We start from the raw sequence: 84,422 nt of genomic DNA on the forward strand, positions 1-84,422 counted from the left end.
CGAAAATCTTCTGGATGCAGTCCGGCATCACCAGCCCCGAGACCCGCCTCCACGCGGCGCTCGGCCTCGGGCGGCATGGCCGCCACCGGCACCGGGTCGGCCTGAAGGACCGGGGCGTCCGCGTGGCGCACCGTGCCCAGCAGGGGGATGAGCAGGCAGAAGGCGAAGGTCACGGCCGCCGCGCCCAGCAGGGCCAGGGACGGCTTCAGCCAGGTCATGGGGCGGTCCCGCCGGTTGCCGGGCCGTAGCCCGCGCCGTCCTCCACGGAGCGCGCCCCCAGGCTGACCGAGCGGACCCCGGCCAGGCGGCAGGCGTCGAGCACGCGCACGGTGACGCCCGTGGGGCAGTCCCGGTCCGCGACCACGACCACGGCCCCGGCCGGGCGTTCGGCCACGAACCGCTCCATGCGCGGACGCAGGGCCCGGATGTCCAGCCGTTCGCCCTCGATGGCCACGGCCCCGGAGGCCGATACCCCGATGATCAGGGCCTCGTCCGCCGAGGTCTTTGCGCTGGCCGCAGCCGGGCGCTGCACGTCCAGGCCGCTCTCGCGCACGAAGCTGGCGGTGGCCAGGAAGAAGATGAGCAGGATGAAGATCATGTCCACCATGGGGGCGACGTTGATGTCCACGGACTCGTCGCGCTGGATGCGGCGCAGGATTCTCACGGCGCGTTCCCTCCGTCCGCCGGGCAGGCGAGGCGCACGGGGACCAGCCGCTGGCGGTGGACCCGCCGCCGCAGGAAATAGACGGCGATCAGGCCGGGCACGGCGACCACCAGCCCGGTCTGGGTGGAGATCATGGCCTGGCTGATGCCCGACGAGATGACCTTGGGGCTCATCATGCCGAAGCGGGCCACGCCGTCGAAGGTGTCGATCATGCCCGTGACCGTGCCGAGCAGCCCCAGCAGCGGGGCCGCGCCCGCCAGTACGGCGGCCAGGGACAGCCTGCGGCGGGTGCGCGATCGGACGGCCTCGGCCAGCACGTGGGCCAGGTCCGCGTCCTCGGCCCCGGAACGGCCGCACAGGCAGGCGAAGGTCCGGTCCATCTCGGCCTGCAGCGCGCCCGCCGAGGCGGGCAGAAGATCGAACCAGGCGCGCAGGATGCAGTACCACATGGCCAGGCAGCACAGGAGCAGGGGCGGCATGGTCGCGCCGCCCGCGTCCACGAAGTCGAGGACCGTGCGCAGCAGGCCGGTCATGCCGCGCCTCCGTCTTTGCGGCCGGGCGCGAGCAGGGCCTGGAGGGCCGCGCACTGCTGCTCCATGTCGGCGGACAGGGCCTGGACCCGCTGCTTGAGGAACTGGTGCAGGAGCATGGCCGGGATGGCCACGCCGAGCCCGGCCTGGGTGGTGATCAGCGCCTCGCTGATGCCGCCGGACATGATCCTCGGGTTGGCCGTGCCGAACACGGTCACGGCCTGGAACGAGTCGATCATGCCCGTGACCGTGCCGAGCAGCCCCAACAGCGGGGCCACGGCGGCCATGACCGCGATGAACCCGAGCCAGCTCTCCAGGCGGCGCAACTCGTAGAGGAACCCCTCCTGCAACTGCTTGTCCCGGAGGTCCGGGTCGGCGTCGGGCGAGGTCCACAGGAGCACCCGCGCGGCCGGGGAGCGGGGCAGGGAGCGGAGCAGCCGCTCCACGCCCGGCCAGCCGTCGGCGTCGCGGGCGGCCCGCAGCCGGCGGGGAAAGTCCTTGGGGCAGGGGCGGGCCAGGAACAGGCGCGCGCCCTTGTAGAGCACGACCAGCAGGGCGGCCAGGCCGATGGTCAGGATGGGCCACAGGAGCAGGCCGCCGCCCTGGACCCAGTCGTCCAGGGTGCGCCGGGCCTGAAGCAGGGACAGGGCCGCGCCGTGGGACGGGTCCAGGGGCAGGACCCCGCCCGAGCCGTCGGCCCAGGCCTCGATGGCGTCGGCCGCCTCGCCGGGCGTGGCGGCCACGGCCTGGGGCGGGATGGAGCCGGGCGTGAGCAGGTAGGCGCGCCCGTCCCGGTCCTCCGCGCCGAGAAAGAGGCTGCCCGCGCGCAGCAGGCTGCCTTGGCGCGCCTGGCCGTCCGGGCCGAGGACGGTCCCGCCTTGCATCTCCACGGTCGCGCCGGATTCGATTTCGTCCAGGAGCAGGCCGCCCAGGGTGGCGATGGCCTCAAGGCCGGGAAAGTCGCGGGAGCGGGCAATGCGGTTGAGCGGTGCCAGCCGGTCCGGGATAAGCGACGTCCGGGCGCTCTTTTCCAGAAGCGTGCGGGCCTGGGCCGCGTTGGAGCGGACCGCGTCCTCCACCGCGCGCATCTCCCCGGCCACGGCCTCGTACCGGTCCGCCAGGGCCTTGCGCTCGCCGCGCAGCTTCGCCAGTTCGGCCACGGCCTTGTCCAGCCGCGCCCGCTCGGCGTCCCGCGCCTTGCGCATGGCGGCCACGCGGGCGCGCAGTTCGGTTTCTTCGAGGTCGAGGAGCTGGTTCACGGCCTCGGTCCGGGCCGTCATGGACGCGGCCAGCCCGTTCAGGCGGGCCGGGGCGTCTTCTCGGGCCGGGACTTCGCGCTGTTGGGCCAGGGCCGGAGCGTTCCAGACGGCCAGGGCGATGAAGAGGGTCAGGCAAAAGGTCGGCAGGGCGCGGGGCAGGCGGATCATTGCGCCTCCCTTTGTTGTTGGGTTGCCGGGGCCGCTTGCGCCACGGGATGGCCCACGGGCAGGTAGACCAGCTCCGCGATGCGCTGCCTGCGCGAAATCTGTACGGCCTTGGCCAGCTCGCGGCCGTCGGCGTGGGGCAGCCGGGCCCACTCGCCGGAGGCCGGGTCGAACCGCTCCACCCACGCGCCCGACGCGGGCATGCGCAGCAGGGCCAGCCTGCCCGCGCGCAGCACGGTCACGGCTATGGGTGCGCCGTCCGCCTCCATGACCGCGTCCTCGGCCTCGATGTCGAGGCTGTAGCCCGCCTCCATGCGCAGGGCCTCCAGCAGGCGGCCGAGCTTTTCCCCGGCCGTGGCGTCCGGGTCGTCCAGGGTCCGCCGCAGGGCGGCCAGCCGGGTCCGCCGCTCGTCCTTCGCAAAGGGCAGGCCCGCGTCCCGCGTCCGGACCAGTTCGGCGTAGAGCGTCTCCATCACCGGGTCCAGGTCGCGCCGGGTGGCCAGGGCCGCGTCCGTGCGCGCCTTGAGTTCCCCGATGTCCGCCCGTTCCCTGGCGATGTAGGCCTCCTGCCGGGTTACGGCGAAACGGGCCGCCTCGGTGTCGTAGAGCAGCTGGCGGGCCTGGTCGAGCAGGCCTTCGCGCTCGCTCGCCCATTTCTCGGCCCGGACTCCGGCGGCACCGGCCTTGCGCGCCGCCGCCTCCACCCCGGCCCGCGCTTCGGGCACCGAGTCGTCCTTCGGTCCGGGAGGGCTCTCGGCCAGGGCTCCCGCGCCGAGCAGGAGCAGGAGGGACAGGGCGGCGAACAGGCGGAGGAAGGTGGTCATGGAACGTCCTTGCGGGTTTGGGCCGGGCTTCGGCCTTGGAATCAGTATATCTTCAATTCGTTCTTGTGCAACAGGCGCATGGTCCCGCCGGTCTCGTCGGGCCGGGCCAGGAGCACGGGCAGGCCGTGGCGGCGGATGAGCTTGATGCGCTTCCGGAGCAGGACCGGGGTCTCGTCGGCCAGGGCGTGGTCCGCCTCGTCCTGCACGTGATGGGCCCCGCACTGCCTGGCGATCTCGCCCGCGGGCATGGCCGTATCCTCGGGGCCCAGGTGCATCCAGCCCCGGTAGCGGCCGTCGTCGCCGCCCATACGCAGCCCCACGCCCGCCAGGGCCCCGACCACGCCGTCGCCCGTGCCGCCGTGCTCGGACAGGTGCACGCCGAGTTCCCCGGCCAGGGCGTAGGCCAGCCCCTTGTTCAGCACGGTGCACTTGGCGTCGTTGCCGAAGCGGATGAGCCGCTCCCTGGCCTCGTTGGACAGGGTCTCGGGGACCAGGCACAGGCCGGGGTCGGAACCGGGCGCGCCGTTGCGCTCCAGGAAGTCCTGCATGTAGCGGATGAGCGCGTCGGGCTCGCCGCAGTCCGTGACCTCCACGCACATGGAACTGTTGTGCGAGGTGTAGGGCACGTCCTCATGGACGAAGAGCTGATGGCGGCTGATGGCCGAGAACGAGCCCAGCCCCAGCTCCGTCATCTCATTGCAGGCCCGTTCGGCCAGCCAGCCGGTTCCCTTGGTTTCCAGGTTGTCGGTGTCGTCGATGCACAGATAGTAAAGCATGCCAGCCTCTTGGTTATCGGCCCCGGGGGAGCAGCCCCCTGGCCTTGAGTTTACGGATTATGGGCGCGGCGGCCAGGCCGCCCAGGGCCCCGAACAGGGCCCCGCCGAGGGTCTTGATGAAGGCGTGGGCCATGATGATCGCGGGGTCCATGCCCACCAGCCAGTCCGTGACCGCCACGCCGACGATGCGGGTGGTGGCCGCCGCGAATCCGACCAGGGCGCAGAAGAGCAGCGAGCCGCCCATGCCGGGAAAGAGCAGGAAGGCGAGGTCCACGCACAGGGACGGGAACAGGAATTTGAGCAGCAGCAGGGGGCCGCCCTTGCCCATGCCGAGCAGCACCGAGGCCAGCCCGGCGGCCAGGCCGGTGGCCGTGGCCGCGAGCTTCCGCCCGGTGACCGCCCTGGGCAGGATTAGGAAAAAGATGGTGAAGAACATGGCGTGGCCCGGAATGCCCAGGTTCAGGCGCAGGGCCATCTTGGTGACCAGCAGGAACAGGGCGCAGAACCCCACGAGCAGCGTGTCGCGCAGTCCGGAGGAGGCTTGGGCGGTCATCGGGCGGACTCCTTTGCGGCGGCCCTGGCCTCCGCGTGTCGTTGTTCTTCGTTCAGGGGCCAGACCGTGCGCCTGCCTTGCATGCTGAACCCCCTGGCCTTGGCGCTGTTGGCGATCTCCGTGGCCAGTTCGATGCTTTGCAACACGGCGGGCAGGGCGATGCAGGACACGGCGTCGGGCCAGTTGCGCGGGTTGAGCAGTTCGCGCGGCAGCACCCGCGCCCCGCGCAGGACCTGGGCCTCGTGGATGATCCGCACGCGCTCCAGGAGCAGGGGAAAGAAGCGCAGGCAGCAGGAGGCCACGAAGGGCAGGTTCCCCGGCAGGATGCGCTTGAGGATGCGCTCCAAGGCGGCCGGCGGGACCAGGCGGATGGTCAGCATGCCGGGGATGAAGACCAGGATCAGGCGCAGGGACACGTCGAGGCCGCTTTGCCATTCCTGCGGCCCGAAGCGCAGGCAGTACAGCCCCGTGACCACCGCGATCTGCCAGAAGCAGGCCATGGCCAGGCGCAGCGCCCGGCGCGGGCCGGGCCGCGAGATCAGGAGCAGGCCGCCCTCGATCACGGCCAGGACCGGCATGGACCACGGGCCGTGCCAGACCACGGCCAGCAGCGAGAGCGCCGGGCAGAGGATGAGCATGGCCCGGGCCGGGGGCGCGAAGCCGGTGCGCCGTGCGCGCGGTTCAGGCCACGGATTCAAGACGTCCTCCGCCGATCCGCAGCTCGCGGGTGTAGAAATTTTCGAAGCGCAGGGACGAGGTCGGGTTGTGGCCGGTGACCAGCACGGCCATGCCCCGTTCGGCGCGCTCCCGGTCCAGCAGCCCGTGGACCCGCTCCCGGGCGTCCCGGTCCAGCCCGGCGAAGGGGTCGTCGAGGATGAGCAGGTCCGGCTCCTGGGTCAGGCAGGCCCCCAGCGCGGTCAGCCGCTGCTGGCCGTAGCTGAGCAGGAACGGGGGGCGGTCCAGGAGGGCGTCGATGCCCAGTCCCTCGGCCACGCGCCGGGACCGGCCCTCGTGGTCGGAAAGCCCCTTGCGTCGGGCCGCGAAGGCCAGTTCGTCCAGGACCGTGTCCTCGAAGAGCTGGCCGGACGGGCTTTGCAGCACGAGCCCCACCCGGCCGCGCAGCCGAGCCGGGGTCACGGGCTCGCCGAACAGGCTCAGGCGGCCCGAGTCCGGGGGCAGGAACCCGGCCATGATTCGGGTCAGGGAGGACTTGCCGCTGCCGTTGCCGCCCTCCACGTGGACGGCCTCGCCCGGCCGGATGGCCAGGTCGAGGCCGGAAAAGACCTGGTTGGCCCCCCGCCGGAGGCGCAGGTCCCGGATGTCCAGCAGCGGCGGGACGCCGGGGTCGGTCGGCCGGGCCGCCGAGCGGCGCGGGGCGGCGGGGGAGGGGGGCGGACCGGACGAAGGCGGACCGGAAGGCCGCAGCGCGCCGTCCTCTATCCGCCACCAGTGGGTGATGCGTTCGGCCAGGGGCTCGGGTCGGTGCTCGCACAGGAGCACGCCGCCGCCCCGCCTGAGGGTGGCGTCGATGACCCCGGCCACGGCCCGGCAGCCGTCCGGGTCGAGCTGGGCGCACGGCTCGTCGAGCAGCAGCAGCCCCGGCTCGGCGACCAGCGCCCCGGCCAGGACGAGCCGGTACTGGCGGCCCATGGACAGGCTCGCGGTGAGGGTGTGCGTGGGCACGGGCAGGTCCGCCTCGGCCAGGGCGCGGGCCACCCTGGCGGGCATGGCGTCCGGGGGAACGCCCGCGTTTTCCAGGGCGAAGGCGGTCTCGGGCCCCACGTGGTCGAAGAGTATCTGGGTGCCGGGATTCTGGAAGACCGCGCCGGGCCGCGCGGGTCGCTCGATGTCGCCGCCGAGCGCGTCGGGCGGGAGCAGGCCGGCGGCGGCCAGCAGAAGGCTGGATTTCCCGCTCCCGGTGGGGCCGACGATGCAGTGGCATTCGCCGGACCCCACCGTGAGGCGGACGCCGGAGAGAACCGGCGGTGCCTGGTCGTTGAACCGGATGTTCAGTTCGCGCAGGCGCAGATGGGCCGACATACTCTCCGGGATGCTCCGTGTCCGTCTAGAACGAGTAGTCCAGTCCGGTGTAGACGACGCGGCCGGGCCGGGCGAAGCCGTAGGATTCGGCGTAGTCCACGTCCAGCAGGTTGTCCGCGCCGACGTAGGCGGACAGCGTGTCCGTGAAGGCCTGGCTGATCTTGATGTCGATCAGGCCGTAGTCGGGCATGCGCTTGCTGTCGGCACCGTCGAGGGCCCACTGGTCCGAGAAGAACCGCCACCCGGCGTAGACCGTGGTCCTGGTCGGCGCGACCCAGGTGGCCTGGGCGGTGAGCTTGTGGCGCGGGCGGTACTGCAGCCGGTCGGTGGCGGCGTTGTCCGAGAGGTTCTGGCTGTCCAGGTAGGTGTAGCCGAGCTGGGTGCTCAGCCCTTCCATGATCCGGCTGGACAGGGTGGTCTCGAAGCCCTGGAAGCGGTACTTGTCGTTGTTCTGGTAGACGTCGCTGCTGTCTTTCTCGATGTAGTTCTCCGCGTCGTTCCGGAACACGGTGAAGTCCAGGGTGGAGGCCAGGGGCAGGGCCTGGGAGATGCCCGCCTCGTAGAGCCAGTCCACTTCATTGACCAGGTCGGCGTTGCCCGAGGTGGAGTCGAACAGGTTCTGGATCGAGGGGTTGCGGATCTTGCGCGCCTGGGACGCCTTGATGGTGGTGCCCTCGAAGAGCTTGTAGTTGGCCGCCAGCACGTAGGAATAGGTGTCCGAGCGCTTGTCGGTCCGGGCCTGGCCGTTGAGGCTCAGCCCCATGGAGATCTGCAGGTCGTCGAACAGGGTCAGGTCGTCCTGGAGCGCGGCGGTGTAGTTGCTCAGGGTCTCGTTGGAGTCCAGGGGCGTGGAGGAGGTGTTGTTGGGCCGGGTGAAGCCGTTCTCGCTCCAGTTCTGCCGCTCGCCGATCAGGCCCAGGACCAGGCGGCCCATGGAGTCGGTGTTGTAGCCCCACTGGTTGTTCAGGCCCACCGTGGTCGACGTGGCCTTGCTGTGGTAGGAGTTCTTCCTGGTCTGGGTGGCGTAGTTGGAATAATCGTAGCGCGAGGTCTCGGTGTATTCCCGGCTGGCGTAGACCATGAGCCGGGTGTCCACGGTCTTGTTGAAGGCGTGGTTCATGGCCAGCTGCAGGTCCGCGCCGCTGTAGTCCAGGACCTTCTCGTACTTGGGGTTCTTGGCGAACGGGTCGCCGGCGTTGGTCAGGGTGGACGGCGGCTTGCCGTATTCGCCCTCGAACATGTTCAGGACCGCGCCGAAGCTGGTGTCGTCGCTCGCCTGATAGGTCACGTTGCCCAGGACGTTGGCGTGCTTGCGGTAGCTGTTCTTGCGCTCGTCGGAATCCTGGAGTGCGTTCTTGTCGAAATCCGAGGATACGGGGAAGTTGTTGCGGGTCAGGTAGCTGGCGCCCGCGTAGTAGTCCAACTTGCCGCTGCCGCCCGCGATGGTGGACTGCGCCTTGTAGAGATCGCCCATGCCGGCCATGACGCCGGCGGTTCCCTTGAAATCCTTGGTGCCCTTCTTGGTGATGATGTCGATGACGCCCGCGTTGCCGTCGTTGCCGTAGAGCACCGAGGAGGCGCCGCGCATGATCTTGATGCGGGCGATGTTCTCCACCGGGATGGCGTCGGGATCGAACTGCCCGTCGAGCACGGACAGGAACGGGATGCCGTTGAGCAGCAGCTTGATGTTCCGCGTGCGCATGCCGCGGATGTCGATGCGGCAGGTGCCGTCCGCCGCGGTGCGGGTGGTCACGCCGGGCACCATCTTGAAGGCGTCGGCCAGGGTCAGGGCCCCGGCGTTCTTCAGGTCCTCGGCGGTGATCTCCGTCACCGTGGTCGAGTTCTCCAGGGTCGAGGACGAATCGCTGACGACGATTTCACCGAGGGTGTACTCGGCCTTGTCCTTGGCTTTTCCGCCCTCGTCCTGGGCGAGGGCGGGCGTGATGAAAAGTGCGGTGAGCAATCCGATGAACAGCAGCAGGCGGGAGCATTTCATTACCGTTTCCTCTTGAGCGTGGGCAGACCGGACGTGCATCCGAGAACTCCGCGCCGCCCCCCTCGGCAGTGCGGAACACGACCGTGTCGATTTCAGCGGCAGCGTTTCGAACAGTTGGGAATTATACGATATCCCAGACAGACGGTTCTATTATTATGCTCAATCTAGCATGTCAATAACCATTGCTGTGCATAATGATTTGGCACTTGAGCCGGAACCGGTCGGGGCCGGGATTTCCACGGCCGGGCCGTGGCGTCGGGTCGCGCCGAACGGCCCGGTCAAAGCAATTCCGGGGCCAGCGGCGCACCCCGGCGGCGGGAGCGGGCCATTTTGCCCTGTTTCCATGCTAATTAACAAATGAATCAAGATGGTTGTGTGGTCATATGTAAATCGGCGTCCGGGCCGAAATGGCCCCCCCTCGGCCAAGGGGCGGCGCCCTGTGTGCCCATGTGACCCGATCCCGGCCGTGCGCCGGGTCGCAATGACCCAGTATCGAGGCGGCCGTCCGGGAATTGCGCGTCGCCCGGACATGCTGTAGGACCATCCTTCTGTCCGGTTCGACGAGCCGTATCGACAACCAACAAGGAAACGGAATGGGCAAGCATATTATTGAAGAGGCGTCGCGCTGCCTGCAATGCAAGAAGCCGCTGTGCAGCAAGGGCTGCCCGGTATCAACCCCGGCCAACCTGATGGTCGAGGCCCTGCTTGCGGGCGACATGCGCAAGGCCGGGGCCATGCTGTTCGAGAACAACCCGCTGACTTCGGTCTGTTCGCTGATCTGTCCCCACGAGCACTTCTGCGAGGGGCACTGCGTCCTGGGCAGAAAGAGCGCGCCGGTCCAGGTCAGCAGCATCGAGCAGTACGTCTCCCGCTACTACCTGGAGCAGTTCCAGCCGGAGCGGCCGGAGAACGCCAACAACGCCAGGCGCATCGCCATCGTCGGCTCCGGCCCGGCCGGGATCACCGTGGCCTTCATCCTGGCGCGCCAGGGGTTCGACGTGACCCTGTTCGAGTCCAAGGAGAAGATCGGCGGGGTGCTCCAATACGGCATCCCGGACTTCCGCCTGCCCAAGGACATCCTGGAGAAGCTCAAGGAGAAGCTCCTGGGCCTGGGCGTGAAGATCCGTCCCAACACCCTCATCGGGCCGGTCATCGGCATCGACGATTTGTTCCGGGACGAGTACCGGGCGATCTTCATCGGCACCGGCGTGTGGAACCCGAGGCCGCTTCGGCTCAAGGGCGAGACCCTGGGCCACGTGCACTACGCCATCCACTACCTCAAGAACCCCTCGGTCTACAGCCTGGGCCAGAAGGTCGCGGTCATCGGCGCGGGCAACGTGGCCATGGACGTGGCCCGGACCGCCCTGCGCAAGGGCGCCCGCGAGGTCACCGTGCTCTATCGCCGGGGCGAGGGCGACATGTCCGCCACCAAGTACGAGTACGAGTATGCCAAGGTCGACGGGGTCCGTTTCCGCTTCTACACCTCCCCCGAGGAGATCAACGACCGGGGCGTGGTCTGCGTGGAGACCCGGCTGGTGGAGGGCGACGACGGCCGGGCGCGCGTGGAGCCCGTGGAGGGCTCGGAATTCCTGTTCGAGGCCGACTCCATCTTCATCGCGGTCAGCCAGGCCCCGCGCTCCAACCTGGTCGGCCTGGAAGTGGGCAAGACCGGCCTGATCATCACCGACGAGGACGGCCGGACCACCCGCGAGGGCGTGTTCGCCTCGGGCGACGTGGTCACCGGGGCCAAGACCGTGGCCGAGGCCGTGAGCCGGTCCAAGCGTTCGGCTCGGGCCATCATGGACTATGTGGCGGGCCTGGAAGACTGATTCCCGGCACCGCGCGGCGTCCCGTGCGCCGTGGCGGGAACGGACGCGGATTTCGTGCGAAAGCGTGTCACCTCGCGGTGTTCGGTTCACCGGCCGGGGCATGAAAAGAATATTCTTGCGGGGCTTGCCCGCTGCGGGGATTGAATACATAGTTTGTATAGAGGGATATAACTCAACCCCAAAGGAGCGACGCCATGTGCAAGGACTGCGGTTGCAATCTCGGCAAGGACAAGGTGGCCCACAAGCACGCCCACGGCGACAAGGGGAAGCACGAGCACGAACATGAGCACGAACACGCCCACGTGCACGAGCATACCCACGAGGACGGCACCACCCATACCCACGAACACTGCCACGCGCACAGCCATGGGCACAGCCACGAGCATGAGCACGGGGCCGAGGGCGAGCACAGGCACGGCCACGGCGCCCACAGCCACGATGTGGACCACGCCCACGACGGCGGCAGCGGCCACGGTCACAGCCACGACTAGGCGGCGACCCGGCGCGAACGAATCACCACGGCCCGAGGGCCGGACGGCAAAGGCCCGGAAGGCGTTCCTTCCGGGCCTTTTCGCATGGACGGCGGCCATCTCGTGCGGAGGCGGCAAGCGCGGGTTCCCCTTTGCATTTGGCCGCCCGATGGGCCAGAACAGGGGGACGCACAATCGGAGGGGCGACATGACAGAGAATATCGAACGGCTGGCGGCGGCATTGGAAGACGGGCTCATTGGGCGGCGGCGCGACCTGCACCGCTGTCCCGAGGCCGCCTGGACCGAGTTCCGGACCGCCTCCATGGTCGCGGCCGCGCTTTCGGCCGCCGGATACGAGGTCCGTCTCGGCCAGGAGGCGGTCCGCCGCGAGTCCATGCTCGGCGTGCCTTCGGAAGATGAACTCACGGCCCACATGGAGCGCGCCGTGGCCCAGGGCGGCGACCCGGACCTGATCGCCAGCATGCGCGGCGGCCTGACCGGGGTGGTCGGGGAGCTGCGCTGCGGCGAGGGTCCGGTGGTGGCCCTACGCTTCGACATGGACGCCAACGATCTGGACGAGGCGTGTGACGAGGAGCACCGCCCCTTCCGCGAGGGGTTCGCCTCGGTCAACGCCGGGGTCATGCACGCCTGCGGGCACGACGGCCACGTGGCCATGGGCCTGGGCGTGGCCGAGCTCCTGGCCGAGTGCAAGGACCAGCTTCACGGCACGGTCCGGCTGATCTTCCAGCCCGGCGAGGAGGGCGTGCGCGGGGCCGGGCCCATGGTCGACGCCGGGGCGCTCGACGGGGTGGACTACCTCCTGGGCGGGCACATCGGGTTCCGCGCGCCCCGGACCGGGCAAGTGGTCTGCGGCACGGGCGGGTTCCTGTCCACCACCAAGTTCGACGTCGCCTTCACCGGGGTGGCGGCCCATGCCGGGGCGGCCCTGGAACAGGGGCGCAACGCCCTGCTGGCCGCAGCCAACGCGGCCCTGAACCTCCACGCCATACCCCGCCACGGGCAGGGCGCATCGCGGGTCACGGTCGGCGTGCTCAACGCCGGGCAGGGGCGCAACGTCGTGCCCCCGAACGCGCTCATCAAGGCCGAGACGCGCGGCGAGACCTCCGCGATCAACGACTGCATGTTCGAGCGCGCCAGGGAGGTGGTCGCCGGGGCCGCGAAGATGTACGGCGTGGACGCCGTGCTGACCGAGGTGGGGCGGAGCGTGAGCGGGGAGAGCGATCCCGGGCTGGCGGCGCGGGTCCGACGGGCGGCCGAGGCCATGAACTTTTTCGATCCCGCCGAAATCATCGACCGCATGGAGCTGCGCGGCAGCGAGGACTTCGCCCTGATGCTGGCCGAGGTCCAGGGGCGGGGCGGGCTCGGGACCTACCTCATGCTCGGCAGCGACCTGGCCGCCGGGCACCACAACGCCCGCTTCGACTTCGACGAGCGCTGCCTGGCGCCGGGCGCGGCCCTGTTCGCCGCCTGCGTCCTGGACCTCATGGAACAACCCGTGGAATCCGGCTCCTGACCGGGCCCGCTAGAGCAGGGCGCGGCACAGCCGCATGAGCGCCGGGGCCAGGAGGATGACCAGGACCACGCGGATGACGTGGAAGGTCAGGACCAGGAAGATGTCCACCTTGAGGCCGCCCGCCATGCCGGTCATGGCGGTCATGGCCCCGGGGCTGGTGCTGATAAACGCGGTCGTCAGGTCGATGCCCCAGAATCTGGAGAAGATGACGGCCAGGAACCCGCCCAGGAGGATGAGCAGCAGGGCCGAGGTCAGGATGGGGACGAGGTAGTGCTTCAGCTCCGGCAGGATGGCCGGGGAGAAGCTCATGCCCACGGTGGCTCCCACGGCGACCTCGATGAGGAAGGGCCAGTTGCCCGGCAGCTCCAGGTTGAGGGACGAGAGGGTCTTCAGGGCGATGACCGCGAGCATGGAGCCGATGATGACGCCGCCGGGGATGTTCAGGCGGCCGACGAGCAGGCCGCCCAGGAGCGCCGCTCCGAGGATGAGCGGCAGTTGCGTGAGTTGTTGCACTGTTCGTGTACCGAGAGCGGTGACCGGGTCGCTGGTTGTTTCGCCTGGGGCGGTGGTCTTGTTGTTCGGGGGTCGCGCCGCACGGTGCGGAAAGGGCAATTTATGCCCGGCGGACCGGATTTGCAATCGGTCCACACGCCCTGCGCAACATGCCGGATTTGCACAATATGGGACAATCTGGACGCCTGTTCTGACAATGTTGTCGAGGGTCGCCTGCCGCGTCCGGCGCTCTCCGGCGCGGCCGGGCCGGGGGGGCGCAGGCGGCAATTTCCTTGTCTCGGGCGGGCCGGACAGGGTACAGTGATGCGGATGGGGGCGGAGCGGATGTCCGTCTCTTCGGGATGGAACGATTTTCGCAAACCGGATCAAGCCCTTCCGTCCGAGGTCCTCTTGCTGCAACCCTGAACCCCGTGCCGCCATGTATGCCATCACCATCGACAGCGTGACCCATGATTATGCGGACCTGCGCGCTCTGCTGGCCGCAGCCTCCGCGCCCAAGTCCGGGGACGAACTGGCCGGGATCGGGGCGCGCTCGGCCCGTGAGCGGGCCGTGGCCCAGATGTGCCTGGCCGAGGTCCCACTGACCGCCTTCCTGGACGATCTGGTCATCCCCTACGAGGACGACGCCGTGACCCGGCTGATCGTCGATACCCTGGACCGCGAGGCGCTTTCGCCCGTGGCCGGGCTGACCGTGGGCGGGTTCCGCGACTGGCTGCTCTCGGCCGAGGCGGACGGGGACGCGCTCGCGGCCCTGGCCCCGGGGCTCATGCCCGAGATGGCCGCCGCCGTGTCCAAGCTCATGCGCGTCCAGGACCTCATCCACGTGGCCTCCAAGGTCCGCGTGGTCACCAGGTTCCGGACCACGGTCGGCCTGCCCGGCACCCTGGCCGCGCGGTTGCAGCCCAACCACCCGACCGACGACCCGGCGGGCATCGTGGCCTCGGTATTCGACGGGCTCATGTACGGCAGCGGCGACGCCTGCATCGGCATCAACCCGGCCACGGACAGCACGGCCTCGGCCGTCCGGCTCATGGAGCTGCTCGACCGTCTGCGCCGGGAGTACGACATCCCCACCCAGTCCTGCGTGCTGACCCACGTGACCAACACCATCGAGGCCGTGGAGCGTGGCGCGCCCGTGGACCTGGTCTTCCAGTCCATCGGCGGCACCGAGGGCGTGAACAAAAGCTTCGGCGTGACCCTGGACATCCTGCGGGAGGGGCTGGAGGCCGGTCGGTCGCTGCAGCGCGGCACCGTGGGCGACAACGTCATGTATTTCGAGACCGGCCAGGGCTCGGCCCTGTCCGCCGGGGCGCACTGCGGGGTGGACCAGCAGACCCTGGAGGCGCGGGCCTACGGTCTGGCCCGGCACTATGAGCCGTTCCTGCTCAACTCCGTGGTCGGCTTCATCGGGCCGGAGTATCTCTACGACGAGAAGCAGATCATCCGGGCCGGGCTGGAGGACCACTTCTGCGGCAAGCTGCTCGGCGTGCCCATGGGCATGGACGTCTGCTACACCAACCACGCCGAGGCGGACCAGGACTCCATGGACACCCTGCTGACCCTGCTCGGGGTGGCCGGGTGCAACTACATCATGGGCGTGCCCGGCGCGGACGACATCATGCTCAACTACCAGTCCACCTCCTTCCACGACGCCCTGTACGTCCGCCGCCAGCTCGGGCTTTCCCCGGCCCCGGAGTTCGCGGCATGGCTGGAGCGCACCGGCGTGTTCGAGGACGGTCGGCTCAAGGCCCCGAAACATTCCCTGCACATCCCGGACAAGGAGGCGCTCCGTGGCCTGTCCTCGTAACCCCGCTCATGCTCCGGTCCCTCCGGCCGACGACCTGGTGCCCGAGGACTTCTGGGCCGGGCTGCGCTCCTGGACCGATGCGCGCATCGCGCTGGGCCGGGCCGGGGTCAGCCAGCGCACCCGCGACGTGCTCGCCTTCCAGCTGGACCACGCCAGGGCGCGCGACGCGGTGCACCAGGTCCTGGACCGCGAGGCCGCCTTCGGGGAGATCGAATTCCTGGAAGTGGCGAGCCGCGCCCCGGACCGGACGGTCTTTCTGCAACGGCCCGACCTCGGGCGGCTGCTCACCCCGGAGAGCGAGGCCATGCTCAAGGCGCGGGCGGGCGACGGGGTCGACGTGGCCTTCACGGTCTCCGCCGGGCTGTCGTCCACGGCGGTGGAGAAGAATTTCCAGCCCTTCTGGCGCGAGCTCGCGCTCGCGCTCGAAAGCCTCGGCCTGAGCGCGGCCCCGCCGTGCTACGCCGAGCAGGGCAGGGTGGCGCTGGGCGACCGCGTGGCCCTGGCCCTCAAGGCGCGCATGGCCGTGGTTCTCATCGGCGAACGGCCCGGCCTGAGCTCCCCGGACAGCATGGGCATTTATATGACATACGCCCCGAAATCTGCTACGACGGACGAAGCCAGGAATTGCATCTCCAACATCCGGCCCGCCGGGCTGAGGTACGCAGAGGCGGTCCGGACCCTGTGCGCGCTGATGCGCGAGGCGTTCCGGCGCGGGGTGTCCGGGGTGGATCTCAAGGTGGACGACGCCCTGGCGCTCGGGCCGGGCGAGGCGGCCGGGCGCTTGGCCGAGTGAGGAGCCGGACGAGGGGCTTTTTCACAATGCGGCTGATAACTTAATGTGTTCGTAACAATGCGATATTGCGCTATGGGCCGGATACTTGTAACAAACGTTTGAATCAACCCAACACGTGCAAACGGAGACGATGATGAAACGGATTTTCGTGCTTTTCATGCTGGCAATGTTCGCCTTCGCCGGGACGGCGCAGGCCGAGACCCTGAAACTCTTGACCTGGAAGGGATATGCCCCCCAGAAGCTCGTCGAGCAGTTCGAGAAGGAGACCGGCATCAAGGTCGAGGTGACCTTCTCCAACAACGAGGAGATGATCGCCAAGCTGCGCGCCACCCGTGGCGCCGGGTTCGACTTGGCCCAGCCCTCCCAGGACCGCATTTCCTCGGTCCAGGAGAAGTTCCACATCTACCAGGCCATGGACTACTCCAAGATCGACGCGCCCCTGTTCATTCCGTCTATGCTCAGCGCGGTCAAGAAGAATACCCTGGTGGACGGCAAGTCCTACGCCGTGCCGTTCTGCTGGGGCACCTCCGGTCTGGTCGTCAACAGCGACAAGGCCCCGGGCGTGGATTCCTACAAGGCCCTGGTCGATCCCAAGTACAAGGGCCGCGTGAGCTACCGCCTGAAGCGCCCGACCCTGATCGCCATGGGCTTCGCGCTCGGCTATGACCCGTTTGCCCTGTACAACGACGTCGAAGGCTACAAGGCCATGCTCGACAAGGTCGCCGACACCCTGATCAAGGGCAAGCCCATCGTCCAGAACTACTGGGCCAACGGCGACGCGCTGATCGAGTCCATGCGCTCCGGCGAGGTCTTCGTGGCCATGGCCTGGGACGCGGGCGGATGGAAGCTGCACGCCGAGAACCCGGCCATCGATTTCAAGGCCCCCAAGGAAGGCGCGCTCGGCTGGATCGACACCTTCGCCATCCCGGCCAAGGCCGAGAACGTCTCCGCCGCCTACAAGTGGATCAACTTCATGATGAAGCCCGAGAACTGCGGCTACTTCACCTCCCAGGAGAAGTGCGCCACCGCTTCCAAGGACGCCCTCAAGTTCACGGACAAGGACGTGGCCGCCAACTTCAGCCGCTCCTTCCCGCAGGCCGCCATCGACAACATCAAGTGGTATCCGCCGGTTCCGGCCAAGCTCGAAAGCCTGGAAGGCAAAATCCTGGACAAGATCAAGGCCGCCAACTAATCTGACCCGGCTTGCGACAATTGCACGGGGCGGGGAGCCGACGAGGCTCCCCGCCTTATTCCGTACTCCAGCAATTGAGAACCTATGACCAACGATCTTTCCGTACGAGCCCTGGTGAAGCGTTTCGGCGACTTCACCGCGGTTGACGATGTTACCTTCGACGTCCCCGACGGGTCCTTCTTTTCCATCCTGGGCCCGTCGGGCTGCGGCAAGACCACGCTGCTGCGCATGATCGCCGGGTTCGAGTCCCCGACATCCGGGGCCATAGAGATTCGCGGCCGCGATATGCTCGGCGTGCCGCCCAACCAGCGGCCCGTGAACCTCGTGTTCCAGCACCTGGCCCTGTTCCCGATGATGGATGTGGCCGAGAACGTGGCCTTCGGCCTGAAGCGGCGCGGCGTGGCCGGGGCCGAAATCAGGAAGAAGGTCGAGGCCATCCTGGAGCGGGTGGGGCTGCCCGGCTTCGGCGTGAAACGGATCGACCAGCTGTCCGGCGGGCAGAAGCAGCGCGTGGCCATCGCCCGCTGTCTGGTCTTGGAGCCCTCGGTGCTCCTCCTGGACGAGCCGCTGGGAGCGCTGGACCTCAAGCTGCGCGAGCAGATGAAGGTGGAGCTCAAGAAGCTCCAGGCCAAGGTGGGCACGACCTTCATCTACATCACCCACGACCAGTCCGAGGCCCTGGTCATGTCCGACCGGGTGGCGGTCATGAACAAGGGCCGCTTCGAGCAGGTGGGCACCCCCCAGGAGCTCTACGGCCGGCCCGATACCCCGTTCGTGGCCGAGTTCGTCGGCGACAACAACCGCTGGCGCGGGGCCATCACCCAGACCCTGGACAACGGCGAGGTGCTCCTGTCCACCGACGAGGGATATTCCTTCCGCACCCGGGCGCACAGCTCCTGCGCGGGCGGCAAGAGGGTGGACCTCTTCCTGCGGCCCGAGGCCATGCGCATCGAGCCCCGGGAGAGCCAGGACCTGAACACCTTCGACGTGACCGTCAAGTCCATCCTCTTCGACGGGGCCAACAGCCGCCTGCTTACGGTCACCAAGGAGGAGCGCGAACTCATCGTCACCCTGCCCCAGAACCGCAAGTTCGACCACATCCGGCCCGGCGACCACATCCGCGTGGGCTGGCACCCCGAGTCCGGCATCTGTTTCCGGGCGGAGGACTAGCGCCGTGCCCCGTTCGCGTCTGGCCTTCTGGATATTCCTGGCCCCGGTGCTGATGTGGCTGCTGCTGCTCATCGTCCTGCCCCACCTCGACCTGCTGACTATGAGCTTCCGGGGTGAAAACGACTACGGCGACATGGTCTGGACCACGCGAAACTACCTGAATTTCTTCACCGAACCCATCTACTGGCTGACCTTCGTGCGCACCGCGCTCTACGCGGTCATCACCACGGCCATCACCTTTTTCCTGGCCATGCCCGTGGCCTTCTACATCTCCAAGCTCGCTCGGCACCGGATGCAGGGCGCGTTGATGATCCTCATCCTGCTGCCGTTCTGGGTCAGCGAGCTGGTGCGCATCTACGGCTGGATGATCCTCCTGCGCGAGTCCGGGGTGCTCAACTTCTTCCTGGTCAAGCTCGGCATCCTGCACAGGCCCGTGGAGATGCTCTACAACGACGCGACCATGATCATGGGGCTGGTCTACACCTCCATGCTCTTCATGGTCGTGCCCCTGGTCTCGGTCATGGACAGCCTGGACGACAGCCTGATCGAGGCGGCCCACGACCTCGGGGCCGGGAAACTGGCCATCTGGCGGACGATCATCATCCCGCACTGCAAGCCGGGCATCACCTCCGGGGCCATCGTGGTCTTCATGCTCACGCTGGGCAACTACCTGACCCCGAACCTCATGGGCGGCAAGAACTCCCTGTGGTTCACCGAGCAGATCTACAACCAGTTCATCGCCAGCTTCAACTGGAACCAGGGCTCGGCCTTCGGCTTCCTGCTCCTGGTCCTCAGTTCCCTGATCATCTGGGCGGGGCTCAAGATCTCGGGCCAGAAACTCGGGGAGGTGGCCTCATGATCCGTTCCCTGCCGCGCTCCAAGGCCTACGACTGGTCCTTCAACGCGTTCATCATCCTCTATTTCGTGTTCCTGTTCGCGCCGCTGGTGGTCACCTGCGTGCTGGCCTTCAACAACTCGGACTTCCCGTCCCTGCCCTGGCAGGGGTTCAGCCTGGACTGGTTCGTGGCCGACGGCCCGGACCGCATCGGCCTGTTCCACGACGCCCAGAACCTGCGCTCCATCCTGACCAGCTTCGAGACCGCCTTTTTCGTGTCCATCCTGAGCGTGGTGGTCGGCACCTGCGCGAGCTTCCTGTTCGAGAAGGAGAACTTCCGCTTCAAGGGCGCGCTGTACATGCTCATGCTCGCCCCGCTGGTCATCCCCGGCGTCATCCTGGGCATCTCCCAGCTGCTGGCGGCCAACACGGCGGGCACCTTCGTGGACGAGACCTTCGGAATCGACATTCCCTTTTTCCGGCCGAGTTTCTGGCTGGTGGTCCTGGGCCAGTTCTCGTTCATCTCCACCTTCGTCACCCTGGTGGTCTCGGCCCGGCTGCGCAAGTTCGATCCCGCCCTGGAGGAGGCGGCCCTGAACCTGGGGGCCACGCATTTCGGGGTCATCCGGCACGTCACGCTCAAGTTCCTGCGGCCCGCCATCGTCGGGGCCGGGGCCGTGGCCTTCCTGATGAGCTTCGAGAACTTCAACACGACCCTGTTTCTGGTGGGCTCGGAACCGACCCTGCCCATCAACCTCTATCTCCAGGTGCGCGACGGCTCCACCCCGGTCATCAACGCGGTGTCGCTGATGCTCATCGTGGGCACCTCCCTGCTCGCCCTGGTCAACTTCTATTTTACCAGGAAGACTGACTGATGTTTTTCGATCATCTGCAAAACGCGGGTTACGTCTGCGCCCATCGCGGCGCGCGGGCCCTGGCTCCCGAGAACACCATGCTGGCCGCCGAGCTCGGCCTGGTGTTCGGCGCGGATTTCTGGGAGATGGACGTCCAGCGGACCGCCGACGGCGAGCTGGTGGTCATCCACGACGACGACCTGGGCCGGACCACGGACGTTTCCGCCCGGCCCGAGTTCTGCGAACGCGCGCCCTGGCCCGTCCGCCTCTTCACCCTGGAGGAGCTGCGCACCCTGGACGCCGGGTCGTGGTTCGCCGAGTCCGATCCCTACGGGACCATCGCCCGGGGCGAGGCGCGCAAGTCCGATATCGGGCGCATGCGCGGCCAGCGCATCCCCACCCTGGAGGAGGCCCTGGCCTTCACCCGGCGCAACGACTTCCCCATGAACCTGGAGATCAAGGACCTGGAGTACGCCCCCGGCGACCTGACCATCGTCTCCCAGGTCCTGCGCCGGATCCGCGAGGCCAAGGCCGAGGACCTGATCCTGGTCTCCTCCTTCAACCACGACTACCTGGCCGAGATGCGCCGCCTGGCCCCGGAGATCCCCGTGGCCGCCCTGGTGGAGGGGAGCAATCCCGACAATATCGAGGAATACCTCGCGGACCTGGGCGCGGTGGGCTACCACCCGGACGAGGTCCTGCTCGACGAGGAACTGGTCCGTCGGCTGACCGCCGCGGGCATCCGCGTCTCCCCGTACACGGTCAACGACATGGACCGGGCCCTGGCGCTCCTCGACGCGGGCTGCTTCGGGATCATCACCGACTTCACCCACACCCTGCGGGAGCGGCTGGCCGCGCGATAACCGCCCGGCCCGCCCCGGGTCGCTCCGCACCGGTTCCACCGTCCCCGGCTGTCCTCCGGAATCCATACTTGCCATATCCCTCCAGGCCCCATATTGTGCAGGAGTAAGGAATTCCCCCGAGAACCGGCCAAGCGAGGTTCGCCATGTCCGAGGAAGTCAGGGGTCTGGTGGAGCGGTACATGCCGGAGTTTCCCGTCCGGCGCTGCGGCAGGGTGTTCACGGATACCACCCAGTTCATGGACATCAACCACGGGGACGTCATCGAACTGGCGGGGCTGCATTATCTCGTGCTCAAGGACGAGAGCGAACGGCGCTTCGGCATGGAGGACCCCAAGTACTGGGTCAAGCGGTGCCGCGAGCTGGAGACCGGCGAGCGCAAGATCCTCAAGCTGGTCTTTTACGAGCGGTTTCCCATCAAGGTCGGCGAGTTCGAGGTCCAGTGCTACCGCAGCCCCAAGAAGGAGTCGCGCATCCTGGACCTGGTGGCCGGTGATCCCCGGTTCATGCACGGCGTGACCCGCCCGGACGACCACGACAACCCGGTGCGCATCCTGGACATCGTCCAGGGCCGGGAAGTCGGCAAGTACGTCTACGGGATCAAGGCCGACCACGAGACCTATTTCCGCGAGCATTTCCCGGCCGTCCTCGACCACTTCATGGGCGCGTGCGAGGCCATCGGGTTCCTGCACGCAAGCGGCGAGAAGCACGGCGACATCCGGCGCGACCACCTGTTCATCGAGTACGGCACCGGACAATACCGCTGGATCGACTTCGACTACACCTTCGATTTTCACGAGAACCCGTACGGCCTGGACATCTTCGGCCTGGGCAACATCCTCATCTACTGCGCGGGCAAGCAGGTCTGGAACTCGGGCAACCTCGCCGAGGGGGGCTTCACCGACGAGACCCTGAACGGCCTGGACCGGGGGGACCACTCCCTGGTCATCCGCAACCGGGTGGTCAACCTGCGCAAGCTCTTCCCGTACATCCCGGCCGAACTGAACAACGTATTCATGCATTTTTCGCAACGGACCGAGGTCTTCTACGATACCGTGGAGGAGTTCCTCGACGAGCTGCGGCCGTGCCGCAGGCTCCTCGGGTGAGCCGGAGTCGCGTGAATCCGCGCGGCCCGCGCCGTCAACCACAGCCCAAAGGGGAGGGCGTCATGGATTTCAAGAGAGTGCTCATCGCCGTGGACGGTTCCGAGAATTCGCTGCGCGCCGTGCGCTACGCAGCCGCCATGCTGGGCGGCGGCCAGGGGTACGCCGTGCGGCTGGTGCACATCGAGCGGCTGCCGGAGCGGGACCTGTTCCCGGATGAATCGGCCTGGGCCGGGCAGTGCCGGGAGCATTCGCGGGCCATGCGCGATTTCCTGGAGGAGGCCAGAGGTGTGCTGGAGGCGGGCGGCCTGTCCGGCGAGACCATCTGCAGCCAGTACGTGGACAGCTGCGCGGCCCGGCCCGAGGGGGCCGAGGGTTGCAGCCATGGCCGGAACATCGCCCTGGAGATACTGGGCATCGCCGAGCGGGAGGACTGCGGCACCCTGGTCATCGGCCGCCGGGGCGTATCCAAGGCCGAGGAGTTCCTGTTCGGCAGCGTGTCCAACAAGCTCATCCACCACGCCAAGGACCGGACCGTGTGGGTGGTTTCCTGACCTCTGCTAGTGCGGCAGCTCGCAGGAGTTCTTGAATATGGCGCCGAGGTATTCGCTGTTGAGCTTCGGGGTCTTCTCTATCCTGGAGATGAGCACCACCAGCGTGACCGTGGACGCGAGCATGAACAGGGGGCTGAACAGCCAGAAGATGAGCGGCACCAGGAAGTAGTAGGCCCGCATGCCCACGTGGAAGTACCCGCCCGCCTTGTTCAGCTCCATGGCCACGAAGGTGATGGACGCCCCGTAGTTGCCTTCCTCGGGCGGGGTGTTGATCAGGAAGCCCACGTGCATGAACAGCCGGATGGCGAAGGAAAAGTTGAAGAACGCGATGAACAGGTTGCCGAGAATGACCAGGAGCTTGAGGGTGATGGTGCTCTCGGCCCTGGAGCCGAAGATGTTCATGGCGTGCCAGGTCTGGCCGAGCTTGTCGGCCTGGCCGGACAGGGTCAGCAGGCCCACGGCCAGGAGGATCGACGTGGAGGCCAGGAAGGTCGCGGCCATGGTCGAGTTGCGCAGGGTCTGCACGGCCAGGATGTCGTTCTTCTCCTCCATGACGCCCACGACCCAGGCGGTCCGGGCCAGGGTGGTGGCCCCGTACAGCGAATAGGTGGGGTTGCTCTTCAGCCTGTAGCGCATGTACAGGTGATAGGCCGTGAAGATTCCGGCGGACACGGCCAGGCAGATCATGTCCAGCAGATGCGGGGCGAAGAAGTCTTGCATTGTCGATAACCCTCCCGAGGCGGATTGTCGCCTCGGCCGGAAGGATAGCCTGTTTGGGCGCTTCCGCCAACCCGTGAAAAAAACAAATCGACGCGGCCGATTTTCCGCCCTTCGAAGGGTGAAATAACGTGTTGCCTTGCCTGTCCCCGTCCAGTAACAAGGCAACTTTCATGGAGGACGCCGCCTTGGATGGATTGAAGAAAAAGAGAGTGCTTGTCGTCGGAGGAAGCTCCGGGCTCGGCCTGGCGGTTTCCCGCCTGGCTTACGGGCTCGGCGCCGAGGTGATCATCGCCTCCCGGTCCGCGGCGGACAGGCACGAGGAACTGGCCGCAGCCGTGGGGCCCGAAATCGAAACGGTCTCGCTGGACGTCAACGAGGACAAGGAAGTGGAGGCCGCCCTGCAGGGCATTGGGGACATCGACCACATGGTCGTCACCACCCGGCCCCGGTTGACTCCCGCGCCCTTTGCCGAGGCCGACCTCGACCAGGCCAGGCAGGCCTTCGAGACCAAGTTCTGGGGACAGTGCCGACTGATCCAGATGGCCCACGCCCTTATCAGCCCGGACGGCAGCGTCGTGCTGACCACCGGCATCGCGGGTGAGCGGATCTACACGGGCAGCTTCGCCATGAGCGTGATCAACAGCGCCACCGAGACCCTCTGTCGGGCCCTGGCCGTGGAGCTCGCGCCGATCCGGATCAACGCGGTCTGTCCGGGCTTCATCGCCCCCAAGCCGCACGAGATCGAGGAGCGCGCCAGGTGGTTCCCCTCCGGCAGGACCGCCTCGGCCGAAGAGGTCGCCGAGGCGTATATCCATCTGATGGAAAGCCCGTACGTCACGGGGACCACGCTGGTGGTGGACGGCGGGGCGCGGTTGATCTGAGGGCGGACCGGATGCATCGTTTTTGGGTCTTTGGCACGGCCGTCCCGGCGACGGCCCGGAGTTCACGATGAATATGGAAATGTGGGTCATGTTTTTTCTGGCCTATCTGGTAACCACCCTGTCCCCCGGCCCGAACGTGCTGCTGGTCCTCAAGAACAGCATCCGGCACGGCTGGAAATCCGCGTTCATCACCGTGCTCGGCAATCTGAGCTGCCAGTTCCTGATCGTCTGCCTGGTCGCGGTGGGCGTAGGCCATCTCTTGAGCGAGCTGCCGTTCTGGTTCGTGGTCATGAAGACCGTGGGCGGGGCGTATCTCATCTATCTCGGCATCCGGAACCTGCGGGCGGCCCGCAAGGGCAAGGGAACCGCCCTGGCCGAACCCGAGGCGGGCGGCGTCGCGGGCAAACCCCGCCGCAGCCTCTTCCTGGAGGCCTTCCTGGTCTCGGCGAGCAACCCCAAGACCCTGATCTTCCTGTCCGCCTTCCTGCCGCAGTTCCTCGACACCGCGCACCCGGTGTCCGAGCAGTTCACGATCATGTTCGCGACCATCTGCGCCATCGTGACCACCGTGCACCTGGGCTATTCGTACCTGATCGCCTCCCTGGGGCACCGTTTCTCATTCAAGGATTTCGGGCGCAGGATCGACAAGCTCACCGGCGGGCTGTTCATCGCCATGGGCGGGGGCATCCTCCTGAGCGACCGCGTCTGACGCGAGCGGTGCGCGCATGCCATATCGGGCCCGGAGGGAAACCTTCCGGGCCCTTTTTTCCCTTCTCGGCGCGGGGCTAGACCCCGGCTCGGATTTCATCCAAGGCGACGCGCATCCGGCCGACGCCCTCGCGCACCTTGGGCAAGGCCTGGCCGCTGTCCCTGAGGCACAACCCCACGCCCTGCATGGTGGCGGTCATCGCCTTGTCCAGCCTGTGCAGGGAGGCGGACATGGTCATGTTTCCGGACAATTCGGCGTAGGTGTCGACCTTGCTCATGCGCGAGCGCATGTCTGCGATGTGGCTGTTCAGCGACTTCAGAGCCTCCTGGCAGTCGGCCGGGCTCTGCACGCTGTTCACGGCCTGTTCGATGAGGCGCATGCTGTTGTCCATCGCGAGCACGTCCTGGCGCATGGCGATATAGTTGGGGTCCATGTCCTCGTCGTCCATGGCGCAGGCCAGGGACCCGGCCATCAGGGTCATGGTGAAGGCCAGGATGATGGGGGTGACTTTGTTCATGATCGTTCTCCTTTGCGGGCAGGGCCCGATCGCCGCTTTCGGTCGGCCCTGTCGCGGGCCGTCTTGGCGGCGGTAGTTGTCGGTTCGTCCTCCGGCCATGGGCCTGGGGGCGGGACCAAGGGCAGGGCGGGAATGGGGACAGGATGCAGGCATGAATGCGGTGGCGAGTGTCCTCCTGTGGTCTCCCTTGGACCCCTGTTTGCAACAAGGATCGTGCCACAGCCCGCTTTTTCTGCGAAAAGGAATGATTGGCAGATGTATGATGCTGTTTTCCGACTCGCATAAGGTTTATTCTGTCTTCGTTTATACGGAATTATGCACAGTTCTGCACATTTCGTGCAAGCTGTTTTGTGCGGGTTGCTGCACAAGCATCGCCTGAGGGGCGTTGTCCCCGGCCCGGTCCGGGAAATAAATACTGTTCAGTCTCGCGGGAGCCTGTACACTGGATGGGCACGACGCCCGCCCTTTTCCCCGCCCGTCTTTCCCCCGGGCGGGCGGCGGGCAAGAACGACAGGATGGATCCATGCGCATTCGCTCGAAACTGCTTATATTCTTTCTTCTGGTCTCGCTGGCGCCCCTGCTCCTGGTCTGGGGCGGCGTGCGCCGCGACCTGACCTCCATGGGCGAGAACCTGGCCGACCGCAGCGGCAACCTGCTGGTGCGCAAGGCCAGCCGGTCCCTGGAGCGGGTGGTGGCCGACCACGCGGCCATCCTGCACCGTGAGCGGCAGCTTCTCGAAGTCACGGCCCGGCTCCTGGCGTCCAAGGTGGAAGGGGCCCTGTTCGGCCACGAACATGTCCCGCAGGTCGGGACCTACACCCCGCCCGAGGACCGCCTGGCCGACCTGAAGAGCGACTATTTCAGCCTGGGCATGGGTGGCGTCCGGGAACCCATGGACGTGGATTTCGGCCATGTGTCCACCTGGTCCGGCGACGCCGACACGCCCCTGGCCCGGCTGGTCCCGACCCTGGGCAGGGTCAAGGCCGAACACCCCCGCCTGCTCCTGTGGATCGACGTGGCCATGAAGGACGGCGACCGGGCGCGCTATCCCGTGGCCAGCGCGGCCAGGATGGGCGGGGGAATGGGCATGATGGGCAGCGGCCGGGGCATGATGGGCGCCATGGGCTCCGCATCCAAAGACAACGGTTTTCCGGACAGGCTGACCTGGTCCTCGCCCGAGGTGGACCGCGCCACCGGGCGCATGGTCTTTGCCGTGAGCGCGCCCATCCGTGACACCGGCGGCGCGGTCTCCGGCCGCCTGACCCTGGTGGTGCCCGTGGGTGCGGTCCTGTACGGGGAGAGCCGCAACAGCCCGTTCCCGGAGGGCACCGAATCCCTGCTGGTCGCGCCCGTGACCGACCCCGACACCCATGAGCCCGGCCTGCGCATCGTGGCCCGCGAGCGGGCCGAGACGACCGCCCGCATCGGCATGGGCCACATGTGGATTCCCGAGGCCGACGCCTGGCTGACCCCGGAGGACACCGCGCCCATGAAGGACATGGCCGCGTCCATGCTGGCCGGGAAGTCCGGCGTGGTCAACGTGGGCGGGACCGGCGGCGAACTGTGGGCCTACGCGCCCATGGACAAGAGCGGCGTCTCCCTGCTGCTCATCGTGCCCGAGGAGGACATCGTCAAGGAGGCCCGGGACGCGCGCGGCTACGTGGCCGGTCAGGTGCGCCAGCACAATGCCAAGATGGGCGCGGTCGTCCTCGTCGTGGCCGTGGTCGTCATCCTCATGGCCTTTTTCCTGTCCAAGCTGTTCACCCGCAACATCCGGGAACTGGCCCGCGCGGTCCACAGCGTGGCCCGCGGCGACTTCTCGGTCCGCGCCAAAGTGCGTTCCCGCGACGAGGTCGGCCGGCTCGGCCGGGCGTTCAACGCCATGATCCCCGAACTCCAGGACAAGGTGCGCATGCAGAATTCCCTGGAGGTGGCCCAGGAGGTCCAGCTCAGCCTGCTGCCCGGCCATGACCCGGAGTTTCCCGGCGCGGACATTGTCGGGGCCAGCACCTACTCGGACGAGACCGGCGGCGACTACTACGACTTCATCCCCCGCACCACGGACCGGGGCGACAGCCTGGTGGTGGCCGTGGGCGACGTCAGCGGCCACGGGGTCCAGGCCGCCCTGACCATGGCCTCGGCCCGCGCCTACCTGCGCAGCCTCCTGTCCGGCGGCGCGCCGCTCGGCGAAGCGGTCCAGGCCGTGAATCGGCTGATCTTCGAGGACACCGACGGCTCGGGACGATTCATGACCCTCTTTCTCCTGGAACTCTTCGCGGACGGGGCCGTGGAATGGGTCCGCGCGGGCCACGATCCGGCCCTGCTTTTCACGCCCGGCCGCGAGCGCTTCGAGGAACTGCAGGGCGAGGGGTTGCCCCTGGGGGTCACCCCGGACGCGACCTTCACCGTGGGCCGCAGCAAAGCCGCCCCCGGCCAGATCGCGGTCATCGGCACCGACGGCATCTGGGAGGCCGTCTCCCCGGGCGGCGAGATGTTCGGCAAGGACCGCTTCAAGGCCCTCGTCCGCGAGCACGCGGGCGAGAACGCCGCCGCCCTCGTGAAGACCGTCAACCAGGCCGTGACCGTCTTCCGCGCCACCGCCCCCCAGCGCGACGACATGACCCTGGCCGTGGTGCGTTGGGTGTGAGGAGCGGGGGCTGGCGCGCGGCCTTTTACTTGCGGGCGATGCCGTAGAGTTTGAGCAGGGCGTAGAGGCGGGCGCGGGACAGGCCGGAGAGGGCGCAGGACGAGGCGATTTCGCCGCCGGTGATTTCCATGAGATTCATGAGATAGCGCTCCTCGCTCTGGGCGATCTGCTGGTCGCGGTAGGTGCGCAGATCCGGGAAGGCCTCGGGCGGGGCGATTTCGTGGTGGTGGGCCGGTTTGGCGGCCTGGCGCTCCGGCTCCATGGCCCGGCGGGCGATCTGGGCGCGGATGGCCTTGGGCAGGTGGCGGGGGAAGAGCACGGCGTCGTTGCCCGCACGGGACAGGGCCTGCTCCAGGGTGTGGATCAGCTCGCGCACGTTGCCCGGCCACTGATAGTGCATGAGCGCGTCCAGGAAGTCCGGGGAAAACCCCTTGGTGGTCATCTTCAGCTTCTCGCAGTGGCGCTGGATGAACTTGCAGGTCATCTCGTTGATGTCCTCGGTGATGTCGCGCAGGGCGGGCAGGCGGATATGCATGCCGCGCAGCCGGAAGTACAGGTCCCGCCGGAACTCCTCGTTCTCGACCATCTTCTCCAGGTTCCGGTTGGTGGCCGCCAGCAGCCGGAAGTCGCTGTTGATCTCGCGGGTGCCGCCCACGGGCCGGAAGCTGCGCCCTTCGAGCACGCGCAGGAAGACCTTCTGCAGGGGCATGGGCAGCTCGCCCACCTCGTCCAGGAACAGGGTGCCCCCGTCCGCCTGCCTGACCAGCCCCACGGTTGGGGCGTCCGCGCTGGTGAACGCGCCGCGCTCGTGGCCGAAGAGCAGGCTCTCGGCCAGGGTGTCGGGCATGGCCGCGCAGTCCACGACCACGAACGGCTTTTCCCGGCGGGCCGAGTTCTTGTGGATGGACCGGGCGAAGAGCTCCTTGCCCGTGCCGGTCTCGCCGATGAGCAGCACGTTGATGTCGCTGGTCGCGGCCTGGGCCACGGCGTCCAGGCAGGAGAGCATGGGGCGGCTGTTGCCGATGATCCCCTGGCGCCGGAGGGACACCGGGCAGAACCCGGAGTGGACCTTGGTGTGGTAGGTGATGACCCGCTCCAGCAAAACCAGCAGCCGTTGCAGGTTCAGGGGCTTGGTCACGTAGTTCCAGGCCCCGGACTGGATGGCCCGTTCGGCCATGTCCGGGTCCCGCCTGCGGGTGACGACGATCGCCTCCGGAAAGGAAGGTACCTCGCGGATGTGCGCCAGGTAGTCCAGCACGTCCCCGTCGGGCAGGTCGTCCCCGAGCAGGACCACCTTGAACGCCCCGGTGTGCAGGATGCCCAGGGCCTTGGACAGGGAGTTGCAGGAGTTCGACGCAAAGCCGTGCTCCAGGAGCGATTCGGCCAGCCCCCCGGCAAAGGCCGCGTCGCCGTCAACGATGAGGATGTCTGTCATGGGGTGCCCCCTCCCCTTGCAGCAGGAATGATGTTCCAGACGTAGCACGATTATGGATTCCTGGGCAATGTCTTTTGCCCGCCGATATCCTTGGAAAAACCTCCTCGGATTCTCTCCCGTTCCGCTCCGGTATCTTGCCCGGCGAGATGGCTCGCCGCCGGAAGCTCCCTGGAGACCGGGAGAGTGGCGCGCGCTGCAAGAGGCCTTAAACTCCCGGTGAAAATGATTCTCGACTCTCTTAGCCGCCTCGGGCCGTCTTGCCCCGCGAGAATCGTCTTGCGCGGCAAGACGGAAAAATTCCGTTTTTTGCAGAGGTTATGCCGTCCGAGTGGACATGACTCTCCATTATCATCTTCATATTCCTCTCTATGTCTAAAACGGCACGCATCTTGACTTGGAGACAAAGTGAGTGGCCCGCACAGGCAGCGGGTACATGCTGATGATTGCATATTTCGTCTTTTAATCCGGTTGGTTGGCCTGACAAAGAAGGTGGGGCGAAGGATGGCGGGGGAGGATGTCGGACTCACCGGCTCTCCTGAGGGAAGCACAGGCAATGGCGAGACCGTGAATATCGGCAGGAGGGTCGGCGGATGAGAAGAAAGTGGGATTCCAAGACCAAGGCCAGGATCGTGCTGGCGGGATTGATGGGCGAGTGCGTCAACGATCTCTGCCGGACCCACGACCTGCGGCCGGGCCAATACTACAAGTGGCGGGGGCATTTCCTGGAGAACAGCCATCTCGTGTTCGAGAAGCCGCCCCTGCCTGTCGGCGACATGGAGCTGGCGGCCGAAAACGAGGAACTCAAGAAGCTGGTGGGCGAACTGACCCTGGAACTGACCAGCGGCAAACCCATGCGTTGAACACGGTTTTCATGGAGGGTGGGACATGTCCAGAAAGATCGGCGTCTATGTCTGTCATTGCGGGTCCAACATCGCGGGCAAGGTCGACTGCCGTGGGGTGGCCGATTTTGCGGGCGGCCTCAAGGACGTGGTCGTGGCCCGGGACTACCAGTTCATGTGTTCGGACCCCGGCCAGGAGATGATCATCAAGGACATCCGGCAATACGGTCTGGATCGGGTGGTGGTCGCCTCCTGTTCGCCCCGGCTGCACGAGAAGACCTTCCAGCAGGCCTGCGCACGGGCCGGGCTCAACCCGTACCTGATGCAGCACTGCTGCATCCGCGAGCACTGCTCCTGGACCACGGCGGACCCGCTCGAGGCCACGGCCAAGGCGCGGCACATCGTCGAGGCGGCGGTGGAGCGGGTGGCCGACCACCAGAAGCTCTACTCGCGCGAGGTCGAGGTCCTGCCCGACGTCATGGTCGTGGGCGCGGGCATCGCCGGTATTCAAGCTTCGCTCGACATCGCCAAGTCCGGGCACAGGGTCCACCTGGTGGAGAAGAGCCCGTCCATCGGCGGGCACATGGCCCAGTTCGACAAGACCTTCCCGACGCTCGACTGCGCGGCCTGCATCTCCACGCCCAAGATGGTCGCGGTCAGCCAGGAGCCGAACATCAACCTGATGACCTGGTCCGAGGTGGAGGAGGTCACCGGGTTCGTGGGCAACTACACGGTCACGGTCAGGCACAAGCCGCGCTACGTCAACGCGGACGTCTGCACCGGCTGCGGGGCCTGCCTGGAGAAGTGTCCGACCAAGGCGATCAGCGAGTTCAACGAGGGGCTGGGCTTCCGCAAGGCCATCTACCGCAATTCGCCCCAGGCCGTGCCCAACACGCCGGTCATCGACGGCACGATCTGCAAGAAGATCACCAAGGACAAGTGCGGCGTCTGCCAGAAGATATGCCCCACCGGGGCCATCGACTACGACATGAAGGAGACCCGCGAGGTCTTCCACGTGGGCTCCATCGTCCTGGCCACGGGCTACGACACCATGGACCCCACCCCCATGCGCGAATACGGCTTCGGGCGTTACGACGAGGTCTACACCGCGCTCCAGTTCGAGCGCCTGAACAACGCGGTCGGCCCCACCGGGGGCAAGATCGTCATGAAGAACGGCGAGAAGCCGGAGTCCGTGGCCATCATCCACTGCGTGGGCAGCCGCGACAAGAACTACCACGAGTACTGTTCGCGGACCTGCTGCATGTACGCGCTCAAGTACGATCACCTGATCAAGGACAAGGTCGGCCACGACACCAGGGTCTACAATTTCTACATCGACATGCGCTGCTTCGGGAAGGGCTACGAGGAATTCTACAGGCGGGTCCAGGAGGAGGGCGTGACCTTCATCCGGGGGCGGCCCGCCGAGATCGTGCAGGAGGACGGCAAGCTCGTGGTGGTGGGCGAGGACACCCTGCTCGGCATGAACGTGCGCCTGCCCGTGGACATGGTCGTCCTGTGCACGGCCATGGAGCCGAGGGCGGACATGACCGAGGTGGCCCGCGTCTTCGGCGTGGCCCAGGGCCAGGACGGCTTCCTGCTGGAAGAGCACCCCAAGCTCGGGCCGGTCTCCACGGCCACGGACGGGGTCTTCCTGGCCGGGACCTGCCAGGGGCCCAAGGACATCCCGGACGCGGTCTCGCACGCCTCGGGCGGCGCGGCCCAGGCCCTGGCCCTGGCGGCCAAGGGCACGGTCTCCATCTCGCCGACCACCTCCTGGATCAACCCGGACATCTGCGTGGGCTGCCGGGTCTGCGTGGGGCTGTGCGCCTACTCGGCCATCGAGTTCGACGAGCGGCGCAACGTGGCCGTGATCAACGAGGCCATGTGCAAGGGGTGCGGCTCGTGCGCCGGGTACTGCCCGAGCGGCGCGGCCCGGATCAAGCACTTCAACGAGACACAGATATTCAACGAAATAGACGGGCTGCTCGGGATGGTCCCCGGCTGGCTGCCGCCCGAACAGGGCGGGGCGCATCCGGTGGAGATCCCCGTGGAGCGGGCCGCCAAGGAGGCACGTCATGAGTAGCGAGTTCGAACCGACCATCCTGGCCTTTGTCTGCAACTGGTGCACCTTTACGGCGGCGGATCTGGCCGGGACCTCGCGGATGATCCAGCAGCCCAACCTGCGCATGGTGCGCATGATGTGCACCGGCATGGTGGACCCCAAGTACATCGTCAAGTCCCTGCTCTCCGGGGCGGACGGGGTGCTCGTCTCGGGCTGCCACCCCGGCGATTGCCACTACATCAACGGCAACTACAAGGCGAGACGGCGGATCAAGCTCCTGAACGAGATCCTGCCCCAGTTCGGCATCGAGAAGGAACGGGTCAAGCTGACCTGGGTGGGGGCCAGCGAGGGCAACGAGTTTGCCGCGACGGTCAACCACTTCGTCAACGAAATCAGAGAACTCGGCCCCATGGAAGCGCGTTCCATGGCCGTGATCTAGGGCGCGGGAGGCGTGACATGGCAACCATGGCAAAGATTCTGATCGACGGGGGCAACCCGATCACGGCGGTGCAGGGCTTCCTGCGCGGGCTGATGGAAAACGAGAGCATAGGCGGCGTGCTGGTGCCCATGCACCTGTTCGGCAAGGGCATCCCCATGCCGACCCTGGTGACAGACCCGGAGCAGCTCTCCGGAGCGGACCCGCTGGCCCCGGCCTTTCCCATGAACAGCGCCAAGCTCCTGGCCCGGCTGACCAGGGGCCAGGCGGGCGAGCGCATCGCGGCGGTCATGCGGCCGTGCGAGATCCGCGCCTTCGTCGAGCTGGTCAAGCTCAACCAGGGGAGCATCGACGACGTCATTCTGGTCGGCCTGGACTGCATGGGGGCCTTTGATAACATCGGCTACAAGGGGTTTCGCGGCGACCGCGACCCCTTCGAGTCCACCCTGGAGTTCCACCGGCGGGTCGGCAACGGCGGCACGGAGATCGCCCCGGCCTGTATGGCCTGCGAGCATCCGGCCCCGGAGAACGCGGATATCATCCTCGGCCTGGCCGGGGCCGACCTGTCCGGGCACATCCCGGTCATGGCCGCCAGCCCGCGAGGCGAGTCCCTGCTCATCGGCCTGGGGCTGCCCGAGGCCGAGCCGGGCGGCCGCGACGCGGCGCTCAAGGCCATGATCGAGGTGCGCACTGCCAACCGGGACGCCATGTTCGAGCGCACCCGGGCGGCCACCGGCACCCTGACCGACCTGTCCGAGTACCTCTCCTCCTGCGTCAATTGCTACAACTGCCGGGTGGCCTGTCCGGTCTGCTACTGCAAGGAGTGCGTCTTCAACACCGACGTGTTCGAGCACAAGCCTTGGCAGTACATGGGCTGGGCCAAGCGCAAGGGCTCGCTGAAGATGCCCACGGACACGGTCTTCTACCACCTGACGCGCATGGCCCACATGTCCATGGCCTGCGTGGGCTGCGGACAGTGCTCCAACGCCTGCCCCAACGACATCCCGGTCATGGAGCTGTTCCGCACCGTGGCCGCGCGCACTCAGGCGAGTTTCGACTACGTGCCGGGCCGCAGCCTGGACGAACCGCCGCCGCTGTCGGTCTTCAAGGAAGACGAGTTCCAGGACGCGGTTTCGCACATGGCCTGATCATCAATCCGATTCACGGCCCGACAGACGGGAGGAAAACATGAGAAAGCAATACGGCGCATTGGTGGTCGGAGCGGGCATCGGCGGCATCCGCGCGGCCCTGGACCTGGCCGTCACCGGGCACAAGGTGGCGCTGATCGACCGCAGGCCCAGCCACGGCGGCATCCTCAGCCAGCTGGACCACCAGTTTCCCACGGACCACTGCGGCATGTGCCGCATGCTCCCGCTGATGGCCAGGGACTCCTCCAGCCAGTACTGCCTGCGCAAGGGGCTGTTCCACGACAACATCGACATCATGCTGTCCACCGAGGTGGAGACCATGGAGGGCGAGCCCGGCAAGTTCCTGGTCTCGCTCAAGCGCAAGTCCACGCTCATCGACCCGTCCAAGTGCATCAGCTGCGGCAAGTGCTCCGAGGTCTGCCCGGTGCGCGTGCCCAGCGAGTTCAACGCCGGGCTGACCGAGCGCACGGCGGTCTACCTGCCCGTGCCCCACGCCATCCCCAACCACTACGTGCTCGACCTGGACAACTGCCAGCGCTGCTGGAAGTGCTTCGAGGCCTGCCCCACCGGGGCCATCGACTTCAAGTTCGAGGAGCGCAAGGACTTCCACATCCTGGTGGCCGACCGCGACCCGGACGTGCGGGCCATGATGGAGAAGGAGCTCGAGGAGCAGAACTTCCCGCTGCACTTCACCGAATCCGGGCGCGAGGCCGTGGACAAGCTCGCCTCGGACGACCCCGTGGGGCTGCTCCTGCTGGGCATGGACCTGGACGACATGGACGCCGAGCGGGTCCTGATCCGGAGTCGCGAGCTGCGGCCCGACCTGCCCGTGGTGATCCTGGCCGACGGGGAGGCCGAGGAGCAGGCTGGGGACCTGGTCATGCAGGGCGCGCGCGAATACCTGGTCAAGCCGCTCGGGCGCAGGACCTTCGTGCCCTGGCTGGACAAGCTCTACGTGCGTATACTCTCCGACCATACGGTCAAGCTCGAGGTCGGGGCCGTGGTCCTGGCCGGGGGCTTCGACTGCTACAACCCGAACATGGACCCCGAGGGCGGGGCGGACATCTGGGCGTACAACCACCCCGGCGTGCTTACCGCCGTGGAGTTCGAGCGGCTGCTCTCGGGCACCGGGCCCACCGGCGGCGAGCTGCGGCGGCCCGACGGCCAGCCTGTCAAACGCATCGCCTGGATCCAGTGCGTGGGCTCGCGCGACGTGCACAAGAACGCGGACTTCTGTTCCGGGGTGTGCTGCATGTTCTCCATCAAGGAGGCGCTGCTGGCCAAGAAGGCCACGGACGGCGAGGTGGAAACGTCCATCTTCTACATGGACATGCGTACTTCGGGCAAGGAGTACCAGCGTTACCGGACCAGCGCGGAGAAGGAGCACGGCGTGCGCTTCGTGCGCAGCCGTCCCCACGCCGTCCAGCCCGCCGACGACGGCAAGGGGCTCAAGCTGGAGTACCTGACCGACGCGGGCGAACTGATCGCCGAGGAGTTCGACATGGTCGTCCTGGCCGCCGGGGCGCGGCCGCCCAGGGGCATGGACAAGTTCGCCCTGACCATGGGCGTGGATCTCAACGAGTGGGGCTTCGTGGATACCCTGCCGTACCGGCCCGAGCGGACCAGCCGCGTGGGCGTGTTCGCGGCCGGGGCCTGCGGCGAGCCCCGCGACATCTCCGAGTCGGTCATCCATGCCGGGGCCGCGGCCCAGGCCGCGTCCAGGATCATCAAGGCCTATGACGTCCTGGCCGGGATCGAGTCCGAGTCCGAGCCGGAATACCCGGACGTGTCCAGGGACCCGGCGCGGACATTGGTGACCATCTGCACCTCCTGTCCGACCCTGGAGCAGGCCGTGGACCTGGACAGCCTGGCCGGGCGCATGCAGCGGGTCCACTCGGTCTGCAAGGTCATGAGCGTGGGCAGCGCCTGCACCCCGCAGGGGTGGAAGGACATCGAGGACGCGGCCCGGGAGTTCAAGCCCAATCGTATCCTCATCGGGGCGTGCATGCCGTACGCCTACATCCCGAGGCTCAAGGAACTGGGCCGGACCATCGGCCTGAACCCCGCGCTCATGGACGTGGTCGACATCTACACCGCCACCGTGGGCGGGGACGGGGACGGGCGCATCGAGCGCAAGATATATTCCTCCCTGGCCACGGCCGTGGCGCGGTTGCAGGGCGCGGACCCGTCCGGCCCGGCCGTGACCGTGGACGTCGTCCGCTCGGCCCTGGTGGTCGGCGGCGGCCTGGCGGGCATGGTCGCGGCCATGTCCATCGCGGACCAGGGGTACGGGGTCTGCCTGGTGGAGGCCGAGGAGGCGCTCGGCGGCACGGCCATGCGGCTGCACACCCAGCTGGACGGCACGGACCCGCGCGCCTACATGGAGGAGCTCATCGCCCAGGTGGAGAAGCACCCGAACATCAAGGTCTTCAAGGAGGCGCGGGTGGTTCTCTCCAGGGGCAGCGCGGGCCATTTCCGCTCGGCCATCGCCAGCCCCAGGGGGGTCTTCCCCCTGGAACACGGGGTGACCATCCTGGCCACCGGCGGCCACGAGGCCAAGGTCTACGAGTCCGGGCTGTGCGTGCACAAGGCGGTCATGACCCACTTGACCCTGGAGGAGCAGCTGGCCACCGGCCAGCTCGACGCCAAGGCGTTGTCGTCCGTGGTCATGATCCAGTGCTGGCGCAACGAGGGCGAGGACAGGACCTATTGCAGCAAGGTCTGCTGCCCGGAGATGCTCAAGAACGTGCTCGCCCTCAAGGAGCGCAACCCGGACCTGCCCGTCTACGTCTTCTACCGGGACATCATGACCCAGGGGTTCCTGGAGACCTACTACACGAAGGCGCGCAAGGCCGGGGCCATCTTCATCCGCTACGACGACCTGACCTCGCCCCAGGTGACCTTCGAGGACGGCAAGCCCGTGGTCCGGGGGTATGATCCCATCCTGCGCAGCCAGATCGAGCTGCGGCCGGACATCCTGTCGCTGGCCAGCGGCATCGAGCCCAACGACGTGGAGGACCTGCTCGAGGTCTTCGACGTGGAGATCGACGGGGACGGCTTCTACCGCGAGGCGGACTTCAAGTGGCGGCCCGTGGATTTCCTCAAGCAGGGCATCTACCTATGCGGCATCGCCCTGGGGCCCCGGCGCATGCGCGAGACCGTGGCCTCGGCCAAGGCGGCCGCCCAGCGCGCCCTGCGCATCCTCAACGCCGAGAAGATCGCCCGCGAGACCGTGGTGGCCACGGTGCGCGACTCCCTGTGCTCCCTGTGCCAGGCCTGCGTCAGCGCCTGTCCGTACGGGGCCAGGAGCGTGGACATGGCCGAGGAGAAGATCATCGTGGACGAGATCCTCTGCCAGGGGTGCGGCGCGTGCGCGGCGGTCTGCCCCAACAGCGCCACCGTGCTCAAGGGGTTCCACGACGGGCCGATGCTGTCGGTCATCGACGCGGCCCTGGAGGAACCGGCCTAGGGCCGGGCAACACATTGCCAAGGAGTGACGGATCATGAACCAAGCAGTCAGGGAAACGTGGAGCCCGGCCCCGGAGGCCGACCAGATGGTGCTCAAGGAGCTGCGGGAGACCGTGGGGGCGTGCATGCAGTGCGGCACCTGCACGGCGTCCTGCCCCAACTGGCACGCCATGGACATCACCCCCCGGGCCATGTGGCGGATGATCCAGTTCGGCATGCTCGACGAGATTTTGTCGAGCAAGACCTTCTGGATGTGCTCGGCCTGCTACATGTGCACGCTGCGCTGCCCGCGCGGCCTGAAGCTGACCTCGGCCATGGCCGCCCTGAAGCGGCTGGCCGGGATCGAGGGCGGCCCGACCGCACGGAGGAACCAGGCCTTCTACGCCGCCTTCATGGACGACGTGGAGGCCCACGGCCGGGTCCAGGAGATGAGCATGATGCAGCGGTACTTCCTCAAGGCCCGCGACCCCATGCTGCCGCTCTCCTATGTCCCGCTGGGCGTGCGCATGCTCGGCAAGGGCAAGGTGCACCTGCCGGGCCGGGGCCGGGGCGGGGTGCTCAGGCCCCTGTTCGCCAAGGCCCGTGAAATGGAGGGGTTGTCATGAAGTACGCATACTATCCCGGATGTTCGCTGACCGAGAGCGCGCGCGAGTTCGACGTGTCCACCCGGCTGGTCATGGAGCGGCTCGGCGTTGATCTGGTCGAGATCCCGGACTGGACCTGCTGCGGGGCCAGCGCGGCCGAACCTGTCAGCAAGCTCATGAATTACGCCCTGCCCGCGCGCAACCTGGCCATCGTGGAGCAGGAGATGGCGGGGGAGGGCATCACCGAGGTGCTCGCGCCGTGCTCGGCCTGCTATCTCAACCTGCTCAAAGTCAACCGCGAGGTGATCGGCGACCGCCATCTGCACGGGCGGGTCAACGAGGTCCTGGCCGCGTCCGGCCTGCACTACCGGGGCGAGGTCAAGGTCCGCCACCTGCTCGACGTGCTCAAGAACGAGGTCGGCGCCAAGATCGTGGAGCAGAAGATCACCGACGGACTCCAGGGCATGAAGATCGCGCCGTACTACGGCTGCCAGATACTGCGGCCCTATCCGGTCTTTGACGAGCCGGGCAGACCGGTCTCCATGGAGCCGTTCATCGAGGCCATGGGCGGCGAGGTCCATCATTGGGACATGGCCAACCGCTGCTGCGGGGCCTCGCTGATGATGGGCCACCCCGAAGTGGCCATCCGGTCCGTGGCCGCTATCCTGAACGACGCGGCCGGGGCCGACGCCATCGTCACGGTCTGCCCGCTGTGCCAGATGAACCTGGAGGCGTACCAGGCCAAGGCGCGCAAGGCGGGCGGCCGGGGCGTGCCCGTGCTCTACCTGACCCAGCTCATGGGGCTGGCCATGGGATTGTCCGAGAAGGACATGCGGCTCTCGGCCAACCTGACCATGACTCCGGCGGTCAGGCGGGGCATTGCAACCAGGGCGTGGGCCGAGCCCGCGCCCGCCGAAGACGAGGAAACAGCGGGTTTGAACGGATAAACCAGAAAGGAAAGGGGGCTAGTCATGTTTAAGGACATCATCGTGGGCGTCACGCCCACCGGCATCGATGCCTGTGCGGTCAAGGCCGCGGCCGAGTTCGCCGCCAAGTTCGAGTCCAAGCTCTACCTGGTCCACGTGGCCGGCATGGAGCAGGGCTGGGGCTCCATCGAGCACCTCGCGCCCTCGGGCGAGACCGACCAGTTGGGCGGCAAGATACGCGAAATGTACGACGAATACCTGGGCAACCTGCCGAGCGCGCAGATCGTGGTCGTGCCGGGCATCCCGCACAACGAGCTGCTGCGCCTGGCCCGGTCCAAGAACACGGACCTCATCGTCATGGGCCCGCACACCCAGGAATACGAGGAGCGGCGCTCCAAGATGTGGGGCATGGCGGGCAGCACGCTGGAGCGCGTCAGCCAGCGCGCCCGGTGCCCGGTCATGATCGTGCACAAGGACGTGGCCTGCAAGGAGCCGCTGTTCACCAACATCGTGGTGGCCACGGACTTCTCGGACCAGGCCGAATGCGCCGTGGCCTACGGCGGCCAGATGGCCCGCCAGTACAAGGCCAACCTGGTTGTCATGCACGTCAGCGAGCCCGGGGGCCAGGGGCGCGGCGAGTGCCTGACCCGGCTGGAGGGCTCCTACGGCAAGCGGCTGGACGGCATTGCCGGGTGCTCCTTCCGGGCCGAGATGGGCGAACCGGCCATGGAGATCCTGCGCACGGCCCGCCAGGGCGACGCGGACCTGCTGATCATGGCCCACCACTCCAAGGAGCGCGACCCGGAAAAGGCCTTCCTGGGCTCCACCGTGACCCAGGTGGCCCTGAACGCGCCGTGTCCGACCATGAGCATCAACCGGCACTTCGACCTGCGTTGCGGTCTGATGTACGACCAGGCCGGCCAGGTGGTCCAGGCCGAGGCCCTGGCCTGATCCGACGTTGAACGGAATCGGTTCCGGGGGCGGACGGCCGTCCCCGGAATGTCCGGCGCGCTCGCGCGCCAAGCGATGCGAAAGGAGTGAGCCATGACGGTTATGCCCAAGCCCCTGGACGTGGAAGTCAGGGAGTTTCTCAACAAGTTCGATTTCAGCGCCTGCCTGGCCTGCGGCACCTGCTCCAACGGGTGCCCGGTGACCGCCACCCCGGGCATGGAGGAGTGGGACATCCGCAAGGTCATGCGCATGCTCGCCTACGGCATGGTCGACGAGGTGGTGGCTTCCGACTTCCCGTGGGTGTGCACCGGCTGCGGGCGGTGCGCCTATTCGTGCCCCATGGACATCGACATCCCGGCGGTCATGGCCCACATGAAAAGTCTGCGCGAGCGGGACAAGGTCCCCGGCTCCCTGCACAAGGGCATGCAGAACAACGTGGACACGGGCAACAACCTGGCCATCGCCCGCGGGGAGTACCTGGAGGGCATGGCCGACCTGGGGAACGAACTGGCCGAGGAATGCCCCGGCTTCTATGTGCCCGTGGACAAGCAGGACGCCAAAATCCTCTTCTTCCCCAATTCCAAGGAGGTCTACGGCGACTTCGAGGACCAGTTCTGGTGGTGGAAGGTCTTCTACGCGGCCCGCGAGGATTGGACCGTGCCCTCGGAGGGGTGGGAGGCCGTGGACTGGGCCCTGTTCACCGGCAACTACGCGGCCAACAAGTTCCTGGCCAAGCGCAAGATCGACTACATGCACAAGTTCAACATCGAGCGCATGATCATGCCCGACTGCGGCGGCGGGTCCTACGGCTGCCGCAAGGGCATGGAGGCCTGCGTGCTCGAGGACCCGAACAACGAGGTCGGCTTCACCTACCTCTACGACTACCTGGTCGGGATCATCCGGGAGGGCCGCATCCGGCTGGACAAGTCGGTCAACGCGGGCAGGCGGTTCACCTGGCACGACTCCTGTAAACACGGCCGGGAGCTCCAGCGCCACTTCGGCAGGGGGTACTTTGAGGAGCCGCGCTGGATCATCGCCCAGTGCGTGGACGACTTCGTGGACATGACCCCCAATCGGGGGCTGAACTACTGCTGCGGCGCGGGCGGCGGCATGTGGCCCGCCCCGTTCGACGACCAGTCCGCCTGGCACGGGCGGCACAAGTTCGAGCAGATCAAACGGACCGGGGCCGACGTGGTCGTGGTCGGCTGCTCCAACTGCCGCGACCAGATCATGAAGCGGCTGCCCAAGTACTACACGGACTACAAGTACGAGGTGAAGTACATCTGGCAGCTGGTGGCCGAGACCCTGGTCCTGGAGCCGTGGGAGGCGGAGCTGGTCGAGAAGGCCACCGCCCTGGCCGACGCCCAGTGGCAGGCCTTCGGCGTGGACCTGTCGGCCGGGGAATACTGACCCCGGCCCCGGGCCTAGCTCTCCTCGAAGGCGAGCAGCTTGCGGTACAGGGTCTTGCGCCCGATGCCAAGGATGCGCGCGGCCTGGGTGCGGTTATGGTTCACGTGCTCCATGACCCGCAGGATGTAGCGCTTCTCCTGCTGCTCCAGGGTGGGCAGCGGGGCGCAGTTCTCGCATTCCTCCAGGGAGCGGGCGATGTCCGAGGGCAGGCACTTGGTGGTGATCAGGTCGTTCTCGGCCAGGATGATGCCGCGCTCGATGACGTTGCGCAGTTCGCGGACGTTGCCGGGCCAGTCGTAGGCGATCATGCTCTGCCCGGCGCGCTTGGACAGACGGTAGGGCGGCCGGTCCGGGTAGAGGTTCTCCAGGAAGTGGGCCACGAGCAGGGGGATGTCCTCCTTGCGCTCCCGCAGGGGCGGGATGTCGATGCTGAAGACGTTCAGGCGGTGGTACAGGGCCTCGTGGAAGCGGCCCGCCTCCACCTCCCTGGCCAGGTCGCGGTTGGTGGCGAACAGGAAGCGCACGTCCACGCCGCGCTCCTCGCGGTCGCCCACCCGGCGGTACCGCTGGGATTCGAAGACGCGCAGCAGGCTGGCCTGGACCTCCAGCGGCAACTCTCCCACCTCGTCGAAGAACAGGGTGCCCTTGTCCGCCTGGGCCAGGACGCCTTCCTGGGAGGTGTCGGCCCCGGTGAACGCGCCCTTGCAGTAGCCGAACAGTTCGCTGCGCAGCAATTCCTTGTTGAACGCGCCGCAGTTCTTGACGATGAGCGGCATGTCCGCCCGGGAACTGCGGCCGTGCAGGACATTGACCACCACGTTCTTGCCCACGCCGCTCTCGCCGGTGATCAGCACCGGCGCGTCCGTGGGCGCGACCTTGTCGATCAAGAAGCCGACCTGGCGCATGGCGGCCGAGGTCCCGATGATCTGCTGCCTGGGTTTGCCGCCCTTGTTCATGCGCAGCCTGCGCAGCTCCCGCTGCATGACCCGGCGCTGGTAGGCCCGGTCGATGAGCAGGTTGATGCGGTCCAGGGAAAAGGGCTTGGTCACGTAGTCGTAGGCCCCGGCCTTCATGGCCTCCACCGCGCTGGCCACTTCGGTGTAGCCGGTGATCATGATCACCTCGACGTCGGGCAGGGTCTCCCGGAAGTGCTCCAGGAGCCGGTTGCCGTTGCCGTCGGGCAGGCGGACGTCCAGCAGAATGACGTCGAAGCCGCCCCGCTTGACCATGCGCGTGGCCTGGGCCGCCGTGGCCGCGGTGGTCACCTCCCGGCCGGGCCGGGCCAGTTCGCGTTCGGCCAGCTTGCGGATGAAGGGTTCGTCGTCCACCACCAGGACGCGGTTGGTCTCGGGGTTCGCCATGGCTTCACTACTCCTCGAGCAGGGGCAGGATGACCTCGAAGACCGCGCCCTCGCCGGGCTCGCTCGAGGCGGTGATCTCGCCGCCGTGCTTCATGATGATGTTGTAGCAGGTGGACAGGCCGATGCCGATGCCCTGGCCGGCGGGCTTGGTGGTGAAGAACGGCTCGAAGAGCTTGTCGATGTTCTCCGGGGCGATGCCCCCGCCCGTGTCCGAGACCCGCAGCAGGACCATGCTCCCGGCCACGCGGGTGGAGATGTCGATGGTCCCGATGTCGCGCACCTCGTACAGGGCGTTGAGGATCAGGTTCAGGGCCACCTGCATCAGCTCGCCGGGGTGGCCCATGACGCACGGCTCCTCCTCGGACAGGGAGAGCCGGATGATCCCGGAGGGCAGGGCGGACAGCCGGGGATGGAGCAGCTTCAGGCAGTTGAGGATGATGTTGTTGATGTTGACTATGGCCATGGCGCGCACGTCGCGGTGGCCGAAGCTGAGCAGGTTCTGGACGATCTCCGAGCAGCGGCGGCACTCCTGGAGCACGATGTCGAGGTACTCCTCGAAGGTCCCGAGCAGGTCCCCGCACGACTCGTCGTCCTTGAGGCAGGCCTCCAGGCGGCCCAGGTGTCCGGACAGGGCCTCGGCGAACCCCGAGATGGAGGTCAGGGGGTTGTTGATCTCGTGGGCCACGCCCTCGGCCAGCACGCCCACGGTGGCCATGCGCTCGGCCTGGAAATACTTGGCCTGATACTGCTTCTCCACGGTCACGTCGCGGTGCAGGAGCAGGACCTTGCCCGGCGTGTCCCCGGTGCCCGGCATGAGCGCGGCCGAGCACTCGATCTGCCGGTTCTCGCCGTCCACGTTCATGATCTGCAGCTGGCGGCAGACCTTGCGGCCCTCCTCGCGGGCCATGACCAGCGGGCAGGGGGAGCACGGCCGCCTGCCGCCTTTGAAGACCTGGTAGCAGGGCAGGCCGATGGGGTCGCGGTCGCCGTAGGTCTCGGAAAAGGCGCTGTTGACCGAGAGCACGAGATAGTCCGGCGAGACCACGGCCACCACGTCGGGAATCCCGTTGAGGATGTCCTGGACGTCGCGCCGCTTGCGTTCGAGCTCGCTGTTCGAGGCCTTGAGCTCGTTGATGGTCTTCTGGACCTCCTTGAAGAACCCGAGCTTGATGGACTCGATGCCGATGATGTCGTTGAGGCTCGCGCGCCCGGCGGGTCCGCCGCTGCCGTTCTCTTTGGTCATGTCACCACATCTCGTAGTAGATGTTCAGGATGTCCTTCCAGTCCGCCGGCCGGGGGTTGGTCAAGAGGCAGATGTCCTTGACCGCGTTGTGGCTCGCCTGGGGCAGCATGGTCCGCTCCGGCAGGATTTCGCGCAGGCGGCAGGGGATGCCGATCTCCTCGCGCAGCCGTTCCAGGGCCTCGATGCCCGCCAGGGCCGTGGCCTCGTCGGTCCTGAGCCGCTTGCCGGTGATGACCTCGCCCATCTTGGCCATCTTGGCCTCGCAGACCGGAAGGTTGTAGCGCATGACGCTGGGCAGGAGCAGGGAGTGGGCCACGCCGTGGACCACGTCGTGCATGCCGCCCAGGGCGTGGGCCAGGGCGTGCCCGAGCCCCACGCTGGCGTTGGTGAAGGCCATGCCGGACGAGGTTCCGGCGATGGCCAGCTGTTCGAGGTCGTCCAGCCCGCGCCGCTCCAGGGCCGGGCGGATGTGCTTCATGAGCAGGTCCAGCCCCTTGAGGCTCAGCGACTCGGTGAAGGTGTTGGCGATGGGCGAGACGTAGGACTCCACGGCGTGGGCCAGGGAGTCGAACAGCGGCGGGATGATCTGCTCGCGGGTCAGGGTCTTGAGCAGGAGCGGGTCGGTGATGGAGATGTTCGGGACCAGGGTCCGGCTGATGACGGTCATTTTGACCCGCCGCTCCACGTCCGTGATCACCGTGAACTGGGAGATGTTCGACTCGCTGCCCATGGTGGTGGGGATGAAGACCATGGGCGGCAGGGGGCTGCGCACCAGGTTGGCCCCCTCGTAGTCGGCGATGGCGCCCCCGTTGCTGACGATCAGGGCGATGCCCTTGGCCGCGTCCATGGGGCTGCCCCCGCCCAGGGCCATGACCACGTCGGCCTCTTCCCGGCGGTAGAGTTCCGCGCCGTTGTGGACCTGGAAATCGCGCGGGTTGGGGACCACGTCGTTGAAATAGACGAAATCGAGATTTTCCTGGCGCAGGATGTCGAACAGGGCGTCCACCCAGCCCGCCTCCTCCACGCCGGAGTCGGAGACCACGAATATCTTGGACGCGCCCAGCCGTTTGGCGCAGATACTGGCGTACTGCAGGCTTCCCCTGCCGAAAATCACTTCCGGTATGGCGAACTTGAATATGTCCACGGTGTTATCCTTTGGTACGGTTATATCGTCTAGCCCATCCCCTATCAAGGTGCTTGCCGTGATAATTTCATTTCCCTAGGCATGTTGCCGCGATATTCCGGCCGTTTTCAGACGCGGTCCATCAGCCCCTTGGCCATGCGGCGCATGAGAAAGTATTTCTCGTCGAAGCCCATGGCGCGCATCTGTTCGAAGAGTTCCGGGGCGATGCCCCGGGTCAGGAGCATCTGAAGGTAGATCAGGTCGTCCACGTCGTGCTCCAGGGTGTAGGGCGGCGGCGGGGCCGTCCCGAGCCAGTAGTCGTCGCTGATCAGCCCGGCCGCCTTGGCGCGGTCGTACTGGTCCGATGCCGGGAGCAGGGTGTTGATGCCCAGGATGGGCATGGTCGCCGGGCGGATCGCGTGGATGAGCGCCACGGTTTCGCCGATGGTCTCCGGGTTCTCGCCGGGGTTGCCGACCATCAGGAAGCAGCACGGCTCGATGCCCGCCTCGTGGGTCATGACGAAGGCCCGGCGGACCTGCTCCACGGAGAACCCCTTGCCCGCGGCCTTGAGCACGCGCGGGCTGCCGGACTCCACCCCGTAGTAGATGCGGTAGCACCCGGCCTTGTACATCCAGCCCAGCAGCTCCTCGTCCACCAGGTCCACGCGGGTCTCGGCCATCCACACGAAGTGCAGCTTGCGTACGATGATCTCGCGGCACAGGGCGAGGATGCGCTGTCGGTCCAGGGTGAACAGGTCGTCGGAGAAGTACAGGTGGCGGACGTGCAGGTCCTCGATGAGGCGCTCGATCTCGTCGGCCACGTTCCGGGGCGAGCGCTTTGCCCAGCGGCCCTCGAAGAACCGGTTCACCGAGCAGAAGCCGCAGTGGAACGGGCAGCCGCGCGAGCTGAGCAGGTGGGTCCCAATCAGGGAGCGGTACTGCTCCGGGATCTCCGGGGACCTGTAGCGGGCGAGGTCGAAGGCGTCGTAGGCCGGGAAGGCGAGGTGGTCGAGATCCGTGGACCGCTCCCTCGGCGGGGTGCGGAACACGCCGTCCGCCGAGCGCAGGGCCAGGCCGGGGATGTCCTCGAGCCCGCCGCCCTCCTCGAAGCGGGCTGCCAGTTCGACGATGGTCTCCTCGCCCTCGCCCAGGGCGACCACGTCCACGGCCGGGTTGGCCAGCATGTGCTCCGGGAAGAAGGTGGCGTGCGGCCCGCCCATGACGATATGCGCGTCCGGCAGGACCCGCCGCGCCTCGGTGGCCAGGCGCAGGGCGTTGGCCCGGCCCAGGGTGAAGCAGCTGATGCCGACCACGTCCGGCCGCTCGCGCCGCAGCAGGGCGGCCGCGCGGGGCCAGGAGTGGTCGTGCAGGTCGGCGAACGCGGTCTCCACGCCGTGCCCCCGCAGGGCGCTGGTCAGGTAGGCGATGCCCAGCGGCACCCAGGTCCGGGGCGGGAGCAGGTCCTCCTCGGCCGTGGCCGGGTTGCGCAGCCTGGGCGCGGGCGGAGTCAGCAGCAGTACCTTCATCCTTCCTCTCCTTGTCGTCTTGTGTGTTGCGTTTCTTCAAAGGGGTGTGCCCCGGCTCCCCCGGGAAGGACGGTGAGGGAGCCGGGGTTTGTTGGACGCCCCTGTCACGGAGGTGAACCAGGAACGATTGCGGCGTTACGCCGGCAGGGCGAAGGCCTCCTTCTCGAAGCGGGCCAGCTCCTTGTCCATGCCCAGGCGCTTCATGAGCCGCCTGGTGGGCATGCCGGTCTTTTCGTCCCACTCCATCAGCTTGTAGTACTCGTCCTTGACGGCCTCGAAGTTCTCCCGGATCAGCGGGGGGTGCGGCGGCTCGGCCGGGGGGAAGGGCGGCAGCAGCCGCGACTCCACAGGCGCGAAGAAGTGCTCGGGCAGCTGGTCGTGCTCCTCGCGCAGGTTGACCCTGCGGCCCCCGCCCCATTCCATGGCGGTCAGCAGCCGGTGCAGGACCCATATCCGGGCGGCCTTGTCGTCCAGGGTCTTCTGGGTCATCTTCTGGCCGGTGACCAGCTCGAAGAGCTTGTACTCCACCGAGATGTCGCCGGAGTAGTCGCGGTCCTTGCGGCCGCTGGTCATGATCGGGAAGACCCAGTCGCAGACCGTGAGGCTGTCCTTGACGCAGCCCCGGTAGTGGATGAACTGGCCCAGGTAGGCGTTGGCCTTGGCGGACTTGTCGCCGTTCCAGGTCAGCGACACGTCGCGTTCCCGGTGCAGGTCGTTGAGCGCGTTTTCGGCGATGTCCCGGCCCCAGTGGTTGATGGCCACGGGCATGGCCTGTTCGAAGGTCAGGCCGGTCCACTCCACCAGGTTGGTCATGGAGTGGCGGTTGGGGTCGCGGTTCTCCACCGCGAAGTTGACCGCCCAGTAGTAGCCGAAGGTGCGCGGGTCGTAGTGGGCCGACATGCCCCAGCCGCCGTTGCCGCCCACGACGCCGCCCATGATGCCCTCCATGTCCTCGAAGCGGGTGACGTGCCGGGCCACCTCGGGCATGCCCAGGGACTCGAACTTGGCGGCGATATTGTACATCGCCCGGCAGAATCCCTCGGCCAGGGCGTCGCCCAGGTAGCCGGTGCGGTAGGCGATGATGTTCATCAGGGTTTCCAGCCCGCCGGAACCGAGGACGCCGTCGGGGGTGTAGTGGCCGTTTTCCAGCTCCTTCTTGATCTCGGCGCTGACCAGCTTCCTGTCGTACATGTGGTCGAGCAGCGACTTGCCGTCCACCTTCTCGTCCTGCAGGAACCAGACGAACTGGATCATGGGGAACATCTCGAAGGTGTCCACGCCGAGCTTGTTGGCCAGCTGGTTGGCCAGGAAGGTGGTCTTGTCGCGGTTGCCCAGCCAGGAGTAGAACCACTGGGTGCAGCTGACCGCGCCGCCGCCCATGCCGTCCACGTTCATGTACGAGTAGCAGCCCTGGGGGCAGGAATAGCAGGACTGTGACTTGACGTGGTACTTGTTCAGCCACGGCGCGCAGCTCTCGGTCTGGTCGAAGCGCAGGGCCTGCTTGTTGATGTCCTTGGGGTCGATGTGCTTCTCGGTCCAGCTCAGCGGGCCGTGGGACAGCGGGGTGGAGCCCAGGGGGCCGGGCTGGAATTCGCGCACGCTCTTGACGTACTTGATCAGGTTCTTCTTGTCCGCGACCTGCACGCCCTTGGTGCCCCGGATGGCGATGGCCTTGAGGTTCTTGGACCCCATGACCGCGCCGAAGCCGCCCTGGCCCGCCGCGTTGCCGATGCGGTGGATGATCGGCGAGATGCGCACCAGGTTTTCGCCCGAGGGGCCGATGACCGCGATCTGCGTCTTTTCGTCCCCGGTCTTGGCCTTTATCATGTCCTGGACCTCGAAGGTGTCCTTGCCCCACATGGCGCTGGCGTCCTCGATGGTCACCTCGTCGTTGACCACGTTGATGAACACGGGCTTTTTGGCCTTTCCCCGGACCACGAGAGCGTCGTATCCGGCGAACTTCAATTCCGCGCCCCAGTAGCCGCCGAAGCCGCTGCGGGTCACCAGGGGCTTCTTGGACTTGGGGGCGTAGACGTGGGGCGAGATCGAGATGACCTCGGAGCGCCCGGAGGAGGGCGCCAGGGAGCCCGTCAGCGGGCCCACGGCGAAGACGATCCGGTTCTCGGGGTCGAAGGGCCCGGCCATGGGGGCCTCGTCGAAGATGACCTTGTAGCCGAAACCGATGCCGCCTGTGTATTCCAGGTACTTGAACGTGTCTTCCGTGGTGACGGAGCCGTCGTCCAGGTTGATTCGCAATATCTTTCCAGCCCATCCGTACATAGTGCCGTCTCCTTGCATAATGTGATTAACCGAGCTCGATGAACTTCAGCGCGTCCGCCGGGCAGTACTTGACGCACAGGGGGTCGCCGCCGCAGAGGTCGCACTTGGAGAAGACGCTCTTCTCCTCGTTCTCCACGATCATGTCGTAGGGGCAGGCCGCGAAGCATTCGCCGCATCCCTCGCACTTGGCCGGGTCGATGATCCGCGCCCCGGTCTTGGGGTCGAGGATCAGGGCGTCGTACTCGCAGGCCAGGTAGCAGTCGGCCATGTTGCACTGGCGGCAGACGTCGGGCATGACCGCCAGCTTGGCCAGCCGGTGCTGGGGGTCGTAGGTGGTGTGTATTCGGGACAACGCCGGCCGGCAGATGTCGTCGTGGCCCAGCGAGCAGACGATCTCGCAGGTCCGGCAGCCCACGCAGGTGGTCGGATCGGTGACCAGCCAGGCCCGGGTGGCGGGCAGCTGGTCCGGCGTGATCCCCCGGTTGTAGTGCTTGGGATTGAAATTCTTCGGGGCGGCGAGGGCAGCACCGGCCAGGGTCCCGGCCACGACCTGGATGCCCAGGAACCCGAGCATCTTGCGCCGCGATATCCCCTTGCCCTTGGACGGTGGCGTTTCCTTCTTGACCGCCACGCTATCGGCGGCCGTCTCTTCAACCGATGTATGGTCCGTTGCCTTGATGGTGTTCACAGAAGCCTCCTGTTGTGTTTTCGCATTGAACCGCATGCCCCCTTATGAGCAATTCCGGGACCAGCGTTTCCGAACAGGCTTCGGCGGACCATTTCGTGCATGATTTGGGCATAATACTAGCCGTGCAAAATTGATCGGTTGTAAAAAATGCATGAAATTTTACGGGTTGGGTAAAACACTGTTCCCGGGCCGCGCGCAGGCCCGCCATTCCGAGGCCTAATGACCCAAACGCAAAAAAAAGCCGGGTCGCAATGACCCGGCTTTTCGCGGGGGGCCGGGACGGAAGTTGATTTTTACCCCGGTTTGGGGCGAAGGTACGGTCTGCGCCCGGCGCCTCCCCGTCCGATCGGGGCGGACGCGCCGCCGGGCCCCCCCGGTAAACTTCGGAGCCCGTATGCAGTCATTGAAGATCAAAGTCCTCCTGGTGGTCCTCGCCTTTGTCCTGTTCATGCTTCTGACCATGGGCATGTACTGGTGGAACATCGTGGCCTTCCGCGAGCGGCTGATCATCATGGACGAGTTCCACGACGTGGTCTCCGACATCCTGGAGACCCGGCGCTACGAGAAGAACTTCATGTTCTACCCCGAGCCGGGCAGCCTGGGCGAGGCCCTGGTCTACCTGGACCGCGCCGAGCACACCGTAACCCTGCTCCGGCCCCAGATCGTCGAGATTCTGGGCCGGGGGACCTATGACGGCGTGCTCGACGACATCACCGAATACCGCAGGCTGCTGCACTCTCTGGCCAACGGCGACAAGAGCGTGGCCGACAGCACCCGGCAGCACGGCACCCGGCTGGTGGAGGCCGCCCAGGCCCTGCTCAAGAAGAAGAAGCAGACCATCCACGACGCCCTGAACCGCATCCTGTTCATGCCCCTGGCCGCCAGCTCCCTGATCCTGATCCTGATCACCTCGGTCTACTTCTGGCAGGCGCGCAAGGTGCTCGGGCGGCTCAACTACGTGCAGCGGGCCGCCGACGGCGTGGCCAAGGGGGACTACGAGGCCATCCAGCACCTGACCAGCGAAGACCCCATCTCGGTGATGATGCGCTCGGCCTTCCAATCCATGGCCGCCCAGCTGGACGAGCGCCAGGAGCAGCTCATCGAGGCCCGCAAGCTGGTCTCCATCGGCACCCTGACCTCGGGCATTGCCCACGAGTTGAACAACCCGCTGAACAACGTCTCCCTGACCGCCGACACCCTGCTCGAAGAGCTCGACGACCTGCCCGAGGAGGAGGTCCGCGAACTGCTCGGCGACATCATCAACGAGACCGGCCGGGCCTCCGAGGTGGTCCGCAACCTACTCGACTTCTCGCGCGAGGAGGAGCGCCCCCTGGCCCGGCTGTCCATGGCCAACGTGGTCCGCCAGACCCTCAAGCTGGTGGGCAACCAGCTCTCCCTGAACGGGATCAAGGTCGAGACGGACCTGCCCGACGACCTGCCGGACATCCACGGCGACATGCACTACCTGCAGCAGGTCTTCATCAACCTCTTTCTCAACGCGGATCAGGCCATGGAAAAGGGCGGGACTCTCAAGGTCGCGGCCCGGTCCGACGGCGAAAGCCTCTGCGTGGACGTGGCCGACACCGGCTGCGGCATGGACAAGGACACCCTGAGCCGCATCTTCGACCCCTTCTTCACCACCAAGCCGGTGGGCAAGGGCACCGGCCTCGGGTTGTCCATCATCTACGGCATCCTCAAGAAGCACGGCGGGTCCATCGACGTGCAGAGCCGGGAGGGCGAGGGCACGACCTTCACCGTGTGCCTGCCGGTTCTGGCCGACGGAGAGGCGGCATGAGCCTGTTCCGCGCGGCGGTCATCGACGACGAGGCCCAGGCGGCCAAGATGGTCGCCAGGGCGCTGACCAAGCTCGGCTTCGAGGTGGAGACCTTCGGGCTGGGCCACAATTTCCTGGCGCGCATGGCCGAGGCCCCCTTCCAGCTCGCCTTCATCGACCTCAAGCTGCCGGACATGGACGGCATCGAGATCCTCGAGGCGGTCAAGACCGGGTTCGAGAACGTGGAGGCCGTGATCATCACCGGGCACGGGTCCATCGCCTCGGCCGTGGAGGCCACGGCCAAGGGCGCGGCCAACTACATCGTCAAGCCCTTCCGCCTCCAGGAGATCCGCGCCGTGGCCCGCGAGGCGCTGGAGAAACTGGAGCTGCGCGAGGAGAACCGGCGGCTGAAGGCGGCCCTGGACGACGTCCCGCCGCTCAAGGACTTCCTCGGGGCCAGCCAGGTCATGCTCGACGTCTTCGCCATGATCCGCAAGGTCGCGCCGGTCAACTGCACGGTCCTGCTCCAGGCCGACACCGGCACGGGCAAGGAGCGGGCGGCCAAGGCCATCCACGACCTCTCCGCGCGCAAGGACAAGACCTTCGTGTCCTTCAACTGCGGCGGGTTCACCGAGGAGCTCATCTCGAGCGAGCTGTTCGGCCACGAGAAGGGCGCCTTCACCGGGGCCACGGCCACCAAGATCGGGCTGCTCGAATCGGCCAACGGCGGCACGGTCTTCCTGGACGAGATCGGCGAGATGCCCCTGAACATGCAGGTCAAGCTGCTCCACGTCCTCCAGGAGCGGCGCATCCTGCGCGTGGGCGGCACCCAGCCCATCGACCTGGACATCCGCATCATCGCAGCCACCAACCGGGACCTGCAGGAGGCCATGGCCGCCGGACAATTCCGCGAGGACCTCTTCTACCGTCTCAACGTGGTCCGCATCTACCTGCCCACCCTGGCCGAGCGGCGCGAGGACATCCCGCTGCTGGCCGGCCACTTCCTCGAGACCTTCAACGCCCGGTTCGGCAAGCGGGTGGCCTCCATCTCGCCCCAGGCCATGGAGGTCCTGACCCAGTACAACTATCCGGGGAACGTCCGCGAGCTGGAGAACATCGTCCAGCGCGCCGTGGCCCTGGCCGACGGCGAGGTCATCGGCCTGCGCGAACTGCCGCCCGACCTGCTCAACCTGACCTTCAGCAACCTCGGCACCCCGGGCCTGCTTCCCCTGGAGGAGGTCGAGAAACGGCACATCCAGCACGTGCTCGAAGCCACGGGCAACAACAAGGGGCTGGCCAGCTCCATCCTGGGCATCCCCCGGACCACCCTCTGGCGGCGGCTCAAGAAGTTCGGCCTGGACACGGACGAAGAGTAGCCGCTCCCCGGCCAGGCCCCGCGCCCGGCCGCCATCCCCCCGATCACGCCCGCGCCCCCTCCGGAGCGCCGTCCCGGCGCGCCTCCGCATCGCCGTATCGCCCTGATTCGCCGCCCCGTCGAGACGGGGTCGCCTCCCATTTTATCGCCTGTTCTCAAGAAAAAATGCGGTTTTTTCACGCCCGCGTTTCCGCCGTTTTTCATCGCCTGTTCATTTTGAAACACGTTTGGCCGCAAAAGTGGGCAAAAGCGGCTGAGATTGGGACGGGTTTTTCAGAATGAAACATCACTTTTTGGGCGAAAAAACGCCGTTTTCAGCGACAAGATTTTGATGAAATTAATATATAACAAATAGTTATGATGTTGTTGCATCCTTCACAATTGCCCCACCCGGAATTGGCCTAGTCGGGCACATTGCTTTTCATTTTGAAACAAAAAATCTGGCAAAATGGAAGCCGCCAGTGACCTCTGAAAATAAAATTCCTTATATATCGGTGTGTTGAAGTCTCCGCTTCCGATTCGCTCTTGGCACCGGCCTTGCTCATAGGGGGCGACGGAAGGAAAAAATGAAGAATGTATTGATCGTAGTGGACAAATCGGAATCGAGCCTGTGGCTGGCGTACTACGCCATGGGGCTGACCCGGCGCATGGCCGTCAACGTCTCCATCCTCCTGGTGGTGGACGAGGAGTTCGACGGCGGGGCCGGGGACGACGAGGAGTGGATAGGCTCGCCCGAGAAGCGGCTCGAATCGATTCTGGCCGAAGGACGTTCCGAAGGCACCCGGCTCGATTACTACGTGGTCCGCGGCCGGATGGAGGAGGAGATCCCCAAGTTCATCCGCGAGAACGCCGTGACCAAGCTCTTCATCGGCGCCCCTCCGTCGGGCCGTCAATCACTCTACCTGAAACTGATGAAGGTGATCGACGCGGTGAACACCACCACCCGCTGCGAGGTGGAGGTTGTCCAGAAGGTGTCCGCGCACGGCAAGCGCAAGTGAGTCCGTCTCCCTAGGGGGCGAGGCGGACGGCGCAGGCCGGCTCGGGTCCAGCCCGGTCGCGGGCTTGGGCCTGAATATGGAATTCAACCTAGTGGAGGAGTATCGATGTTTCATATGTATCTTCCCATCGCCGGGAACAGCGTCAACGTGTTCCTGGTGTTCGCTCTGGGAGGGTTCGTCGGCCTGCTTTCCGGCATCTTCGGTGTCGGCGGCGGGTTTTTGATGACGCCGCTGCTGATCATGTTCGGCATTCCGCCGACCGTGGCCGCGGCCTCCGATTCCAACCAGATCGTGGGCGCGTCCACCTCGGGCTGCCTGGCCCACTACCGGCTGGGCAACGTGGACTTCAAGATGGGCTTCCTGCTGCTCATAGGCGGCGTGCTCGGCGGCTTCGGCGGCGTCCAGGTCATCAAGGTCCTGCGGGCCATGGGCAACGCGGACTTCCTGATCAACATCACCTACGTGCTCATGCTCGGCGGCGTGGGCTCCTACATGTTCATCGAGTCCATCCAGTCCATGCGCAAGAAGGCCCCCGAGGCCCATGCGCCGGCCAAACCGGTCAAAAAGTCGCGCTACGCGATCATGATGGAAAAGCTTCCCTTCCAGACCGACTTCGTCAAGTCCGGGGTGCGCCTGTCCATGCTCATGCCCCTGGTGCTCGGCGTCCTGGTGGGCGTGCTCGCGGCCATCATGGGCGTGGGCGGCGGCTTCATCATGGTCCCGATCATGGTCTACCTGCTGCGCATGCCCATGCACGTGGTCGTCGGCACCAGCCTGTTCCAGATCCTGTTCACCTGCATCAACGTGACCATCCTGCAGTCCTACACCAACCACACCGTGGATTTCGTCCTGGCGGTCCTGCTCCTGCTCGGCTCCACCCTGGGCGCGCAGTTCGGCACCCGCATCAGCCGCAAGCTCAAGGGCGAACAGCTCAAGATCCTGCTGGCCACCCTGGTCCTGGCCGTCATGGTCAAGATGCTGCTCAACCTGCTGGTCACGCCGGACGTGCTGCTGGCCATCGCCGGAGGTCACTAGTCATGAATAAGTTCGCTTACACCTGCGCGGCCCTGCTGGCCGCCCTGTTCCTGGCCTGCCCGGCCCTGGCCGCCTCCCCGGTATCCATGACCATCCGGCCCAACCTGGTGACCATCGGCACCGGCTTCAACGGCACCAAGCTGACCGTTACCGGCGCGGTGCCCGAGGGCACGTCCGCTGTCATCCGCCTGCTCGGGGAGCCGCGCGACAAGGCCTTCAAGAAGAAGGGAAAGGCCCTGGGGCTGCTCTGGATGAACCTCGGCGAGGTGGAGATCAAGGGCGTGCCCGACGTCTTCCTGGTGGGCACGGACGGCGCGTCCGACGTCAACTGGGAACACTCGGACCTTGCCTTCCAATCAGTCAAGGGCGATACCGAAGACTGGATCTATGACGAGTTCATCAAGCTCATGGAAGAGGACGGCTTCTACGAGGTGGAGAACGGCATTCTCCAGTACACCGGCGAGGGAGAGGGCACGCGTTCCTTCCGGGCCGAGCTGTCCATCCCCTCGGCCATGCACCAGGGCGTGTACCGGGTCGAGGTCCTGGCCGTGAAGGACGGCAAGATCGTGGACATGGCCGCCGAGGAACTGCACACCCGGCTGACCGGCCTGCCCGCCTTCCTGTCCAAGCTGGCCTTCGACCACTCGCTGCTCTACGGGGTGGCCGCCGTGATCATCGCCATCCTGGCCGGGCTGTTCATGAGCCTGGTCTTCCAGGAACGGGGGAGCGCCCACTAGGGCGGAGGTACGGGCCATGTTCGGGTTGTTTGAGCATATCCGCACCAGGCTGCTGCGCAGGCGGCGCAGGGAACGCATTTCCCTGGCCGCCCTGTTCCGGCAGTTCCAGCAGGTGCTCGAGTTGAACAACCGCATCCTCACGGCCATCGCCTCCATGCACGACAAGCTCGGCGGAGACTACATCTTCGACGTGCAATACCTGCGCACGTCCAAGCAGTTCATCGTGGATACCGTCCGGGAGCTCATCGACGCCTTCGACGCCATGGCTCCCGGCCGGTATCCCGATCTCTACGCCTCGTTCCGCGACATCCGCCACAAGCTGGAGAGCGAGCTGGAGCGCCGTCCGGTGCTGCCCGACGTCATGGCCATGCCGTTCTCGGATATCCGGCTCAAGGACATGGACGCGGCCGGGGCCAAGTCCACCCGGCTGGCCATCATCGACAAGGCCTCGGCCGGGACCGTGCCGTCCGGCTTCGCGGTGACCACCTCGGCCTACCGGCTGTTCATGGAACTCAACGACATCGAGGACGAGATCGTCCGCCTGGAAGGGGCCTGGCGCGGCGGCGAGATGACCGTGCAGGAGGCCTCGGGCAAGATCCGCTCGCGCATCCTGGCCGGGTCCATCCCACCGCGCGTGCGCCGTGCCATGGGCCGCGAGATGGAGGCTTTGCGCCGGGGGGCGGGCGAGGGCCATCTGCGCCTGTCCGTGCGCAGCTCGGCCTGGGGCGAGGACGGCGACCTGTCCTTCGCCGGGCAGTACGACAGCTTTCTGAACGTCCGGCCCGAGGATTTGCACGACGCCTACCGCAAGGTCCTGGCCTCCACCTATTCTCCGGCGGCCATGGAGTACCGGCGCGAGTACGACTTCAAGCCCAACGAGGTCTTCATGGCCGTGTCCGTGCAGGCCATGGTCGAGGCCCGGACCAGCGGCGTGGTCTACTCCCTGTCCCCGGTCCGGCGCGGCGAGAGCGGCATCGAAATCGCCGCCACCTGGGGGCTCGGCTCCCCGGTGGTCTCCGGCGAGGTGGAGGTGGACCGCTTCCTGGTCTCCCGCGAGCCGGAACACGCCCTGATCCGGCAGGCCGTGGCCCACAAGCCCACGGCCCTGCGTCCCGGCGCCGAGGGGTCCGTGTCCACCGAGGCGGTGGACGAGGCCCTGCGCGACGCGCCCAGCCTGTCGCCCGAGGAGGTCCGGCTGCTGGCCGACACGGCCATCCGGCTGGAACAGTATTTCAAGAAGCCCCAGGACATCGAGTTCGCCTTCGAACCGTCCGGGGCGCTCATCGTGCTCCAGTCCCGGCCCCTGCGCATCGAGGCGAGCGACGACCCGCATTCTCCGGCCCTGAGCGACGTGCTCAAGGGATATCCCGTGCTCCTCAGCGGCGAGGGCGACGTGGCCCAGCAGGGCGTGGCCTCGGGCCCGGTCTTCGTGGCCTGGGAAGGGCGCGACTTGGAGGAATTCCCGGTGGGCGCGATCCTGGTGGCCCACTTGTCCTCGCCCCAGTACGCCGCGGTCCTGCCCAAGGCCTCGGGCGTGATCACGGACATTGGCTCGCCGCTCGGGCACATGGCCACCATCGCCCGCGAATACCGGGTCCCCGCGTTGCTCAACGCCAGCCGGGCCACCCTGGTCCTCAAGGAGGGCGACGTGGTCACCCTGGACGCCGAGCAGAAGACCGTCTACCAGGGGCTCGTCCGCGAGCTGCGCATGCACGACTTCATGAGCGACCGCATGGAGGAGACCTACGAGTACCGCCTGCTCCGGCGCATGCTCAAGCTCATCGAGCCCCTCTACCTGCTCGACCCGGAAGAAAACAATTTCACCCCCCAGGGGTGCCGGACCATGCACGACATCGCCCGGTTCATCCACGAGAAGGCCGTGGAGATCCTGACCGAGATCCCGACCACCTCCGGGGCCAGCGAGGCCTGCCCCGGCGGGCGGCTGGAGCTCCCGGTGCCCATGGACCTGGTGGTCCTGGACATCGGCGGCGGCCTGACCGAGGACTGCGCCGAGGGGGCGGACAAGCCGAGCCACCGCCGGACCGTGCGCCCGGACCAGGTCCGCTCCGAGACCCTGCGCGCCTTCATCGAAGGCGTGACCCTGGAGGGCGTCTGGCAGTCCCACCCCGTGCCCGTGGACTTCTCCAGCTTCATGTCGAGCATGACCCGGACGTTTTCGGCCGACGCGGCCGGGGTCAAGCGCATGGGCCAGAACCTGGCCGTGGTCTCGGACCGCTACCTGCACCTGAGCCTCAAGCTCGGCTACCATTTCACCCTGATCGACTGCTACCGGAGCGAGGACGACCTGCGCAACAGCGTGCAGTTCCGCTTCGCGGGCGGGGTGACCGGGGCGGTGCGCCGCTCCCGCCGGGCGCGCTTCCTGTCCGAGGTGCTCAAGGGCTTCGATTTTTCCGTGACCGTCAAGGACGACCTGGTGGTGGCCCGGGCCAAGGGATGGATGGCCCGCGACCTCGGGCGGCTCATGCGCATCCTCGGCCTGCTGGTGGCCTACACCCGCCAGCTGGACGTCTCCATGGTCAGCGATTCAAGGATTTTCGAGCATTGTCAGGAATTTGAACACATCGCCGAAGAGGCGGTGGGCAATTAGCTATTGGAGGTTGGCAGTATGACCGCCACATCGAAGACCAGTATTCTCATTCTCGACGACGAACCCATCGTCAGCAAGCGGCTCCAGCCCGCCCTGGAAAAAAAGGGCTACGAGGTGGAGAGCTTCTATGAAAGCGCCCAGGCCATGGCCCGCATCCGGGAGCGGAGCTTCGACATCGTCGTCACCGACCTGAAGATGGAAGGCATCGACGGCATGCAGTTCCTGGCCGAGGTCAAGAAGCTCTCCCCGAGCACCGAGGTCATCGTCATCACCGGGTTCGCCACCATGGACACGGCCAAGGAGTCCATGCGCAAGGGCGTGTTCGACTTCCTGGCCAAGCCGTTCAAGCTCGGCGAGATCCAGGAAGTCATCAGGAAGGCCGAGGAACACATCCGCCTCGGCAAAGAAGGGAAGGAATAGGGATTTCATGAATTATTCAAAAAGCGAGGTGTGCCCATGGACATGCTGAAAGCTCTTGTCCCCGTGGAAATGACGCTGGCGTCCAATGTGGCCCTGCGATACCTGTGCCGGAAGGCGGAACTGCTCGGCATCGCCGTGCAGCCCGTGCACGTGGAGGAGCCGGACCACAAGCCGCACTCCTCGGAAACCGGCTGGATACGCCGCTCCTGGGAGTCGGGACTGCGTCAGGCCGGGCTCGAGGAAGTGCAGCGCATCCTGAACAGCGAAAAGCTCGACTGCTTCATCCTGCCCAACCCGATCGTCCGCGTGGGCGACCGCGAGGACACCCTGCTCGAGGAGTTGCGGCTCGGCGGGTACGACTTTTTCGTGGAAGGGGAGGTGGCCAACTTCAATACCGGCGCGTTCCGCAAGCGGCTGCGCTCCAAGCTCTACCGCCAGATGCCGTGCCCGGTCCTGCTCGTGCGCAACATGATCCAGTCCGACCGGCTGGCCCTGCTCCTGGACGAGAAGACCGACGTGGAGTCCCTGGTCGCCCGGTTCCACCACCTGTTCGGCGGGCGGGCCGTGGACTTCGACCTGTGCGCCTACGCCATGGACGACCTGCACCAGGACCCGCATCCCGACGAACTCTTGAGCGAGGGCGCGGAGCTGCTCGGCAAGCTCGGCTACGCCCCGGCCCGCTCCTTCACGCTGCTCGGCGCGCCCGAGACCGCCGCGCGCAGCCTGGGCGACTACGGCATGATCCTGGCCCACATGGACCGCAAGTCCAACCGCAAGTCGCCCCTGACCGAGGTCCTGGGACTGGTCTCCAGCCCCATCCTCATTTGCTGGTAACCGTACCAAGGGAGAGTTGACATGAAGATACTCGTCGCCGTGGATGAAAACGCCTACAGCCGGTACGCCGTGCGCCAGGCCGCCCGCCTGGCGGCCAACACCTGGGCCGACGTGGTCATGCTGGCCATCGAAAAGAACCGCGCCTACATCGCCGAGGAGGAGCTGGACCCGGCCCACGCCCATCCCCGGCTGCGGCTGCTGAACCGCTACCGGGCCGACTTTATCGACGCCCTGGGGCCGGACGTGGACCTGTACGATGGCCGGGAGGACGGGCCGTTCGCCCGCCGGGAGGACAAGGTCCTGGAACAGGACCTCTCGGGACGCAAGACCTTCAAGCTCCACCTGCGCGGCGGCGACCCGGTCAAGGCCATCACCAGCGAGGCCGACGCCGAGGGCTGCGACCTGATTATCCTCGGCTGCGGCCAGCACGAGGGCGGCTGGGGCCGGGGCTCGGACGTGCCCGGCCGCGTGGCAGACGCGGCCGACTGCTCGGTCTTCGTCATCCGCGAGGAACCGGCCACGTCGCGTGTGGTCTGCTGCCTGGACCACGCCGACATCTCCCAGGAGTCGCTCGAACTGATCAACCAGTGGGTGACCATCTATGCCGCCGGACTCGAGGTGGTCGGCGTGCTCAAGAAGGGCGAGCTGCGCGAGGAGGTTGAATCCAAGATGGGCGAGGTCCTGGACTACTACCTGAAGCGGGACGTCCACGCCCTGATTCGGGTGGTGGACGAGGACTCCCTGGAGACCTTCATCGAATCCGGGCGCAAGGACGACCTCATGGCCCTGTGGCTCAAGCACAAGTCCCCCCTGCAGCGTCTATTTCACTCCAAAAGGGTCAATGCGTTGGTTAACCATGCCTCCTCATCCATGCTGATTCTGCGCTGACCCGCGTACCGAACCGGAGGCGAGGCCTCCCGCCCCCCAGCGGGAGGCCTCGTCGCCAAGCCGCTCCCACGGGAGACGGCCATCCCCCGCCCGTTTCAGGGCGGACGCGAAAAGGCCCGGAGGAAAGTCCTCCGGGCCTTTTCGCGTGGTGAAGCGGGCGGGCGGTCAGTCTACCTCAACAAACTCCCGCACCCGGAAGTCGCGCAGGTCGCCGAAATCGTCCCGCAGTTTTTCCTCGGTCACACCCGAGGCGCGGTGCTCCTCGAGGCTCTCGTAGTCGTCCCAGACGGACTCCACGACCACGAGGACGTCGTTCCCCTCGTCGATGGAGTAGCGGGCCCTTGAGGTGATGAACCCTTCGAAGTCGGGCAGCTGGACGCGCAGGAAACTCAGCCCCTTTTGCAGGGGGGAGCCCACGTCCAGCCTGCCGAGCTGGTCTCTGTCGATGATGAAGCTGATCTGATGGATGTAGGCCATGGCCGCCTCCTATGGGGTCCAGTAGAGCACGAGGTAGATGACCCACCAGGCGATCACGCCGACCAGGGTCAGGCGGACCACCGGGGGCATGCTTCCGCCCGCCTCCTCGATATGGTTGGCGAAAGAGTCGATGTAGCCGTCGGCCCGGATGTCCTCGGGCCTGTCTCCGTCGTCGTCGCGGTGTCCCTTGGAGCCCGCCGGGCGCCTGGCCTTGATGTGCATGGCCAGGGCCACGCTGAACAGGATCAGCACCGCGCAGCTCAAGAGAATCCAGAAATAGAGGTCGTCGTAATCGGTGACGTTCTCAACCATGGCGTTGCTTCTCCTCCTTGTCGGGCCAGGGGGCCGGTTCACGGTCTTCGAGCATCCGGTACTTGGCTTCCTCCACGTCCTTGAACTGTCCCCTGCGCCAGCCCCAGACCAGGAAGACGATCCCGGTCAGGATGACGAAGGCGGACCAGCCGAGGACCACCCACATGCCGTGGTTCATTGTCCGGCCTCCTCGGGTTGGTCGTTCCAGCCGCCGTCAACGGTCCAGGCCGTGACGTTCCAGATGGCCTCGTCGTCGAGCAGGGCGGTGAAGCCCGGCATGGTCGAGCCCGGGACGCCGCCGACGATCCGCCAGTAGACGTAGCCGTCGGTCATGTTCGCGGGCAGGGGCGACGGGCCCGGGCTGGCGCTGTTCAGGGTGCCGGGGCCGTTCCCCTTGCCCCGGGGGCCGTGGCAGGTGGCGCAGTAGGTCTTCCAGGTCTGCGCTCCCTTGGCCGGGGAGATGACGTTGCCGCCCTTTGTCACCCACCTGTCGCGGGACAGGGTGGCGAAGGCCGCGTCCACGGTGCCCGGCTTGAAGGAGCTCTGGCTCTTCTTCAGTCCCATCATGGTCACGGCCATGAGGTACTTGATCGCGTCCCAGCGTTGGGATTCGGGCATGAATTCCGCCCACCGGGGCATGGCCGAGTTGTAGACGCCGAAGGTCACCTTGGCCAGATGCTCGCCCTGGGACTGCGGGGTCATTTTTTCCTTGCGCATGGTCCTGAAGTCGCGGGGCTTGGGGGTCAGCACGAGGCCGTCCCATCCTTGGCCGTCCAGGGCCAGGCCGTGGCAGTGCGCGCACTGTTCGGTGAAGACCGCCTTGCCGCGCTCCATGTTCACGGTCTTGGGGAACCGCTGCTCCTTGTATATGTCCGGGAAGCGGAACTTGTTCTTGGGAACGGGCGGCGGGGTCTCGGTCCGGGTCAGCAGGGCGCGGACGTAGTGGACCAGGGCCCAGCGGTCGGTCTCGCCGTAGTGCAGCTTCCAGGTGGGCATGGCCGTCCAGGGGACGCCCTCGCTGATGCGCCAGAAGTAGTCGGCGTCGGTGAAGATCGGCTTGTCCGCGGTCCCGTACCGCGCGGTGTCGGCGAAGTCCGGCGGCGGGGGCTGGAGCCCGGCGCGGTAGGGGCCCTTGCCGCGCCCGGCGTCGCCGTGACAGACGAGGCATTCGCGGGTGAACACGCTCTTGCCCTGTTCCAGGACGTCCTGGGTCAGGGGCAGGGGGTTGCGCGCGCCCGCCATGTCGGCGGGCGGGGTGCCCGGAACCGGGGCGCGCATGGCGGGCCGGGCGAAGATCGTCCGGATGTAGCGGATGACCTGCCAGCGCTCGGCCTCGGTCAGGGCCTTTTTCCAGGGCGGCATGACCGAGCCCTGGACGCCTTCGGACACGTGCCAGAACCACTGGTCCTCGGGCATGGTCTTGAAGGGGGCCTGGCGGAAGTCGGCCGGGGTGACGATCAGGGTTCCGGCATAGGAGCCCAGGCCGTTGCCCGCACAGCCGTGGCAGGTCATGCAGCGCGTCAAATATATCTCCTTGCCGCCCTGCAGGCCGGACTCGTTCCAGGAGGGCCAGCCGATGGGGGCCTTGGAATCGGTGCCGACCATGGTCGGGGGCGCCGAGTCGGCCGACTGGGCGTAGGACGCGGGCGACGGGACCATGCGCGTCAGGGCCACGCGGTCTCCCAGGCGGAAAAGGTAGGCGGCCACCGCGCGCAGTTCGTCCTCGGTCATGAACTCGAAGCGAGGCATAATCGACATGGGCGAGAAGGCGCGCGGGTTGCGCAGGTGGTCGATCTCCCATTGCTCGCTGCGCTTGCGGCCGATGTGCGTCAGGTCCGGCCCGGTGCGCTCGGACCCGAGCAGCGGGGGGGTGTCGTAGGCGAAGTCGCCGGCCTCGGAGACCGTGCCCATGGCGTTGTCGGCCTTGCGCACGTACTGGGTGTGGCAGTAGTTGCAGCCGTTGGACCAGAAGAGCCTGCGCCCGAGCATCTCCCGGTCGGTGAACGGATGGGCGGCCACGGTGGGCTTGGGCGACCACAGGAGCGAGGGCATGAACACGACCATCATGACCATGATGGTGAAGACGATCATGCCGCCGAAGAATATTTTCGGGAAGGTCATCCTCATGCGGCACCTCCCTCGGGGACGCTCTCCCCGTCCTCTTCATCGGCGAAGGGCGGGTGGACTCTGACCCCCGGCGGGGTGCGCACCGGCTTGCGGGCGATGACCGTGGCCAGCACGTTCCAGGTGAAGAGGAAGAAGCTTAAGACCACCAGCACGCCGCCCACGGCGCGCAGGAGCATGTAGGGCCGCAGGCCGGGCAGGACGCTCCACACGGGGAGCCCCTGGTTGACCCAGGCGGTGCCCTGGACCAGGCCGGTCAGGGTGAAGCCGCTGAAGAAGAACAGGAAGCCGACGAAGAGCAGGCTGTATTGGATGTTGGCCAGCTGGCGGCTGTACAGGCGGCAGCCGAGGATTTTGGGCAGGGCGTAGAAGATGCCGCCCATAACGATGGTGGCGGCGAAGAAGAGCAGCGAGAGGTGGGCGTGGCCCGGTACGTATTGCGTGAAGTGGGTCAGGTTGTTGATGGCCCGCAGGGACTGGTGGGAGCCCTGGTAGGAGACCAGGATGTAGGCGGCCCAGCCGGTGATGACGAAGCGCAGGGGGATGTCGCGGAAGAAGCTGTTCCAGTTGCCGCGCATGGTCATCCAGATGTTCATCATGAAGGCCGCCACCGGCAGGATCATGCCGATGCTCTCGGCCACGGAGAAGGTCTTGACCCAGTACGGGATGGGCGTCCACAGCAGGTGGTGCGCGCCGACCCCGGTGTAGAAGAAGATGATCCCCCAGAAGGCCACCAGGGACAGGGCGTGGCTGTACAGAGGGGTGCGGGTCATCTTGGGCACCATGTAGTAGACCACGGGCAGCAGCCCGGTGGTGAACCACAGCCCGAGGATGTTGTGGCCGTAGAACCAGTTGTACATGGTGTCGGCGATGCCGGTCATGGAGCCGGTGGCGGGGTGCCACATGACGTTGCCGATGACGTACAGGCAGGGCATCCAGACCAGCGTGCCGATCATGTACCAGACGGACACGTAGAGCTTGGACTCGGTGCGGTGGGCCACGGTCATGTAGACGTTGAGCGTGGTCATCAGCACGGCCGCGATCAGGGCCAGGTCCACCGGATAGATGAACTCGGCGTATTCGCGGCCCTGGCTGGCCCCGGCCAGCAGCCCGAAGATGCCTCCGGCCACGGCCAGGTTCCACAGGACCATGGACAGGTTGGCCAGCCGTTCGCTCCACAGCCTGCGCCCGGTCAGCCTGGGCAGGATGTAGAGCCACAGCCCCATCATGCCCATGGACAGCCAGGCGAACATGACCGTGTTGGTGTGCGCCTGGCGCAACCGGCCGAAAACGAGCCAGGGGATGCCGTGGAACAGGTCGGGGATAATGAACTGCAGGGCCAGGATCAGGCCCATGCTCACTCCGAGCAGGACCCAGATCACGGAACTGATCATGAAATTGACGCTTGCGCTATCCGTTTTGTCGAACACGCTCCCTCCCGAAAACTGAATTTGGCAAGGACCATAGCACGGTTTGCCACGGAACGGTAGGGGAGCGGCCGTCGGCTCGGTGTCTTTTGCCGTTTGACGCAAAAAAGCCCGCGATTCCCCCTTTTTCGTGACGGTCTTGCCGCCCGCGAGCGCGTGGTGCTAGGTTTGCCGTTTCCGGATCGGCATTATGTTTATTTTAACATAATATCAGCCGAAACCATTCGCACGCGGCCCGCGCGGCCGCGATCACCACAACCCATTCGGGAGGACATCATGTCGTACAAGGAAATGCAGGAAGTCCTGATGCGCGAGCTGCGCCTCTATCACTACCCCGTGGCGGTCAAGTTTTTCTATGACCAGGCCGAACTGGACGCCTTCCACAAGGCGGCCCCGGAGATCTACGCCCCGGTCAAGCCCATGACCTTCTGCCAGTGGGAGCTGGGCGCGCGCATGAAGGGCCAGATCGTCTACGCCGGGGATGCCGGGCTGGGCTGCGGTAACGCCAAGTACAGCTTCGGCTGGAAGGATCTGGACGACGCCGAGATCAAGGGCCACGCCAAGTACACCAGGGACCTGGAACAGGCCGAACGGTTCGTGCGCTCCAAGGCGAGGCTGCCCGAGGGGCTGCTCGGCATCGCCGTGGCCCCGCTGGGCTCGGTGGACGGGCTCTACGAGCCGGACACCGTGCACTTCTACTGTGACAACATGCAGGCCTACCACCTGGCCGTGGACTATATGGCGGCCACGGACACCCACCCCCTGCGCCCGACCATCACCATGAACTCCTCGGCCTGCGGCGGCAACGTCAGCACCTACATGTCCCAGGAGTTCAACATGCTCCCGGCCTGCTCGGGCAGCTACAACGCGGGCAAGACCGAGCGCGGCGAGATCAACGTGATCATCCCCGGCAAGAAGTTCGGCGCGGTCTTCGACCGGCTCATGGACCGGATCGAGGCGGGCAGCAGCTCCATCACCCGGCCCGGCGACGGGTTCCCCGGCGCGGACGTGTGCAAGAACTGCCCGCTGATCATCTTCAAGAAGGAACAGTAGGCGGGATCATCCCCCGACGACCCGTCCGCGCCGGGCTATGGTGCGGCTTCCGGCGCGGACGGTGACGGGGGTGGCGGCCCGGGTGGCGAGGGCCGCCTTGCCGACGGGCGGGAGGAGGCAGCCCGCCGTCAGGCGTCAATTCCGGCAGAGGCCACGGCCATCTCGTGGCGTTTGCGGTAATGCGAACAATACTGCATGCGCATCTCGTGCGGCATGGGGTTGCGGGCGCAGCCGTCCCCGTTGCGCGACGCGCCGGGCGCGGCCCGGTCCGCCAGGAGGCGGGCCAGTTCCTGCGTCCGGGCCATGAGCGGATATTCGTACATGTCCAGTTCGAGCCACGGCATGCCCGCGCCCTCGACCGCCTGGCGGCCGAAGGGCGACCCGGGCGCGTCCTCTTCCGGGGAGTGCACGAACACGGACTCGGGCCAGCTCCCCCGCGCCGGACCCGCGTAGGGCTCGGTGAAGGCCCGCCTGGGGAAGGGGGCCAGGAGCGAGGTGGAGTCCGCGCCGCATTCCAGCCAGGAAAGGGGGCCGGACACGAAGGGCGCGACCTCGCCGGATTCGCTGTTGCCGTCGATGGCTCCGGCCAGGGCGGCGGGGCAGACCTCCATGAAGCTCTTGCCGGGTTCGGGAACCACGGCGTCCCAGAAGAACAGGCTGCGCACTGCCGAGGGCAGGGCTCCGGCCAGGGCCGGACCGAGCAGGCCGGACCAGCCCGAGCAGACGACCGTCGCGCCGGTCAAAGCCTCGGCCTCGAAGTAGCGGACCAGGTTGTCCAGGGCGGCCCGGGCCGGGCTGTCCGCGCTCTCCGGGTCAAAGGGCAGGGTGCGCCCCGCGTAGCTCGGGGTATGGACCTCGTGGCCGAGGTCGCGCAACTCGAGGGCCGTCTGGCGCCAGACCCAGCCGCCCTGGAAAGCGTCGTGCAAGAGAACGAAGACTGCCATGATTCACCTCACATGGTGTTTGCATCGGTCGGCCGGGCACGGGCCTTGGGTCCGCGAGCGCTTCGGGATGCCGTTGCGGAAAAACGGGCCTAGCTTCCGGTCTCCTTCAGGGTGCAGGCCGAGAAGCGGTCGTCGCTGCGTTTGGTGGTCGCGTTGCCGGACTTGCCCTCGAACCAACCCACGCGGTCGGCGGGCCAGACGTCGAAGTCCGGGACATAGGGTTTGATGTCGAGGACGGGCGTGCCGTCGAGCACGTCCACGTTGTTCAGGATGATGCCCTCGTCCGAGACCCCGCACAGGGCCATCACCGACAGCCCCAGGGGATTGGGCCGTTTGGGCGAGCGGGTGGCGAAGATGCCGTGCGGGGTCTGGTCCAGGAAGGGAATGACGGTCAGTTCCTGGCCGCAGATCTCGTGCAGGTGGTAGAGGATGATCAGGTGCGAGAACCCCTCGATGTCCCGGATGCCCTCGCGGAACTCGGGCAGGATATTGATGGTCCCCTTGACCCCCTGGGCCCCGGAGGGCTGGATGGGCATGCCCGTGGTGGTTTTGTGCGGGGTGTGGAAAAAGCCTATGGGTCGGTAGGTGATCTGCATTCAATACGCCTTGTTTGGTGTGTTGTGTCCGGTGAAGCATACATTGTGCCAACAGTTATTCCCTTTTATTACAGCAGATTATTAAGAATGAACACACCTACATTTGTGAGTTTTCGTACATATTTGAAATATTAATCTTACGAAAGTGTCGATTGCGCCGTACGGGGGCCAGTGACGCCCGTCGGAGCCGGTCCCGTCAGGAGAGGGAAGGGCGGACCGGCGAAGTGTGCGTGCGGTCGAACACACACTGTTTCGCTGTGCGGGCGGGCGCACAAACCGGGCGCGGGCGGCTTTTGCGTGATTCTCACAACACACTGTAAATACGGAATAAAAACATAGTACGAGGGCTTGGTACGCTTCTTGTTTCCTGGAACGGCAGGTTGTCCATAGGACGTTGAACTCAGCTTTTCAGGAAACAGGGATATGCAACACACATTCAGACTACTGGCCCTTGCCCTGGTCCTGCTCCTCGCCCTGCCGGGCGCGGGCATGGCCGCAACCGATCCGCACGGCCTGTCGCCGTCGGCGGACATGACCTTCCTGCCGCACCTGGCGGGCCTGCGGAACAAGGTCTACAAGAACCAGCTCGGGCAGAAAAAGAGCCTGACCGAGGCCATCGTCCTGCGCGGCAGCGAGATCGCGGACGGCAAGGCCACGGTCCAGCCCGGCGGGCTGTTCTACCTGTCCGAGACCTCCCACGACGCCCGGCCGCTCATGCGCGACCCGTTCCTGGTCCTGGGCGAACACACCTACCTGGTGGATCTCAAGACGGCCACGCGGACCTATACCGACGTGGCCCTGAAAAAGGGCGACCGCAAGCCGCTGGGCGATTCCGGCTACCGGCTGTGGTTCGACTATTCCACGGACCACTACGACGTGCCCTACGCGGAGTTCGCGGTCATCTCCCCCTCGGGGGGCTTTCCGCTGGAATTCCCCATCGCCTCCAGGTTCCCCAAGCGGGAGGAGGTCCGGGACATTCATCTCAAGGAAGGGCTGAACCCCCAGCTGGAGAAGTTCTACCTGGACAACACCTACTATTTCGGGGCCAGCAAGTACGTGGCGCGCAACGTGGACTTCGACGACGCGGAGTTCGCCTCCATCGAGTTCCCGGAGATCACCGAGGCGACCTTCTCCCTGCAGCGGCCCGTGATCCTCGAGGTGCGCCAGGAGGACTTCCGCTACTACCTCGACAAGCGCATCTACGCCTTCCGCCGGGCCGACGGCTTCCTGGTCCGGGTGACCAACTTCACCGGCAGCGAGGTGCTGGCCGAGAAGCTGGTCAAGCCGACCACGGCCCAGGAGTACAAGACCCGCCCGGACGAGGTGGACAAGTACCAGCTGACCGTCCCGGAACTGGACATGCGCGTGGAGATCGTCATCGACCCCTCCTTCCTCAAGGACTCGGACTTCGTGCCCTGGTCCACGGGCAAGGCCCACGGCTTTTCCTCCGGGCGCTTCTCCTTCGTGGTCTACCGCGACCTGGTCACCGTGAAGAACGGCCGGCCCTGGCCCCTGGACGCGCGCTACAACGTGGTCCTGGAGCCCGACCTCAAGACCGGCATGCTCCATAGGCTGCTGATCGAGAACAACCAGCCGATCACCTTCGACAAGGACCACGACGCCTACGACGGACCGGTCAAGTACTCCGACGTCTGGAACCGCCACGCCTTCAAGGTCGTGGTCGGCGGCCTGGACAAGGACGTGGTCCGCAGCCTGTACGTGCGCGACTACTACTTCATGCGCACGGACAACATGGTCATGTGGCCCACGGAAGGGAAGAACGACATCGACTTCTTCCTGGGCTCCTCGCCCGTGCTCGAACCGATCATCGAGCGTTCCTTCCTGACCCGGCTGGCGGATTCGTCCTACGGCACCGTGGTGGAGGAGTCCAAGTTCACCTCCTACCCCCAGGTCATCCCGGACGCCTCGTTCTACGAGCCGGACCACACCGCGCCCTTCGTGCCCCGGCTCAAGGGGCTCATGCGCAAGGTATCGCGCAACCGCAAGGGCGAGCGGCTCCTGTCCGCCGAGGCCATCGTGGTCCGGGGGTCCTACGTGGACTACCGCAACAACCGCGTGGTCATTCCCCCGGCCGGGCTGTGCTACACCTCGCGCAACGCGCGCAACATCCGCACCCTGGCGGGCGAGAGCTTCTTCCTGCTCGGCAGGCGGGCCTACCTGACCACGTTCTCCTCCGGGACCTTCGTGCGCAAGGATTTCGACCTGGACATGTGGAAGAACCAGCCCATGGGCGACGGCAACCTGATGTACTGGCAGGATGAGCTGCTCGGCGTGCGCAACAAGGCGCTGCGCTACACCGGCATGTCCTACCTGGACGACCGGCCCGTGGCCTCCCTGTCGCTGATGAAGTACTCCGGCAACCGCTGGGGCGCGCACTTCTACCTGGCCCAGGGGTTCAGCGAGGACAAGGCCGCCCGTGACCGCTACTTCATGCCCGACCTCTTCTCCGAGGGCGCGACCTACATCCAGCCCGAGTACATCGGCTCCAACTACGTGAAGATCAGGGAGTTCGGCACCCCGTCCCTGCAGAGCATCAGCTACACCTACAAGAAGCCCAAGGCGCAGCCCCTGGGCGCGGGCGGCGCGGCCCGGCTCGGCCAGTTCACGCTGCGCTGCGACGGCCTGGACGAACAGGCCGGGACCGTCGCCCTGGCCCTGGTGGACAAGGCGGGCAAGGTGGTCGCCGAAAAGACCGTGGGCCCGCTCAACGCGGAGACCCGCAAGCTCCTGCCCCAGCACATGGAGACCGCCCGGATGATGCAGTTCAAGGTCGGCTCGGTCCTGGCCGAGATGGACCTGGAGGCCCCGTTCAAGGACGGCAAGGCCAACCTCTGGCTGTACACCGGCATCCAGGAGCTGGAGCGCGACACGCCCTTCGAGTTCGACCCGCGCTTCATGGTCCGGCCGGACGTCTGCGGCCACTGCTACCAACTCAACGAAGTCCTGCTGGACAACCCCGAGGCGATCGTCCTGGACAACGAGCACCCGGTCTACGAGGGCCCGAAGAACGAGCAGGGCGAGCCGCTCTTCCGCATCGTCCTCGACAGCTTCGACGGCGAGACGGTCATGGCCTGGCACCTCGAGACCGGGGCCGGGGACGAGGTCGAGAAGACCGACAACCTGGCCTTCCGTCCGCGCAACAACGTGGACGTGCTGGTCGGGGTCAACGGGACCATCGAGGGCTTCCTGCGGCTGTCCATGCTGCCGCGCCTGGGCTTCATGGACCACTGGCGCGTGGGCTCCAGGGCCCCGCAAGAAAAGGTCAGCGGCTCGGTGAACACCGGCGGCTCCGCCCACATACGCCGCTAGCGGCCCAAGACATCACAAGGAAAACCAATGAATACCCATAGCATGGCAATAAACTACGCCCAGGGCCGGACCTCCTGGTTCAGCGCCCTGTACGACCTGAAGGCGGTCCTGCCCGGTCTGCTGGCGATGTTCTTCATCGCCATCTTCAGCAACAACCTGGCCGGGGTGCCCAACCCGTTCACCCTGCAGAACCTGTTCGCCTGGCTGGACGGGGTCATCGGCCCGGTGCGCCACCAGGCCTTCTTCCAGGTCCTGAACTCCAACTTCGTCTGGAACCCGCTGCTCCTCGGGCTGATCGTGGCCAACGTCTTCGGCGTGCCCGACTGCTGGAAGCGCGGCCTGTCCTACATCCACATGCTCATGCCGCTCGGCATCATCATGCTTGCCCCGCACTTCATGCTCGGCCACGCCCTCAAGCTCGGCGCCGCGCCCATCCTGATCTGCACCGTGTTCCTGTTCCTGACCGCCACCCTGACCCTGTGGATTTCGAAGCTGTTCAAGCTCGACGACCGCCACGGGTCCATCATCGCGGGCGGGCTGGCCACGGGCGACCCGCACGTCTGCGCCATCCTCATGCCGCTGATCAAGGCCAAGGGCGGCCAGGTGGTCCACGGGACGGCCTGCGTCATCGGCTTCGGGCTCGTCTCCATGTTCCTGGTGCCCGTGCTCGGCGACTGGATCGGGCTGTCGCCCCGGTCCCTGGGCCTGGCCTCGGCCGTGGGCGTGGGCAACAACGCCCAGTCCCTGTTCGCGGCCTTCGGTTCGAGTTACGAGGCGGGCCGCTGGGCCTCCTGGTTCGACGTGGGCCGCCACGTGATCATGCCCGCGGGCTTCCTCTACGTCTTCATCGTCATGTTCGTTCGCAAGCTGAGGAACCGCGCCGACGAGACCGTCACGGCCACGCGCGGCATCAAGACCTTCCCGCTCTGGCTCGGCGTGTTCGTCTTCCTGTGGGCCCTGGCCTGCCTGCACCTGTTCAAGGAGCCCGCCCACCACGCCATCTTCGAGATGGTCAAGTGGGACTTCTCCCTGGCCGCGGCCGCTCTGGGCCTGTCCCTGCCCCTGCGCGAGATCACCCGGCACGGCCTCAAGGGGTTCGCGGTGACCGCCATAGCGGGCGTGCTGCGCATCGTCCTGCTGCTCGCGGCCATCGCACTGTGCGTCAAAACCGGCCTGCTTCCGGCCTAGGAGGAACGAGATGAACAGACATCCCAACACCACCGACGAAACCGGCTTCGACTTCATGGCCAACACGGGCGTGGAGGAACAGGACCGGGACACCCTCGGCATCCTCTTCGCCCTGGCCGTCATGGCCTTCATCACCGTCAGCCAGTACCTGGGCCTGCTCTAGGAGGTATCCATGCACGGCATCTACTACGTCATCCTGCCCTTGTTCGCGGTCCTGCTGGTCCTGTTGACCACGGCGGCCCTGTACCTGGGCGTGTTCAAGGCGGGCCGCGACACGGCCTCGACCTTCCGAAAAACCGTTTCCGGCATCGCCAGCGGAGTCCTCTCCTGCCTGGCCTGGTTCTTCCTGTACAGCCACCATTACCTTGGCTGGTAAATCCCGTTTAGGAGTATCGTTCATGAAAAAGATCTGCATCGCATTCGCCCTGCTTCTGGCCCTGGCCCTGTCCGCGTCCACCGTCTTCGCCGGGGACAACACCGGCAAGCTGAACCTCAACGTGGCCACCGTGGAACAGCTCGAGGCCATCGACGGCATCAGCCACGAGCTGGCCGTGGAGATCGTCAAGACCCGCACCGAGAACGGCGAGTTCGTGGACATGTCCGAGCTGCTCGACATAGACGGCGTGGACAACGCCCTGCTGCGCAAGCTCGAGAAGGTCATCTACATAGAGCCCGCCTCGGACTGCAACTGCTAGGGGTGAGACCATGAACCGTCTGCTTCTGTTCGTCGCCGCCACCTGCTTCGCGCTCAGCTTTGCGGCGGCCATGGCCCACGCCGAGCTGTTCGGCGACTATGTGGGCTACACCGCCTGTGCGGAGTGCCACGCCGACATCGTCAAGGGGTGGAAGACCACCCCCCACGCCAGCGCCTTCGACGACCTCAGGCAGCAGGGCGAGGAGAAGCAGTCCGTGCCGGGCTGCGTGCGCTGCCACGTGGTGGCCATGGACGCGGACGGCGGATTCATCGACATGGACCTGACCCCGGAGCTCAAGGATGTGCAGTGCGAGGCCTGCCACGGCCCCGGACGGAAGCACGTCCAGTCGCAGGACCCGGCCGACATCGTCGCCAAACCCGGCGAGGAGGCCTGCCGCGTCTGCCACACCGAGGGTCAGGACCGCAACTTCGACTACAAGGTCAAATCCCGTCTCGTGCACGGGGAACAATAAGGAACAAGCAATGAAAGTGCGTACCATCGCCGTGGCCCTGGCCATGGTCCTGTGCCTGGCCGCGTCCGCGTCCGCGAGCCAGCTGAAGATCAGCGAGACTCAGGTCCGGTTCGGCAACATGAAGGAAGGCCCCAACGCGGAAAGGACCATCACCCTGACCAACGCGTCCGGGACCGACGCCGAGATCGCCAACGTCTCCACCAGCTGCGCCTGCACCACCACCAGGCTGGACAAGACCAAACTGGCCCCCGGCGAGACCGCCACCATGGTCATCACCTACCATACCTTCAAGTACCCCGGTAAGTTCGACAAGACCGTCCACATCTTCACCGGCGCGGACGGCGGGACCGAGGACGTCGTCCACATCCTGGGCTACGTGGACCCCATCCCCATGGGGGTCATGGAGGTCGAGCCGCGCAAGGTCGACCTCGGGACCCTGAAGGCCGGGCAGGCCAACGCCGTGTCCGTCCGGGTGACCAACGCGGGCGACGCGCCCATGAAGGTCACGGCGCTGAAGTCGCAGAAGTTCGGGAAGACCTACTGGCAGGGCGGGCTGACCGTGCCTGCCGGGCAGTCCGTGAACATCGGCTTCGCCTTGGAGGGGCTTGCGCCGGGCCGTTTCCTGGACATGGTCATGATCCACTCCGACGCCCGCAACGACATCGGCAAGGGCTACAAGGCGGTCCTTCTCGGCACCGTGAAATAACGTTCCCCCGGAACAACGATGAACCGACGTGTCATCAACCTCCTCTCACCGAGCTCCCCCGGCACTCCTCCTGCCGGGGGACTTCGGCGTTTCCTGGAACCCCACCACGGCGCTGTGGCGCGCCGTGCCGCTTTGCGATAGGCTGACGATCATGCGCCGCATTCTTCCGCTCCTCCTGCTTTGTTTCGGGCTTTTCCCAATACTGCCGCAGGGGCCCGCCTTCGCGCGCCCGGTCTACCACGTGGGCACCCGGGCCCTGTCGCCCCCGTTCTCCTTTCTGGCCGTCAAGGACGGCGTGCAGGGGGTGCGCGGCTATTCCGTGGACGAGATGGCCATGCTCGGCAAGATCATGGGCGCGGACATGGAGTTCCGGGCCATCCACGACCTGGACAAGCGGCGCGAGCTGTTCCTGAACGGTTCGGTGGACATCCTGGCCCACGACTCCAAGGAAGCGGCCGACGAACTGGACGCCATCTGGATTCCGGTGGGCATCAGCCTGCGCCACCATCTCTACGTCAACAAGGACTGCCGTTCCGTGACCTGCCTGCGCGACCTGAACAACAGGAAGGTCGTGGCCATCACCTCCGCGCCCTACAACGCCGATATCAAGCTCGGCGACGAAACGGTCTGGATGAGCTCGCCCCTGGAGGCCCTGAACATGGTCAGCCAGGGGGTCATGGACGTGTTCGTGGCCCCGTCCGAGCGGGTGGCCGACGACCTCATCGAACGCTACCAGATCCCGGACATCATGAAGAAGGGCGTGGTCCTGGGGGAGAGCCCGCTGGGCATCATCGTGCCCCGGAACCGGCCCGAGCTGGCCACGGATATCCGGCGGGCCTTCCACCGCCTGCAGGAGACGGGCCTGGACGCCCAGTTGCGGGACAAATGGTTCGGCAAGCCGACCATCACCGACGACATCCGGTACTACGCCAAGTACGCGGCCATCGCCTCGGGCGCGGCCGGAATCATCTTCATCGCCATCGTGGCCTGGAACGTCTCCCTCAAGCGCCGGGTGGACCGGGTCACCCAGGACCTGCGCCGCACCGAGCAGCGCTACCGCGACCTCATCGAGTCCTCGCCGGACATGATCTTCCTGGTCAACGAGGAGGGGCTCGTGCTCCACGCCAACGAACGGGCCCACGATTCCCTGCGCTTCCCGTCCCCGGTCGGGGAGGTCTCCCTGCGCCAGCTCGTCACCCGCGAATACGTCGACGAGATCGACGCCTTCCTCAAGAAGGTCTTCAACGACGGCTGCGACAAGTTCGAATTCGATATGACCGGTGGCGGGGGCCAGCCCATGGAGGTGGAGGTGGCCGGGCGGATCATCCAGGGACCGGTCCAGACCCAGCTTCTGGCCTGCCTGTTCGCGCGCAACGTGACCGAGCGCAACCGCATGGAGGAGGAGCTGATCCAGTCCGAGCGGCTGGGCATCATCGGCAAGATGGCCGCCTCCCTGGCCCACGAGATCAACAATCCCCTCGGGGTCATCCAGGCCAACGCCGAGGACCTCATGTTCGAGGAGGACCTGGCCCCGGAGGTCAAGTCCGGGCTCCTGGCCGTGCAGCGCAACGCCATCCGCGCGGGCGAGATCACCAAAGGGCTGCTCGAGGCGGCCACGCCCAAGCCCATGAGCATGGACGTCATCGAGGTGGGCGACCTGGTCCGCGACGCCCTGTCCCTGCTCGGCAGCCGCAAGCGCAAGCGGGTGGAGCTGGAACTGCCCGGCGAGCCGCTGTTCATCCGGGGCGACGAGCGCGCCCTGCAACAGGTGCTCATGAACCTGGTCTTCAACTCCCTGGCCGTGACCGGCGAGGGCGAGCGCATCCTGATCCGGGCCAGGAAGGCCGGGCAGGGCGAGGGCGAGACCGTGCGCCTGGAGGTCAGCGACAACGGCACGGGCATCGAGCGCCACAACCTGACCCAGATTTTCGAGCCGTTCTTCTCCTCGCGCAAGGGCGGCTTCGGCCTGGGGCTGTTCATCACCCGCCGCATGGTGGAACGCCATGACGGTCTGATTTTCGCCGAATCCGAACCGGGCATGGGTACCTGCATGTACCTGGAGTTCCCGTCGGTCCGGCACGAGGAAGCATAAGCCATGCCCGAGAAGATACTGTTGGTGGACGACGAGCACGACCTGCTCAACGTCCTGAAGCGCTCCCTCGGCCGCCAGGGATACGTGGTGGACACGGCCTCCTCCGGCCAGGAGGCATGGAAGGCCCTGTCCGAGACGGCCTACGACCTGGTGGTCAGCGACCTGGCCATGGAGTCCATGACCGGGCTCGAACTGCTCAAGCAGATCAGGAGCATCGACCACATCCAGCCGTTCATCATCATGACCGGGGCCGGGACCATCGAGACGGCGGTGGAGGCCATCAAGCTCGGGGCCTACCACTACATCACCAAGCCGTTCAAGACCCAGGAGCTGGCCCTGCTGGCCCGCCGGGCCATCGAGTACGGCCGGCTGCACCGCAAGCTCGAGACCTTCAGCGAGCGCGAGCAGCAGGCGGACTCCGGGGCCATGGTCATCGGCAACAACGCCCTCATGCAGCAGATGATGACCATGGTGGAGAAGGTCTCGGACTCGGACGTGTCCATCCTCATCCAGGGCGAGACCGGCACGGGCAAGTCCCTGTTCGCCAAGCGCATCCACAACGCCAGCTCCAGGGCGGAGAAACCGTTTTTCACCATCGACTGCGGGGCGCTCTCCGAGAACCTGCTCGAGAGCGAGCTCTTCGGCCACGTCAAGGGGGCCTTCACCGGGGCCATCCGGGCCAAGCGCGGTCTGCTCGAGGAGGCCCAGGGCGGGACCATCTTCCTGGACGAGATCGGCGAGTTGACCCCCTCCACCCAGGTCAAGCTCCTGCGGGCCATCCAGGAGAAGGAGATCAAGCCCGTGGGCGGCAACACGCCCATCAACGTGGACGTGCGCTTCCTGTCGGCCACCAGCCGCAACCTGGAGGAGGCCGTGGAGGCCGGGGAGTTCCGCAAGGACCTCTACTACCGGCTGGCGGTCATCCCCCTGCACCTGCCCGCCCTGCGCAACCGCCAGGAGGACATGGTCCTGTTCGTGGGGCACTTCGTGCGCAAGTTCAACCTCCGCTACAACAAGAAGGTCCAGTCCCTGACGCCCGGGGCCATGCAGACCCTGCGCGATTCCCCGTGGAAGGGGAACATCCGCGAGCTGGAGAACGTCATCGAGCGGGCCGTGCTCCTGGCCGAGGGCCAGACCATCAGCGTGGAGGATCTCTGCGCCCATCCCCTCTGCTTCCCCGAGGACGGGGACGGAAGCGAGGAGGGCGCGGTCTCCCTGAAACAGGCCGTCAAGAACGCCGAGATCAAGGCCATCCGCCAGGCCCTGGGCACGGCCGGGGGCAACCGCTCCAAGGCGGCCAAGATCCTCGGCATCGGCCGCCGCACCCTGTACGACAAGATCGAATCCTACAATCTCTGAGCCCGCCCCGGCGCGGGCGCGAAAAAGGGCCGATCCTCGCGGACCGGCCCTTGTCGTTTTCGGGGTGCGGCTAGTCGAACAGGGCGTTCAGGTTGAAGGCCTTGATGATCTTGCACTCCAGCCGGAAGTCGTCGGACCCGACCTTGTTGCTCTCGTACCAGCGGTGCACCGGCACCTTGGCCACCAGGCCCGCGTTGAGGTTCCACGGCTTGTACTTGAAGACCACCTTGGGCCCGGCGTACCACTCCACGTAGGCGTCGCGCTGGCCCACGCCCTCGATCGCGGACTCGTCGCTCATCTCCCAGGAGGACTCCGCGCCCAGGTCCCAGAGATCGGACAGGGCGTAGGCGTAGCCCAGGTTCCAGCGCAGGCGGTTGCCCTTCCGGTAGTCGTGGGCGCCCTCGGTGAAGGTGGCGTAGTTGACCTCGGAGTCGAAGCGGTTGGCGCCCAGGAAGTAGGTGCCGCCCAGGCCGCCCATCACGCCCCAGGCGTCGTTGCCCACGAAGTCGGACGAGTGTTCGCTGACCGACGCGGTGGGCACGATGCCGCCGAAGTCCATGCCCACGGAGAGCGGGGCGCCGGCCTTCTGGCTGAGCAGCGTCTTGTGCAGCAACACGCAGGTGTCGCCGATGCCGTACACGTCGCGGTTGGCCGCGTTCGTCTTGTCCATGTGCACGTTGTAGATCGGGGTGGCCGTGCGGATGTCGAGTCCCTTCATGAGCCCGTAGCGGGTCTTGAAGATTTCGTTGAGCTTGGTGGTCTTGACCTTGCCGTTGACTCGGCTGTCGCTTTCCCATACCCCGTTGCTTTTGGCGAAGACGACGTTGCCGCCCACGGCGAGCAATCCGGCCGGGACGCCCAGGCCGCAGGGACCGAAGGTCGAGCCCACGCCCCCCCAGGCCACGGGCGTCGTCTCCTCGGCATGGGCCGAGACGACCAGCAGGGCCAGTACCAGGCAGCCCAGCAATCCGATGTTGATCCTTTTCATTCTTCCTCCACTTGCTCGGCGCGGGCGCGCGGCGGCCGCGCCGGGGTTGCACTCTTGCCGCTCCCGCTTCGGATCACGCTGATCACCTGCGCGGCAACGGTCCGCCGGAGCAGACTTTCCGGGCGGATTCGGCCGATTGATCAAGATTCGTTCCAGCGTCGTTCCCGCGCGCCCGCCCGGCGCGCCCGCGTCCAGGCCTGCCGGGGGTTGCGGGGCAGGGGGAGAGGGGGGCGTCCGCCGGGTTGGACCCATGCTCGCGGGCTCATTTGTGCGGGGAGGGACACAGTGTGTGCGTGCGGGCGCATGCGCAGGGGGGTGCCCGCTCTGTGTGGTGCGATATATTATACTGAATTAAAAGATATTTTTCCTGCCTGTCACAGTGGCATGAAACTTGGTTGAGCCACTGTGCGTCTCGTGCGGCATCCGCCGGACGCCCGTTTTCCCCGAGAGTGACCGGGATGGGGATTCGGACTGTCCGGGCCGGACGAACGGTCCGTGTAGGCATCAATCGTATTTGAAACAGGTAAGGAGGAAAGAGTGCTCAAACTGCAACGCTGGCATCTGGCTCTTCTGCTCGGGATCTCCGTGATCGTCCTGAGTTCGGGGGCGTTTGCCTATGAAGCCATCACCGGTCCCACCGGTGTACTGTACTACGACCAGGCCAAGGCCTATCAGGGATACACCCTGTTCGACCCCACGGTGGCCAGCAAGACCACCTATCTCATCGACATGCGCGGCAACATCGTTCACACCTGGCAGAGCGAATACACCGCCGGGCTGCACTCCGTGCTGCTGCCCAACGGCCACCTGCTGCGCGCCGGAGCCCTGCCCCGGAAAACGGAAGTGGGCTACTGCGGCATCGGCGGCGCGGGCGGCATCCTCGAGGAATTCGACTGGGACGGCAAGAAGGTCTGGGAATACAAGATGTTCATCCCCAACAAGGAGATCCAGCATCACACCTTCTGCCGCATGCCCAACGGCAACACCATGATCCTCGGCTGGGAGACCCTGACCAACGACGAGGCCCGCAAGCTGGGCCGCAACCCCCTGACCATCCCGACCAAGCCGGTCATGTCCAAGGGCATTCCCCACGACCGCTTCTGGGTGGACTTCGTCCGCGAGATCGATCCCGCTGGCAAGACCGTGTGGGAGTGGCACATCAAGGACCACATCGGCAAGGGCCCCAAGAAGTTCGACATCAACTACACCCTGCCCATGCCCATGGGCGAGATGTACGCCACCTACGACTGGTCCCACTTCAACACCGTCAACTACATCCCCGAGACCGACACCGTGGTCATGAACTCGCGCAACCTGTCCGAGTTCTACTTCATCAACCACAAGACCGGCGAGGTGGAATACCGCTGGGGCAACCCCTCGGCCTGGGACCCCAACGCCAAGAAGCCCGGATACTGGGATGACGGCTCCCAGAAGCTGTTCGGCAACCACTGCGCCACCCCGCTGAAGAACGGCCACGTCCTGATCTTCGACAACGGCTCCGAGCGTCCGCAGGACCGCCGGTCCCGCGCCGTCGAGGTCGATCCCAAGACCGGCAAGGTCGTCTGGGAGTTCCGGACCAGGCACACCAACAGCTTCAACTCCCACCGCCAGGGCGCGGTGCAGCGCCTGAAGAACGGCAACACCCTGATCACCTCCACCCACGGCGGCCACATCTTCGAGGTCAATCCCGAGGGGCGGCTGGTCTGGGAATTCGTCAACCCGATCTCCGCGGGCAAGGCCAAGGCCGTGTTCCACAACATCGACGGCCTGCCCTTCGAGGCCCACATCGACGGCATGGCCAACATGGTCCACCGGGCCTACCGCTACGGCGAGGACTACCCGGCCTTCTACGGCAAGACCCTGACCCCGCAGGGCTACATCGCCGGCGACGACGCGCCGCGCTTCTTCCGCGACTACCACGCGGGCGCGGGCTTTGCCGCTCCGGCGGCGGCTCCCGCGGCGGCTCCCGCGGCGGCGGCCAAGGCCCCGGCCAAGGCCCCGGCGGAGGACGACGGCGGCGACGGGCCGACCATGAACGCCTACTAGGGTACGCTTCAAGCCCGGGGCCGGCCTTCCGGCCCCGGATCAACAGACTCCAATCCGTGTCGCGCGAATTGAGCGACAAAGGAGAAAGAACATAATGAAAAGACGTGAATTCCTCACCGGCGCAGCCGTGGCCGCCGCAGCGACGCTGGTCAACCCCCTGAAGGCGCTGTCCTTCCCCACGGTCTTCCCGCACGGGACGACCATCTACCAGCCCGAGAAGTGCTGGAACGGTTTCACCGTCTTCGGCACCGAGGTGGAATCCGAGGGCACCGTCCTCATCGACATGAACGGCAACGTGGTCAAGCAGTGGAAAGACATCGGCCAGGCCGAACATCCGCCCAAGATGCTCAAGGGCGGCTACCTGGCGGGCGCCAAGCGACCGGCCCCGGACAAGAAGGGCCGCGTCTGGGACGACCCGTACTCCACCGACCTGGTGGTCGTGGACTGGAACGACAAGGTCGTCCGCAATATCCCGCGCGCGGGCATGCACCACGACTACCAGTTCGAGGGCAATCCCGTGGGCTACCACGCCCCGGGCATGCCGGTGGACAACTACAAGGGCAATATCCTCGTCCTGTCCCACAAGTTCGTCCACAACCAGTTCATCTCCGACAAGGAACTGTACGACGACTACATCGCCGAGGTGGACGCCGACGGCAAGGTCGTCTGGGACTGGCTCGCCTCCGAGCACTTCGACGAGATGAACTTCCCCCTGGACTTCAAGAAGACCATGTACAAGTATCCGACCTTCTCCATGACCCGCACCCCGGGCCGCAAGGGCGGAGACTGGATCCACGTCAACGCCGCCTCCTACCTCGGCCCCAACAAGTGGTGGGACGAGGACAAGGAGAAGTACGCGGTCTTCAACCCGGAGAACATCATCATCTCCTGCCGCCAGACCAACACCAGCTTCATCATCGACAAGAAGACGAAGAAGGTCCTCTGGCAGGTGGGCCCCGAGTTCTACCGCGACTCCATGTGGGAGTTCGGCGGCAAGCAGTACAAGCGCGCTCTGTCCAAGCTCGGCCAGATCATCGGCCAGCACCACACCCACATGATCCCCAAGGGACTGCCGGGCGGGGGCAACATCATGGTCTATGACAACGGCGGCTACGCGGGCTACGGCAAGCGCAACCCCGGCGCGCCCGAAGGCTGGTCCGACGCCCGCCGCGACTACTCCCGCGTCATCGAGTTCGACCCGTGCACCCTCAAGGTGGTCTGGGAGCACTCGGCCAAGCAGATGGGCATGCGCAACAAGTACCAGTTCTACTCCGACTACGTGTCCTCGGCCCAGCGGCTGCCCAATGGCAACACGCTGATCACCAACGGCGCGGTGGGGCAGTTCCAGGAAGTCACCCCGGACCACGAGATCGTCTGGGAATACATCAGCCCGTACTACACCGCCAACGGCAAGTACAACCTGGTCTACCGGGCCTACCGCGTGCCGTACGACTACGTGCCGCAGCTCAAGAAGCCCACGGAGATCAAGGTCACGCCTCCGGACAACACCACCTTCCGGATCAAGGCCGGCTAGACGAGTACCAAACCCCTGGGCGGGGCGGCGCAACCTCCGGCCGTCCCGCCCGTCTCAGCAAGAAAGAAGGATAGCGACATGAAACAGACCCTCATCACCCTCTGCCTGGCCGCCCTGTGCCTGCTCTTCGCCGCAACCGCCTTCGCGGGCGGCATCGTCAGCTTCAACACGGCCACCGCCGAGCAACTCATGGCCATCGAGGACATCGACATTCCCGAGGACCTGGCCAAAGCCATCGTGGACTACCGCAAGGCCAACGGCCCCTTCAAGTCCGCCGAGGACATGCTCAAGGTGCCCGGCATGACCCAGGACTTCATGGAAGAGCTGAACCCGCAGGTCACCGACGACGGCGACGTGATCTACGACCCGGACGCCGAACCCGCGCTCGCGCCGTCCAAGTGCTAGACCGGGACGGCCTTCGGGCCGTCTCCGGCTGATATCCGAGCGGGACCGCAGCCCGTCCGCCATGCGGCCGGGGCTTCGGCCGTCGTTCGTTTCGGGAAGTAAGAGTAATGAAAATGAAGGCTTGTGCATTTCGGTGCGCAAGCCTTCTTTTCGCCTGGATTCCGGCCGGGATACCCTTTATGCTTGCACTTCGCGCCCACGGGACGGCGGGCTCGCGTCCCCGGGACGCGGAGCCGGTTCACCGGCCCGCGCGCAACCAATTATAAACGCAAGGTGGACCTCGAGATGGGTTTGGCCACGGATATCATCCTGATCATTGTCGTCGCCTTCTTCTGCGGGCTGGCGGCCCAGCGGGTGGGGCAGCCGATCATCCTGGGGTACATCCTGTCCGGGGTGCTGCTGGGGCCCTACACCGGCGGGCTGACCGTGTCCGGGGCGCACGAGATCGAACTGCTGGCCGAGATCGGCATCGCGCTCCTCCTGTTCGCCCTGGGGCTCGAATTCTCCTTCAAGGACCTCAAGCCGGTGAAGTGGGTGGCCCTCATCGGCACGCCCATACAAATGCTCCTGACCATGGGGCTCGGCTTCGTCATAGGCCACTACATGGGCTTCGACTGGAAGTCCTCCCTGTGGCTCGGGGCGCTGGCCTCCTTCTCCAGCACCATGGTCATCCTCAAGACCCTGATGAACCAGGGCTGGCTCGGCACCCTGTCGTCCAAGGTCATGATCGGCATGCTCATCGTCCAGGACCTGGCCGTGGTGCCCATGATGATCGTCCTGCCCGAGCTGAACGACCCGGTGGTCGGCCTGCCCAAGCTCGGTTTCGCCCTGGTCAAGGCCGCCCTGTTCCTGGCCTCCATGATCCTGCTCGGCACGCGTCTGCTGCCCTGGCTCATGGCCCGCATCGCCCAGCTGGGCTCGCGCGAGCTCTTTCTCCTGGCCATCGCGGCCATCGGCCTGGGCGTGGGCTACCTGACCTACCTGGCCGGGCTGTCCTTCGCCTTCGGCGCGTTCGTGGCGGGCATGGTCCTGTCCGAGTCGGACTTCGGCCACCAGGCCCTGTCCGACATCATCCCCCTGCGCGATATCTTCGGGCTGCTCTTCTTCTCCTCGGTGGGCATGCTCTTCAACCCCATGTACCTGGTGGAGCACTTCAGCCAGATATTCTGGCTCCTGGCCGTGCTCTGCGTGGGCAAGGGGCTCATCTTCGCCGTGGTCGCCAAGGTCTTCCGCTACCGCAACGTCGTGCCCCTGGCCGTGGGGCTCGGCCTGTTCCAGGTTGGCGAGTTCGCCTTTGTCCTGGCCCGGCTCGGCCTGTCCACCGGGTCCATCCCGCGCGAGCTCTATTCCATGATCATGACCGTGACCATCATCTCCATGGTCCTGACCCCGATCATCTCCGGCCAGACCGCGAGGCTCTATGCCCTGCGCAAGCGGCTTTTCTCCCACGAGGAGCTGGAGTCGTCCAACATGCCCAGCCAGGGGCTGAGCGGCCACGTGATCATCCTCGGCGCGGGCCGTGTCGGCCTGGAGATCGCCCAGGTCCTCAAGCGGTTCGACCTGACCCACGTGGTCGTGGAGTTGGACCACCGGCGGTTCGAAGAGGCCAAGAAGGCGGGCATCCCGGCGGTCTACGGCGACGCCAGCCAGGAAATCGTCCTCGAAGCCGCCGGACTGCGCCATGCGGCCCAGCTCATCGTCACCGTGCCCGACCTGGTGACCATCCGGTCCATCATCCAGAACGCCAAGCGCGACCGCCCCGGCCTGGACATCATCGCCCGGTCCACCACCCGCGACCACCTGCACGACATGAAGGAACTGGGCGCGGACGAGGCGGTGCTGCCGGAACTCGAGGCCAGCCTGGAGATGTCCCGCCAGTCTCTGCTGCGCCTGGGCAAGTCGCCCGTGGAAATCCAGCGGCACACGGACCGCATCCGCCAGGAATTCTATTCCGTGCTGTCCTCATCCTCCGACGAATACCGCGAACTCATCCAATTCCGGGGTGCGGAACAGCAGTTCGACCTGCAATGGATCAAGGTCCCGCCCACCAGCCCCCTGGCCGGGAAATCCATCGGCGACAGCAACGTCCGCAAGGCCACCGGCGCGTCCATCGTGGGCGTGGTCCGCGACGGCCAGCTCAAAACCAATCCGGACGCGACCTACGTCCTCCAACCCGGCGACCTCGTGGCCTTCATCGGCAACGACCAGGATCGTTCCCGGTTCTGCTCCCTGTCCCGCACCGAACCCAGCGCTACCGCCGACTGTGTGGCGTAGGAAGAATCGGGGGAAGGGGAGAGGGAAACCTTTTGGGAAAACGTTTTCCCTCTCCCCTATCTCTGCTGTCGCCATCTCTAAAGCTCGAAGACTCGCTAAGAGCTGCCGCTCCCCCGAACCCCCATCCCCTCTCCCTTCCCAAACCTTTTGTATGCGCATGCGCGAGTGCGGAGGGTTGAGATAGGTCGTCCCTCGTCGCTTTGCTTTCTTCGAGCTAGATTAATCGTCAGTAAAGAAGGGTGCTTTTACGCGCCCGCACATCCGCGAAGCGGCACAAGAAGTTTAGGAAAGGATGGGGATGGGGGGGGCTGGGGGAAGGGGAAGGAAAAGGGTACAGCCCGGGTACATAGGTAACACATTAGCCCGGGAACATGGGTAACACTTTGGGCATGAGAGCCTGGAGGTGCCCATGCCCTGGAATGAGGTCAAACCTATGGATCAGCGATGGTTGTTCGT

At 66.3% G+C, this 84,422-nt stretch carries 75 protein-coding genes; 47 read left to right on the top strand and 28 right to left on the bottom strand.

The window, feature by feature from the left end:
* The 10 genes from AB6M95_RS05720 to AB6M95_RS05765 all read right to left on the bottom strand — a co-directional run.
* A partial coding sequence (locus tag AB6M95_RS05720) for a hypothetical protein (RefSeq protein WP_371385777.1) occupies positions 1-218 on the bottom strand: 218 nt, incomplete at its 3' end.
* Positions 215-664 (bottom strand): ExbD/TolR family protein, encoded by a 450-nt coding sequence (locus tag AB6M95_RS05725; RefSeq protein WP_371385778.1) that lies wholly within the window; start codon positions 662-664, stop codon positions 215-217. The genes AB6M95_RS05725 and AB6M95_RS05720, both read right to left, overlap by 4 nt.
* Complete coding sequence (locus AB6M95_RS05730; RefSeq protein WP_371385779.1) at positions 661-1,197, bottom strand: MotA/TolQ/ExbB proton channel family protein; 537 nt, start codon at positions 1,195-1,197, stop codon at positions 661-663. Before AB6M95_RS05730 ends, AB6M95_RS05725 begins: the two co-directional genes overlap by 4 nt.
* Complete coding sequence (locus AB6M95_RS05735; RefSeq protein WP_371385780.1) at positions 1,194-2,621, bottom strand: MotA/TolQ/ExbB proton channel family protein; 1,428 nt, start codon at positions 2,619-2,621, stop codon at positions 1,194-1,196. Before AB6M95_RS05735 ends, AB6M95_RS05730 begins: the two co-directional genes overlap by 4 nt.
* Entirely contained in the window at positions 2,618-3,442 is an 825-nt protein-coding gene (locus AB6M95_RS05740; protein ID WP_371385781.1) for a DUF3450 family protein, read from the bottom strand. The genes AB6M95_RS05735 and AB6M95_RS05740 overlap by 4 nt, the downstream gene beginning before the upstream one ends.
* A gap of 41 nt (positions 3,443-3,483) precedes the next feature.
* Complete coding sequence (locus AB6M95_RS05745; RefSeq protein WP_371385782.1) at positions 3,484-4,218, bottom strand: hypothetical protein; 735 nt, start codon at positions 4,216-4,218, stop codon at positions 3,484-3,486.
* A gap of 13 nt (positions 4,219-4,231) precedes the next feature.
* Entirely contained in the window at positions 4,232-4,771 is a 540-nt protein-coding gene (locus tag AB6M95_RS05750) for a hypothetical protein (protein ID WP_371385783.1), read from the bottom strand.
* Positions 4,768-5,469 (bottom strand): energy-coupling factor transporter transmembrane component T family protein, encoded by a 702-nt coding sequence (locus AB6M95_RS05755; protein WP_371385784.1) that lies wholly within the window; start codon positions 5,467-5,469, stop codon positions 4,768-4,770. Before AB6M95_RS05755 ends, AB6M95_RS05750 begins: the two co-directional genes overlap by 4 nt.
* Complete coding sequence (locus AB6M95_RS05760; RefSeq protein ID WP_371385785.1) at positions 5,453-6,811, bottom strand: ABC transporter ATP-binding protein; 1,359 nt, start codon at positions 6,809-6,811, stop codon at positions 5,453-5,455. Before AB6M95_RS05760 ends, AB6M95_RS05755 begins: the two co-directional genes overlap by 17 nt.
* A gap of 25 nt (positions 6,812-6,836) precedes the next feature.
* Positions 6,837-8,807, bottom strand: a complete 1,971-nt coding sequence (locus AB6M95_RS05765; protein WP_371385786.1) for a TonB-dependent receptor — start codon at positions 8,805-8,807, stop codon at positions 6,837-6,839.
* Between the two features lie 593 nt (positions 8,808-9,400).
* Here AB6M95_RS05765 and AB6M95_RS05770 point away from each other — a divergent pair.
* The 3 genes from AB6M95_RS05770 to AB6M95_RS05780 all read left to right on the top strand — a co-directional run bounded on the left by AB6M95_RS05770 (position 9,401) and on the right by AB6M95_RS05780 (position 12,640).
* Positions 9,401-10,636: an NAD(P)-dependent oxidoreductase gene (locus AB6M95_RS05770; RefSeq protein WP_371385787.1), complete on the top strand. Its 1,236-nt coding sequence runs from the start codon at positions 9,401-9,403 to the stop codon at positions 10,634-10,636.
* 194 nt (positions 10,637-10,830) lie between these two features.
* On the top strand, positions 10,831-11,127 hold the full coding sequence (locus tag AB6M95_RS05775) for a hypothetical protein (RefSeq protein WP_371385788.1): 297 nt from the start codon (positions 10,831-10,833) through the stop codon (positions 11,125-11,127).
* Between the two features lie 187 nt (positions 11,128-11,314).
* A complete protein-coding gene (locus AB6M95_RS05780) occupies positions 11,315-12,640 on the top strand; it encodes an amidohydrolase (RefSeq protein ID WP_371385789.1) in 1,326 nt (441 codons plus the stop codon).
* Positions 12,641-12,649: 9 nt separating this feature from the next.
* On the opposite strand, the gene AB6M95_RS05785 is transcribed toward AB6M95_RS05780, so the two are convergent.
* Positions 12,650-13,588, bottom strand: a complete 939-nt coding sequence (locus AB6M95_RS05785; protein WP_371385790.1) for an AbrB family transcriptional regulator — start codon at positions 13,586-13,588, stop codon at positions 12,650-12,652.
* On the opposite strand from AB6M95_RS05785, the gene AB6M95_RS05790 reads away from it, so the two are divergent.
* From AB6M95_RS05790 to AB6M95_RS05830, 9 genes are all read left to right on the top strand, one after another.
* The gene (locus AB6M95_RS05790) at positions 13,572-14,960 is read left to right on the top strand and encodes an ethanolamine ammonia-lyase subunit EutB (RefSeq protein ID WP_371385791.1); all 1,389 of its coding nucleotides are present in this window, start codon (positions 13,572-13,574) and stop codon (positions 14,958-14,960) included. The genes AB6M95_RS05785 and AB6M95_RS05790 overlap by 17 nt on opposite strands.
* Positions 14,944-15,753, top strand: coding sequence for an ethanolamine ammonia-lyase subunit EutC (gene eutC, locus AB6M95_RS05795; RefSeq protein WP_371385792.1), 810 nt, complete (start codon positions 14,944-14,946; stop codon positions 15,751-15,753). The genes AB6M95_RS05790 and eutC overlap by 17 nt, the downstream gene beginning before the upstream one ends.
* A 133-nt stretch (positions 15,754-15,886) precedes the next feature.
* Positions 15,887-16,945: an extracellular solute-binding protein gene (locus AB6M95_RS05800; RefSeq protein WP_371385793.1), complete on the top strand. Its 1,059-nt coding sequence runs from the start codon at positions 15,887-15,889 to the stop codon at positions 16,943-16,945.
* An 84-nt stretch (positions 16,946-17,029) separates the two neighbouring features.
* The gene (locus AB6M95_RS05805) at positions 17,030-18,115 is read left to right on the top strand and encodes an ABC transporter ATP-binding protein (protein ID WP_371385794.1); all 1,086 of its coding nucleotides are present in this window, start codon (positions 17,030-17,032) and stop codon (positions 18,113-18,115) included.
* 4 nt (positions 18,116-18,119) lie between these two features.
* Positions 18,120-18,974 (top strand): ABC transporter permease, encoded by an 855-nt coding sequence (locus tag AB6M95_RS05810; protein WP_371385795.1) that lies wholly within the window; start codon positions 18,120-18,122, stop codon positions 18,972-18,974.
* Positions 18,971-19,825, top strand: coding sequence for an ABC transporter permease (locus AB6M95_RS05815; protein ID WP_371385796.1), 855 nt, complete (start codon positions 18,971-18,973; stop codon positions 19,823-19,825). The genes AB6M95_RS05810 and AB6M95_RS05815 overlap by 4 nt, the downstream gene beginning before the upstream one ends.
* On the top strand, positions 19,825-20,667 hold the full coding sequence (locus AB6M95_RS05820) for a glycerophosphodiester phosphodiesterase (RefSeq protein ID WP_371385797.1): 843 nt from the start codon (positions 19,825-19,827) through the stop codon (positions 20,665-20,667). Before AB6M95_RS05815 ends, AB6M95_RS05820 begins: the two co-directional genes overlap by 1 nt.
* Before the next feature lie 143 nt (positions 20,668-20,810).
* Positions 20,811-21,770: a protein kinase family protein gene (locus AB6M95_RS05825; RefSeq protein ID WP_371385798.1), complete on the top strand. Its 960-nt coding sequence runs from the start codon at positions 20,811-20,813 to the stop codon at positions 21,768-21,770.
* A 62-nt stretch (positions 21,771-21,832) separates the two neighbouring features.
* Complete coding sequence (locus tag AB6M95_RS05830; protein WP_371385799.1) at positions 21,833-22,321, top strand: universal stress protein; 489 nt, start codon at positions 21,833-21,835, stop codon at positions 22,319-22,321.
* 6 nt (positions 22,322-22,327) lie between these two features.
* Here AB6M95_RS05830 and AB6M95_RS05835 read toward each other — a convergent pair whose 3' ends face one another.
* Positions 22,328-23,041, bottom strand: a complete 714-nt coding sequence (locus AB6M95_RS05835; protein ID WP_371385800.1) for a DUF599 domain-containing protein — start codon at positions 23,039-23,041, stop codon at positions 22,328-22,330.
* A gap of 209 nt (positions 23,042-23,250) precedes the next feature.
* Here AB6M95_RS05835 and AB6M95_RS05840 point away from each other — a divergent pair, with 209 nt between their 5' ends.
* On the top strand, positions 23,251-23,922 hold the full coding sequence (locus tag AB6M95_RS05840) for an SDR family oxidoreductase (RefSeq protein ID WP_371385801.1): 672 nt from the start codon (positions 23,251-23,253) through the stop codon (positions 23,920-23,922).
* A 67-nt stretch (positions 23,923-23,989) separates the two neighbouring features.
* Entirely contained in the window at positions 23,990-24,631 is a 642-nt protein-coding gene (locus tag AB6M95_RS05845; protein WP_371385802.1) for a LysE family translocator, read from the top strand.
* Between the two features lie 76 nt (positions 24,632-24,707).
* On the opposite strand, the gene AB6M95_RS05850 is transcribed toward AB6M95_RS05845, so the two are convergent.
* Complete coding sequence (locus AB6M95_RS05850) at positions 24,708-25,148, bottom strand: hypothetical protein (protein ID WP_371385803.1); 441 nt, start codon at positions 25,146-25,148, stop codon at positions 24,708-24,710.
* A 523-nt stretch (positions 25,149-25,671) separates the two neighbouring features.
* On the opposite strand from AB6M95_RS05850, the gene AB6M95_RS05855 reads away from it, so the two are divergent.
* Complete coding sequence (locus AB6M95_RS05855; RefSeq protein WP_371385804.1) at positions 25,672-27,795, top strand: SpoIIE family protein phosphatase; 2,124 nt, start codon at positions 25,672-25,674, stop codon at positions 27,793-27,795.
* 25 nt (positions 27,796-27,820) lie between these two features.
* On the opposite strand, the gene AB6M95_RS05860 is transcribed toward AB6M95_RS05855, so the two are convergent.
* Entirely contained in the window at positions 27,821-29,230 is a 1,410-nt protein-coding gene (locus tag AB6M95_RS05860) for a sigma-54-dependent transcriptional regulator (protein ID WP_371385805.1), read from the bottom strand.
* 590 nt (positions 29,231-29,820) lie between these two features.
* Here AB6M95_RS05860 and AB6M95_RS05865 point away from each other — a divergent pair.
* The 9 genes from AB6M95_RS05865 (at position 29,821) to AB6M95_RS05905 (ending at position 41,054) form a co-directional block, all read left to right on the top strand.
* The gene (locus AB6M95_RS05865; protein ID WP_371385806.1) at positions 29,821-30,090 is read left to right on the top strand and encodes a transposase; all 270 of its coding nucleotides are present in this window, start codon (positions 29,821-29,823) and stop codon (positions 30,088-30,090) included.
* 25 nt (positions 30,091-30,115) lie between these two features.
* A complete protein-coding gene (locus AB6M95_RS05870; protein WP_371385807.1) occupies positions 30,116-32,152 on the top strand; it encodes a 4Fe-4S binding protein in 2,037 nt (678 codons plus the stop codon).
* Positions 32,145-32,570, top strand: a complete 426-nt coding sequence (locus AB6M95_RS05875) for a hydrogenase iron-sulfur subunit (RefSeq protein WP_371385808.1) — start codon at positions 32,145-32,147, stop codon at positions 32,568-32,570. Before AB6M95_RS05870 ends, AB6M95_RS05875 begins: the two co-directional genes overlap by 8 nt.
* A gap of 17 nt (positions 32,571-32,587) precedes the next feature.
* Entirely contained in the window at positions 32,588-33,715 is a 1,128-nt protein-coding gene (locus AB6M95_RS05880; protein WP_371385809.1) for a 4Fe-4S dicluster domain-containing protein, read from the top strand.
* A gap of 40 nt (positions 33,716-33,755) precedes the next feature.
* Complete coding sequence (locus AB6M95_RS05885; protein WP_371385810.1) at positions 33,756-37,184, top strand: 4Fe-4S binding protein; 3,429 nt, start codon at positions 33,756-33,758, stop codon at positions 37,182-37,184.
* A gap of 34 nt (positions 37,185-37,218) precedes the next feature.
* The gene (locus AB6M95_RS05890) at positions 37,219-37,788 is read left to right on the top strand and encodes a 4Fe-4S dicluster domain-containing protein (protein WP_371385811.1); all 570 of its coding nucleotides are present in this window, start codon (positions 37,219-37,221) and stop codon (positions 37,786-37,788) included.
* Entirely contained in the window at positions 37,785-38,714 is a 930-nt protein-coding gene (locus AB6M95_RS05895) for a CoB--CoM heterodisulfide reductase iron-sulfur subunit B family protein (protein ID WP_371385812.1), read from the top strand. The genes AB6M95_RS05890 and AB6M95_RS05895 overlap by 4 nt, the downstream gene beginning before the upstream one ends.
* A 24-nt stretch (positions 38,715-38,738) precedes the next feature.
* Entirely contained in the window at positions 38,739-39,644 is a 906-nt protein-coding gene (locus AB6M95_RS05900) for a universal stress protein (protein ID WP_371385813.1), read from the top strand.
* Between the two features lie 93 nt (positions 39,645-39,737).
* The gene (locus tag AB6M95_RS05905) at positions 39,738-41,054 is read left to right on the top strand and encodes a (Fe-S)-binding protein (protein WP_371385814.1); all 1,317 of its coding nucleotides are present in this window, start codon (positions 39,738-39,740) and stop codon (positions 41,052-41,054) included.
* A gap of 14 nt (positions 41,055-41,068) precedes the next feature.
* On the opposite strand, the gene AB6M95_RS05910 is transcribed toward AB6M95_RS05905, so the two are convergent.
* The 6 genes from AB6M95_RS05910 to AB6M95_RS05935 form a co-directional block, all read right to left on the bottom strand.
* Positions 41,069-42,415, bottom strand: coding sequence for a sigma-54-dependent transcriptional regulator (locus tag AB6M95_RS05910; RefSeq protein ID WP_371385815.1), 1,347 nt, complete (start codon positions 42,413-42,415; stop codon positions 41,069-41,071).
* A gap of 7 nt (positions 42,416-42,422) precedes the next feature.
* On the bottom strand, positions 42,423-43,658 hold the full coding sequence (locus AB6M95_RS05915; RefSeq protein WP_371385816.1) for a PAS domain-containing sensor histidine kinase: 1,236 nt from the start codon (positions 43,656-43,658) through the stop codon (positions 42,423-42,425).
* A gap of 1 nt (position 43,659) precedes the next feature.
* Positions 43,660-44,802 (bottom strand): iron-containing alcohol dehydrogenase, encoded by a 1,143-nt coding sequence (locus AB6M95_RS05920; protein WP_371385817.1) that lies wholly within the window; start codon positions 44,800-44,802, stop codon positions 43,660-43,662.
* Between the two features lie 107 nt (positions 44,803-44,909).
* A complete protein-coding gene (locus AB6M95_RS05925; protein ID WP_371385818.1) occupies positions 44,910-46,307 on the bottom strand; it encodes a B12-binding domain-containing radical SAM protein in 1,398 nt (465 codons plus the stop codon).
* Positions 46,308-46,442: 135 nt separating this feature from the next.
* The gene (locus AB6M95_RS05930; RefSeq protein WP_371385819.1) at positions 46,443-48,563 is read right to left on the bottom strand and encodes an aldehyde ferredoxin oxidoreductase N-terminal domain-containing protein; all 2,121 of its coding nucleotides are present in this window, start codon (positions 48,561-48,563) and stop codon (positions 46,443-46,445) included.
* A 49-nt stretch (positions 48,564-48,612) separates the two neighbouring features.
* Positions 48,613-49,275: a 4Fe-4S dicluster domain-containing protein gene (locus tag AB6M95_RS05935; protein WP_371385820.1), complete on the bottom strand. Its 663-nt coding sequence runs from the start codon at positions 49,273-49,275 to the stop codon at positions 48,613-48,615.
* A gap of 394 nt (positions 49,276-49,669) precedes the next feature.
* Here AB6M95_RS05935 and AB6M95_RS05940 point away from each other — a divergent pair, with 394 nt between their 5' ends.
* The 9 genes from AB6M95_RS05940 to AB6M95_RS05980 all read left to right on the top strand — a co-directional run bounded on the left by AB6M95_RS05940 (position 49,670) and on the right by AB6M95_RS05980 (position 59,944).
* The gene (locus AB6M95_RS05940; protein ID WP_371385821.1) at positions 49,670-51,070 is read left to right on the top strand and encodes a sensor histidine kinase; all 1,401 of its coding nucleotides are present in this window, start codon (positions 49,670-49,672) and stop codon (positions 51,068-51,070) included.
* On the top strand, positions 51,067-52,425 hold the full coding sequence (locus tag AB6M95_RS05945) for a sigma-54-dependent transcriptional regulator (protein WP_371385822.1): 1,359 nt from the start codon (positions 51,067-51,069) through the stop codon (positions 52,423-52,425). The genes AB6M95_RS05940 and AB6M95_RS05945 overlap by 4 nt, the downstream gene beginning before the upstream one ends.
* A 565-nt stretch (positions 52,426-52,990) precedes the next feature.
* Positions 52,991-53,422: a universal stress protein gene (locus AB6M95_RS05950; protein WP_371385823.1), complete on the top strand. Its 432-nt coding sequence runs from the start codon at positions 52,991-52,993 to the stop codon at positions 53,420-53,422.
* 105 nt (positions 53,423-53,527) lie between these two features.
* A complete protein-coding gene (locus AB6M95_RS05955; protein ID WP_371385824.1) occupies positions 53,528-54,457 on the top strand; it encodes a sulfite exporter TauE/SafE family protein in 930 nt (309 codons plus the stop codon).
* 2 nt (positions 54,458-54,459) lie between these two features.
* On the top strand, positions 54,460-55,194 hold the full coding sequence (locus AB6M95_RS05960; protein ID WP_371385825.1) for a TIGR02186 family protein: 735 nt from the start codon (positions 54,460-54,462) through the stop codon (positions 55,192-55,194).
* 16 nt (positions 55,195-55,210) lie between these two features.
* Entirely contained in the window at positions 55,211-57,802 is a 2,592-nt protein-coding gene (locus AB6M95_RS05965) for a PEP/pyruvate-binding domain-containing protein (protein WP_371385826.1), read from the top strand.
* An 18-nt stretch (positions 57,803-57,820) separates the two neighbouring features.
* On the top strand, positions 57,821-58,222 hold the full coding sequence (locus AB6M95_RS05970; RefSeq protein ID WP_371385827.1) for a response regulator: 402 nt from the start codon (positions 57,821-57,823) through the stop codon (positions 58,220-58,222).
* 36 nt (positions 58,223-58,258) lie between these two features.
* The gene (locus tag AB6M95_RS05975) at positions 58,259-59,056 is read left to right on the top strand and encodes a putative universal stress family protein (RefSeq protein ID WP_371385828.1); all 798 of its coding nucleotides are present in this window, start codon (positions 58,259-58,261) and stop codon (positions 59,054-59,056) included.
* A 21-nt stretch (positions 59,057-59,077) separates the two neighbouring features.
* A complete protein-coding gene (locus AB6M95_RS05980; protein WP_371385829.1) occupies positions 59,078-59,944 on the top strand; it encodes a universal stress protein in 867 nt (288 codons plus the stop codon).
* Between the two features lie 165 nt (positions 59,945-60,109).
* Here AB6M95_RS05980 and AB6M95_RS05985 read toward each other — a convergent pair whose 3' ends face one another.
* Genes AB6M95_RS05985 through AB6M95_RS06005 form a run of 5 tightly spaced genes read right to left on the bottom strand, consistent with a single transcriptional unit; the run spans position 60,110 to position 64,287 of the window.
* Positions 60,110-60,421, bottom strand: coding sequence for a hypothetical protein (locus AB6M95_RS05985; RefSeq protein WP_371385830.1), 312 nt, complete (start codon positions 60,419-60,421; stop codon positions 60,110-60,112).
* A 9-nt stretch (positions 60,422-60,430) separates the two neighbouring features.
* Positions 60,431-60,733, bottom strand: coding sequence for a hypothetical protein (locus tag AB6M95_RS05990; protein ID WP_371385831.1), 303 nt, complete (start codon positions 60,731-60,733; stop codon positions 60,431-60,433).
* On the bottom strand, positions 60,726-60,911 hold the full coding sequence (locus tag AB6M95_RS05995) for a cbb3-type cytochrome oxidase assembly protein (RefSeq protein ID WP_371385832.1): 186 nt from the start codon (positions 60,909-60,911) through the stop codon (positions 60,726-60,728). The genes AB6M95_RS05990 and AB6M95_RS05995 overlap by 8 nt, the downstream gene beginning before the upstream one ends.
* Entirely contained in the window at positions 60,908-62,860 is a 1,953-nt protein-coding gene (locus AB6M95_RS06000) for a c-type cytochrome (RefSeq protein ID WP_371385833.1), read from the bottom strand. Before AB6M95_RS06000 ends, AB6M95_RS05995 begins: the two co-directional genes overlap by 4 nt.
* Positions 62,857-64,287 carry a cbb3-type cytochrome c oxidase subunit I gene (locus AB6M95_RS06005; RefSeq protein WP_371385834.1) on the bottom strand — a complete coding sequence of 477 codons (1,431 nt, stop codon included), beginning with the start codon at positions 64,285-64,287 and terminating at the stop codon, positions 62,857-62,859. The genes AB6M95_RS06000 and AB6M95_RS06005 overlap by 4 nt, the downstream gene beginning before the upstream one ends.
* A 273-nt stretch (positions 64,288-64,560) precedes the next feature.
* Here AB6M95_RS06005 and AB6M95_RS06010 point away from each other — a divergent pair, with 273 nt between their 5' ends.
* Complete coding sequence (locus tag AB6M95_RS06010) at positions 64,561-65,337, top strand: DUF169 domain-containing protein (protein ID WP_371385835.1); 777 nt, start codon at positions 64,561-64,563, stop codon at positions 65,335-65,337.
* A 128-nt stretch (positions 65,338-65,465) separates the two neighbouring features.
* On the opposite strand, the gene AB6M95_RS06015 is transcribed toward AB6M95_RS06010, so the two are convergent.
* Together AB6M95_RS06015 and tsaA are read right to left on the bottom strand one after the other, a co-directional pair.
* Positions 65,466-66,281, bottom strand: coding sequence for an alpha/beta fold hydrolase (locus tag AB6M95_RS06015; protein ID WP_371385836.1), 816 nt, complete (start codon positions 66,279-66,281; stop codon positions 65,466-65,468).
* An 89-nt stretch (positions 66,282-66,370) separates the two neighbouring features.
* Positions 66,371-66,877 (bottom strand): tRNA (N6-threonylcarbamoyladenosine(37)-N6)-methyltransferase TrmO, encoded by a 507-nt coding sequence (gene tsaA, locus AB6M95_RS06020; RefSeq protein ID WP_371385837.1) that lies wholly within the window; start codon positions 66,875-66,877, stop codon positions 66,371-66,373.
* A gap of 423 nt (positions 66,878-67,300) precedes the next feature.
* Between tsaA and AB6M95_RS06025 the strand changes: the two genes are divergently transcribed.
* From AB6M95_RS06025 to AB6M95_RS06065, 9 genes are all read left to right on the top strand, one after another.
* A complete protein-coding gene (locus AB6M95_RS06025) occupies positions 67,301-70,207 on the top strand; it encodes a hypothetical protein (protein ID WP_371385838.1) in 2,907 nt (968 codons plus the stop codon).
* Between the two features lie 27 nt (positions 70,208-70,234).
* Entirely contained in the window at positions 70,235-71,395 is a 1,161-nt protein-coding gene (locus AB6M95_RS06030; protein ID WP_371385839.1) for a putative sulfate exporter family transporter, read from the top strand.
* 10 nt (positions 71,396-71,405) lie between these two features.
* Positions 71,406-71,558: a hypothetical protein gene (locus tag AB6M95_RS06035; protein WP_371385840.1), complete on the top strand. Its 153-nt coding sequence runs from the start codon at positions 71,406-71,408 to the stop codon at positions 71,556-71,558.
* Between the two features lie 9 nt (positions 71,559-71,567).
* Complete coding sequence (locus tag AB6M95_RS06040; protein ID WP_371385841.1) at positions 71,568-71,771, top strand: hypothetical protein; 204 nt, start codon at positions 71,568-71,570, stop codon at positions 71,769-71,771.
* A 22-nt stretch (positions 71,772-71,793) separates the two neighbouring features.
* The gene (locus AB6M95_RS06045; RefSeq protein WP_371385842.1) at positions 71,794-72,090 is read left to right on the top strand and encodes a ComEA family DNA-binding protein; all 297 of its coding nucleotides are present in this window, start codon (positions 71,794-71,796) and stop codon (positions 72,088-72,090) included.
* 10 nt (positions 72,091-72,100) lie between these two features.
* Entirely contained in the window at positions 72,101-72,562 is a 462-nt protein-coding gene (locus tag AB6M95_RS06050) for a multiheme c-type cytochrome (RefSeq protein ID WP_371385843.1), read from the top strand.
* Between the two features lie 10 nt (positions 72,563-72,572).
* A complete protein-coding gene (locus AB6M95_RS06055) occupies positions 72,573-73,268 on the top strand; it encodes a DUF1573 domain-containing protein (RefSeq protein WP_371385844.1) in 696 nt (231 codons plus the stop codon).
* A 151-nt stretch (positions 73,269-73,419) separates the two neighbouring features.
* Positions 73,420-75,360: an ATP-binding protein gene (locus AB6M95_RS06060; protein WP_371385845.1), complete on the top strand. Its 1,941-nt coding sequence runs from the start codon at positions 73,420-73,422 to the stop codon at positions 75,358-75,360.
* Between the two features lie 3 nt (positions 75,361-75,363).
* On the top strand, positions 75,364-76,719 hold the full coding sequence (locus AB6M95_RS06065) for a sigma-54-dependent transcriptional regulator (protein WP_371385846.1): 1,356 nt from the start codon (positions 75,364-75,366) through the stop codon (positions 76,717-76,719).
* Between the two features lie 70 nt (positions 76,720-76,789).
* On the opposite strand, the gene AB6M95_RS06070 is transcribed toward AB6M95_RS06065, so the two are convergent.
* Positions 76,790-77,707: a transporter gene (locus AB6M95_RS06070; RefSeq protein ID WP_371385847.1), complete on the bottom strand. Its 918-nt coding sequence runs from the start codon at positions 77,705-77,707 to the stop codon at positions 76,790-76,792.
* 537 nt (positions 77,708-78,244) lie between these two features.
* Here AB6M95_RS06070 and AB6M95_RS06075 point away from each other — a divergent pair.
* From AB6M95_RS06075 to AB6M95_RS06090, 4 genes are all read left to right on the top strand, one after another.
* Complete coding sequence (locus AB6M95_RS06075) at positions 78,245-79,753, top strand: aryl-sulfate sulfotransferase (protein ID WP_371385848.1); 1,509 nt, start codon at positions 78,245-78,247, stop codon at positions 79,751-79,753.
* A 94-nt stretch (positions 79,754-79,847) separates the two neighbouring features.
* Entirely contained in the window at positions 79,848-81,287 is a 1,440-nt protein-coding gene (locus AB6M95_RS06080) for an aryl-sulfate sulfotransferase (RefSeq protein WP_371385849.1), read from the top strand.
* A 78-nt stretch (positions 81,288-81,365) separates the two neighbouring features.
* Positions 81,366-81,692, top strand: a complete 327-nt coding sequence (locus AB6M95_RS06085) for a ComEA family DNA-binding protein (protein ID WP_371385850.1) — start codon at positions 81,366-81,368, stop codon at positions 81,690-81,692.
* A gap of 285 nt (positions 81,693-81,977) precedes the next feature.
* Positions 81,978-83,966, top strand: a complete 1,989-nt coding sequence (locus tag AB6M95_RS06090; RefSeq protein WP_371385851.1) for a monovalent cation:proton antiporter family protein — start codon at positions 81,978-81,980, stop codon at positions 83,964-83,966.
* Positions 83,967-84,422 lie beyond the last annotated feature (456 nt).

It is taken from the genome of Pseudodesulfovibrio karagichevae, assembly GCF_041414475.1.
Taxonomy (GTDB): domain Bacteria; phylum Desulfobacterota; class Desulfovibrionia; order Desulfovibrionales; family Desulfovibrionaceae; genus Pseudodesulfovibrio; species Pseudodesulfovibrio karagichevae.

Bases quoted from the DNA above. Each gene is read 5' to 3' on its own strand.
- AB6M95_RS05730 (WP_371385779.1), bottom strand. From the start codon at position 1,197: ATGACCGGCCTGCTGCGCACGGTCCTCGACTTCGTGGACGCGGGCGGC.
- AB6M95_RS05735 (WP_371385780.1), bottom strand. From the start codon at position 2,621: ATGATCCGCCTGCCCCGCGCCCTGCCGACCTTTTGCCTGACCCTCTTC.
- AB6M95_RS05740 (WP_371385781.1), bottom strand. From the start codon at position 3,442: ATGACCACCTTCCTCCGCCTGTTCGCCGCCCTGTCCCTCCTGCTCCTG.
- AB6M95_RS05745 (WP_371385782.1), bottom strand. From the start codon at position 4,218: ATGCTTTACTATCTGTGCATCGACGACACCGACAACCTGGAAACCAAG.
- AB6M95_RS05750 (WP_371385783.1), bottom strand. From the start codon at position 4,771: ATGACCGCCCAAGCCTCCTCCGGACTGCGCGACACGCTGCTCGTGGGG.
- AB6M95_RS05760 (WP_371385785.1), bottom strand. From the start codon at position 6,811: ATGTCGGCCCATCTGCGCCTGCGCGAACTGAACATCCGGTTCAACGAC.
- AB6M95_RS05765 (WP_371385786.1), bottom strand. From the start codon at position 8,807: ATGAAATGCTCCCGCCTGCTGCTGTTCATCGGATTGCTCACCGCACTT.
- AB6M95_RS05770 (WP_371385787.1), top strand. From the start codon at position 9,401: ATGGGCAAGCATATTATTGAAGAGGCGTCGCGCTGCCTGCAATGCAAG.
- AB6M95_RS05775 (WP_371385788.1), top strand. From the start codon at position 10,831: ATGTGCAAGGACTGCGGTTGCAATCTCGGCAAGGACAAGGTGGCCCAC.
- AB6M95_RS05780 (WP_371385789.1), top strand. From the start codon at position 11,315: ATGACAGAGAATATCGAACGGCTGGCGGCGGCATTGGAAGACGGGCTC.
- AB6M95_RS05790 (WP_371385791.1), top strand. From the start codon at position 13,572: ATGTATGCCATCACCATCGACAGCGTGACCCATGATTATGCGGACCTG.
- AB6M95_RS05785 (WP_371385790.1), bottom strand. From the start codon at position 13,588: ATGGTGATGGCATACATGGCGGCACGGGGTTCAGGGTTGCAGCAAGAG.
- AB6M95_RS05800 (WP_371385793.1), top strand. From the start codon at position 15,887: ATGAAACGGATTTTCGTGCTTTTCATGCTGGCAATGTTCGCCTTCGCC.
- AB6M95_RS05805 (WP_371385794.1), top strand. From the start codon at position 17,030: ATGACCAACGATCTTTCCGTACGAGCCCTGGTGAAGCGTTTCGGCGAC.
- AB6M95_RS05815 (WP_371385796.1), top strand. From the start codon at position 18,971: ATGATCCGTTCCCTGCCGCGCTCCAAGGCCTACGACTGGTCCTTCAAC.
- AB6M95_RS05820 (WP_371385797.1), top strand. From the start codon at position 19,825: ATGTTTTTCGATCATCTGCAAAACGCGGGTTACGTCTGCGCCCATCGC.
- AB6M95_RS05825 (WP_371385798.1), top strand. From the start codon at position 20,811: ATGTCCGAGGAAGTCAGGGGTCTGGTGGAGCGGTACATGCCGGAGTTT.
- AB6M95_RS05830 (WP_371385799.1), top strand. From the start codon at position 21,833: ATGGATTTCAAGAGAGTGCTCATCGCCGTGGACGGTTCCGAGAATTCG.
- AB6M95_RS05835 (WP_371385800.1), bottom strand. From the start codon at position 23,041: ATGCAAGACTTCTTCGCCCCGCATCTGCTGGACATGATCTGCCTGGCC.
- AB6M95_RS05845 (WP_371385802.1), top strand. From the start codon at position 23,990: ATGAATATGGAAATGTGGGTCATGTTTTTTCTGGCCTATCTGGTAACC.
- AB6M95_RS05850 (WP_371385803.1), bottom strand. From the start codon at position 25,148: ATGAACAAAGTCACCCCCATCATCCTGGCCTTCACCATGACCCTGATG.
- AB6M95_RS05855 (WP_371385804.1), top strand. From the start codon at position 25,672: ATGCGCATTCGCTCGAAACTGCTTATATTCTTTCTTCTGGTCTCGCTG.
- AB6M95_RS05860 (WP_371385805.1), bottom strand. From the start codon at position 29,230: ATGACAGACATCCTCATCGTTGACGGCGACGCGGCCTTTGCCGGGGGG.
- AB6M95_RS05865 (WP_371385806.1), top strand. From the start codon at position 29,821: ATGAGAAGAAAGTGGGATTCCAAGACCAAGGCCAGGATCGTGCTGGCG.
- AB6M95_RS05870 (WP_371385807.1), top strand. From the start codon at position 30,116: ATGTCCAGAAAGATCGGCGTCTATGTCTGTCATTGCGGGTCCAACATC.
- AB6M95_RS05875 (WP_371385808.1), top strand. From the start codon at position 32,145: ATGAGTAGCGAGTTCGAACCGACCATCCTGGCCTTTGTCTGCAACTGG.
- AB6M95_RS05880 (WP_371385809.1), top strand. From the start codon at position 32,588: ATGGCAACCATGGCAAAGATTCTGATCGACGGGGGCAACCCGATCACG.
- AB6M95_RS05885 (WP_371385810.1), top strand. From the start codon at position 33,756: ATGAGAAAGCAATACGGCGCATTGGTGGTCGGAGCGGGCATCGGCGGC.
- AB6M95_RS05890 (WP_371385811.1), top strand. From the start codon at position 37,219: ATGAACCAAGCAGTCAGGGAAACGTGGAGCCCGGCCCCGGAGGCCGAC.
- AB6M95_RS05895 (WP_371385812.1), top strand. From the start codon at position 37,785: ATGAAGTACGCATACTATCCCGGATGTTCGCTGACCGAGAGCGCGCGC.
- AB6M95_RS05900 (WP_371385813.1), top strand. From the start codon at position 38,739: ATGTTTAAGGACATCATCGTGGGCGTCACGCCCACCGGCATCGATGCC.
- AB6M95_RS05905 (WP_371385814.1), top strand. From the start codon at position 39,738: ATGACGGTTATGCCCAAGCCCCTGGACGTGGAAGTCAGGGAGTTTCTC.
- AB6M95_RS05910 (WP_371385815.1), bottom strand. From the start codon at position 42,415: ATGGCGAACCCCGAGACCAACCGCGTCCTGGTGGTGGACGACGAACCC.
- AB6M95_RS05915 (WP_371385816.1), bottom strand. From the start codon at position 43,658: ATGACCAAAGAGAACGGCAGCGGCGGACCCGCCGGGCGCGCGAGCCTC.
- AB6M95_RS05925 (WP_371385818.1), bottom strand. From the start codon at position 46,307: ATGAAGGTACTGCTGCTGACTCCGCCCGCGCCCAGGCTGCGCAACCCG.
- AB6M95_RS05940 (WP_371385821.1), top strand. From the start codon at position 49,670: ATGCAGTCATTGAAGATCAAAGTCCTCCTGGTGGTCCTCGCCTTTGTC.
- AB6M95_RS05945 (WP_371385822.1), top strand. From the start codon at position 51,067: ATGAGCCTGTTCCGCGCGGCGGTCATCGACGACGAGGCCCAGGCGGCC.
- AB6M95_RS05950 (WP_371385823.1), top strand. From the start codon at position 52,991: ATGAAGAATGTATTGATCGTAGTGGACAAATCGGAATCGAGCCTGTGG.
- AB6M95_RS05955 (WP_371385824.1), top strand. From the start codon at position 53,528: ATGTTTCATATGTATCTTCCCATCGCCGGGAACAGCGTCAACGTGTTC.
- AB6M95_RS05960 (WP_371385825.1), top strand. From the start codon at position 54,460: ATGAATAAGTTCGCTTACACCTGCGCGGCCCTGCTGGCCGCCCTGTTC.
- AB6M95_RS05965 (WP_371385826.1), top strand. From the start codon at position 55,211: ATGTTCGGGTTGTTTGAGCATATCCGCACCAGGCTGCTGCGCAGGCGG.
- AB6M95_RS05970 (WP_371385827.1), top strand. From the start codon at position 57,821: ATGACCGCCACATCGAAGACCAGTATTCTCATTCTCGACGACGAACCC.
- AB6M95_RS05975 (WP_371385828.1), top strand. From the start codon at position 58,259: ATGGACATGCTGAAAGCTCTTGTCCCCGTGGAAATGACGCTGGCGTCC.
- AB6M95_RS05980 (WP_371385829.1), top strand. From the start codon at position 59,078: ATGAAGATACTCGTCGCCGTGGATGAAAACGCCTACAGCCGGTACGCC.
- AB6M95_RS05985 (WP_371385830.1), bottom strand. From the start codon at position 60,421: ATGGCCTACATCCATCAGATCAGCTTCATCATCGACAGAGACCAGCTC.
- AB6M95_RS05990 (WP_371385831.1), bottom strand. From the start codon at position 60,733: ATGGTTGAGAACGTCACCGATTACGACGACCTCTATTTCTGGATTCTC.
- AB6M95_RS05995 (WP_371385832.1), bottom strand. From the start codon at position 60,911: ATGAACCACGGCATGTGGGTGGTCCTCGGCTGGTCCGCCTTCGTCATC.
- AB6M95_RS06000 (WP_371385833.1), bottom strand. From the start codon at position 62,860: ATGAGGATGACCTTCCCGAAAATATTCTTCGGCGGCATGATCGTCTTC.
- AB6M95_RS06010 (WP_371385835.1), top strand. From the start codon at position 64,561: ATGTCGTACAAGGAAATGCAGGAAGTCCTGATGCGCGAGCTGCGCCTC.
- AB6M95_RS06015 (WP_371385836.1), bottom strand. From the start codon at position 66,281: ATGGCAGTCTTCGTTCTCTTGCACGACGCTTTCCAGGGCGGCTGGGTC.
- tsaA (WP_371385837.1), bottom strand. From the start codon at position 66,877: ATGCAGATCACCTACCGACCCATAGGCTTTTTCCACACCCCGCACAAA.
- AB6M95_RS06025 (WP_371385838.1), top strand. From the start codon at position 67,301: ATGCAACACACATTCAGACTACTGGCCCTTGCCCTGGTCCTGCTCCTC.
- AB6M95_RS06030 (WP_371385839.1), top strand. From the start codon at position 70,235: ATGAATACCCATAGCATGGCAATAAACTACGCCCAGGGCCGGACCTCC.
- AB6M95_RS06035 (WP_371385840.1), top strand. From the start codon at position 71,406: ATGAACAGACATCCCAACACCACCGACGAAACCGGCTTCGACTTCATG.
- AB6M95_RS06040 (WP_371385841.1), top strand. From the start codon at position 71,568: ATGCACGGCATCTACTACGTCATCCTGCCCTTGTTCGCGGTCCTGCTG.
- AB6M95_RS06045 (WP_371385842.1), top strand. From the start codon at position 71,794: ATGAAAAAGATCTGCATCGCATTCGCCCTGCTTCTGGCCCTGGCCCTG.
- AB6M95_RS06050 (WP_371385843.1), top strand. From the start codon at position 72,101: ATGAACCGTCTGCTTCTGTTCGTCGCCGCCACCTGCTTCGCGCTCAGC.
- AB6M95_RS06055 (WP_371385844.1), top strand. From the start codon at position 72,573: ATGAAAGTGCGTACCATCGCCGTGGCCCTGGCCATGGTCCTGTGCCTG.
- AB6M95_RS06060 (WP_371385845.1), top strand. From the start codon at position 73,420: ATGCGCCGCATTCTTCCGCTCCTCCTGCTTTGTTTCGGGCTTTTCCCA.
- AB6M95_RS06065 (WP_371385846.1), top strand. From the start codon at position 75,364: ATGCCCGAGAAGATACTGTTGGTGGACGACGAGCACGACCTGCTCAAC.
- AB6M95_RS06070 (WP_371385847.1), bottom strand. From the start codon at position 77,707: ATGAAAAGGATCAACATCGGATTGCTGGGCTGCCTGGTACTGGCCCTG.
- AB6M95_RS06080 (WP_371385849.1), top strand. From the start codon at position 79,848: ATGAAAAGACGTGAATTCCTCACCGGCGCAGCCGTGGCCGCCGCAGCG.
- AB6M95_RS06085 (WP_371385850.1), top strand. From the start codon at position 81,366: ATGAAACAGACCCTCATCACCCTCTGCCTGGCCGCCCTGTGCCTGCTC.
- AB6M95_RS06090 (WP_371385851.1), top strand. From the start codon at position 81,978: ATGGGTTTGGCCACGGATATCATCCTGATCATTGTCGTCGCCTTCTTC.